This is a genomic window from Acinetobacter sp. SAAs474, from assembly GCF_032823475.1.
GTDB lineage: Bacteria > Pseudomonadota > Gammaproteobacteria > Pseudomonadales > Moraxellaceae > Acinetobacter.
Genome location: NZ_CP127915.1, coordinates 1614800 through 1730142 on the forward strand (window position 1 = coordinate 1614800; position 115343 = coordinate 1730142).

Below are 115343 nucleotides of genomic sequence, written 5' to 3' on the forward strand. Positions count from 1 at the left end.
GTATGGTTTTTAAGTTCTATTCCTACTGAAAAAGCAACACAACACGATAATAATAAATGTAGAATTGCGGGAATCAGAAAAGGTTCGAGATAAAACTCATAATTCATATTGGGATTAAACAGCACAGACATTTTAACATTCGGGGTTGGAATATCGATATATGGAATATTATTGTCAAAATAATCTGTCTTAAGATAATTTGCTGTGGCTTGTAAGGTACTACTGAGCATTGCGGATGAAATGGCGGTACCTACACTATAGTAGCTTTGATTAAACGCCATATTGATTTCTGCATCTTGTGCTTTGACCAAACGTTGTTCAGCACCATCTGGAATATGAATATAACCCCAAATTTTATTTTGATTAAGTAATTGTTCAACTTCTGTTGGACTACTGGAAATAGTGTAAATTTTTAATTTTTCATTGAGTGAGACATAATATTCAATATTACGACTTAAATCACTATTATCTTGATCAATGATTGCCATTGGTAAATGTTTCGGCACACCTTGTAAAAACATACTGCCGAATATCAAGATCAAAAATAATGGAAAAAGTGTGACTAAACACAAATCCCATTTATGGGTCAGTAAGTATTTTAATTCACGTTGTATGCCATGCAACATTAGGGTGCCTCATTAACTTTAAAGAGCACACTCATACCAATTTTTAAATTGGGTAAGTTTTCTGCAGGATCTAAATGAAATTTAAAGCTACGGATATCATAGCCACCTGTTTGGCGTGTGGTTTTAATTGTAGCGAAATCACCTTGAGGGTTAATACTTTGCAATTTAAATTTTGCTGTTTTATTTAAAGCCGGAATAAAGCCTTCAAAGATTTTATTCTTATAAAGATAAGCATAATGGTCTTCCCGGACATTTAAACTGACCCACATTTTTTGTTTGTCAATAATGCTGACAATAGGCACACCCAGTCCAATTAATTCAGAGACATTGCCATAGGTTTTGGAGACAACGCCATCAATAGGTGCATGTAAATAAGTTTCGGCCTCTAAAGCATTCACTTCTTCAACTGCTGCACGTGCAATATCAACTTGGGCTGCGGCCGTTGATTTTTCTTGCGAAGTACTACCACGTTTGGCACGTAAATATTGTTGACGTGCTGCTTCACTTAAATCGGCTGCAGATTGTGCAGCAGCATACATTTCATCTTGACGCTGTTTGGAAATCACACCTTCTTGGAACAGTCTATGGCCACGTTGATAGGTTTTTCTGGTGAGTTCTTCCTGAGCTTTGAGTGCTTGCCAGTTCGAATATAAGCTTTCAATATTTTCTTCTTGAGGGCCTCGTTCTACTGTGGACTGTAATGCCAATGCCGTTTGTAATGCAGCGAGTGCCTGTTGTTTTTTCGTATCGACTTCTGGACTATGTAAGCGAACCAGCGGTTGTCCTTTTTTAACGACATCACCACTCTCGACATATAATTCAGTAATACGACTAGGTACTTTGGTACTGACATAAATAGTTTCTGCTTCTACACGACCTTGTAATTCAAGCTCTGCAGGTTTATAACTCATCCAAAGTCCATAGGCAATAAATGCCAAAATGATAATCACCACAATGGCGATCGCAATTTTAATTAAAACTGCCTTAGATTTAGTGGGCTGTGGAGATGGCTGATCTGTTGATGCAGTTTTATCCTGATGAGTTTGTGATGAGTGATTTTCTGAAGTCTGATCAGGCGTATTTTGATCTTGAGTCATAAGTGATCCTCATCCATTATTGAATATAACGTGTATTGGGTTGATGAATATAGCTTTGAAATTGATCGATTGAACCATAGCTTTGTAATAGTGTTGCAAGAGACATGACGTATTTATAGGCGTTTAATGCCATTTCACTACGGATAGCCGACATTGCATTTTGGGCATCGATGACTTGTGTAGCAGATCCCATATCTTCTTTAAACGATAATTCTTGAATTCTTAAATTTTCTTGTGCTGCTTGCATATTACTTTGTAATAATTGTTGCGTTATTAATGCATTATTCATTTCATTGTAGGCTGTATAAATAATCGTTTCAATTTCCTGTTTAGTTCGGGAGGTTAATAATTCTGAAGCCTGTTTTTGTAATTCAGCAGCCTGAATATTTTTATTTTTATTAATCCCTGAAAATAAATTATAACTGGCAGCAATACCGACAATCCAATTTTCTTTTTTCTCTAAAGCATATTCACCAAAAGCAAAAACGGTTGGTTTTTTTGCAGCTTGTTGTGCTTTAATATTCACATCTGCTAATTGTGTATCCACTTGCATTTTACGAATTAAATTTGAATGCTCAGCAAAAGTTTTAAGTAAGCGATTTAAATCTTGACTTTGACTTGAGTTAATAAAAAGGGGCGTCGTTAATTCAGTAATCTGGCTAGTTTGTAATAAATTATTCAGTTGAAATAAGTTGCTTTGATACATGGTTTGGGTATTGGTGAGCAATCGTTCGGCATTATTGCGTGCCACTTCAAATTGCATTCGTTGTCCTTTACTAATCAGACCTTCTCGTTCAAATTTTAATGCATTGTTATAATGTTTTTGCATGGCCTGAACATTGAATTGGCCTGCATGTAACAAATTTTTTTGTAACTGTACGCTAAAATAAGATTTAATAATTTCAAATTTTTGTAGGTCTTGTTGCTGTTTAGCACTAATTTGACTACTTTGCGCTTTAATTCGTGCAATTTCTTTAGCACTACTGATTAAGCCTCCTGTATAGATTGGCATCATCACGGAAACCGTTGGGCGTGTGACATGGTCTTTTATGGTAAGTTCTGTTGAGTTTGGAATCAGGCCAACTCCATCTTTAATACCTTGTCCAACAGTTCCTTTAAGCTGATCGACATCTGATGCCGAAAGACCTGGAATATCACCTTGCCATTCATCAATTTTACTATTGGCACCATTAATTAAACTGTTTTCTAAACCGCTTTTTAACGCATCCAGTGGGACGTCGAATTCACTATGTAAGGCATAGCTACGTAGATTTAAGTCAATTTTAGGCAAACCAAGGCCTTTTATGGCTTGAGATTGAAGCTCTGAAGCCTGTTCTAATACTTGACTGGCTTGGCTGACATATGATTCAGACAACATCCGTTGTTCCGCTTGAGCATAACTCAATCCTTCAGCATATAGCATGCTGCTAGTTAAACTTATAAATGAAATTAGACTAGTTTTTAAGCCAAGTTTAATAGATTTATCTATAATTTTTAAAGTGAGTTGATATGTTGTGTGATCTGGTTCGCAAATCATTGATTCCACTCATTTCTATGCTAGTTTTTGTCATCAGTATAATACATATATAAGGTCAAGTGTCTGTGAATAAGTTGTTATATTTGATTTATTTTTAAACTATCATTTCAATAAAATAATAAATTTTAAGTTTAAGAGATCGGGTAAATGCAGTGTTATAACACCCTCATTTGCTATTTATCAGGCTATTCAGATTTCTGATGTTACTCTGATTGACCATTGAAATAATTTCCGGATTAAATACTGCAGAAAATACGAATCTATGGTTAAATGCCATTATTTTATTGTGGTTCACTTCGAAAGGAAAAATCATGCGCGCGTATAACTTTTGTGCTGGTCCTGCTGCATTACCTACTGCTGTTTTAGAAAAAGCGCAAGCAGAATTACTTGACTGGCAGGGTAAAGGCCTTTCCATCATGGAAATGAGTCACCGCAGCAAAGATTATGTCGCTGTAGCTGAGAAAGCGGAAGCAGATTTACGTCAGCTCATGAATATTCCTAGTGATTATAAAGTATTGTTTTTGCAAGGTGGTGCTTCACTACAATTTTCAGCAATTCCGCTCAATTTATTGGGGAAAAATAATAAAGCAGATTATATTCATACAGGAATATGGTCTGAAAAAGCCATGAAAGAAGCACAGCGTTATGGTGATGTGCATATGATTGAGGCAGGCACGAAAATTGATGGTAAATTAGCGATTTCTGAACAAAGTACATGGTCATTGTCTGATGATGCAGCATATGTGCATTATGCTGATAATGAAACGATAGGCGGTATTCAGTTTGCAAATATTCCAGAAACAGATAAGCCTTTGGTATGTGATTTTTCTTCAAGTATTTTATCTGCACCATTAGATGTGACTAAATTTGGCTTAATCTATGCGGGTGCACAAAAAAATATTGGCCCAGCAGGTTTAACCTTAGTCATTATTCGTGATGATCTACTGGATCAAGCAAAACCTGAAATACCAAGTATTTTAAAATACTCAGCACAGGCAAAAAATGGTTCAATGGTGAATACACCATCAACTTATGCATGGTATCTATCTGGTTTGGTCTTTGAGTGGTTATTGCAACAGGGTGGGGTTGATGCAATTCATCAAGTAAATCTGCAAAAAGCAGCGTTACTATATGATTATATTGATGCAAGTGATTTTTATGCTAATCCAATTGCAAAAGTAAACCGTTCAATGATGAATGTACCTTTTACCTTGGCAAATAGTGATTTAGAAAAATTATTTTTAAAAGAAGCGGAAGAGCATCATTTACTTAATCTGGCGGGTCATCGTTCAGTAGGTGGAATGCGTGCAAGTATTTATAATGCGGTCCCATTAGAAGGTGTGCAATCTTTGGTACACTTTATGGATCAATTTGCACAGCGTCACGGTTAAGTGAGATACACCATGCTTTAAATCGCATAATTAAAATGACACTCTAGCACTCAGATAGATCATGATCTGATTTGTAGGGTGTCGTTTTATCACCTATGAGCGAGCAAACTTATAAGATAAAATGGTGTAAAAGATAAGCACAAATAAACATGCCGAGCATAAAAAATAAACATGAAATTATATCGACTCGAATGGTTCGTTCAATACGATGTTCAAGGGGCTGTATATTTTCTTCTTGCATCATTTTCATTGCTATTTATTATCCAAAAATACCTAAATTGATAGTTATAGCTTTATTGTATTTGTAACATAAAAAAAATCTGAAAGAAAGCACACCCATAAATAGATACAAAGTGAAACATTATTATTGATCAGTGATGATTATTTTAGGCCTAAAAATCTTCTCTTGGGTTGGCAACAAAATGCGATAATATCATCAATGGATATTTATTTTTTGAGTATGCTTGATGCTGTACTGGAAAATAATATAACCGTATTGATGAATACGGCTATTTGATTCAAAGCAACTTAATAAATACTGGTTTGTAGCCAAATATTACCCCGAATATATTGCCCAATTGAAAAGTCTTGATGTTCACTGTTTTTGGTGGTGATACGTGCCAATACAGCGGGTTGATTTTCCTCTAAAAACAAAGTGACATCATAGTGTGTATAGCGTTGATTCATAAAATCAAATGTAAGTTTACCCACCACTTTACCTTGAAACCAAGCTTCATCTTCTTGCCCTATTTTTTCACCATATAAATAGGCCACCATTTTAGAAAAGTCGACTGTGACAGGTGCTTCATCATCTTCTGTTTGAGGTTGCCAAGCATCAATTTGATCTTGTAAGTTACTTGGTGCCACGCCATTATTGGCGGCTAAAATAGCATTTAAAGCACGATGATGTTTAATAGAGGCAGGATCATCGACAATTAACTGTTCATGATCAGAGACCGCTCGAAGCTCATATGCAAATGCATTTAGACGCACAAAATAAGTTTGATCTTTTTGATAACGTGCTTGGTTGACGCTATAAAATGAATCAAATGCATAGACAATGGTATTGTGACCAAGATTTAAACGTAATACAGCTTGAGCATTCGATTTACAGGTAATAATACGCTCAATTTTTGCTTCATATTTATATGGACTATTAAAACAAGGAAAGGCAATTTTAACGGCTTTTGGTTTATTATTTTCGACATCAATAATTTGTGAAAACTGAATTTCAGAATCTTGAGGTCCTTGAATGAGCCAAGTATTTTGATCCATTTCAGCTTCATTTTTACAGATCCCCATGGGCATGACTGGAGCATCAAGTGCCAACCCTAACCATTTTGGAACCGCGCTTGCTGGTTCATCGGTAAGTAGATTCCAATGTTCTACATGACTTCCAAAATTTTCATCATTAATCGTAATGATTTCTGGGTTATTTTGATTGTTCATATGCTCAATTGATCTTGGGTTGTATTTAATAAGTTAATCGTGGGTATTCTCGATTTTTCAAGTCAAACGATAAAAAATCCTGCAAAATGCCATAAAAGTGACGATTAAAATGAAAAATAAAGTCTTATTTAATCGATTTAATCAGTACTTGATGTTGTTTTTCCATCCTTCATTTACATTTTATCTAGGTCATAAAAATATAGCCCTCAATTGAGTCATGTATTAGGGCATTGTGCTGTGATTTGCTACAATAAGCTTTTCATCTCGACTTTAGGGCGCTATCGTGTTGCCATTTAAACTTTGGGTAGATGCCGATGCATTACCAAGAATTTTACGTGATGTGATTATTCGTGCCTCAGATCGCTATCAACTTGAAGTCACTTTTGTGGCCAATCAACCTGTTGGGATTAGCCCGTCCATTCGTATTCATGCGATTCAGGTATTGAAAGGTGCAGATGCTGCCGATCAAGAAATTGTGCAACGTATGAACCCATCAGATATTGTCATTACTCAAGATATTCCTTTAGCAGCACAAGTGATTGAGAAAGGAGGAATCGCAATTCATCCACGTGGTGAAATTTATACCACTGCCAATGTTAAGGCACGCTTACATTTACGTGATTTTATGGATACTTTACGTGGTGCAGGTGTACAAACGGGTGGTCCACCACCGATTTCTGAGCGTGATAAACGCGAGTTCTCTAGTGCTTTAGATCAAACCATTCAGAAATTAAAACGTCAAAATATCTCGATTAAGTAACGCCAATGTCCGTATCAAAAACCAGTACGATTGCTAATTATGTCCTATTAATTTTTATTTGGGCTACCACACCACTTGCAATTGTATGGAGTGTTTCAGACCTTTATTATCTATGGGCACTCATTCTTCGGTTCTGGATAGCATTGCCGATTGCGTTACTCTTATTACTTGTTTTAAGAATCCGATTACCGCTGCATAAAATTGCCTTACATAGTTATTTGGCTGGCGCAATGAGTTTTATTGGTTCACAAATTTTTACCTATATGGCAACGCAGTACTTGAGTTCAGGAATGATTGCCTTGATGTTTGGTTTGGCACCATTGATTGCAGGACTCATCGGATTTTTTATTTTTAAGCAAAAGCTAAAACCGTCTCAGTGGGTTGGGATGTTGATTGCATTATTGGGGTTGGCAGTCATTAGCTTGTCGGATTCAGCACATCATGTACAGGTTGTGGGTTTATTATTGATGCTGTGTAGTGTCAGTATTTATGCTTTATCTATTTTTTGGGTCAAGCAGGTCAATGCTCAGGTTGAGCCGATGGCTCAAGCAACGGGTTCGATTTTATTTTCTGTTATATTGACCTTTCTCATTGTCCCTTTTATTTTGCCATATGCACCGACGATGCTTCCTGAAGGCCGCGCATTATTGAGTATTGGTTATGTCGTCATTATGTCTTCTTTGGTGGCAATGTTTTGTTATTTTAATCTGGTTCGTTCTCTCTCGGCAACGACATTGTCTTTAACCACGGTAATTACACCGATGTTGGCTATTTTGATCGGGGCATGGCTAAATCATGAAACGTTAACCATGATGATTCTGTTTGGCGCATTGATTTTAATTACGGGACTATTTATTTATTTTTATTCTGATTTAAAACCGAGAAAAATAAGAAGACTTTAAGGATTTTGAGTTGTTGCTCTGTGGTAAATTAATGAATATTGTCTGTTGATGGTTGGTCTAAAACAGTGAAAAGAATAAAATTACCGATGTCGGTATCATGCTGTTTAAGCTGTATTTTGAGCACAGCTACAGCATATCATCGACATTAAAATATGTGAGCGGAATGTTTTGATATCAGTATGATTCATTCTATGCGCCAGCATGTTTTATCTTACTAGATGATTGTTGGTCTATAGTATGCTTAGATTGATCTTCAGTGTCTCAATAGGAGAAAATAACGAGCGAAGATAAAATGTAGATCATATGTACATTGGGCGTGATGTCATTAAATATGACCTGACCATTATTTTTTAAGGCGGCATTGATTGATGAAATTACTCAATATTCTAGTTGAATATTTGATGCTGAAATTTTCCATATTATTACCTCGGACTAGATGGTATGTTTAAACCAATCTCGCTGTATATCGGGTTAAGATACACTCGCGCACGGCGCAGTAACCATTTTATTTCTTTTATTGCTCTGGTCTCAATGATCGGCCTTACCCTAGGGGTCGCAGTACTCATCACTGTTCTTTCCGTGATGAATGGTTTTGATCGGGAGTTAAAAAATCGTGTACTGGGCATGGTTCCTCAAGCCACCATTTCTTCAACACAAATTTTAACAGACTGGCCACAACTTGCAAAAAAAGTTGAGCAGCATGAACATGTTGTTGGTGCGGCTCCTTTTACACAATTACAGGGAATGTTGACTGCACAGGGGCAGGTTTCTGGTATATTGGTGAATGGTATTGATCCTAAATATGAAAAGAAAGTATCTATTATTCAAGACCATATGGTTGAAGGAAGTATTGATCAATTAAAACCGGGTGAATTTGGAATTGTTTTAGGTAAACAAATGACCGATGCATTTGGTCTGGGTTTAAATGATTACATTACTTTAGTATTGCCTGAAGCAACACCATCTCCCGCAGGTGTGGTCCCTCGTTTTAAACGCTTTAAAATCGTCGGTATTTTTAGTATTGGCGCTGAAGTTGACTCGATGATGGGATATATCGATTTGGCAGATGCCGCAACGTTATTACGCTTACCTAATGGTGCACAAGGTATTCGTATGAAGTTGGATGATATTTTCCAAGCACCTCAAGTATCTAATCAGATTGTGCGTGAATTACCTCATAATTTCTATGCGTCAGACTGGACATTTACCCATGGTAATTTATTCAGTGCCATTCAAATGGAAAAAGCCATGGTGAGTTTATTGCTATTTCTGATTGTATTGGTGGCTGCATTTAATATTGTTTCTTCTTTGGTTATGGTGGTAACGGATAAAAAAGCAGATATTGCCATTTTAAGAACGTTAGGTGCTTCACCGGCAACCATTACCCGTATTTTTATTGTGCAAGGTACGATTATTGGTGTGATTGGTACTGTTGCAGGCGCAATTCTGGGGATTATTTTTGCTTCGAGTATCAGTGGTATTATTGCATGGATTAATAATGCATTAGGCTTGCATCTGTTTGATGCTTATTTTATTAATTATTTACCTTCATATTTAAAATGGCAAGATGTGGTATTGATTGTGGTTCTATCTTTACTATTAAGTTTTTTAGCGACGATTTATCCTGCACGTAGAGCAGCTAAGATTCAACCAGCAGAGGCTTTACGTTATGAGTAATATTGTACTTGAAGCAAAACAAGTGACTAAAAACTTTACTGATGGTAAATCTACAGTCGAAGTGATCCGTGGTCTTGATTTACAAGTTAAGCAAGGTGAGTTTATTGCGATTGTGGGTAGCAGTGGTTCTGGTAAAAGTACCTTATTACATGTGCTTGGGGGCTTAGATCGTCCAACAGAAGGTATGGTATTTTTAAATGGAAGCCGCTTTGATAACCTCGGTGAAGCTGAACGTGGCTATTTGCGCAATCAAAACCTTGGTTTTGTCTATCAGTTTCATCATTTATTGGCTGAATTTACTGCATTAGAAAATGTAGCAATGCCACTGATGCTTAGAGCAGGTAGTCGTTATAAACAAGTCAAAGAACATGCTGAGTTTTTATTAAGCAAAGTTAATTTGACCCATCGTATGCAGCATAAACCAGGTGAGCTTTCTGGTGGTGAACGTCAACGTGTTGCTTTAGCTCGAGCCCTAGTGACGCAGCCCAAAGTCATGCTAGCCGATGAGCCTACCGGTAATCTAGATCGTAAAACGGCAGTAAAGGTATTTGAATTACTTCAAGAATTACGTGCCGAATTTAATATGTCGATGTTGATTGTGACCCATGATGAAGAGTTGGCTAAATCTGCAGATATTATTATGCATATGCAAGATGGCATTTGGGGAAAATGACGAGCTGCATGAAATAAGACCAATACAATTGAAGCCCACTTCGGTGGGCTTTATGCTATAAAAAAAAGAATGATCTACTGTCATGATCTTGTATATTGCCATGATTGGATGGGTTTTAGGGACTGCCACGATGGGGCAGACTGATTTAGCATGGATCAAGCTATCTGGAATACATCAGTTTATTATTTTTCTGTTGTTGTTTATTCAATGGCGTAGCTATGATCGTTTACACGACTATCGACTGAAAAGTATTTGCTTGCTGCTCGCTCTGAGTTGTAGTGCAATTTTAGCTGCTCATTATGCTGATCATCAACTTCAGCAGCGTCTCGCTTTGCGCGAGCAAAAAACAGTATATGCCGAAGTATTGGTCTATGTTCATCATCTCTCACACTTAACCGCAAAGGGTACTCAGCAAAAAGTCTCGGTGTTAAATCACCGTCAAATACCAGTCCAGTGGCTGATCCAACCACAGCCTTTTTCATCAACCTTTGAGTTGGGACAATATTATCGCTTAACGGGATGGATACAACCGCCACATGGTTATGCCAATTTAGCCAGTTTTGATATTGAAAAATGGTATCTACAGCAAAATGTTATGGCCATGTTTAAAATCGAGCGTATGACAAAGCTTACCCAGTCTGAACTGCGACAGGATGCTGCGATTTTACAGCACATTGATTACTATCAAAGCTTTTGGCAGCAAAGTTTATTGTGGATTGAACAACAACGTTTGGCAATGAGAGTATTTATACAGCAGCAGCCAATTCAGTATCAGGGTCTTAGTTTAGCCTTATTGACTGGCGATAGTAGTTTATTATCCAGTTCGCTAACACAACAGTTTCAACGTTTGGGAATTCAGCACTTATTGGTCATTTCAGGACCACATGTACTGTTATTTGCTTGGTTGGTATGTTGTTTATGTCATCGTTTGCTGGTCTATCGCCAATCTTGCATTTATTTAGGTATTGCCAAACCGTATCTATTGATATGGCCATTTTTAATTTGTGTATTGGCTTATAGTGCTTATGTTGGTTTTGATATCCCCGTGATGAGAACTTTATTGATGAGTGTGCTCATTAGCCTTGCTGCACTTTGTCAGCAAGGCTTAACGCCATTCAAGAGCTTATTATGGAGTGCTTTTATTTTACTGCTCTATGATCCATTCAGTGTGTTATCTGCTGGATTTTGGTTATCTTATGGAGCGTGTTTGATATTGCTTAGAATTTATCAAACTATGCAACATCGATCTTTAAGTACCCTAAGCTGGCAAAAAAAATTACTGCATAATGTATGGATGTTGATGGCATCACAGCTGAGAATTTTTTTGGCATTACTGCCCATCATGATTATTTTTTTTCAACATATTGCTTGGTTAAGCCCAGTGAGTAATCTGGTCGCAATACCATTTATTGGTTTTCTTGTGGTGCCTTTGGAAATCATTGCAGGGATCAGTTATTTTATTTTTTCACCTTTGAGTGAATTTTTATTTCAAGTGAATGATGTATTGTTATCTGGCTTGATGTTAATCATAACCTTATTAGATCAATCCTTTACAGCACAGTTATATCGAATTTCTTATCATGGATGGCCTTTGGTGAGTTTAATTTTAGGCAGTATTTTATGTGTTATGCCTTATGGGGTTATTCCTTTTACTTGGCCACTGCTGTGTTTTATGGCGTTATTTTTTAGCCAAAATACATCCCCAAAGTTTCAATTTATATTGCTGGATGTTGGACAAGGACAGGCTATTTTTTTACAACACCAGCAATATCATATGATGATTGATACAGGAGGACATTATCGTGAAGATGAGTTTAGTATTGGTGAACAGATTATTTTGCCATTTTTATCGGCCCAGCAGGCAACGACACTGGATATACTGCTACTGAGCCATTTAGATCACGATCATAGTGGAGCATATTTTAAAATCAAAGATCAATTACAGGTAAAACAATTATATGCCAATGAAATAATGACAGATATTCCTTCTATGCAATTATGTCATGCAGGACAAAAATTTAGCCTAGGTGAGCATGTTGCTATTGAAATATTATCGCCTCAGGCCAAAGATTTAGCTCAAGCTCACCGACAGAAAAATGAATATTCTTGCGTGGTCTATGTATCAATAAAAGATGCCTATCCTTATCAACATTATTTAATTATGGGTGATGCCGGTTGGCAAACGGAATTTGAGCTTATACGACGTTATGCTGATTTACCCGTCGATGTTTTAGTCTTGGGTCATCATGGCAGTCGTCATAGTTCAGCCTATGATTTTTTACAACATTTTCAGCCCAAGTTAGCACTCATTTCTGCTGGATTGAATAATCCTTACCACCATCCTCATCTTGCCACACTTCGTCGCCTAGAGCAGCTTAAAATTCCTTATTTATTAACGGCTGAAACAGGCAGTATTGATATTGAGCTTCAGCAGAATATGGTCACAGAGCTGAGTACACATCGACAAAAACTAAAATGGTTAAACTAAACTTCGATTTGATTGATGGTTGTTTGATGTGTTAGATAATCATTTCTAACCTGTGTAATTTGTGCCAAAGCTTCTGTTGGCGCAATATCATAAATTCGTTTTAAACTGGGATTGGCACTAAAGCGTTTATAACTCCAGTGGTAATGCTCAGGACGTTGACGAATTAAATTTTCTTGTGCCTTAAAAATAAGATGAGTACCTTCATCTGCACTGACTTCATAAATCATGGGATCAATTTCTTCAATATACATATCAAAACCTTCATTTTCATTGCGTAATGCATATAAAAACAAACCTTTTGCTTGAGTTTTTTGAATCAGCTTGGCACTTAAGTTACTGGAAAACAGGGGAAGATCAAAATAAGGAATCATGTCAGCGCCATGATGGGGAGTATGATCAGGTAAAATGACCGTAGTTCCGCCTTTTTTGAGGGCTTTAAAGATTTGTCGTACACCAGATTCATCTGTAGGGACCAAATGTGCACGTTCACGACTACGTGCAGCACGAACAAATTCATCTGCAATCGGATTTTTAATCGGTTTGTACATAATGGTCATTTGGGTGTATTGTGCCACCCATGTATTCATAATTTCCCAAGTGCCAAAGTGTGGAACCACTAACACGACGCCTTTTTGTTGGGCAAGTGCCTCATGTAGTAAATACTCTTGATGGATCTTATGAACTCGTTGAATATTTTGTTTGGTTTGTGAGCCCCAAATATGGAAAAACTCCATATAAGACATCATTTCATTTTGAATGGCACGACGAGTAATTAATTCTCTATTGGCATCATCTAGCTCAGGTAAGGCGATTTTTAAATTAAGATCAATAATTTTTGATGTTTTAGTTAAGTGTAAAGTATTAATTAAAAAAGATAAGCAGCGTGAAAAGATACGAGACGCAGTTAATGAACGTCTACTGAAGAAGTTAAGTAGATATAGAATGGTAGATTTAGATTTTTGGTTAGACATTCTGAGTCATGAATCGTTAAAATATATAAAAGAAAAATATTATAGGATAAAAGACGTAATTAAGACAGTTAACATATACTTCAACCTATATAATCTATTAAGTTTAATTTTTTATCTGGATATTTAAAATTATGTCTGATTGGCCACCCAAACCTCAGAATGATCAACAAAACACACCACTTAATTCCCAACAACCAACTGGACAAGAGTGGAAGCTACTAGAAAAAGTCGTGCTGGTTTCTGTTGAAGAACAGCGTAGATCACGCCGTTGGAGTATTTTCTTTAAATGCTTAACGTTTGGTTATTTAATTATTTTATTGGGATTTATGTGGAAAGGTTGTAGCACGACATCATCCGATGTACCAACGTCTACAGAACATTTGGCTGTGGTGGATATTATTGGCACAATTGCAGCAGACCAACAAAGCGTTAATAGTGTTAATACCATTAAGTCGCTGAATAAAGCTTTTGATAATGTCAATAGTAAAGCTGTGGTGCTGAATATTAATTCGCCTGGAGGTTCGCCGGTACAATCCGATGAAATTTGGCAAGAAATTCAATATCTAAAAAAAATACATAAAGATAAAAAAGTATATGCTGTAATTGGTGATACTGGCGCTTCTGGTGCATATTATATTGCTTCGGCAGCAGATGAAATTATTGTAAACCCTTCAAGTTTGGTGGGATCAATTGGTGTGATCATGCCAAATTATGGCGTTACCGGTTTAATGCAAAAACTAGGTGTGGAAGATCGCACGTTAACAGCTGGAAAAAATAAAGATATTTTATCGATGACTCAGCCTGTGAATCCTGAACAAAGAGCACATGTACAAGCTGTTTTAGATGATGTGCATTCACATTTTATTGATGCAGTTAAGCAAGGACGTGGTACACGTTTAAAATCAAATGATCCTGCAATTTTTTCTGGATTATTTTGGACAGGTGACCAAGCAGTCAAATTAGGTGTTGCAGATAAAATTGGTAGTTTACAAAGTTTAAAGCGTGAGTTAAAAATAGATCAGGCGGTAAACTATACCATTGAATATAATCCATTAGAATCGATTCTCGGACGGATGGGTGCAAGCATTGGTGATGGTTTTGCAACATCAATTTCTAAACAAGTTCAAACAGAACAGAATCCACATTTACAATGAAACCACTGATTCACTTTGCGCATGCCAATGGCGTGCCTTCTTTAGTTTATCAAAAGCTTTTTGATTTACTACAAGATGATTATGACATTATTTATGTCCCTTTAATTGGGCCAGATAAACGCTATCCCATTGATAATCATTGGCGTAGTTTAACGCAACAAATTATCGATAGTATTGTTCAGCAAGCGAATGGCCGCAAAGTGATTGGTTTAGGACATTCATTAGGGTCAGTGTTGACGTTTCAAGCAGCCTTAAGATGCCCTGAACTGTTTGAGCGCGTGATCATGTTGGATCCACCACTGATAATGGGTAAAGAAGGTTTTGCATTACATTTTGCTAAAATGCTGAACTTGAAAATATTGGATAAAATGTCTCCGGCAGGATTGTCTAAGCGCCGTCGTGATCATTGGGAATCTCGTGAGCAAGCTGCAACTTTGTTACGGCCTAAAGCATTCTATAAAGATTTTGATGATGCCTGTTTTCAGGCATATCTTGATCATGCTTTAAAAGAAGATCGTATACGGGGGGGAGTTGAGTTGACCATTTCACGTGAAGATGAAGTAAAAATTTTTCGAACCAACCCTTCATTATGGTGGTTACCTCAGCAAAAACCCCAAATTCCTGTTGATATGCTGGTGGCAGAACATGGGCCATTTTTAGTGCGAAAATTTCCACAAAAAGCTGAAAAAAAATTTGGCATTCATTTTGATGTGATCGCGGGTGGTCATATGTTCCCTTTGGAGTGTCCGGCATTGGTTGCGCAATTCATTAAACAAAAAACCAGTTAAACCATTAATAGATTGGTTATTGGTCGACAGTGGCTATGCTGTTGCTTATTCATCAAATGCAACATAGCGCATAAACAATGGTATATTTTGTATAAAAAAATGCGAGGTTATCCAGAAAACGGATCATCTCAGCATTACGAATGAATAAAAAAACGCATCCAAAGATGCGTTTTTTTATTTGACTCAAGCTTATAGCTTACAAAACTGAATGGGTGCCTGTAATTTTTGATTGCGATACAATACACCTTGTGCGGTATATTGCATGGTACCATTACAAATCCATTCAATCACTTGAGGATAGATGATATGTTCAAGTTGATGTACACGTGCTGCTAATGATTGTACCGTATCATGGTGGTGAACGCTCAGCACACCTTGTGCAAGTGCTTGACCTGCATCTAGCTCAGCTGTGACGTAATGTACCGTACATCCATGAAGTAAATCACCCGTATTTAAAACACGTTGATGTGTATGCATTCCTTTGTAGTAGGGCAGTAGGGATGGATGAATATTCACCATTTTCCCTTGCCAAGTCTGTACAAATGAAGCACTCAAAATTCGCATAAAACCAGCTAAAATCACTAAGTCAACTTGCCAATCTACTAATTGTTGATGCATTGCAGCATCAAAACTTTCGCGATTTGGATATTGCTTATGTTCAATCACTGCAGTTTTAATACCTGCATTTTGTGCACGTGTAAGAGCAAAGGCTGCTGGATGATTAGAAATAACCCCCACAATATTACCTGATAGATTGGCATCAATCAGGGCTTGTAAGTTACTTCCATTTCCAGAAACCAGTACAGCAATATTAGTCATGAGCGATCTATTAAGCAAAAATCACACGGATTTTTTCGTCAGCACCTTCAATTGATTCAGGATGATCCTGAATATGACCAATTTTCCATGCTTTTTCACCTTGAGCCGTTAAAATCTCAATGGTCTGATCTGCATCTGCTGCATCAATTGCAATCACCATACCAACACCACAGTTAAAGGTACGATACATTTCAAATTGTGCTACACCACCTTCTTTTTGTAGTAGTGTAAATAATTCAGGCCATTGCCAAGATGCTTCATTGATTACAGCTTGAGCACCATTTGGGAGTACACGAGGTAAGTTACCAGGTAAACCACCTCCCGTAATGTGTGCCATTGCATGTACATCAATGTGTTTACATAGCTCTAAAATAGGTTTTACATAAATACGTGTAGGTTCCATTGCGGTGTCTGCAAGTGGGCGACCATCTACGATTTGTGTAAGATCGACATTTTTAACATCTAAAATTTTACGCAAAAGTGAATAGCCGTTGGAATGTGCGCCTGAAGAAGCTAAACCAATTAAGACATCACCCGCTTTAACTTTGGTACCGTCAATAATTTTACTTGCTTCAACTACGCCGACAGAGAAACCTGCCAAGTCATAATCTTCGCCTTCATACATTCCTGGCATTTCAGCGGTTTCACCACCAACCAATGCACAGCCAGCAAGTTCACAACCTTTACCAATACCTGTAACAACATTTGCAGCAACATCGACATTTAAATGGCCTGTTGCATAGTAATCAAGGAAAAATAGTGGTTCTGCACCGCACACAAGAAGATCATTTACACACATTGCAACTAAATCTTGACCAATCGTGTCATGACGGTTTAAGTTGAGTGCTAAACGTAATTTTGTACCAACACCATCCGTGCCTGATACGAGAACAGGTTCTTCATAACCTTTAGGAATTTTACAAAGTGCACCGAAGCCGCCTAATCCGCCCATTACTTCAGGACGAGTAGTACGCTTAGCGACAGATTTGATACGATCGACTAATAAGTCGCCCGCTTCAATGTCGACACCTGCATCTTTATAGCTTAAACCAGTATTTGGGGTAGAAGTTGAGTTGCTCATAATGAAGTCTCCGCATTCGCGTGGCGATTATACCTGAATATATGAAACTCTTATGTTATTTCTGCGCTAAAATGCTATCTTAATTCAAATATTTTTTTATATATAATCAATAAACCTTAAAAAGGTGAACTTCTATGGTAGATCGCACCTTACGTCGCATATTAATCTTATGTGGAATTGCTTTGATTCTATGGGTTTTATACTTATTAAAACCGGTAGTCATTCCTTTTGTCGCTGCATTTTTTATTGCTTATTTATTCAGTCCGTTGGTAAATCGGCTACATAAAATTGGTTTGCCACGTTGGTTGGCGATAAGTATTGTATTTATTGGTATCGGTTGCGTTATTACTTGGGCGATGTGGTATTTAGTGCCATTAATCTGGCAACAGCTGATGTATGCAAAATCAAGTATTCCTGCTGGAATTCATTGGGTAAATTATGAGTTTCTACCATGGTTTTCTAAAACATTTAACTTAATCCCTTTAGAAATCGATACTGATCATTTATCTAAAACAGTCATGGAATATATTCAAACCAATTATAGTGTTGATAGTATTCAAGCATTAGTTTTAAGAGTGGCACAATCGGGCTTAAATTTTATTCAAATTGGCGGAACAGTCGTTTTAATTCCAATTATTACCTTCTATTTTTTACTCGACTGGAATCGTATGTTGGAAAGTTTTCAACGTTTGATTCCTCGTCCTTATGAAAAAAACACCTTAATTATTGTGCATGAATGCCATAGTGTTTTAGGTGCATTTGTCAAAGGGCAATTTTTGGTGATGATCTTGTTGGGGATTATTTATGCTGTAGGTTTGCAATTAATTGGATTGGAAGTTGGATTAATCATTGGTATGGTGGCCGGTTTAGCCAGTATCATTCCTTATCTTGGCTTTGCGGTGGGCATTATTGCCGCTTGTGTTGCAACATTTTTCCAATTTGGACTGGATTGGATGCAGTTTATTTTGGTTGGTGTGGTCTTTATGATTGGTCAAGCTGCTGAAGGTTATGTATTACAGCCATTTTTACTCGGTGACAAAATTGGTTTATCGCCTGTTGCTGTCGTATTCGCGGTATTAGCAGGCGCGCAACTGGGTGGCTTTTTAGGGATGCTAATTGCTTTACCTGTTGCAGCAGTGATTGTAGTATTACTCAGACATTTACGTGATTTTTATGAAAAATCGCGTATGTATGGTGCTCATACCACGATAATGATACAAGATTCAGCCAAAGATGCATTTAATATCGATGCAGATAAGGTTGATGTGTCGATTAATCTTTATGATCATGCTGTTGATTCTGAACAAACAGTTGAGAAATCGAGTAAAATCACTAAATCAGAGCATCAAGATTCTTAACGGGATAACATTACAATATGCGTCAATTGCAACTCGACATAGAACCTCAATTGGATGCCCGAATTGGAGACTTTTCGGGTCCTGGTTGGGGCCATGTTATAGATGCTGTACGCCAGTTACATGCAGGACTTGTCAATCGATTTTATATCTATGGCGGTGCAGGTAGTGGTAAAAGTCATCTACTTTCAGCAATTTGTGATTCATATTTGGAAATAGGTAAAACGGCCATTAAAGTTTCCTTGCTTGAGGTTTTAGATGCACCTACAGAAGCCATTACTTCGTTAGAGCAGTATGATTTAGTGGCATTAGATGACATTGAAGCTATTAGTGGTGTACCTCATTGGCAACGTGCTGTATTTCATTTAATTAATTATAGTCATGAAGTTGGTGGACAACTGATTTTTTCCTCACGTTTTGCGCCAATTGAACTTAAATTAGAATTACCTGATTTACAATCACGTTTAACGCAGGCCGTAAGTGTCAAAGTGCCTAATGGTAGCTTATTTGCAGATCGTGTCGCCTTGGTGAATTCTGTTTTAGAACGTAGAGGCATTCATATGGATCAACAAATTATTGATTATTTATTGATCCATGGTCCACATCAAACATCTGTTTTATTACAGTTGCTAGAAAGAATAATACAATTGTTAAAAGGTGATCGTATTAAGCTGAGTGGCTCTAATTTAAGACAGATTTATGCATTGATTGATGAATATCAGTGCTGACAGCAATATGGGTGATGGTAAACATCATTAACATGTAATGTAAAAAATAGACCTTGATAAGGTCTATTTGATAACATGCCAAGCATTGAGCTTTTAAAATGTATGGGCCTAATCCTTGATGACATGATGTGATGATGCATTATTATTAAATTTTTCAATATACTCTTCGCGGATCGCGCTACGTTCTTCAGGTGTGGCTTTCTGTAAGCGATATGCTAACTCTTTACGCTCTTGTACACTCATTTTTTGCCAAGTTTCACGCATTTTTTGTTTTTCTGCATCAGGTAGTTGTGCAAACCAGTCCATGCGTTGTTGGAGTGCCGTACTGCTTTGATGTGGAACTTCTTTGAGTGACTGATAACGTTTAATCAACGCTTGCTGTTCTTCGTCAGACATATTTTCCCATGCTTCTGTCACTTGGGCATCAGCATTCTTAGAAAAAATCCAAAAACGTTCAAAACCAGCAAAACTTGTTTGCAAAAATCCCAATGTACATAAGGCAATTACAAAATTTTTAGCTGCCATGAGCAGGTGTATCCTCACCAAGAACCATCAACATTTCAAGATCTTCAACCATTTGTGGTGAAAGTTTGGGTGAAACAATCACTTGGTTATCTGGTTGTGATGTCACATCGATTGAGTTGGGTAATATAATTAAGCCAGCAAGCGTTGCTGCTATAGCAAAACCAGACATCTTAAATAGCCCAAAGCGTGATGTTTTTTTGTTTTCGATATGATCTAAAACATGATTCATCACTTGCGGTTTATTTTGATGGTGATAGGCCAATCCATCAAGTTTTTTGGTTACTTGTTTTAAGAAATCATCTTGTTTCATTGTGATGATTCTCCTGAGTAAGGATCCATATGTGCTAGATTGGCTCGTAAAGCCTGAATAGCGCGGTGATAATGGGTTTTAACACTGCCCTCACTACAGTTCATAATTTGAGCCGTAGTATGGGTATCAAAACCTTCCCATACACGCAACATAAAAGCTTGTTGCTGTCGTACAGGAAGTTGAGCAATCGCTGCTTGAATTTCTTCAGCCGTAACGGCCTGATCAAGAAAAGTATATGGATTAGGGCTATTGTCATCAACAATATCTAATTGTTCCATATCATGATCATCAAGGCTCACCTTTTTAAAAAAAGAAAAAGGTTGATTACGGCGCGTTTCTTTACGACGCCAGTCTTGTAATTTGTTGTTTAAAATTGTGTAGAACAGGGGATACCATTCTTCTGTAGATTTATCTGCATAAGATTTATGTAAAGCAATAAAAGATTCTTGTACCAGATCCATGGCAATACCATCTTGACCATGCGTCGCACTTTCCATCATGACTAAAGCACGTCCAGTGACCTCTTGCATAAAATTCTTCAGGCGTAATTCAGCAGTACTCTTAAGAGTACTTGAATTTTCCGACGGCAGTCGTTTTGGTACTTCATCCATAGAGATGGAAAATCCTGTCATTGGATACCCACCATTATTTTTAAGTTCATACACATATAACGTTAAAAATAATGGTTAGGTTGACATCACATATGATTATTTTTCTAGTGTAATCTATTTTTATCAAAGTGTCGTATAACTTAAGCTATTTTATAGCCGTTGACGAACCATCTCAAATAAACAAATTGATCCTGCTATAGCAACATTCAATGATTCTTGTCCACCTGGCTGGGGAATCGTTACAGCTTCAGCATGTTGTAAGGCATAACTGGATGCCCCTTGTCCTTCATTACCTAAAATCCAAGCACAAGGTTGGGTTAAGTCTTGCTGATAAATACTTTGCGGTTGATGTGAGCTAGTCACATAAACCGGAATAGAAAACCGCTCTAGGATATCTTCTAGTTGTACATTTTCATAAGTACGTAAACTAAAGTGTGCTCCCATGCCTGCACGTAATACCCGTGGTGACCAAATCGATGCAGAACCTTTACTACACACTACTTGTTCAATACCCGCAGCAGCAGCAGAGCGCAATAATGTACCCACATTTCCTGGATCTTGAATATTGTCTAAAATAAGTGTATCTGAGTCAAAGTCAAGTGCTTTGCTAGTGCTCGGTAAATCAACAATAGCGAGGCAAGCTAAGGATGTGCCTAATGTACTTAAATCTTGATACAAAGATTCGCTGAGGATAAAAATATTGCCTGGATATAATGATGCAATTTTTTCAAGATCCGCATGTGCATAAGCAATTTCTGTTGTAAAAAGCGAATGAATTTTACGATTTTTTTCTAACCATGATAGGGTTAAATGTGTGCCTTCGAGTACCGTTTGGCGATTTTTTTTACGGCATGAATTTTGTTCAATTAAGCCACGTAGATATTTAATTTTAGGATTGTCTTTTGATTCAAGAAAAAAAGCAGGCATGGCAGTTGTATCCATGGAAGTAAGCAAATATTGAGATTGGCTTACTTCCTATAATAAATTAATGGTGATATTGACTAACTAAATTAACTTCATTTTTAGAGCCAATAATCACAGGCACACGTTGATGAAGTTCTGTAGGTTCAATTTCTAAAATACGTACACGACCTGTACTTGATGCTCCACCGGCTTGTTCAATTAACATGCTCATTGGGTTTGCCTCATACATTAGGCGTAAACGTCCTGCTTTTTTAGGATCTTTTGTATCGTATGGATACATAAAAATACCAGAACGACATAAAATACGATGAATATCACCGACCATACACGCTACCCAGCGCATATTGAAATCTTTAGCACGTGGTCCTGTTTTTCCAGCAAGTAATTCATCAATATAACGTTGAACAGCTGCTTCCCAATGACGTTGATTCGATGCATTGATGGCATATTCTTGGGTATCTGCTGCTACAGTAATCTGTTCTGAGGTTAATAAAAATTCTTGTGTTTCAGGATGTAATGTAAAGAAAACTACACCAGCACCTACCGTAAGGACAAGCATGGTTGATGGGCCATAAAGCACATAACCTGCAGCCACTTGATGAATTCCTGCCTGTAAAAAATCTTCTGCTTGAGTCACTGCATTTTTAGCAGGTAAAACTGAAAAAATCGTACCGACACACATGTTAATATCAATATTGCTTGAACCATCGAGTGGATCAAATAAGACTAAATATTCTCCATTTTCTTGTGCTGCTGTGAACTCATCTAATTCTTCTGAAGCTAAACCTGCTACATGAGGATGAACACGAAGTGCATCTATAAGATAGTCATTGGAAATAATATCTAATTTTTTTTGAGTTTCCCCCTGAACGTTTTCATGTTCAGCACTTCCCAATATACCTGCCAAGGCACCTTTTTGTAGGGCTTGATCGATTGTCTTACAAGTATTTGCAATAGTTTCAATCACTTGAGAAAGTTCAGGCGTAAGGAAACCACTTTGTTTTTGTAAGAATTGGGAAAGGGTCAGGTATGACATGAGTAGACAACTCCAAAATAAAAACCATATGCTCATAATGAGCATATTTTAATAACTCGGTATTTTAGATGAGAACGTCTAAAAAGAAAAATCAAACTGAAGGATTTGTTGTGATTTTACCCTTGAAACTCTGTAGAAAACTGTTATGTTGATTAAAATGGCTGAAATATAGGTATGAGTATGACAACATTAAAATTTGAAAAGACACCAACGCCCAATGAAAGCATTAGTTTGGATAACATTTCTGATGAAAAAGTCAAACAAGCATGGTTGGGTTATGAATCTAAACCGGAATATAAAAATGTTAATAAACATGATTTAATTGAAGCTTTACAACAGTCTAACTCTAAAGATCAGGATTAAATATATTGTTTTCTGTTAAATATTATGGTGTTACGTCTTAATTTTCTAATATGGATGATGGCGTAATACCATGAAACATATCGCTTTATATCTGGGTGATATCGCAGCCAAAATTTGGCTCTTCAGCGTAGAGAGGTTTAAGCATTGCCTGAATGGTGTATCTTAATCATATATCAATGCTGCTATTGTTATTCTGAGTCAGTGAATAGGCGATAAAATTCCACTATTTATTGTAAGCCTTACATGATTCAGTTATTGATAATATTAAATAATTAAATCATGCCAGCAAATAGTTTCTGCTCGCATGATCGTGGATTGATGTTTGATCGTTTTATTGGGTGTGCGATAGCCGCTAAAGCGGCCTACTGATCATATCAGGCTTAAGGTGTTTCTTTGGTAAGTTTATATAAATCTGCCATTGGCCCAGTAATGGCTTCACCTGTTTCTGCTGCACGTAATGCAACATAGTTTTCACCCACAAAATATTTTTGGTGATCTGCAGCCGCACTTAAAATAATGATGGATGGATTTTTTGCATCAAATGTAAAGCTACCTTTGATGGTTGATTTTTGCTGATCTTTACGGCCTAAATATTCTTGGGTGAGCTCATAAGTTTTATCTTGATTTAATTCAAGTTCTGTTTTAATTCCTTCACAATCTGCACAAGGTAAAACGCCTTTATAATCACCCGCCCAATCTAACGCAGTTTGTGCATTATCGTCCGATGGTGCCTGAGCTTGTGTACTTTCGCTGGCTACAGTCGCTTGACTGCTTGCGGTCACCGTACTTTGCTCTGTCGTTTTTTGTTCTTCCGATTTGGGTTTACTACATGCTGTAAGTGCAACGGCTAACATACATAAGACTAAAGCTGTTTTTTTCATAATGTCACCAAGTTTATTCATGTTTATGATAAAGAGATTACTTTATGCCATATACCATATAAATTTTTCTGTCATTTAAATAGAAGTTTTACGTAACATTTAAACCAATATTCAACAAAATAAGTATCGATATAGAACATAGAGTTAGATGTTAGATTGCATTATTGTGATGGATATATTCATGATTAAACATTTCTATGATATTGATAGATTAGTATAAATATGGTTTTTATTTATTCTGAGGATAACGTATCTTGTGCTGTTTCATGGGAAATGGGAACACCACCTAAATTTTGGCAAGCCTCAATATAGATCAAATATTGTTGTTCAATAACTTCTGAGAGAGGGATGTTAAATAATGTTTCACCTTCTTTATAGCGTTCAATATATTGCTGTGCTTTTTGCTTAGAATTATATAATGTGCGCTCGTGATATGAGGTAATTGAGCTATGTAGCATTTGATTGCTTTCAATATTATTACAATGAAATTTATCAAAAAGTTGCTCTGCTGTATCAATATCTCCTGAATTTGAGAATATGCAGCCTCCAAGTAGTAAAGCGGCGATGAGAACAACATAGAATTTCATGGGAGCTCAGAAATGAGTAACAATAAATCCTATTGTATAAATATTTTGAGACGAATTTTATAGAAATAAAGCTAAGTGTTTAAAAACTCGACATATTTTATCCAAAATCATACAAAGTAAAACGTTTAGACTTCATTTATCGCAATTTTAATTTTTACGCGAGATTATTCTGGTGATGAAGTCTAAATCTTGGCTGAATTTAACCCTTAACTAAACCACCATCAACGATTAAGTTTTGTCCCGTAACTGCACGAGCATAAGGTGATAAGAACATCATCATTGCTGCAGCAAACTCATCTGGTGTCGTGACGCGACGTAATGGTGTGGCTGCTGCAATAAAATCAAAAACAGTTTCAGGGGTCATTTTACTGGCATCAGTACTTTGCAATAAGCCGCCTGATAGCATATTGACATTAATACCATATTGACCTAAATCATGTGCTGCTGTGCGTGTAAATGCCAACAATGCCGCTTTTGCAGCGGTATAATCATGATAAGGAACAACTGGATTCTGTACCAGATTGGTTCCAATATTGACAATACGACCAAATCCAGCCTGTTTCATATCTGCTAAACAGGCTTGTGTGGTATAGAGTGCTGCCAACACTGCACCATTAAATTGTTGTTGCATTTGATCTGCACAAAGGTCTTCGATGTGAGTACGAGCTTCACCATTAAATTGAAATTGAACCAGCGCATTATTGATGACACAATGAATCGCTTGACCGAAGTGCTGTTTAGCTGCGGACGTTAGGGCAATAACTTGATCTTTTTTAGTAACATCTGCTTGATAAATAAAGACTTGCTCAGGATACTGTTGAGCCAATTGCTGAGCTTGATCATGACTGGATAAATAGTTGACCACAACACGTGCACCTTCAGCAATCAGTGCTTGGGTAATGGCTAATCCTAAACCTCGTGCAGCACCAGTGACTAAAACAATTTGATCACGAATTTGCATAATAAAATTCTTTAAAATAATGTGGATGTACCATAACAAGATTTTGCAGAAGACAACAGTTGGATTGTGATCTTGTTGGATATACTTGATTTTTTTGTAATAACGTTGCTCTGACCGTACCGGCACGTGTTTGCTTAATATGTTGCCATGTTTTGGGTAAATTAAACTGTGTAGTATCTTGATCTGCTTCGAGATACACGAATCCACCTGGCTTAAGCAATGGATCGACCAATTGAGCCAACTCTTCCCATAAATTTAAAGCATAAGGTGGATCTAGAAACACCACGTCAAATTGATCTGCCATTAAGGTCGGTAAGATCTGTTGTGCAGTATTGATTTTAAGTTTGGCATGTTGTGCTGTAACTTGTAAGCGTTCTAAATTTTCTCTTAAATATTTTGCTTGAGTTTTATCTGGTTCAATCATCACTACCTGACTTGCACCTCGTGATAAGGCTTCGAATGCCAAGGCACCGGAACCTGCACATACATCGAGTACATGGCTATTTTGAATATCCCACATCAACCAATTAAATAAGGTTTCACGAATACGGTCTGGTGTTGGTCGTAGCCCTTCAATACTTGCAAAAGGAAGTTGACGTCTTTTCCATTCACCACCAATGATACGTAGTTGATTTTTCATGAATTAATCTTCCTCAATCGTAGCTTGGCGTGTTGCAGGTCTTGCAGCTGAAGTTTCGTGCTGATTGTTGGTAACAGCATTTGGGTCGGCACTTAAAATTTGATTGCCACTTGGTAATTCACTCGGTTTAATCCCTGCAGTCATTAAGCCACCACTAATATGATGACCAGTAGGTACAATTGGATTTTTCTTACGTGTCAGTAGCCAGTAATCAAATAATGGTTTGGCCAGTTGCGCAGCAGATCCACCATGACGCCCGTTCTCCCAAATGACGGCAACAGCAATTTCTGGATTTTCAGCAGGTGCAAAACCCACAAATAAACCATGGTCAAGTTGACGTTCTGTCAGTAAGGATTCGTTATATTTTTTACCTTGAGCAATACTTTTAACCTGAGCTGTTCCTGTTTTACCTGCAATGCTATACATTGGGGTACGAATACCGCGACCTGTACCAACATTAATCACATCGACCATGGCGTCACGCATTTTGATCCAATCTTCTGCTTTACCATTGAATTGAATCATACCATCTGGGGCATTGGTCACCTTGTAAGGTTTAGCGCCTCTACTTTCACGTAAAACGTGTGGTGTAATATGTGCACCTTGGTTGGCGGTAATCGCAGTTGCCATGGCTAATTGTAATGGTGTTGCTGTAAAAGCACCTTGTCCGATACTAACCGATATGGTTTCACCTTTGAGCCATTTTGTTTTACGTGTACGTAATTTCCATTCTGGACTTGGATAGAGACCAGAACTTTCGTTTGGAAGATCAATACCAGTTTTTTCACCAAAACCAAATCGACGCATCCAGTTATTCATTTTTTCGATGCCCATACGATATGACAAGACATAGAAGTAGGTATCACAAGACACGACTTGTGCTTTATGTAAATCGACCACACCGTGACCGCTTTTTTTCCAGTCACGGAATTTATGTGAGTCACCCGGTAAGGTGAAATAGCCATGATCATAAATTGCTGTCTGCCAATCTACAAGGCCATAGTGTAATCCCCCTAAACCAAACATCGGTTTAATGGTTGAGCCTGGTGGATAGGCCCCTTGGACTGCACGGTTGTATAGAGGTTGATCCAAATTGTCCCGTAATCCTGAATAGTCTTTGGTGCTAATGCCAGTCACGAATAAATTAGGATTAAAGCTTGGGCTAGAAACCAGTGCCAGTACTTCACCTGTTTTAGGATCTAAAGCCACGATTGCCCCACGACGTCCTGCCAATTGTTCACTGGCAATGACCTGTAAGCCATAATCAATCGAAAGATAGAGGTCATTACCACGAATAGGATCTTTGCGACCAAGGTGTCGTAATGCATTACCATGAGCATCTGCTTCAATAGACTCATTACCTGGCACACCGTGCAATAAGTGTTCGTAGGATTTTTCTACACCAATTTTGCCAATTAAATTGCTTCCTGCGTAGGCATCTTTATCAATTTGTTTAAGCTCTTTATCATTAATTCGCCCAACATAACCAATCACATGGGCAAATAATTCACCATATGGATAATAGCGCGTCATTTGTAATTCAATGTTGACGCCAGGAAATAAAAATTTAACTTCACTAAAACGAGCAATATCGGTTTCATTTAAATTGAGTTTAATCGAAACACGTTCTGTTTTACGTGCTGTTTTAATACGACTTTTAAAGCGTTCAATATCCTCTTCTGTCAGTGAAAGAATAGGCGTAAGACGACGAATGGTATCATCAATATCATCGACATCCGCTCGGCTAATCGTGGCATTAAAAACAGGCAGATTATCTGCGAGTAAAATCCCATTACGATCATAAATATAACCTCGAGCAGGGGCTAGAGGTTGTAGTCGGATACGGTTTTTATCGGAAGCAGTGCTAAACTCATCATAGCTACTAATTTGCAAGTAGGCATAACGAGCAACCAATAGCAGTAAAAATAGTGTGACAATACCAATCGCAATGAAGACACGATTACGAAATATGCGTTTTTCTTGTTGCACATTTTTAAGTGGGAAATTCGATTTCATATACGATTTGGCTATCAAACTAGAGCGGTTAAAATTTGTGGCGGCTATTTTAACGTAAGTTAAAAAAAATCGCTGTATTGTATATCGTGTAACACAAATGTTTGACTTTTTATAAGAGCATTAAAAGTCATGGATCAATATGTGCGTATGGACGAGTCAGAGGCGGTCACAATACAGAAGCGACATAGTTTAGCATGATGCCGATTTGATGTACCTGATTTTATCGTTGAATTGCATACGGCTGCGATTTATTGTTGAAATAATAAGCAAATATTGGCATGTAGTTGCTTATTTTTCATGGCTAATGTTATGGTAAACATAGCGTGATTGCTTGACAAAGGATCAGCCGGTTTTCATGTTTTTCCAGCATGATCATGAGGATGATTTTCTTGCAGATCCGACGGGCTGTTATAGGCTGAAGATCAGTCCGTTATCACTTTTATGGATGCGATCAGGTGAGCTAAGGTCTGAATCAATCTATATCTGCCATAGTGAATATCGATGGTGTGTAAATGCCAAGATTGATGTGTATATAAACGCTCAGTCATTAAAATATACACTGTTGCAAGCCGAGATCAATTGTTAATATTGCTGAAGCAAGATATGCTAAAAAAGTGATGATAGATAAACATATAGCATTGTGTGGTGGTTTAAAGCCATATGGTTTTATTTTAATTAACTCAAGATTTGGATTGTGATGGCATACGCTATTTTACAAAAAAATATCAAAATATAGCCTTTAAAGACTTACATTTATTGTCGCAGTGAATCGCTAAGCTTCAAATGAGTACTTAATGAGAAAGAAATACGGAAAAATGATTCATGCTTGAAGACATCCCACAGTTATGGCATACGTTTGTAAATCGTCCAGACTTTTGGGCTGTCATCAGTATTGTGCCTGTCACTGCTTTTGTGACATGGGCACATGTCTGGATGGCATTGAAAATGGTTTTTTTCCCCATTCATTTTTGGGGCTTCCATGTAGGCTCTATTCCGATTGGATGGCAAGGTATTGTGCCACGTAAAGCCGGGCGTATTTCAGGTATTATTACTGATAATACGCTATCGAAACTTGGATCAATTCGTGAGTTTTTAGAAGCGATGGATCCGGAAGATATGGCTGCAATTATTGGTGCTCAAGTGACTTCAGAGTTAGATAATCTGATTGACGAAGTCATGCAGGAACGTCACTCTGTGCTGTGGGAAAATTTACCTTATTCCATTAAGCGAAGGATCTATCAACAGGCACAAAAACAATTGCCTCACATATTAACGGAATTGGTGACTGATTTAATTTTAAATGTTGAGTCATTGGTGGATATGCGTGAAATGGTGGTCAGTCGTATGGAGAGTGACCGGCGTTTAATGGTAAGGATGTTTTTAAAAGTTGGTCAAAAGGAAATTAACTTTATTTGGCATATGAGTGCACTGATTGGAACATGTTTCGGTTTTTTCCAGATGCTGGTATGGCTTTTGGTGCCGTGGCATTGGACGATTCCATTTTGGGCATCTATTTGGGGATTTTTAACCAACTGGATTGCGATTTGGATGGTATTTAATCCATTAAATCCACATCCTGTTCGTTATCCTAAATTCTTTAGCAGGACTCAAGATCGTCGATTTCCATGGATAAAACCTGTTGTCCCACATATGGATACCTATAATATTCAAGGTGCTTTTATTAAACGTCAAGAAGAGGTATCTGATGTATTTGCACATGTCGTGACAGAAGATTTAATTACCTTAAAAACGATCATGATGGAAATGATGTATGGCCCAAGAAAGGACAAAACACGTCGTATTGTCAAAAGTCATATTAATGAAATTATGGAAACACCGTTGGTTCGTACGACATTGCAGCTATCTTTAGGGCCAAAAGAGTACGCAAGACTTAAATCAGACTTGATCGATCGTTCAATTGAAATTACGATGGTGCCTGTATGCGACCCAGCGTTTAATGCGAGCCGTGCACAAAAAATCTATCAAATGTTTCGTGACCGCATTCGCGATTTGACTCCTAAAGAGTTTCAAAATTTGTTACGTCCTGCATTTCAGGAAGACGAATGGATTTTGGTGGTATTAGGAGGCGTAACTGGCTTTTTTGCTGGCTTACTACATATGTTTGTGGTTTTTTTATAATTCGATGCTAAATTTATTGACGAATGTTAAATTCGCCATTGAACGATGCGTCATATACATTGTTAAAAAATGAGGATATTAAAATTATGCGCATTATCTTACTCGGACCACCTGGAGCAGGGAAAGGAACACAAGCTCAGTTGATCTGTAAGCGCTACAATGTCCCACAAATTTCAACCGGTGATATGCTCCGTGCTGCAATTCGTGAAGGTACTGAATTAGGTCTGAAAGCTAAAAGCGTCATGGATAATGGCGGTTTGGTATCAGATGAATTGATTATTGGCTTAGTCAAAGAGCGTATTGCACAACCTGATTGTGTAAATGGATGTATTTTTGATGGTTTTCCTCGTACCATTCCTCAAGCAGAGGCTTTGGAAAACGAAGGGATTAGCATTGATCACGTGATTGAAATTGATGTGCCAGATGAAGAAATTGTGAAACGTCTTTCTGGTCGTCGTCAACATCCAGCGTCTGGCCGTGTTTATCATACAATTTATAATCCACCTAAAGTGGCAGATAAAGATGATGAAACTGGCGAAGATCTAGTCCAACGTCCAGATGACCAAGAAGCGACCATTCGTAAGCGTTTAACTGCCTACCATGCAGAAACTGAGCAGTTGGTTGGCTTTTATCAAGGGCGTGCTGCATCCGGTGAGAATGCACCTACCTATAGTAAATTAAATGGTCTTCGCCCAATCGAAGATGTGCAAATAGATTTATTTGCTATTTTGGATCAGTCTAAATAGATTGAGTCATTGCTGTTAATTTTTTGACAAAAAAAGAGCTCTCATTCATATTAGGGCTCTTTTTTGTGGCTGTATTGAGGAAATTACATTGCAGAATATTGTGGTGATTGCTGTAATTATATTATGTATTGCAGTGCTGTTGGTATTATTTAGCATGAGTTATAAAATGTTACGTAAGGTTCGTCAGGAAGAACGTTTGCTGAATGCTAAAAAAGCCCCTGAACGTCAATTACATCCTAAGTTGGTAAAACAGCAACATAAAAATAAAACAGATCAGTCAAATTAATCGATCGTAGGTATTATTTTGACGTTGACTGGTGCGACTGCACCAAATTCAAAACGATCTGGCCAATTGCAGACATCTGCAACAACACATTCGTTACATTTGGGTTTTCGTGCTGTACAGCAATAACGGCCGTGTAAAATGAGCCAATGATGCGCATCAACCATGAATTCTTTAGGAATAACACGCATTAAGCGCTGTTCAACTTCGAGTACGTTTTTACCTACTGCGAGGCCTGTGCGATTACCAAGACGGAAAATATGTGTATCTACTGCCATCGTTGGGTGACCAAAGGCGGTATTGAGTACGACATTGGCTGTTTTACGACCGACTCCGGGTAATGCTTCCAAATCTGCACGATTATCTGGTACACGACTATGGTGTTTTTCGATCAGTATCTTACAGGTTTTGATGACATTTTCTGCTTTGGCATTATAAAGTCCAATGGTTTTGATATAGGTTTTTAAGCCTTCTACACCGAGTGCATAGATTGCCTCAGGCGTATTGGCTATAGGGAATAGTCGATCAGTTGCTTTATTGACGCTAACATCAGTGGCTTGTGCAGAGAGTGTGACAGCAACCAGTAATTCAAAGGGACTGCTATAGTTGAGTTCAGTTTTTGGATGAGGTCGCTGTTCTCGTAAACGGCTAAAAAAAATTTGGATCTGCTTTTTAGTCATATTCTTAACGATCATCATGCAGCTCCTAATGCCGTTAATTGTTGTTGTAATTGCTGAAGTAAATCACGTTTTTTATGATCCTCTCTTAAGCTAAGCTGTTTTTCTAGTTTTTTAATTTGTGTACGTATCTTTGCCAGTTCAATGGTAGTTTTGGCATTTTCAGTCACCATACTCACGGTTGTTTTTGCTGTTAATTCAATGGTTGAAATATGCTCCGCCTGAGTGGAGAACTGTGCGAATAAGTGACTATCTATTTCTGCCCGAACGACAGGACCTTGACGTTTGCGTCCTTTCTTTTCTTCACGTTGAATATGGGCATAATAGCGTTGTCGTAGATCATTTTGTTGTAAAATCCGAGTCATCTCATCAGCAAGTGGTTGCTGGTCTTCAACGAGATCAATGCAATCAACTGGGCAGGGTGGAATACACAGTTCACAACCTGTACATAAATCGGTAAAAACGGTATGCATGAGCTTTGCTGCCCCGATAATGGCATCGACAGGGCATGCATTGATACATTTGGTGCAACCAATACATTCATCTTCACGAATAATTGCTTTCATACGTTGTGGTCGACCATCACTTTGAATGGGCCAAACACTAGGTTCAACACTGAGTTGAGGACGTTCTAGCAATGTTGCTAGTGCATCTGCTACAGGTTGCCCACCTGGAATACATTTATTGGCCTCTTCACCATCCGCAATTGCTTTTGCATAGGGTAAGCAGCCATCACGATGGCCACATAAACCACATTGGGTTTGTGGAAGTAAAGCATCAATATTCTGGATGAGTGCAATTTGTGAATTCATTCGAAGTACCACAACTGCAACAAAATGCAGCTTAAACAGGGAAACTAAAATCAAAAACAATTTTAGCACGAATTATTTGATTTATCCTCTGATCTAATTTGGCACAATATATGCCTTATATTTGTGCAATAATAAGTGTTTTATTGGCAAAACATCTTGAAAATTAATATTTTTTATTTTTAGATATTTAGTATAAATATTTGTTATTTAACACTTAAGTAAAATTTATTTAAAAAAATGTTGTAGATTTTTGACAAAAGATATTAAATGATTTGCGCCAAAATAAATCATTGATTGAAATTTTGACCAATTTTGATCCATTTCTGCTGAGGATTAAGCGTTGAAATACAATAGCCTTAACGACTTCCTAGATTACGTTAAAACACGTGATGCACATCAACCAGAGTTTCTACAAGCTGTAGAAGAAGTGATGACCAGTCTTTGGCCATTCATTGAAAAGAATCCACGTTATGCTGAACATGGTTTACTTGAACGTCTTGTAGAACCAGAGCGTGCAATTCAATTTCGTGTTTCTTGGGTAGATGACCAAGGTCAAACACATGTTAACCGTGCATTTCGTGTACAGTACAACTCAGCAATTGGTCCATTTAAAGGGGGAATGCGTTTCCATCCTTCAGTGAACCTTTCAATCCTAAAGTTCTTGGGTTTTGAACAAACATTTAAAAATGCTTTAACAACATTACCAATGGGTGGTGGTAAAGGTGGTTCAGATTTTGACCCTAAAGGTAAATCTGAAGGTGAAATCATGCGTTTCTGTCAAGCGTTGATGATTGAACTTTATCGTCATCTTGGTTCAGATACAGATATCCCTGCAGGCGATATTGGTGTCGGTGGCCGTGAAGTAGGTTATATGGCTGGGATGATGAAAAAACTCAGCAATGATACTTCATGCGTATTTACTGGTAAAGGTTTAACCTTTGGTGGTTCATTGGCTCGTCCTGAAGCAACGGGTTATGGTACCGTATATTTTGCCGAAGAAATGTTGAAAACACGTGGTGATAGCTTTGTTGATAAAGTTGTGACCATTTCTGGCTCTGGTAATGTGGCACAATATGCTGCTGATAAAGCAATGTATCTAGGTGCTAAGGTGGTTTCATTATCTGACTCTGGTGGTACTGTCTATGTCAAAGATGGCTTTACGACAGAATTACTGGCTGAAGTAATGGAGTTGAAAAACGTTAAACGTGGTCGTATTTCTGAGTTTGCTGCAAAGCATGGCTTTGAATATCTTGAAGGTCAACGTCCTTGGTCAATTAAATGTGATATTGCATTACCATGTGCAACACAGAATGAGTTAGATGCTAGTGATGCAGCAACATTGCTTGCAAATGGTGTTATTTGTGTTGCAGAAGGCGCGAACATGCCATCAACATTAGAAGCTGTAGAACAGTTTGTTGCGGCAAAAGTACTGTATGCACCAGGTAAAGCATCAAATGCAGGCGGTGTAGCAACTTCTGGTTTAGAAATGTCACAAAATGCGATTCGTTTGGGTTGGACATTTGAAGAAGTTGATGAGCGCCTACATGCGATTATGAAAGAAATTCATCGTAACTGCGTAAAATATGGTACTGAAGAAGATGGTACTGTCAATTATGTCAACGGTGCAAATATTGCAGGCTTTGTCAAAGTTGCTGAAGCAATGTTGGCGCAAGGTGTTTATTAAGCTTAGCGCTTCAACACCTAAGAGTAGATGAATGATAATCATAGCATTCATCTATTCATCGCTATAAAAAAATACCCATTGATATTTATCAATGGGTATTTTTTATGGTGAATTATTAAGCAAATCCGCGTTTAAATTTACTTAATGATCTGATTATTGTTTCACCGTTTCGCTTTGTACAGTCATATCATAAACATACGCATATTTAGATTGATCTGCAGCAGGATTTTTTAAGGTATAGCGTTTTACACGAATAATTTGACGTAAATTCGGATTGAGCTGAAAGCCTTCGATTTGATTGTAAAATAATGTCCAGTTTGGATCTGTATAAGTTTTCAGTCCTTGTTCATTATATTTGATTTCACGTACTTGCATACAAGTTTGAGCACCGACACCTGTACATGGTTTAGTATCTGGAGCAACTTCTAAAAAGATCGTTTCCCCTTGTGATTGATACTTGGTTTCTGGCGTCATTTTGCCCGTAAAGACAACTTTTTCACCCGTTGTAGCAACCAAGCTAAGTGTTGGTGCTTCACGATCAGTTAAATTTAATACAAAAGGAAGCTGTGCTTGATTCAGTAATTTACTGGCAAAATTTTCTTGCTGCATTGCTTTTTCTTCACAGCTTTTTTGTGTGGCTGCAAGTGAGCTTATGGTGAGGACATTATTTTGTACTTTCCATGAACCCATCATATTGTTACAGCTAGTACTAATTGCAACACGGCCGTCCTGATTAAAATTGAGTATGAGCGGCTGTTCAGCACCTGCTGTTGTTAGCTGCCATTGATACGCACTCAGGCTTTGATCAGCATTTTGTTGTTGCAAAATTGACACTGCCAAATCTCCAGCTTTTTGTATATCACTTGATTGGCATGCCATTAAGCCAAAAGGTAAAAGGAGTAGTGCAAGATACTTAACTTTCATCAGATTATATTCTTTCAATCAATCATTGATCGGCATTCTAACTTATTCATTTTAAAAAGATATGGATAGATTTTACAGTTTTGGAGACAAAGTGTATCTGTTTTGTAGTTTTGTGTGGGGTTTGTGATCAATATATATATTTTGTGTATCTCAATGACTAAAACAGATGTGATATGAGGAGAATTCAATATAAAGATAAACAAATTGATCTAATAGGTAAAATAATCTTATGCGCTACTTGGATTTAGCTGACAATAAACATTAGTGCTTATATTTGCTCGTGACATCACTGCCGCTACGTTATTGACTGCCCAATCAGAAGGTTTCAGAGTAAGTTATTCATTATTGTTGGTGAGAATAATCTCTGAGATTGACGATCATTAAATCCATAGCTCTGTGCTTAAAGGTTGCTTTGTGATCCAGATAGATGAGTGTAAAAGCGTTGTATAAATCTAAATATCTATAATAACGCTGTGGCTCATCTACCTGAAATTGATTTTTTGTAATATGGCCTAACTTTGTGTAGCGCTAAAAAAAGTACTCAAAGCGGCTGACAGATTGTGGTAAATCAGTTTATTTTCTCATCATTATTTTTGCCGAGCGGTCAGATTCTATTAGTCAAATCGATAAATATCCATACCTAGAGCGCCCATACTAAAACTGCTATGCACAAGACTAAAACGTGGTCCTGTGCCCATGGCGAAAAATAATGGATTAAGGTGTTCTAGTGTTGGATGATTACGGCTTAAGTAAGGAATCGTTTGATAGTCTAAAATGGCATCATGATGATTGTGGGTCAATTGTTGTACCACATAGTTACGAAAGCCTGATGCCCACTCAGGAACATGATTATTCTGACCATCCCATGATAATTCTCTAAGATTATGGGTAATGCTACCAGAACCAATCAATAAAATTTGCTGTTGCCGCAAAACTGCTAAAGTTTGCCCAATCTGATAAATCTCCGTTGAGGTCATATGCATTGGCAAAGAAATTTCAATGACTGGAATTTCTGCGCTTGGGTACATATGTAATAACGGCATCCAGACACCATGATCACGTGGTCGAGTACTATTGGCATGTGCACTAAAACCTGCGTCGAGCAGTAAACGTAAAATTTGTTCTGCAAGTTCGGGTTGACCTGGTGCAGGGTAATGGATTTGATAAAGCGCTTCGGGGAATCCTCTAAAGTCATGCCATGTTTCGGGACGACGTGCTGTACTGACTTCTAAGGCCTGACTTTCCCAGTGCGCAGACATGATGATAATGGCTTGAGGAGAGGGAAGGTTAAGACTTAGACGCAATAATGCTGGACCAACTTGCTCTGGATTAAGTGCAAGCATGGGAGAACCATGAGAGATAAATAAACCTGGAAGTGTTTGTAAATTCATGATTTATGCCTAATATTAAATATACAACTATTGTGCCTAAGCCAATCATTGAGAAAAATGTCATGTCATGAACAGATCGTTCTATAAACATAACGCATAGTAGATCTGAATCGTAAAAGGTATTGGGTTTTAACCTGCACGATGATAAGGATGATTGTGATTGATCGTCATCGCTCGATACAATTGTTCAATCAACATTACACGAACCAGTGGATGAGGTAATGTGAGTTTGGATAATGACCAGTGCCATGCTGCTGCTTGACGTACAGTTTGTGAATGACCATCAGGGCCACCAATTGCTAATACGATATCTTGACCTTCAAGCATCCAGCTTTTCATGGTTTCAGCAAGTTTTTCAGTGCTAAATTCACGTCCACCGACTTCTAATGCAATCAGTATTTCATTGGATTTTAATGCATTTAAAATACTATCACCTTCAATTTGACGATATTTTAAAATATCTGCTTCAGAATCATTTTTCCCGCGTTTTGCCATAGGCAGTTCAATCAATTGTGTTTGTACAAAAGGTTGTATACGTTTGAAATAATCTTCAAAGCCAGTCAGTACCCAAGCTGGCATTTTTTGACCAATAGTGAGTATACGAATTTTCATGAAGCACATACCGTGTTGCAGCAAAATACCATTATAACCAAAAGGGACGGATTGATGTTCTTTCGCTGCTACTTCAAGCAGAGATGATAGCTGTAAAAATGACTTATTTTTTCTGTTGTTGGGTCTTTTTTTTCATATGGATTGGACGATAATGCTGATTAAAAATCACACCGCCCAAACGCCAACCATCTAAACAGCGAATACTGCCCCAAAAACGTTTGAGGGATTCGATTTGAATACCGATGATCCCTTTTTGATTGTCAATATCGACCATTTTATTACCACGTACGCCTGTTGGATGTACTGGTTCATCATATAAAGCCGTTCTGAAAATCACATCCCAAATGGCAAACACTTGCCCAAAATTACAGTGATGCAGTGTAGGTTTGTTTGGTACGAAATCCATATGGTGCAAGCGATGAAATTCTGGACTGACTAAGATCTTACCCAGTACTTTGCCAAAACCAATACGGACATTGGCATGTGAAAAGTTTTGTACCAACTCTCCTAATAACAGTAGCCATACGAATTCTTCAGCAGATACTCCCCATAAAATTCCGACAGCCGCCAACACAAATGATTGCAAGATACCATCTAAATAGTTGGTTCTATCATTACTCCAGCAATTGAGTTGCCGTTGGCTGTGATGCAAACTATGCATTGCCCACCACCAAGGTAGTGCATGCTGAAGCCGATGCATCCAGTAATATACGCAATCATAACTCAAATAGTACAGTATAAAAAATAGCCATGGGTATTCTGTTAGCCAAGGAAAATGCGTGCGAATACTCCATAATGTTTCAGTTGTTGTGCTTGGTGAAAAGTTACTTAAATAATTGATGGCTGGCGTTAAAATTAAAAAAGCAAACAATGGCAATAAACCGATGAGCATTAACCATGTTAAATGAAAATCAATTGCTGCATCACGCCGATGTGACCATTTTTCAGCAGGAATGAATTGTTCTAAAGGCCTGAAAATAATTGCAATAATTAGAAGTTGTAATGCTCCTATCATTAAGGTGGCAGCAATTTCTGAAGGGGCATTGGTGTACTGGGTAATATGGAATTGATCAAGCAGGGGGAGGATCGCATGTTGTCCAAGCCAGTGTGTACATTGTTGCCATAATGTCGCGATTTCAGATAACATGATTTTGCTCCCGCGATAAGACCGCTCTTGATACGCTTCGTATGCGATGAGCAAGATGATATCAAGCGTAAATAGACGGCTTTTTAAATTTTATTATTCAATATCATTAATTTTAGTGGGTTATATTGACATAGATTATTAGTGTTGAGATGAGTTACTGCATATTTTGTACAGAATTTATTATATTCACTGAGATTTGCATCAATGATGTATCCCATCATAGAACAGCATTAAAAAAACCTGAGGTTTAAGACCTCAGGTTTTTATCAAGCTGAAGATACAATCTAAATCAATGACGAGCAGCTTTAGCTTCATCAAGCGGTTTTACAATCGGTGGTACCAATGGTTTTGGCATTGATGTTAAGGCCAAAGGTAAAATGTCATCAATTGATTTAACTGCTTTAATTTCCAGACCGGCTTTAACATTTTCAGGTATTTCACTTAAGTCACGGACATTATCTTGTGGAATAAAGACCAGCTTAATGCCACCACGATGTGCTGCCAGCAGTTTTTCTTTTAAACCGCCAATACGCATTGCACGACCACCTAAACTGGTTTCACCTGTCATGGCAATATCAGGACGGATCGCAATGCCTGTAAAGGCAGAAATTAATGCAGTTGTTAAAGCTAAACCAGCAGATGGGCCATCTTTAGGTGTTGCTCCTTCTGGTAAATGAACATGGACATCTGTTTCTTCAAAGCGTGATGCTTCAATGCCCAATTCATCAGCCCGTGTACGTACTACAGTCATTGCTGCGGTAATAGACTCTTTCATGACATCGCCAAGTGAGCCTGTGGTAATAAACTTACCTTTACCCTTAACTGCGGCAACTTCAATCGTGAGTAATTCACCACCCACAGATGTCCATGCCAAACCATTAACACGGCCAACCTGCGCCTCTTCCTCAGCCATACCAAAGTCAAATTTATGCGGACCAAGATAGTTTGGAAGATTTTCAGAATTGACATCGATTTGTAAATTCTTGGCTTTTTTGCTCACAGCTTCTTTAACGACTTTACGTGCAATTTTAGCCACTTCACGTTCTAAGCTACGGACACCTGCTTCACGGGTATAACGTTGGACAATATCACGAATTGCCTGTTCATGAATGGTTAATTCTTTAGCACGTAACCCATTATTCTTAATTGCTTTTGGCACTAAATAGCGTTCAGCAATATTGACCTTTTCATCTTCTGTATAACCTGGTAGACGAATGACTTCCATACGATCCAGTAAGGCTTCAGGAATATTCATACTATTGGCTGTACAAATAAACATGACTTCAGAGAGATCCAAATCAAGATCTAAATAATGGTCATTAAATTTATCATTTTGTGATGGATCTAGAACTTCAAGCAATGCTGAAGCTGGATCACCACGATAATCTTGTGCCATTTTATCAATTTCATCCAATAAGAATAATGGATTTTTTACGCCCACTTTCGTTAAGGATTGCACAATTTTACCTGGCATCGCACCAATATAAGTGCGACGATGGCCACGAATTTCAGCTTCATCGCGTACACCACCAAGTGCCATACGAACAAATTCACGTCCTGTTGCTTTTGCAATAGATTCGCCCAGCGAAGTTTTTCCGACACCTGGAGGACCCACTAGACATAAAATAGGGCCGCGTAATTTTTTAACACGAGACTGTACAGCAAGATATTCAACAATACGATCTTTTACATCATCTAGACCATAATGATCGGTATCTAAAATTTCTTGTGCTTTATTTAAGTTGATGCTGACTTTACTAGCCGTATTCCAAGGCGTATCTAAAATCACCTCTAAATAATTACGGACGACAGCAGCTTCACTGGATGCAGGTTGCATCGCTTTGAGTTTACGAAATTCAGCCTCTGCTTTTTTACGCACATGCTCAGGCAAATCAGCCTCTGCTAGGCGACGTTCAATTTCAGAAACATCATCTTCTGCACCGCCATTCATATCGGAAAGTTCGCGCTGAATAACTTTCATTTTTTCATTGAGGAAGTATTCGCGCTGGTTTTTTTCCATTTGACGTTTAACAGAATCATGCAATGTTTGCTCAATCTGTTGTTCTTCAGATTGCTGCAACAAGTAGGTCATGAGTTCAGTTAAATGTGCTTGAAACTCGTTGTGTTCTAGATATTTTTGTTTGATATCAATATTAAGCGGGACTCGAGTAGCAACAAAGAATAATAATTGTAATAGATCATCAATTTTATTCGCAGCTGCAATAAGTTCACGCGCATTACGTAATTTTGCTTCAGCATATTGCGCAAACAAGGTACGTAATTCTTGAATCTGTGTTGCTTGAGTATTACTGTCAATATCGACAGTCATTGGACTTAATGCATGTTCCGCCGATAAATAATCGTCGTTGTCAATAATTTTGACCAATTTTGAACGGTGTAAGCCTTCAATCAAAACTTTAATGCAGTTTTCATCATTCTCGTGATTTACAACTTGTACGATCTTAGCCACAGTACCATATTGATATAAGTTGTCATGATCAATTTCTTCTGTAAGCGAATCTTTTTGCGCAACTACAAATACTAAATTGTCACTGTTACGAGCCACATCAACTGCGTTGATCGATTTTTCACGACCGACAAATAGCGCAATTTGCATGTGTGGATATACCACCACATCACGTAATGCTAAAAGTGGTAACACGCTTGGAACCTGAAGCTCTAAGGTTTCTTCATTCATAATAATTTCAGACATGGGCACTCCTAATGAGTGACAACAATGTTGCCATGCCTTTTATAGTGATTACTCTTTTTTAAATTACAAGGGTCATTTTGAATAAATTGTATAAAAAATAGGATAAAATTGATTATTTTCATTCTTTTAGGTCGCTAAAAATAATCTTGACCTAAAAAGAAGGATTTTTTATGATGCACAAAAATTCAACTTCATGTTTATGATAGCAAATATAGATATTGTGAATAGACATACCAGTATATCGATTTAAGTTAAAACCAATCACGCGATTAAACATAAAGTTTTAAAGATGATATTTAAATCGAATAAATTGATTGGGCGTGAGTAGTGCATGTAGGGGCTGATCCCATTTTTGTCGAATTAATGTCTTGGGAATGAATTGAAAATGATGTGCTAAACCTAAACGGAAGGGTTTATGCTGTTTGGCAAAGGCGAGTGTGCGATCGTAAAATCCTCCTCCCATTCCCATGCGTGTTCCAGCAGCATCACAGGCCAATAATGGCAGTAATAATAAGTCCAGTTTTACCACACTTTGACCACGTGTTGCTTGTGGTTGTTGCATACCTAAACGATGCATTGTAAAACGCTTGTTTCTGAATTGTTGTGGGCTAATAGCAATCCACACCAAACGTTGATTCATGTTACAAATACAAGGTAAATAAACTTTTTTTTTGCAAGCCAAGGCATATGCAATAATTTTTTGTGTACGGATTTCACCAAATGCATCTAAATAAACCCCAACATGCTGTGCAGTTTTAAATGATGCAAGGCGTTTTAATTGGTTGAATACTTGTGTTTCAGCCTTAAGTTGTTGAGATCGATTAATTCGTTTGCGTTGTTGTTTAAGCTCGCGGCGTAAGTTTTGCATAATAAATAGGGGTACTTACTATTTTAAGATGATGTCGCTGTATATTGTACGTCATCTACGATTAAAATAAATCATCGATGACGATATGATGCATCATGGCTATTTTAGCGGTGATGATTGACGATATCACCCCAATTATCGATCCTTGTTTTCTGGTGGGGTAAGGCCGAATTGTAGGTAAGCCATATGTGTTGCAATACGGCCACGTGCGGTACGCATCACATAACCTTGTTGAATTAAATAAGGTTCGATGACATCCTCCAAGGTTCCTGCATCTTCAGCCATTGCTGCCGCTAATGCTTCAACACCGCCAGGTCCGCCATCAAAACGCTCTAATAGCATTGATAAATAACGACGATCTAAGGTATCTAGTCCTGATTTATCGACATTGAGCATATCAAGTGCACGTTGAGCCATATCTTGGGTGACTTCACCATGGCCTTTAACTTGTGCATAATCACGTACACGACGCAATAATCGATTGACAATACGTGGCGTACCACGCGCACGACGTGCAATTTCTTTTGCACCATCAAATGTAATAGGTACATCCATTAACTGTGCAGAACGGCTCACAATATGGGTTAAATCTTCGACAGAGTAAAACTCAAGGCGTTGTACAATACCAAAGCGATCACGCAAAGGTGATGTCAATAATCCTGCACGGGTTGTTGCCGCAACCAAGGTAAAAGGTGGTAAATCAAGCTTAATTGAACGTGCCGCTGGACCTTCGCCAATCATGATATCCAGTTGATAGTCTTCCATGGCAGGATAAAGAATTTCTTCAATCACAGGAGAAAGGCGATGAATTTCATCAATAAATAAGACATCACCTTCTTCTAGATTGGTCAGCATTGCAGCTAAATCACCAGCACGTTCCAATACTGGACCAGAAGTGGATTTAAGACTTCCTCCCATTTCACGTGCAATAATATTGGCAAGTGTTGTTTTTCCCAATCCTGGTGGGCCAAAAATCAAGGTATGATCTAAAGCCTCGCCACGACCTCGTGCAGCACCAATAAATATTTCCATTTGTTCGCGTACGATAGGTTGACCAATATAGTCATCTAGAGAAGTCGGGCGAATGGCGCGATCATAATGATCTTCAGGTTTTTCTAAACCACTAATTAAACGTTCTTGCATGTTGATATCATTTAGCTCATTGCTTTTAAAAAGGTCATGGGGAGGAGAGATAATATATTTTTCATTGGTAATGGTATGACATGCTGGTTCAGTATCATTTTAGCAATATGCAATCGCAAGGCTATCGATTCATTGATTTTAAGGCTGCACGAATGATATCACTGGCTTCGGTAAAATCACCTTTGGCTGCTTGAACCATTTTTTGTGCTTCTAATGGTTTATAGCCTAAAGACTGTAAAGCCGCTTCTGCTTCTGCAATTGCACTACTACCAGTAAAGATGATCGGCTCAATCGCTAAGTTTGTGGATGCCTGATTGCTGGAGAGTGCTTTAAAACGATCACGTAATTCGATAATCAAGCGTTCAGCGGTCTTCTTACCCACACCGGGAACTTTGACCAAGCTGTTAATATCTTCTATCTCAACTGTATGAACCAGCATTTCAACACTGAGTGTTGATAAAATTGCCAGTGCCATTTTAGGGCCGACACCATTGACTTTAAGTAGCGTGCGAAAGAGCAGCTTTTCTCTTTGATCAAGGAAGCCATACAATAAATGGGCATCTTCGCGAACGGTTAAATGCGTCCAAAGGGTGATTTTCTGCCCTTTATGTAACTGGCAAAATGTAGATAAGGGGGTATCTATTTCATAGCCAATACCATTTACATTCAGCACGATCGTTGGTGCTTCCAACGCGAGGATTTCCCCGATTAAACATCCAATCATTTCTGTTATTCACTTATTTATTCATTACTCGATATTAGTGATCATTGAGATGAAATGCAAAATAACCCTTATTTTAGGCTTACTTCCTGAACACGTACATATTGAGTATATTTTAGTTAGAGGGATTATTGGGTTGATGATTCAGCGTGGTTTTAAAGCATGCCCATTTTATTGCCTCTTAATTCTTGGGATAATTGATATGCCTGATGATCAGAAAATTTTGAAATAATATCAAGAACCTGCATGATATTTTCATAGTGATTCAGTTGGAAGTGAGCACCAGAACGATATAGAATCGCCATTAAACGTTGTTCTTTAAAATTGAGTGTTTTATCGGGTATTGTTAAGGGGATAAAGGCATCGAGAATGGTTTGTAGGCTTTGGTGTCCGATAATTTCTAACCCAGCTTTTTGTGGATGTTCAAAAATTTTTTCACGGGCCAGTGCTTTGGCACGATCGATTCCAACTGCAATATCAGCTGAACAATAATCCAAAAGGCAGCCTTTTAATTGTCCGGACAAAATTTGATCATGTTGTTTAGCAAATGCTGTCGTTACCTCATCCACCAATCGCTTCATCACTCGGCCACGTAAAGCGGCAATTTTCTGTTGCCAGGTCATGTTGGGCATACTGAGTTCACTTGGCGTGCCATAATCATCAATTAAGTCTAAAAAGATAGGTTCGACTTCATGATACGATAACATGTTAAGTGTAATACCATCTTCTAAATCAATTAGTGCATAGCAAATATCATCTGCTGCTTCCAGCAGGTAAGTAAGCGGATGGCGACAAAATTGGTTTTCTGCCAATTGAATCAGGCCGAGCTGTGTTGCAATTTGTTGTAGGATGTTCTTTTCGGCTTGATAGCAGCCAAATTTTGCGCGGTGACTGGCAGGGATATTACCTTGTGAAGCAATGGTTTTTGATAACCAAGGGTATTTTAAATATGCTCCTAAAGTGGCGTAGGTCAAGCGCATTCCACCATCGTGAGGATGGTAGTCAATTTTAGTCAATAATCTTAATCCTTGTGCATTACCCTCAAATTGACGGACATCTGCTTCTTGTTCAGGACTTAGATCATTTAAAAAATTGGTGTGTGAAACGTCGTCAAACCATTCACGGATAGCATACTCACCAGAATGACCAAAAGGTGGATTGCCAATATCATGTGCTAGACATGCGGCTTGGATAATGGCACCAATATCCGCTGGTGAAATCCATACTGGAAGTTGATCTTTGATCTTTTCAGCAGCAAGCATGCCTAAAGAACGACCAATACAGGATACTTCTAAAGAGTGTGTTAGGCGGGTATGAATACCATCATGTTGTGTTAAAGGATGAACTTGAGTTTTTCGATTAAGTTGACGGAAACTATTTGAAAAAATAATACGGTCATAATCCTTATGGAACGGACTTCGTGCCTGTTCCGTGGTTTGTTTTTTACTGCCTATACGAACTGTAGATAAAAGTTCCAGCCATCTCATGTACATGTTTCATCATTATTCAAATTATTTATTCTGTATCATGCCAAAAATTAAGTGACAGTGCTATGACGGTACGACATAGATTGACCTAAACGATGTGAATACGGAAATGATTAAGTATGTCTGGCTCATTGTCAGATCAAGTCTGAATGCATACATGTTAGGATTTAGATAATGTTAAGCAATTGCTGATTTAAGTTGTTTTCTCGTGCAATTAACTACCTCATGACCGCTTAACTCACATTCTACAGCGCTATTCCATTTAATTGTTTGCATAAAAAATATCGGCCAAATTGTAAAATAGTAGATATTAATATAAACCTGTTGTACGCGATTTTTAGTCGATTACTATGTCAGATTTAGTCCACCGTCTGCCAATAAAATTTCTCCTGTAAGATAATCTGAAGCGACCAACATGGAAACGATTTGGGCAATATCTTCTGGTTGGGCTGCTCTATGCATGGGTGAGCGTTCTTGCCAAAGCTGTTGGGCAGAAGTCCATTCCTGAGTTAAAGGTGTATCGACCAAACCTGGTGCAACTGCATTGACCCTAATATCTGGAGCAAGTGTTACGGCAAGCAGGCGAGTTGTATGATTCAAGGCTGCCTTAGATACCGCATAAGGAATTGATGCCCCCTTGGGTCGAATGCCAGCATGTGAACTTATATTGATGACACAAGCTGCTCGACCGTACTGTGCTGTGCGTCTTAAAGCATTTTCTGCCTCTGCGACCAGTCGAAATGGTGCGATGACGTTAACTTCATATAGTTCGTTCCATATGGCTGATGAAGCGCTCATAAGATCATCATGGGCAATAATATGACTAATACCCGCATTGTTAATAAGAACATCCAGTCGACCGGCCCAAGATACTGCTTCCTGAATAAGCTTAATCCTTTCAATGTCTTTTGATAAATCTGCTTGGATATAAATCGCTTTGCCTAATTCAGTGGCTAGAGCAACTCCAGTTTCTACGGAATTACGTGAGTGCAGAACTACTGCATATCCTTCGCTAGATAGCCTGCGTGCTATCGCAGCGCCAATTCCAGATGTGGAACCAGTCACCAGGGCAACAGGCAGAATGTGATTTAGTGAGCTAGGCAAACAATATTTCTCCATTTTACTGATATTTTAAGAGTTTAATAATCACAGCATATCAAAATCAATGTTAGTCGTAGATGGTTTTTTGCTCGTTTAGAGAATGAATTACATATTGACCTTAACGCTAGAGTTGGATGCTTATGTATAAATGATGGTGTAATTTACAACAGGAAATTTATTTTTCTATTGAGCACTGCTCAATAGAAAAAATTAAAATTTCTTTAATTATTATAATGATAGTATTTTTTTTAAACTTCATATAACGTATATGAGACTAATTTTAAAGAAAGTTAAAATGATGAGAACAGAGTTAAAAGAAAGGTTTATTCATGGATGTAATCAGAAAATTAAGCAAAAAGGAGATCACGTTGGTTTATCTTTCTATGCCTTTTTCCACAATAAAAACGATAACCCTGAACTTTTAATGGAAGCAGCAAATTGGTGGATCATGCAACATAAATTAGATCATTTCGAAAAAGCCATAAAAATTAAAGCACTTGTTTTAAGTGAGTCTTAAGCCTGTGGTGAATATTTTCGGATTAAAACAGTGCAACCTATTGAAAAATATAAAAAACATAAGCTGAAGATAAGGTGGATAGTATGCATTTTTTACTTCTTCAACGTATCGTATATGGCTTTTAATAGTTTTAAGTTTATTCTTTTTATAAGAGACAAGCATGATTTTACCAGAAAGTTTTTTAGCATATACATTAGCGTGTTTAATTTTAGTATTAGCCCCTGGAGCTGATAACTTATTGTCTATAGGACGAGGGATGAGTCAAGGAAAATTCGCAGCAATGATCTCGGGCTGCGCTTCAGGAATGGGAATTTTATTTCATGTGTTGACTGCAACGCTAGGTTTAACACTTCTGATTCAAACGTCTGAATTTGCATTTTATTTGGTAAAAATAATCGGTGCTTTATATCTGGTGTGGTTAGGCATTAAGGTTTTAAAATCTAAAGGTTTATTTAATCTGCAAACAACTGAAAAACAAAGTTTAAAAACGATCTTTCTTACAGGATTTTTATCTGCTGCTTTAAATCCCAAACCTGGTTTATTTGTTTTGGCATTTATTCCTCAATTTATTCAACCAGAATTGGGTTCAGTCACGACCCAAATGTTTATGTTAGGTTCTTGGTTTGCCATTTTAACTACTTTAGGATTTAGTAGTATGGGATTCTTTTCCTCTTATTTATCCAAATGGTTATTCGCTAAGCCGAAGTTTATGTCTGGCTTAAATATTGGAGCTGGTTTAACGTTTATTTTTTCTGGTTTAGCTATCGCTTTTATGCGACAAAAATAGTGATGATTTGATAAGCGATGTGGATTCAATATGACATTCTTCAGGTTAATTTATTAAGATGGGCATATCATGGATAGGGTGAAATTGGGTGGATTTTAACTATGGAAGAGCTTTAAACTCTTCCACCATATTCATTTTCGATCAATTAAACATTGACCTTATAATTTAATTGTAGCTCATCGGCATTTTTTCCTCGAATACCCCAGTTTTCTTTAGGGGTTTCAAATATGGTTATTTCAATATCATTTGAATCAATGCCACATAGATTATTGATGTTATCAAAAAGCGTTTGAATCAATGCTTTTTTAGTTTTTGATGTTCTTCCAGCAAACATGGAAATTTCGATAATTATATAAGATGTACTACGATCTGATGGATATAAAAAATTTTTAGACTCTAGTGGAATAAAGCGTTGAAACTTTTTTTCTTCTGGATATTTTAATTCTTTGACTAGCGCTTGATGAATCGCTTTACTTAAATGATCACGGTGTAATTCTATGGTTTCATTTAAAGCGTAAATTTTTATTTGAGACATTATTTTTTCTACATTAAAAATCTCATTTTAGCTTAATTTTTGTTTTATTTAGAATAATAATGATATGAAACATTTTTTTAGAACCGAATCGAGATCATGTTGGTAGCAGTCAAGATTTAAAAAATTAAAATGTTGATTTAATTCCCCAGCATCTAAAAAAAGAGGTCACTATTCAAGTTTACGGTGATGATTTTGCAGATGATATACATCATTGAAAAAAATCACATAAAATGCAAATTTACTTAATTCACTGCTACATCCTTTTCTTTCTAGCGATCAGCATATTTTACCACTGTCTTGATAATCAAATAACCAATAAAAAATTTCATCATCACCATAAGGATCGATAGCTTGTCTTTTAAATGATGAGCATCACTGCCAATTTTCATCATAAAACTAAATTTGAGTTAAAGAATACAAAAAGATACGCTTTAATTGTGTTAATTTTTTTTATTTAGTGTAATTAATTTAGGGGCTTACATTTAATAAATCTTAATTTTTATAATGATCAAATAGGATTATAATTCATGAATAATATTGTAAAAGGTGAAGATCATTTCTTAGGCAACTTTTTGGTCGCACCTTCTGTTAGAGCAGATCTATGGGTTGAATTACTTTCTAAAGCAAGATCACTTGTATCCACAACCACGACAGTAACGCTAGAAAATGTAGTGCAAGAATATGCTGGAGAACTAGCAAATATTAGAAAAATTGAGAAATATTTCGCTTTTCCAAGCTTAGAAAAAATTAATGAATTAGAGAGTTTGTTAAAAAATCAAGAATATAAATTACTGCTTAAACATACACAGTTTATTGCGACAGCGATTATTTCTGAAAAATATATGCATGATATTGATATTTTTGATGAAAAACATTTGGATCAGACCGTCGCCGCAGATCGTTTACCCACCGCGATTAGCCATTCTAATTATGCGCCTTATTTTGAAGTACTGAGTGTTGTGCCTCATCAGGTTTCACGTTGGCAACATATTGTGCATGAGGCGAGACAATTGCGTCGTCCGGAAGATAAGTTTTTTTATGAACCGGTTGTGGTCGGGAATGCGATTGATGCATTAACCGCAATTATTTTAAATGCACAAATTAATGCTGTGGTATTGTATCAAGGTTTTACCATTGAAAATAATGAAAAAAATTCTATTATTGACGGTTTAAAAGTCGCATTTGATCTAGATTTTGGTGATGATGAATCAGACCATGCGATTCAATTGGCGAAATTAATTCATCGTTTACGTCCAGAATTGGATATTTATTTACTCAGTGACTTTGGGGTTGAAGACATTGTCAGTTCAATTGAGAGCCAGTGTATTCGCCGTGTGTTTTATCAAGTTGAAGAACCTTTAGAGCTACATTTATCGATTATTGAAGGGATTCGTGAGCGTTATGAAACCCCGTTCTTTGATAATCTTAAAAATTATGCATTAAAACCGATTTCAACCTTCCATGCCTTACCGATTGCACGTGGTAAATCGGTATTTAAGTCCAATTGGATCCGTGACATGGGGGATTTTTATGGCTTGAACTTATTTTTGGCTGAAAGCTCTGCGACAACAGGTGGTTTGGATAGTTTATTAGAGCCAACAGGAAATATTAAAAAATCACAGGAGCGTGCGGCTAAAGCATTTGGTGCCAAAGAAGCCTATTTTATCACCAATGGAACATCAACCAGTAATAAAATTGTTTTACAGGCTTTATTGGCACCAGGCGATATTGCTGTCATTGATCGTAATTGTCATAAATCCCATCATTATGGCTGTGTTTTAGCAGGCGCTCAGCCATATTATGTCGAGGCATATCCGCTCACTGAGTATTCAATGTATGGTGCAGTGCCTTTATATGAAATTAAGTTGGCATTATTAACGTTACGTGATGAAGGTTTATTGGATCGGGTTAAGTTGGTTGATCTCACCAACTGTACTTTTGATGGTCAAGTTTATAATGTCCGTTTAGTTATGGAAGAGTGTTTAGCGATTAAACCTGATTTAGTCTTCTTGTGGGATGAGGCATGGTTTGGTTTTGCACATTGGTCTCCTTTATTACGTAAGCGTACTGCTATGGGAGCTGCTCATGAACTTACTGATTGGTTTGGCAGTGAGGAAGCACGTCTATTATATCAAGAGCAGCAACTGCTGTTAGGTACGGATCCATCTAAACAAACTTTGCTGGAAACACGTCTTTATCCTGATCCAGATCGTGCTTTGGTTCGTGTTTATCAAACCAACTCTATTCATAAATCCATGTCTGCTTTACGTCAAGGATCAATTATTTTGGCGCATGATGTTTTACATCATAAATTATTAGGGCGTTTTAAAGAGGCCATCTTTACTCACTCGACCACAAGCCCAAATCAACAGTTGATTGCCTCCATGGATATTGCACGTCGTCAAATGGAGCTGGAAGGTTATGGCTTAGTCAATAATGCCATTCAAGTCGCCTTAACGATCCGTCGTGAGGTCAATCATCATCCTTTAATCTCAAAATATTTTAGAATCTTGACCAATCAGGAAATGGTTCCTGAACAGTTTCGTGTTAGTGGCGTGAAAGACTATACCTCATCTAATGTTTCATGGGCGGACGCTGCACGAAGTATTCAGATGGATGAGTTTTTACTGGACCCAACACGCTTAACTTTATTCTGTGGTTCTGCTGGGTTTGATGGCACAACATTTAAACAGTTGTTAGCAAATAAATATAATATTCAGCTTAATAAAACTTCACGAAATAGCGTGTTATTACAATCAAATATTAATAATACACGTAGTGATGTCGCCGCGCTAATGCGAGTATTAATGGAAATTTCAACCACACTGGATGAAAAGCTGAAGGAAGACGAAGAGCAGATTATTTTTGATCATAAAGTTCAATCATTGGTTTTTGACGTACCACATTTACCAAATTTCAGTCGATTTGATGATCGTTATAAAGATAGTCAAGCGAAAGAATCAAAACAAGGCAATATCCGTCAAGCATTTTATGATGCATATAACGATGAAAACTGTAGTTTTATTTTACTTAATGATCATAAGTTGGATGAGCTTTTGGCCAGTGATGAGGTATTGATTTCGGCAAATTTTGTGATTCCGTATCCACCAGGTTTTCCAATTTTGGTTCCAGGACAAGTAATTACAGCTGATGTTGTCACCTTTATGCGTAAGCTAGATGTCAAGGAAGTTCATGGCTACGATGCTGCGAAAGGTTTAAAGGTCATTGGTATTTTCTAAGCTAAAAGGTTCTTGATCTAAGACTACGGACGCTAAAACCTATTGAATGACAATACCGGTTTTAGCATCCCCAAGTTTTTTACTGCAGAGAATGCTTTAAGCAAATACAGATGACTTTTATCGCAGTTTCCTAACCTGATTAAGACGAGGGAAAGAAGTATGGAAATATTTCATTGGTTTGCAGAAACATTACGTAATTATCCTGAATTGGCTATTTTTTTAACACTGGCTTTTGGTTTTTGGATAGGGCAATGGCAATTTAAGGGGTTTAGTTTAGGTGCTGTTACAGGTACCTTACTGATCGGGATTATTGTTGGTCAGATTGGTATTGATATTTCCTCTCAAATTAAGTCAATATTTTTTATCATGTTTCTATTTGCTGTTGGCTTTGGTGTTGGCCCACAGTTTGTTCGAGGAATTGCCAGTGATGGTTTACCTCAAGCATTATTTGCAGTCGTAATTTGTTTACTCTGTTTAGGCTGTATTTATCTTGCCTCAATGATTGCAGGTTATGGGCCAGGATTAACTGCAGGTCTATTGGCGGGTTCCCAAACCATTTCAGCTTCTATTGGTCTGGCAACCAATGCCATTAATCAATTGGATTTTTATCCTATTCAGGATGAGCTGGCAAAAATTCCAGTTGCTTATGCGATTACCTATATTTTTGGAACGATTGGTACGGGTTGGATTTTAGCTTTTTTAGGTCCTAAATTACTGCGTGTTAATCTGGCTCAAGAATGTGCACGTTATGAAAAAGAAATGTCGATGGGTACCCCTGATGGTGGGATGCAAACAGCATGGCATGAGTATATTATTCGTGCCTATCAACTGGCTGATCAAAAACTGTCTGATCAAAGTATTGTCGGGAAAACGGTTAAAGCAGCAGAAGCATTGGCGCCAGAGCGTGTTTTTGTTGAGCGTATTCGACGTAATGGCAAAATAATTCAGTTTGATGAAAATACTGTACTTGAATTTAATGATATTTTAGCTGTTTCTGGTAAACATGAAATGTTGGTTCATTGGTCGAACAAGGCCATCGAAGTTGCAGATAAGGAACTGATTGATATTCCAATTGAAGAACTTGATGTAATTATCACCAATAAAAATGCCAATAAGAAAACGCTACTGGAATTATCGAAAATACCAGAAGCAAAAGGTATTTTTATTAAGCGGATTCGTCGAGGCTCTATGGGGGTGGATATCCCTGTGTTTGCACAAACCAAAGTTTATCGTGGCGATATTCTCTCAATTAGCGGTACGCAAAAAAATGTTGAAAAAGCTGTGAAAGCTTATGGATTTGCAGACCGTCCAACCAGTGTAACCGATATGGTGTTTGTTGGTTTTGGTATTGTGATCGGTGGTTTGGTGGGAGCAATTGTATTGCCTGTACATGGCGTACCAATTACCTTATCAACTTCTGGTGGTGCATTAATTTCCGGTATATTTTTCGGATGGTTACGCAGTTTTCAGCCCAAGCTCGGTAGTGTGCCAAGTGCCACACTCTGGTTTATGAATTCTGTAGGACTTAACATTTTTATTGCTGTTGTTGGGATTACCGCAGGGCCTACATTTATTGCTGGCGTACAACAAGTGGGCTTTGAAATGTTCTTCTGGGGTGTTTTTGTTACCAGTGTTCCTATGTTATTGGCACCATTGATTGGCAAATATATTTTTAAATTTGATCCAGCGATTAATTTGGGATGTTGTGGTGGTTCAAGAACCAGTACAGCTTCCGTTGCGATGGTTGCTGAAGTGGCCAAAAGTAATGTTCCGATGTTGGGCTATACCGTTCCATATGCCGTGAGTAATACCTTATTAACATTATGGGGAATGGTGGTGGTGCTTTTAATTAGTTAGATTTCAGGGGTTGAGTAGATGGCAATATCCTATTTCCTAATGAGGGTATTTGGAGATAGGATGGCCAGTTGCTTTTGTGGTTAAAATGAGCTGAAATCATCATAAAGAGCAGCAGAGAACCAGCTTGAGGTCATTTTCAACACATTGTAGATACAATATTTAACATATTGTAAAGTTTATCAAAATAACTATAAGATTGTTTTTATATGTATTTTTAATCAATATCAATCATCACTCAAGCTTAAGTTGTTATAATTTAACCAATGTTAATTATTGCCATTGATTGATAATTTTTACTTAATAATAACGTTCAGCTATTAAAACCTATAAAGAGTCCTGTGGCGCTTTGCGTAATACTTACATACAGCGCTATAGCATAATAAATTAGGCGAGTAATGGTTATGAAATATAAATTTTTGGTCTCCATATTGACCTTAAGCTGTAGTTTGGGACTTGCAGCATGTCATCAAAATAATCAGCAGCAAAATTCAAGCAAACATCAAGCACGTTCAGATCAGCATGTTCAAAAGAGTGCAGAGATTAATCTGGAGAAATCGATCACATTAGATCCAAATAAAATGATCAAGCACTTACAGGCATTGCAAAATATTGCAACGCAAAATAAGGGTAATCGTGCTGTGGGTACTTCTGGTGATCAGGCCAGTGCACAATATATTATTAGCCAAGCAAAGCTGTTTGATTATCCGGTGCAAATACAGCCTTTTAAAAGTAATAGCCATATCGTTGGACAGAATATTTTGGTTAAAATTCCAGGACAAAATGAGGATTCCTCTATCATTATTGGGGCACATTATGATTCAGTTAAAACAGGGCCTGGAATCAATGATAATGCTTCAGGTGTTGCTTTGTTACTTGAATTGATGAATCAATTGCATCTAGCAAAAATTAAACCTAAACAAACCATTTATTTGGCATTTTGGGATGCTGGTGAGGCAGGAAAAGCAGGCTCAAAAGCCTATGTTGATCAGTTAAGTCCACAACAACTAAAAACGATTCGGGCTTATATTAATGTCAATATGGTGGGAACAAAAAATCCGATTATGTTACTGGCTAATTCGGATGTTAACCAAGCAGCACTTAAAAAAGAGGAAAAAGTTCTAGACAGTAAACAGGATCAAAAAGAGATTAAGGATATGGATCGATTATTGACAGATGAGGTTTCTGATCTTCCCCCTAATCCAAAAGATTTAGCATTAAAAAATAGTCTAAGAGAATTTATGAAATCACAAAATTCAGATCTTGTAGACGATATGTCAAGTTTGACAGATAGTGATGCTGCATCATTTTTGGGTAAAGTCCCAGTAACTTCTATGAGTTTATTTCATCAGCAAAGTAATGGTGCGGTAGAGCGTGCAGTGTGTGATCATAAAGCATGTGATCGATTAGATCAGGTTGATCCAAAAAGTTTAACTGTGGCGGGTGGGGCTTTGTTACATTTAATTCAGAATACGGATCAATAGTATGACGTTATGATCAAGAAGCCTGATGCGATCTGACTTGGCTGCTAGATTGAAAAGAATGCACATGAAATATCAAGTTAGTCATACGGACATTATTATTGGTTAATGTCATATCACTGAATATGAAGTTGGTACTTCTTCCAATGATCAGTTGGGTCAGTATAAATCGAATGCTATGAAAGCAGTTATAAAGATCATACTTTTGATGCTAAATCATGATTTTGTGATCAAAATTCTATGATGAATACATCAAGGTATGATCTGATTGAGTTGATTATTTTTGTATAAATAGTGCAATGAGTAGAGGGATATAATCCACAGCTAATTAACCTCAAAATGTTTTAGAATTATTTATTTATGCTTTTATTTCATAAAACTATTTAGAAAAATTCAAATTTTTTATCTGAAAATAAAAGAATTCTTGTGAAGAAATAGGTGATTTGATGTAATAAAAAGTGTTTTTATCTCTAGCTGATTCCGCTAATACACAGTAGAATATGTGCTCTCTTCAAAGTCACATTGTGGCATGGTCGTCTGGCCATCCCGTGGAGCCAAAATCAGCATGTTTATCGTGGCCGGTGCACCCGCACACTCTTCTTTTAAGATAACTCAACTATTAACACGCTTATCGTCCATTAGTTCGGTTCAATCAATAGAAAGCCAATGGGTCTATCTGTTTAACCAAGCGCTCAACGAGCAACAGCAGCAATCCGCTTTACAGCTTTTAAATGATGGTCAAGCTTATACTTTACGTCAGGCTGCAAGTGATGAAATTCAAATCCTTGTGACACCACGCATAGGCACAATATCGCCATGGTCATCTAAAGCGACAGATATTTTTGCCAACTGTAATACACCTGTTCAACGATTAGAACGCGGTGTTTTATTTACTTTGAAGGGTGTAAAAGACATTTCGGATGATGTCAAACTTGTTCTTCATGACCGGATGACTGAAAGTGTTTTTAATCAGCTTGAAGCAGCGGCAGCATTATTTTTAGAAACTGAACCAAAACCTTTAAATAGTATTGATATTTTGGGGCAAGGTAAGGCCGCTTTAGTGCAAGCCAATAGTGAATTTGGTTTTGCATTGTCAGATGAAGAAATTGACTATCTCACTGAAGCTTTCAGTAAAATGGGGCGTAATCCGCACGATATTGAATTAATGATGTTTGCTCAGGCAAACTCTGAACACTGTCGTCATAAAATTTTTGGTTCTGAATGGACAATTGATGGTGAAACTCAACCATTATCATTGTTTCAGATGATTAAAAATACCTATAAAGAATCACCAACAGATGTTTTATCTGCATATAAAGATAATGCTTCAGTGATTGTTGGTTTTGATACGCAACGTTTTTATCCAACGAAACAACATGACACAGGTCATCACGTTTATAAATATAAAAGCCAAGCGGCACATATTTTGATGAAAGTGGAAACACATAACCATCCAACTGCGATTGCGCCATTTGCTGGTGCTGCAACAGGTTCAGGTGGTGAAATTCGTGATGAAGGTGCTACAGGACGTGGTGGTAAACCAAAAGCAGGTTTAACCGGTTTTACGGTATCGAATCTGAATATTCCTGGTTTTGAACAACCTTGGGAAGAAAATTACGGCAAGCCATCACGTATGGCATCACCGTTACAAATTATGATTGATGGCCCACTGGGTGGTGCTGCATTCAATAATGAGTTTGGTCGTCCTGCTTTAAATGGTTATTTCCGTACTTTTGAACAACGTGTTCACGGTGATGTGAAAGGTTTTCATAAGCCAATTATGATTGCCGGTGGCTATGGTAATATCCGTCCAGATCACGTTGAAAAAGATCCGATACAGCCTGGTGACTTACTGATCGTATTGGGTGGTCCAGCCATGTTGATTGGTTTGGGTGGTGGTGCTGCATCTTCTGTTGATAGTGGTCAATTGGGCGAAAATCTTGATTTTGCTTCAGTACAACGTGAAAATCCAGAAATGGAACGACGTTGTCAAGAGGTCATCGATGCATGCTGGCGTATGGAAGATAATAACCCGATTGTCTCTGTACATGATGTCGGTGCTGGCGGTATTTCGAATGCAATGCCTGAGTTGGTCAATGATCACGAATTAGGTGCAATACTTAACCTGCGTAAGATTCCATCTTTAGAGCCAGGTATGTCACCAATGGAAATTTGGTCTAATGAAGCACAAGAGCGTTATGTCTTGGCGATTCGTCCAAACTCATTGGCACTATTTGAGTCGCTTTGTGCACGTGAACGTTGTCCATTTGCGGTACTCGGTGAGGCAACTGAAGCACGTCATTTAACGGTTGAAGATCCTCTATTCGATAATAAAGCTGTGGATATGCCGATGCAAGTCATGTTGGGTGGTACACCACGCATGAGCCGTGCGTATGAAACCATACAACGTCAAGGCGATGACTTTAATGCGGATACTGTGGTTGATCTACAAGATGCCATTTATCGTGTACTGAAAAATCCTACTGTCGCATCTAAGTCATTCTTGATTACGATTGGTGACCGTTCTATTACTGGTATGGTTTCACGTGATCAAATGGTCGGTCCATGGCAGATACCGGTTGCGGATGCTGCGGTTACCACTACCAGTTTAGTCGGTTATACTGGTGAGGCGATGGCCATGGGTGAGCGTCCACCGGTCGCATTGCTGAATCCTGCAGCATCTGCACGTTTAGCGGTTGCTGAAGCGATTAGTAATATCATGTCAGCAAAAATTGACCAAATCAGTGATATTAAGCTATCAGCAAACTGGATGGCTGCTGCTGGTCAGCAAGGTGAAGATCAAGCCTTGTTTGAGGGCGTAAAAGCGATTGGTATGGAAATGTGCCCAGCATTGGGTATTGCTATTCCAGTGGGCAAAGATTCATTATCTATGCGGACTACTTGGCATGATGCAGGTGAAGAAAAATCAGTGACTTCACCAATGTCTGGTGTCATTACTGCATTTGCACCTGTCACAGATGTTCGCCAAACCCTAACACCTCAATTAAAAGACATTGAATCTGTTTTAGTACGCATTGACTTGTCTAAAGGTCAATTCCGTCTAGGTGGATCAATTCTAGCGCAAGTATATAAAGCCATCGGTTCGGTTACACCTGATGTAGACAGTTTTGAAGATTTCAAAGCATTTTTTGCATTGGTACAAGATTGGAATCAGCGTGGCTTAATTCAAGCCTACCATGACATTGGTGATGGTGGTTTGTTGGCAACAGTTGCAGAGATGATGTTTGCATCACGTTTAGGTGTTGCACTTGAAGATCAGTCGGTTGCGGCACTATTTGCTGAAGAAATTGGTGCAGTATTGCAAATTAGTCAGGCAGATTGGGCAAATCTACAAGCTGAAGTGGCTGAGTCTGTGCTTCATGATGCCATTTCGGTAGTTGGATATGTTAATCACACTGATCAATTAGCAGTCAACGGTTTGCTTTTTGAACGTGCAGATTTACAACTGGCTTGGAGTGAGGTTTCTCATCAAATCCAACGTTTACGTGATAATGTTAGCACAGCAGATCAAGAATTTGCCTTAATTACCGATCGCTCGCATGCAGGGTTAATTGCACAAGCAACTTTTGATTTAAATGAAGAAATCGAAGCACCTTATCTTAACTTACGTCGTCCAAATATGGTGATTTTACGTGAGCAAGGTGTCAATGGTCATGTGGAGATGGCAGCCGCTTTTGATAAGGTTGGATTTAATGCGGTTGATGTCCATATGAGCGATTTACTTGCTGGACGTGTGAGTTTAGATGACTTTGAGGGTCTGGTTGCTTGTGGTGGTTTCTCTTATGGTGATGTGCTAGGTGCAGGCGGTGGCTGGGCAAAATCTGTATTGTTTAACACCAAGTTACGTGATCAGTTTGAAAAGTTTTTCCGTCGCCAAGAAACATTTTCTCTTGGCATCTGTAATGGCTGTCAAATGTTATCACAATTGGCGCCATTAATTCCGGGTGCAGATCATTGGCCGCGTTTCCATCGTAATACTTCTGAAATGTTTGAAGCACGTGTGGTTAACGTTCGTGTTGAAAAATCTCATTCCGTATTACTTGAGGGTATGGAAGGTTCGATTTTACCAATTGCAATTGCGCATGGTGAAGGTCGAGTGGTCGCAAGTGCGGAACAATTAGCAGCCTTGAATGCTGGCCAACAAGTTATTTTGCGTTATGTTGACAGTCATGGTCAGCCGACACAGCATTATCCACTCAATCCAAATGGTTCACCTGAAGCAATTTCTGGTGTTACGTCTCAAGATGGCCGTGCAACGATTATGATGCCGCATCCTGAACGAAATTTCCGTGCAGTACAACACTCTTGGAAGCCTGAGGAATGGGATCAAGATGGTGCATGGTTACGTATGTTCCGTAATGCGCGTCAGTTTATTGGTTAATTGTTAAATCCATGAAAAGGGCTATGTGATAATGACATAGCCCTTTTTTATGCGGTTCTTGTTATTTTTAAATGATTAAACTTAAAAAAGTAGTCAAAATATTTTGACATTTCATATAAAATAAACAGGTTCATATTGAATTTAGATCCTTGCAAGATCGCTCAATCCTTGGTTTAAAATAAAAATATCATAGATTAATATCAAAAATTACTGTTACAGTATTGTGAGTCTGCATAGCATATTTTAAATGCTTTAATTTCATTATTTTTCAAGTAAATTAAGTTTCATACGATCGATTTGGTTTAGATTTTGCATTATTAGAAGTCCAGTACAGGCGTAGCTTAAAGCACAATAACAGAATCGTATATCAATCATGATGATTGTTATACGGATATGAGGTGGTCATATGCATAAAATAATAATGGGAGAGCGGCAACGAAAAGGATGGAAACTTTTTGTGATGGTGATTGTCATTCAAGTGCTATTTTTAATAGTAAGTTATTTATTAGAACGATTTTAACCATAGTTGAGCTGTATGATCTATCGCGGTTGTTGTATGGATGGCTTGAGCATGTTAGCGTGTGATATAGCGTCATACGATCAAAGGTAATGAGATGCTCAAATTGATTTATTATGTTCCTGACTCACATCTTGAAGTGACCAAACAAGCTATTTTTGATGCGGGCGCAGGGGGAATTGGCCATTATCAACACTGTGCTTGGCAAGTTCTAGGTCTTGGGCAGTTTCAAGCGACAACTGGTGCGACACCTTTTGTAGGTAGCGTCGGGGAGTTAGAAAAAGTCGCTGAATGGCGTGTGGAGACTTTAGTGGCTGAAATAAATATGATGGCTGTCGTGACAGCTTTAAAGATGGCCCATCCTTATGAAGTGCCTGCATTTGAGTTTATTCAACTTTTTCATGTTGATGCTGAATAAGACGCAGAGTCAGTGATCACTTATGCTCATCGTGTTTATGTTGAATGTTAAAGCGTTGCTAATATTGTAAAATGATCCAGTTTAGCTGTTTCATCCTATCATCTTTGCGTTCAAACATCCTTGTTTGGTGGTGTTGATATCAAAATGATCTCATCACTTAAATAGTCAACTGATCAGCAGTTGATGTCATTAAAGCTTTTGAATAAATAGATCACGATCAAAGCGATATTGCGGAAAGAAGACACCATCTTTGGCGCGTTCACCGGCTGCAATGACCATAACGGGATACTGCTGATCATTGAGATTTAATAATTGACGAATCAAGGGTTCATCAAAACCTTCCATCATACAGCTATCAAAACCATAAGCACGCAGGGCCAATACCAGATTTTCACATGCCAGTGCAGTTGTTTTACTGGCCCAAAGTTTGGCATCTGCTGGATTAAATGCAGTTACAGGAAGCTGTTTATCTAGAGTTCTTGCCACACCAAATGCCAATTTTTTAAAATGACCAAAGGCATTGAAGTAGCCTGTTTTATAATTATAAGGAATAATTTTGTAGTATTTTTTAACTGCTGCGGGAACTTCTGGGAAAGGGAATGCACTGAGATTTTTTGCTGCCATCTCATCAATGCGATCTGTTCTGGCAACACAAACAATCAATTCTGCAGCAGTTTTAGCAGCAAGTTGACCAAGACAGGCCTTGACCAGTTTCTTTTTGTTATCAGCTTGTTGAACGACATAAAATGTCCATGGTTGTAAGTTTGATGAGTTGGGTGCGAGTAAAGCTAAATCTAAGCATGCATCTAAGACGTCATTTGGGATCGCTTTATCCGTAAATTTACGGACAGAGCGTCGACTTTCAATGACTTTACGAAAATTATCAATATCAATATCGATAGGTGCAGGTTCATAATAACGTTGTTTTTCAGTCGTAGAATTTGACATAACTGCTTATTATCCTCATTCATGGATGGATAGTGTAGATTTATGATCGGATATACTGCTTCGCAGATTGCAGGATATCCTGTTATATGATGAGATTACAGTGTTATAAGATCGCGATCTAGCTGAGCTGATCAGTGATTTATTTTTAGCCATTGCATCCAGTATTCAAGTTGATATTTTGATGATCATCAAGGATGTCGCATCGATACATGATGATGCTAGACTCGATTATGCAAAATTAAACTGCGAAAAATCAGGTTGTCGCTTTTGCATAAAAGCACTTAGCGCTTCTTTCATTTCTGGTGAGGCAACGCGCTGCATAAAAATTTCTGCTTCGTGATCAATACAGGCAATAATATCGTTAAGATTATGTTTCATTAGAGCCTTGGTCTGACGTAGTGAGGCCAGTGGCAGTGCTGCTAAATGAGTTGCTTGTTTTTGTGCTGTAGCATAAGGGTCTATTTCAATTGCATTAATAATCCCCGCATTTAATGCTTTTTCACTATTAAACTTTTGGGCAGTAAATAGCAGTTCAGCCGCTTTATGGTAACCTGCCTGCTGCACTAACAATTGACTAGATGCACCTTCGGGAGACAATCCTAGACTAACAAAAGGAATTTGGAATAATGCACTCTGGTCACTATAGACGAGGTCAGCATGTAATAACAGTGTAACACCGATACCAATTGCAACACCGCGCACAGCCATAATTAAAGGTTTAGAAAATTGTGCTGCAGATTTTAACACCACAAAAGGAGGAGCATCGCCAGCTTTACCATGCAAAGGCATTTGAATAAATTTCATAAAATCTTGCATGTCATTTCCGGCAGTAAAATCATGATCTACGCCACGTAAAATTACGACACGAATTTGAGGGTCCTGATCTGCTTCATCGAGTGCTTGAGCAATTTTTAAATAAAGTTCGCCATAGAGTGCATTTTTGGCTTGTGGGCGATTAATTGCCAGTGTCAAGATACCGTCATTTAGATTTACTTTTAAATGTTCATGTGGTTGTTGAATACAACTCAGTGTCATCGTACTATCCTTGCTTTAAAGTCTAATTTAATATTATGACGCATTATGTCCTAAAAAATCGTATGCGACATAACTGATGAGTTCATAAAAAAGTTTGAATGATTTATGAAATATATTTTTGATTATTTAGTGTTTATTGGTCGTTTTCAACCTTTTCATTTGGCACATATGCAAACGATTGAAATTGCTTTACAGCAAAGTCATCATGTCATTTTAGCCTTAGGCTCTGCACAAAATGAACGGACCATTAAAAATCCATTTTTAGTATCTGAACGTAAGTTGATGATTTTGTTAAATTTTTCTGAACAAGATCGCAAGCGTATTCATTTTATAGATGTGATTGATGTCTATAATGATGAAAAATGGCAACAGTTGGTTAAGTCCTTAGTGATGAAAATTGCTAATCATCAGGATAAAATTGGTTTAATTGGCCATTTTAAAGATGATTCTTCTTACTATTTAAAATTTTTTCCAGAATGGCAGCTGGTTGAGCTAAATAGTTTAAAAGATGCGATGTCTGCAACGCCTGTACGCGAAGCCTATTACCGAGGAGAAATACAATTGGATGCCTTTCCACAAGGCACTATTCAGTTTTTGCAACAGTTTCAAAAGACCGCAATATATCAGCAACTGCAGCATAAATATCAAATGCAGGATGGTAGCCCACTTTAACTGTTTTAAGCGAGTGAGTTTTAAGCGCTCACTCGTTGTATATCAGCAATTGCTGTGTTTGAGTAATTATTTGCTGACTGATCGCATGTAGTGCAGTGGACTGCTGTTCCCAGTGGTGCCAATATAAATATTGATCCTTACGTGCTTCTGGTAGAAGTTCAATTAATTGCCCTGTGTGTAATTGTTGCTGGATTTGTATTTCCGGCACCATACCAAAGCCAAGTGATAATTCAATTGCTTCAACAAAAGCAGTTGAGGAGGGAATAAAATGATGAGGATAATCGTGTTGATTTAAACCAAATAGCGATAAAGTCATTTTTTCATGTAGTTGATCTTTATGATTAAAAATCACAGCGGGTGCTTGGCGTATCGATTGGCGATGTATTCCTTGATCAAACCAGTCTTGTCTAAACTGCGGTGTAGCAACCATTTTATAGCGCATATTTCCTAGTAAATGCGCATGACAGCCTTTCATGGTTTGCGGGACTTCTGAAATACAGGCATTGACTAAACCATTTGCCAGTAATTCATGTGTTTGTGACTGATCTTCAATCATTAAGTTTAAGGTAATTTTTTTTTGAATGAGTATTGGTTGTAGGATGGGAAGTAGCCATGTTGCCAATGTATCTGCATTGGTCGCAATATTTAATTGATAAAATGCATGACGATGATGACCTTGTAATTGTTGTAACAACTGATTTTCTTTTAAACGTTGATGTTGCAGATGTTTGAGTAAAATTTCTCCTGCATGAGTCACACGACATGGACGTTCTCGTACAATGAATATTTGTCCTAATTGTTTTTCAAGTGTTTGTACACGCAGGCTTACTGCTGATGCTGTAATGCATAATTGTGTTGCTGCGGCTTCGAAGCTACCATACTCAGCTACAGCTAAAAAAGCTTCACACGATTTATGCGCTAACATAATTTACCTTAAAAAAATTAATGGAGATTGATATTTTCTGAATATTGTCTTTTCAACACTAAAATAACAGAAAATGACCATGGTAGATATTTTATTGTGGGATGTAATAAAGTCATGCTCAATAGTTTTGTGCAAGGATTTTTGGTTAGTTTAAGTTTAATCGTTGCGATTGGGGCACAGAATGCTTTGGTATTAAAACAAGGTTTAACCCGACAATATGTATTCTGGATCTGTTTGTTGTGTGCACTGTCAGATACCATATTGATTTTGGCAGGTATTTTTGGTTTTGCACAAATACTGAGTATGTATCCCGATTGGCTCATTTGGGTTAAATATGCTGGTGCATTATTTTTATGGATCTATGCGTTACAGCATTTTTATCTGGCCTATCAAATTAAATCTGGTTTAGAACAGCACCCATCTCAATCATCCAGTTTAGGGCGAACATTATGTATTTGTCTGATGTTGACGTGGTTAAATCCTCATGTTTATTTAGATACCGTCATATTAATCGGCAGTATTTCGGTACAATTTGCAGCGACAAAAATTTATTTTGCCAGTGGTGCAATTTTGGCTTCTTGGTTGTTTTTCTTTAGTTTAGGTTATGCGGCACAGTGGCTACAGCCAATATTTAAAGATTATCGTATGTGGAAATTTTTTCATGTCTTGATGGCGCTGGTGATGTGCTGGATTGGTCTTCATCTATTGCAATAGATTTTTGACCATGGTCATGGGTTATTTTAACATGCTCAATCGATCTTTTATTTATTTGTCGCTATGAAGGTCGGACTGAGTCATACATCATATCTTGATCATATTATTTTAAGTACAGCAGATAGCGCCGCATTGAGACGATATCTGCTTTATCCTCATCGGGCGATGATATTATGAATTTTGTAGCTTTGTTAGGTCAGCTAAAACTTGTTCAGCATGTCCAGCTGCTTTGACTTTACGATAGCTTTTGACCAATTGGCCTTGATGAAAAATAAAGGTAGATCGTTCAATGCCCATGACTTTTTTGCCATACATGTTTTTCTCTTTAATCACATCAAAATGCTGACACAGTATTTCTTCTGGATCACTGATTAAATTAATACTGAGATTTTGTTTTGCTGTAAAATTTTGATGTGTCTTCACTGAATCACGCGAAACACCAATAATCGTGGTATTGAGTGCATCAAACTGATCTTTTAGACATGAAAAGCTGACCGCTTGTGTGGTACATCCTGGTGTTGAATCTTTAGGATAGAAGTAAATGATTAACCAGTCTGTGGTCATCTCATTGAGATTGACTTGTCCCGTGGTAGTGGCAAAATTTTGCTGAGGTAAATTGATTTTCAATGACATATCCTTTAATGCTTGATCACGAATAGGGCAATACTAAGCCTTAGGGTTAAATTTATTATGACTGATGTCATCCTCAAGAGTAAAAAAGCCACAGTGTTGTGGCTTTTTTACTCTTTAAGATTGCCTATTTGGCTTGAAGACTTAATAATTTTTTCTGTAGATCAGCACCTAAGCAATTTTTGATTTTAGGCTCTTCAGCTTTTTGTAAACGCGCTAAAATTTCTTTTACTTTTGCCTGATTTTTTGCATTTGTTGCACTTTGTAGATCCCATTTGGTACTTTCAGTCATACGGCCACGAGATTCTACATTACATGAACAGAGTTTGTTGACATCTGCTTTGGTTAATTTATTTAAAGCACCTGCCTTGGTATAATCATCGACACACACATTAATCAAACTTTGCTTGATATTGGTACTTTGATAAGCAGCTTCTAACTTTTTCGCCTGCTCAGCATTGTTGGCATAACTGGTTGCAGAAACCAATGAGGTGAATGCAATCAGTGTAGAAAATAAAATTTTAGATTTCATATCGCTTAAAGTGTCCTATTTAATTAGGCATATAACGAGTTGGATCTGTAACACCTGCTTCAGCAAAGCCTTGCTTGCGTAAGCGACAGCTATCACACTTTCCACATGCTCGTCCTTCTTGGTCTGCTTGGTAGCATGACACAGTTTGACTATAGTCTACGCCATGTTCAATGCCTAAGCGAATAATATTTGCTTTGGATAAATGTAATAAAGGTGTTTCAAATTTAAGCGGTTTACCTTCTACCCCGACTTTGGTGGCCAAGCGAGCCATATTAGCAAAGGCATCAATAAACTCTGGACGACAGTCTGGATAACCCGAGTAATCGACTGCATTAATTCCAATTACAATCGCTTCTGCTGCAAAAACTTCGGCTGCAGCTAAAGCATAGGAAAGAAAAATAGTATTACGTGCGGGTACATAAGTAATTGGAATACCGGTTTGTTCTTGTTCAGGAATTTCAATACTATGGTCGGTCAGCGCAGAGCCGCCTAAATTACCTAAATCAATATTAATGATACGATGTTCAATACCTGCACGTTCTGCAAGTGCTTTGGCAGCATCCAGCTCAGTAGAGGAACGTTGACCATAACTAAAGCTTAAGGCAATACAGTCATATTGAGCTTGTGCCCAAGCTAAACATGTAGTGGAATCTAAACCGCCAGATAATAAGACTACGGCACGAGAGCGCATATTTTATTCTCCAAAATCATGTACCATTAACGACCAGTTTCATCGTTCCATAACAATTTATGTAATTGTAGTTGGAAACGAACGGGGAGATGGTCTTCTAAAATCCATTGTGCTAAATCACGTGCAAGTTGTGGTAAGCGGACAGCACCTTTTTCAACAGCAAAAGCGGGGGAGAACCAGATGGTATTCACTTTTTCATTGAGTGTGTACTGTGCCACTTGGGCTTTAGACCATTCATAATCTTCACGATTACAAATCACAAATTTAATTTGATCATGTAAGGTTAAATAATCAATATTACTTATTAAATTTCGTGACATTTCACCAGAGGTTGGTGTTTTAAGATCTAAAACTTTAGATACACGTGGATCAATATGGGACACATCCAGTGCGCCACTTGTTTCTAGAGAGACGTGACAACCTAAATCGACTAAGCGTTGCATCAAGGGTAAGGCATTCGGTTGTGCTAAAGGTTCACCGCCAGTTACACAGATATAAGGTGTATTAAAACTCAGTGTACGTTGAATAATTTCGTCAAGTGATATTCGTGTGCCACCTTCAAATGAATAGGTTGTATCACAATAAGTGCAACGTAAAGGACAGCCCGTTAAACGAATAAAAACAGTGGGTAATCCCGCAGTATTTGCTTCCCCTTGCAGTGAGTAAAAGATCTCCGTAATACGTAGTCCTGCAGAAGGATCAGAAACAGGAATAGCCGAAGAACGTAGAGAAGTTGTCATACCATTAACCACAGATTAGAAAAATAAAATCTCTACGATTATTTATAATCGTAGAGATTTCAAAGGATTGTGTATTTTAGTCTTCGCGTAATAAATCATTCAAGCTGGTTTTAGCACGCGTTTTTGCATCTACTTTTTTCACAATAATGGCTGCATATAAGTTACATGTACCACATTTTGATGGCAGCGTTCCAGCAACGACAACAGAGCCAGCAGGTACACGACCATAATGAATTTCACCAGTTTCACGGTCATAAATCTTAGTCGATTGACCAATAAATACACCCATTGAAATGACAGAGCCTTCTTCTACAATCACACCTTCTACAATTTCAGAACGTGCGCCAATGAAGCAGTTATCTTCAATAATGGTTGGGTTTGCTTGTAATGGCTCAAGTACACCACCAATACCAACACCGCCAGAAAGGTGAACATTTTTACCAATTTGTGCGCAAGAACCAACAGTTGCCCAAGTATCTACCATGGTGCCTTCGTCGACATACGCGCCAATATTGACGTATGACGGCATGAGTACAACATTTTTTGCTTGGAATGAACCTTTACGTGCAACAGCGGGTGGAACAACACGTACACCAGCTGCTTTAAACTGAGCCTCAGTCCAGCCATTAAATTTGGTATCTACTTTGTCATAGAATTGAAGGTCACATGATTCAATGACTTTATTATCATTGAGTTTAAATGATAATAACACTGCTTTTTTCAACCATTGGTGAACGATCCATTCACCGTCAATTTTTTCAGCAACGCGTAATGTACCGTTATCTAAGCCTGCAATTGCTTCCTCAACTGCCTGACGAATTTCTGCAGGACAATCTGCAGCTGTAAAATTAGCACGGTCTTCAAAAGCTTGTTCAATGATTGTTGAAAGCTGTGACATGATTTTCCTTCCAGAAAAAAAATTTAAAAGATTTTACACTATATTCAGTAAAAAATTGATGAAAAACTGTTTTATATCGAAATTAATTATTAATTTTTACAATGGTCTATATTGACATTTAACTGTGCTTCTAGATTGTCTCGTTAAAGTACAGCGACAACCTTCTAAAGATTGATCAATATTCTGCTACAATAAATAACCGCATGGCCATCGGCCATAATCATGCTTGCTCAAATGGGTGTTAGTTTTGTGCACTATATATAAATAAGCGATATTGCATCAGTTAAGATAAAGAAAAATCATACAACAAAGATGAATAATGTATCAAAAAGTTACAAAAATAGACGAAGAATTCCACAATTATCACTTATATTCAGATTGTAAATTTTTTTCTTAATTATTATTTCAGTTAAAAATCTGAGGAAAATTGGATGAAAGCGATTAAAACAATCCTAGCAGCTTCGATGTTCACGGCAATTGCAGGTTCAACGATGGCTGGTGTTATCGATGATGGATATGTCGGAGCTTCTTCTTTATTACCAACGGGTGCACGCGTAGAAGTGGGGACTACTGGGTATGGTGCTGCATTACAATGGGCCGTTAATCCATATGTGGGCTTAGCATTAGGTTATAATGGTGGCGACATTTCATGGAATAGCAATTTAAAAATTGATGGGTCAAAATATGATTGGGACCAGAACAATAAAAACACCTATTTAAATGCAGAAATTCGTCCTTGGGGAGCAAGTGATAATAAGTGGGCTGAGGCATTTTATGTTGCAGCAGGTGTTGCTTACTTAAAAAATGACTATGATCTTGAACGTCGTGTTGGTGCAGGTGAAAGCTTTAAGGTCAATCATACCGAGTTTAAAGCGGGTGATCAAGGTATTCGTATTAAAGGAAGTACTGATTATAAAAACACCATTGCGCCGTATTTAGGTGTGGGTTATTCGCCTAAATTAGGACAAAACTGGGGGCTTTTTGCTGAAGCAGGTGCTTACTACAGTGGTAATCCAAAAGCAGATTTAGTATATGCTGGTGGTAATTTAGAAGGTATGACAGATGAAGCAACTAAAAAAGATCTTAATCTAGAGGATGCATTAAAAGCTGAAGGAAGCAAAATTTCGAATAAAAATAAATATGCATGGATGCCAGTGGCTAAAGTTGGTGTTAATTTCTTCTGGTAAGTCTTAAAGCGTATTTAAGCTGCTGGATGTTAGCGCAGCTAGATCACCCTACCAGTCAAATCGAGATTTGACTGGTATTTTTATTGCTATCAGTACTATTTTAACGTGACTAATCTTCTGGATAAGCCATTTTTTTCAATGCTTTAATATTGGTGTCTGGTGAGCAAAGCGAAATAAATTCATAACCATAACCGCGTAATAAATGACCTTTACGTACTGCAATCCAAGTGGTATTGATACCAAAAAGATCCGTTTCAATTTGTTTTAGACGATAATCACGTTCTGGGTCATAAGCAACATTATTGACAATACCGACCCCCATACCGAGTTCAACATAAGTTTTGATAACATCGGTATCAAGTGCAGACATCACAATATCGACTTCAAGACCTGCATCTTCAAATGCTTTATTGATCTTAGAGCGTCCAGTAAAGCCATCATGATAGGTAATAATCGGATAACTGGCCAAATCGGCAATACTGATCTGTGCTTTGGTGGTTAATGGATGATGTTGTGGTGTAATAATACTATGTTGCCAATTATAGTAAGGGATACTGGCTAAATTATCTTCTGTCGTTAATGACTCGGTCGCAATACCAATATCGGCTTCACCTTGTAATAACATTTCAGCAATCTCAATTGGACTGCCTTGTTGCAGGATTAAATGGACTTTGGGAAATTCCTGCTTAAACTGATTTATAATTGGCGGTAAAATATAACGTGCCTGAGTATGTGTTGTGGCAATAGTGAGCGTCCCTTCATCAACACGATTAAAATCATCGGCTAAGCGTTTAATGTTATCCGCATCTACCAACATTCGTTCTACGATTCCGAGTAAAGACTGTCCTGGTTCAGTTAAACCCAATAAACGTTTGCCTTTACGAATAAACAGTTGTACGCCTAACTCATCTTCTAGATCTTTAATATGCTTACTGACACCAGATTGTGATGTATAAAGTGCAGCTGATGCCTCAGTAAGATTAAAGTTCTGCCTCACTGTTTCTCGAATAATTCGTAGTTGTTGGAAATTCATATTCTATTTTCCTCAGAGGATGGGGCGTGTCGCCCCATCGATCAGTCTTAAGCGACTTGGTTTTCAAATAAATGTAATTTGGTCGGACTGAGCCAAACAGTTTGATTAATACGAAATTGATGTTGTTTTGATTCTTCAGCAGTTAATGCGATTTCAATGGTATTACCTTGGTAATCACTTAGTTCTGCTAAAATTTTGCCTGCTATCCAAACTTCACGTAAAAAAGTGGCTTGAATGGCATTTGCTTCTGGTTGGCTATGAATACGCAGTTCATGTGGTCGAGCAAAAGCAACCACATCACCTTGTGGTGCATTTTCATGGTGTGGTAGTTGAATACGATCTTCACCAATTTGAATAATGCCTTGATGACTGTATCCTTCAAAACGGTTGGCCTGACCTAAAAAGTCAAAAACAAAAGGCGTGGCAGGTTGTTCATACACTTCACGAGGTGAACCAATCTGTTCTACTTGACCTTTGTTCATGACAATGATTTGATCAGCAACTTCTAAAGCTTCCTCTTGATCATGTGTGACAAAAATAGAGGTAATATGTAATTCATCATGTAGTGTACGTAGCCAGCGACGTAGCTCTTTACGTACTTTGGCATCTAAAGCACCAAAAGGTTCATCTAGTAATAGGACACGCGGTTCAACTGCTAAGGCACGTGCGAGTGCAATACGTTGTCGTTGACCGCCCGATAATTGAGCTGGATAGCGATCTGCTAAAAAACTCAGTTGGACTAAATCCAGTAAGCGCATGACGCGCTGTTTAATTTCTGCTTCAGACGGACGAGTACCACGTGGTCGAACACGTAAGCCAAATGCAACGTTATCAAATACGGTCATGTGACGAAATAAAGCATAATGCTGGAATACGAAACCAACTTGACGCTCGCGCACATGCACATCGGTCGCATCCTGACCTTCCAGAATCACTTGCCCACCATCTGCAGATTCTAAACCAGCAATAATGCGTAGTAATGTTGTTTTACCGCAACCTGATGGACCAAGTAAGGCAACCAATTGGCCATCTGGAAAATCTAAGGTAATATTTTTAAGCGCATGGAATGCACCGAAGTTTTTTTCAATATTTTTAACTTGAATACTCATGATGTCATTCCTCATTAGATGGTTGAATCTTCATATGGTTTAATTTGCTTGCCTTGGCGTGCTTCAATCCATGCTTTGAAAATTAAAGTAATAATGGCGAGAAAGGCCAAAAGCGAAGACACCGCAAATGCTGCACTAAATGTATATTCGTTATAAAGAATTTCAACATAGAGTGGTAGGGTGTTGGTTTCACCACGGATATGGCCAGATACAACCGATACCGCACCAAACTCGCCCATAGCACGCGCATTACATAAAATGACACCATAAATCAGGCCCCACTTGATGTTGGGTAAAGTCACTTTCCAAAAGGTTTGCCAACCTGAAGCACCCAATACAATTGCAGCTTCTTCTTCTTCCGTACCTTGAGCTTCCATGAGTGGAATGAGCTCACGTGCAACAAAAGGTACTGTGATAAAAATAGTGGCAATCACAATTGCAGGGATAGCATATAAGATTTTAATATCATGATCTAATAACCAATCACCAAACCAGCCTTGCGTACCAAAAATCAGTACCAACATTAAACCTGCAATCACAGGAGAAACGGCAAATGGAAGATCAATTAAGGTGGTTAAAATAGATTTACCACGGAAATTAAATTTAGCAACAGCCCATGCTGCAGCAACACCAAAAATGACATTCATTGGAACGGCAATTGCAGCAGTCAGTAAGGTGAGTTTAACTGCTGATAATGTATCGGGTTGTATTAAGGCTTGAAAATAAACATTCATACCTTGTTTAAACGCTTCAACAAAGACCAGAATAAGTGGTAAGACGAGGCAGCTTAAAAAGAAAATCAAGGCAATGGTCAGTAACAGATAACGTACCCAAGTCGGTTCGCGGGTTGCATCACGTGACTGTAATTTTTCAGCTAAAGCATTGGGATTGATATTCATCGTGCAGTTCTCCCGGTACGACGGCTGGCCCAAGCTTGTAATAAGTTAATCACAAACAAGATTAAAAATGAGATCATCAACATGACGACAGCAATCGTAGTTGCAGCAGCATAATCATATTCCTCTAAACGAGAAATAATCATTAATGGTGCAATTTCAGTCTTAAAGGGTTGATTACCCGCAATAAAAATAACAGAACCATACTCTCCGACGCCACGAGCAAAAGATAAGGCGAAGCCAGTAATTAAAGCAGGCAATAAAATAGGTAGAATAATTTTACTGACAATTTGTAGACGATTTGCGCCTAGGGCTGCTGCTGCTTCTTCCAGTTCTGTTTCTAAATCACTTAAAACAGGTTGTACTGTACGGACCACAAAAGGTAAGCCAACAAAAATTAAGGCCAATGTAATGCCTAAAGGTGTATAAGCGACTTGAATACCCAATGGTTCCAGATATTGACCGAGCCAACCTGTAGATACATATAGTGACGTTAAGGCAATCCCTGCAACGGCTGTAGGTAATGCAAAAGGTAAATCGACTAATGCATCTACAATGCGTTTACCAGGAAAGCTATAGCGTACGAGGCACCATGCCAATAACAGTCCAAATACAACATTGGTTAATGCGGCAATAATGGCTGTAGTAAAACTGAGTTGTAGCGATTTAATAATACGCTCTGAGGTGACAATTTCCCATAAACCATCCCAACCAATACCCAAAGATTTAATAAATACAGCAGATAAAGGAATAAGAACAATTAATGATAAATACGCTAGGGTAAAGCCTAGAGATAGACCAAATCCTGGCAGCACTCGGGATCGCTGCGACATGATTACTCCTCAAACAGAGAGAATACTAACCCATATAGTTAGTGAAGATAAAAATTTGTACCAAGCATAAATTGCACTAATTAAAAAGCAAATTTAAATAAATGCTTGTGATCATCAGAAATATTGATATATCGCATATTCTTTTCTGAAATCAAGAAATCAAAAATTTCAGGGAAAGGACCAAATCCAGAAGCAACATTAATATGACCAACACAGCCTAAATTGACCGGTGTTAATTGCCAAGATGAAGCTAAATCAAGTGCATCATTAAAATTTAGCCAAGGATCATTTTCACTCATGATGAAGGTTGCTGGAACTTTAATTTTAAGTTGATGAAAATAATCTTGGTAATGACCGAACGCATCATCAGCAAAACCATGTATACCAAAACGTATCGGATTTGCGGGTGCAACCAAAACCAGATTTTTAACTTTGCTGTTAAACTCTGGATACTGTGCCAGCGTTGCAACAATACTCAGGCAGCCAAAACTATGGGCCACAATTTCAATACGCTGTTCAGGTAATGCCGATAAGGTTTTGGCACATTCAGCAACCCATTCATTTAAAATCGGTTGCTGCCAATTTTTCTGTTCGATTCGTGAGCAAGACATGAGCTGTCGTTGTAACCAAGATTGCCAATGATGATATTCACTACCACCTACACCTGGAACAATTACGGTATGTGTCATATCTTTACTCCTCAATCAATCGCACACTTATTTGGCATTGTTGGCACTAACAATCTGGTCAAAAATGCCGCCGTTTTCAAAATGTACTTTTTGAACTTTATTCCATCCACCAAACGCTTGATCAATGGTCACCAGTTTGAGTGGTTGAAAGGTATGTTGATATTTTGCTAAAACAGCTTGATTACGTGGTCGGTAAAAATTACGTGCAGCAATTTCCTGACCTAAAGGCGAATATAAAAAGTTTAAGTAACCTTTGGCTAAATGAATATTGCCTTTTTTCTGAGCATTCTTTTCAACGATTGCAACAGGAGGTTCTGCTAAAATGGATAATGATGGTGTAATGATTTCAAATTGACCAGGTTGTTCACGTAATGCAAGATGTGCTTCATTTTCCCATGCCAATAACACGTCACCAATACCGCGTTCAGCAAATGTTGTGGTAGACCCACGAGCACCAGAATCAAGTACTTTGGTGTTTTTATAAATTTTAGCCACAAAATTTTGTGCTGTTTGATCATTACCACCCGGCTGATTTTTGGCATAGGCCCAAGCAGCTAAATAATTCCAGCGTGCTCCTCCGGATGTTTTGGGATTGGGTGTAATAATTGCAACACCGGGTTTAACCAAATCATTCCAGTCCTGAATATGTTTAGGATTTCCTTTACGCACTAAGAAAACAATGGTTGACGTATAGGGAGTTGAATTATTTGGGAGTTTTTTCTGCCAATCGGTCGGCAGTAATTTGGCTTTTTGTGCAATCACATCAATATCGGCAGCAAGTGCGAGTGTCACGACATCAGCATTTAACCCATCAATAACAGCACGCGCCTGTTTGCCAGAGCCGCCATGGGATTGTTTGAAATTAATTTTTTGTCCAGTACGACTTTCCCAATATCGAGAAAAATTCTTATTAACATCATCGTATAATTCACGTGTAGGATCATATGACACATTAAGAAAATCTTTCGCAATCGCAGAGAAAGAGGTTGCAGCGAGAATCGCGGCGATAAGTCCAGTTTTTAGCTTTGATCCGCTCATGGTTACCCCAAATAAGAATGCTTTATAAGATGATGGCAAGAATAGCTTGTGTCTTTTTGCAAAAAAAATAAGAAAAAATGAATTTTATATACGAAAAAAAGCAATAGAAAATTAATATAACTTACCTAAAATAAGACATGATTTATGGCTGGATGTTGAATTGATGCAATGCTTTAAAAATGGCGAGCAAGTTAAAGAGATTTCATTATTTGATCGTGCCTTTCATTATGGAGATGGCTGCTTTACCACAGCATGTATTCGTGATGGAAACATGCAGTTGGCAGCATTACATATGGCACGGCTAGAATGGTCTTGCGAAAAACTTTTCCTTTGTGCTGATTTTGCGGTTATTCAACAGACAATACATCGTTTAAATATTTCACAACCAGCCAATGGCACATTAAAAATTGTGGTGAGTCGTGGTGATGGTCCACGTGGTTACACGTTACCCCAACATCCAGCCGATGTCTGGCTGTTTTATTATCCAGCTGATGTACAAGATTTTCGTTATCAAATCATAGAGAGTGGTGTTTTGCTGCAACGTATTGGACTGATGATGCCTAATTTAGTGGGTATAAAAAGTTTAAACCGCTTAGAGCAAGTCTTATTAAAACATGAGGCTGATCAACAGGGCTGGATTGAAGCATTGGTCTGTGATGTGCAAGATACCGTTGTTGAGGGTGTTAGCAGTAATTGTTTTATTCGTATCAATCATACATGGATTACACCGCAACTTGGTTATAATGGTGTGCATGGTGTGATGCGTGCTGAAATTTTACGACGTATGCAACAACAAGGTATAGATTGTCAACAACGTAGTGTGACGATGGATGAAATTCATCATATTGAGAGTTTATTTTTTTGTAATGTGCTTCATCCTATGAAAATGGTTGCCCAGTTTGAACAGCGAAATTTGGATGTGCAACCTTGTATTGACCTTTTTAATCATCTCCATTTGAATCAGATTTACTAATATGTCTACATCTCAAACCAAACCGTCCAATAAAGACCCTCAGCGTGTTAAAAAACTGCCGCTTCGTGCATTATTGATGAGTTTTATCATCATTTTATTACTCGTGATATGGGTATTATGGAGCAGTTTATTGAAAGACTATCCCGTTCAGGGCGCGAAAAAAATGCTCGCGATTAGTCAAGGTGATAGCTATTCGGCTTTTATTGATCGTTTAGCCAAAGAGGATGATGTTAATTTTCCAATTGTATTAAAGCTTTATCAGCATCTTTTTATTCATGATAGCCTTAAAGCTGGTGTATATGAAATTCCTCAAGGCACCAGTATCCGACAAGTTTTGGTGATGATTTCCAATGCAGATAATGCACATCTCAATCGTATTTTAGTCATTGAAGGAACCACATTTAAAGATTTGGTGCGTCAGTTACAACAAGATGATTTGGTTAAAAAAGAAGTTACACAGTTGCCTTATGCACAGATGTTGCAAGCTTTAGATATTCCTTTTGATCATCCAGAAGGATTGTTTTCACCGAATACTTATTTTTTTGCTAAAGGTGAATCAGATAAAAAAATTCTCAAGGATTTATATCAACATCAAATGAAAGCACTGGATCAAGCTTGGCAAGGTCGAGCAGCAGGTTTACCTTATAAAAATAAATATGAAGCTTTAATTATGGCCTCAATTATTGAAAAAGAAACCAGCTTAGATGCTGAGTTAGCGCAAGTTTCAGGTGTTTTTGTACGTCGTTTGCAAAATGGTATGCGATTGCAGACTGATCCAACGGTTATTTATGGTATGGGCGACAAATATCAAGGTAAAATTAGCCGTCAAGACCTAAGAACAGCAACACCTTATAATACTTATACCATGTCAGGTTTGCCGCCAACACCAATTGCATTACCCGGTAAGAAAGCGATTGAGGCTGCAATGCATCCTGATCAGGCAGATACGCTTTATTTTGTCGCTACTGGCAATGGCGGACATAAATTTAGTCGTAATTTACAAGAGCATAATCAAGCTGTTCAAGCTTATTTAAAAGTATTAAGATCCAAGTCATGAGGAGAGGGGATGTTTATCAGTTTTGAGGGAACCGAAGGTGTGGGTAAGACAACACTCATCCGTCGTATTCATGATTATTTACAACAACAAGGACAGCAAGTGGTGTTGACACGTGAGCCAGGTGGCACACCTATGGCTGAACAAATTCGTGCCTTGTTGTTAAGTGTTGATCATCAAGAGCAGATGTGTCATGAAACCGAGCTATTGTTGATTTACGCAGCACGTGCACAACATTTGGCAGAGGTCATTGCACCAGCATTGGCCAGTGGTAAAACAGTATTATGTGATCGTTTTGTCGATGCAAGTTTTGCTTATCAATGTATGGGACGTGGCTTAAGTCAAGCGCACTTTGCATTACTCAATCAACATTTTGTTTCCCATTTGCCCAATATTACGTTTTGGCTTGACGCACCACTGGAAGTCGGAATGAATCGTGCCCGAGCGCGTGGTGCTTTAGATCGTTTTGAACAAGAGAAATTAAATTTTTTCCAACAGGTACGTCATGGTTACCAGTTACTTTGGCAACAAAATCCTGAACGCATTAAGCGATTGGATGCGACACAAACTGCAGATGAGGTTTTTCAGCAAGCATGTCAATATCTTTAAGTCATCAAGATAGATGGATTTGACTGTTGTGTGAGCTATGCATATTCAGGGCGTATACACTGTTTATCGCGTTCGGTAGGAATTCTCTTAAAGAGTAAGTTCAATTCAACTTACTCTTTATCAATGGCTGATCAACAATTGATTAGATGTTTTTCAACTGTAAAATTTGGTGGTGTTAATACGGTTCGTTTTAATTGCTGTGCTTGTTCGGGATAGTCTAAGCTAAAGTGCAAGCCACGTGACTCCTGACGTTGTAAGGCACATTGTACAATCATTTCCGCAACCATCACCAGATTTCTAAGTTCAATTAAGTTTTTACTGACTTTATAGTCTTGATAATACGCTGTAATTTCATGCTTAAGCATTTCGATACGATGTAGTGCGCGTTCTAAACGTTTGGTGGTACGTACAATGCCGACATAATTCCACATGGTTTGGCGCAATTCATCCCAATTTTGTAAGATGACGACATCTTCATCTGGATCAGTCACTTGACTATCATCCCATGAACTCACTTGAGGTAAATGGATATCAGGACTATATTGACTTTGTATATGCTGAGCTGCTGCCATACCATAGACAAAACATTCTAACAGTGAATTACTGGCCATACGGTTAGCACCATGTAAACCCGTATATGAGGTCTCGCCAATCGCATATAAGCCTTGTAGATCGGTTTGACTATGTTCATCGACCATGACGCCACCACAAGTATAATGTGCTGCCGGTACCACAGGAATCATTTCTTTGGTGATATCAATACCTAATTCAAGTAAGCGTTGGTATAAGGTAGGGAAATGTTCTTGAATAAAATCTTGAGATTTATGTGTAATATCTAACCAGACATGACGAATACCGAGACGTTTAATTTCAAAATCTATGGCACGTGCCACAATATCTCGTGGCGCAAGTTCAGCGCGCTCATCAAAACGCAGCATAAAACGTTCACCATCAGGCAAGCGTAAATAAGCACCTTCACCACGCATAGCTTCAGTAATTAAAAAAGACCGTGCTTGGGGATGATATAAACAGGTTGGATGAAATTGATTAAACTCCATATTTGCCACTCTGCATCCTGCTCGGTATGCCATGGCAATGCCATCGCCTGTGGCAATATCTGGATTGGATGTATAGAGATAAGCGTTCATTGCACCACCACATGCCAGTGCAGTAAATGGGGCAAGAAAAGTATGTACTTTTTCAGTCCGTGTATCTAAGGCATACAGACCTATTGCACGTGTTGTCGTATCACGAGCTGTAGGTTCAGTTTGGATAATATCGATCGCAATATAGTTTTCAAAAATTTGAATATTATCTTTTTCAAGTGCGCGTGCAACCAGGGTTGTTGAAATGGCTTTACCTGTCGCATCTGCGGCATGAATAATCCGACGATGAGAATGTCCGCCTTCACGTGTTAAGTGCAGTTGTGCCTGCTCATCTAAGGTAAATTGAACACCTTGTGTTAATAGAAAATCAACAGCAGCTTCGCCGCCCATCACTGTTTTTTTTACCGCATCCAATTCACATAAATAAGCGCCAGCAACCATCGTGTCATCAATATGATGTTCAATTGAGTCAGTTTTATCTAAAACTGCTGCAACACCTCCTTGGGCATAATAAGTACTTGCATCTGTTAAGTCAGATTTGGCTAAAATAGCGATTTTAAAATGACTCGGCAGTGACAGTGCGAGTGTTAAACCTGCACCACCGCTTCCAACAATAATGACATCAAACTCATGAGACGTGTTTAAATTAGACATATTCATCGGCTAATTTGAGAAAAAGTTCATTAATAACAACGTTTTTTTTTGAAAAAGGCAAGGAAATAGCGCTTAAATTTGATATTGGAAATTTAGATCAAACATGGAAATGTCACTAAACGCTTGTTTAAAAAATATAATTGACCAATATGACTACTGCGATTGTGATATTGGTAGCGGGATGACGGTGTGGGCTGTGAGTGTGACAGCCTTTGATATTTAGGGCGACAGCATTTCATCAAATAAAATGCAAATATAATTCAGCATGCTGAGATTTTATGACATATTTTAAGGTGATTTTAATGCGGAATGTGTTGAATAAATATTGCGCCTGATTATGCTGTAATGGTCACATGATGTATCCGTTATGATGATATTGACTGACTGTATTGATGATGAATATGATTCGCATATAGAGGTTAAACGTTAAGTTTGATGTGTGATCATGCTATATCCAGATTGAAAATTATTGAGTGAATCGTGTATATGAAAAAAAATTATCTACAAAAAAGTTTATACGCTGGCATATTTGCTATGACAGCAATGCATAGTCAGGCAAGCTCTCCTGTTGACTTTTCTAACTTGGTTGAACAAGTCAGCCCAGCTGTGGTACGGGTAAATGTTGTAAAAAAAATGACACAGGAAGAGTTATTACAAGAACAAATACCTGAAATTTTAAGACGATTTTTTGGTAATCAAGTGGTGATTCCACAGCAGCAGACGCCACAGGAAAAAGTAGGTTCGGGGAGTGCTTTTTTTATCAGTAAAGATGGTTATTTACTCACCAATCATCATGTGGTTGAAAATGCCTCAAAGGTGACGATTGTTTTAAATGATCGCCGTGAGTTAGATGCCAAAGTTGTTGGAAGTGATGCACGTACAGATGTGGCATTACTTAAAGTTACCGGTACAAATTTTCCAGAATTAAAAGCAGGCAATGTCGACCGACTCAAAGTCGGTGAGCCTGTACTTGCGATTGGTTCACCATTTGGTTTTGATTATTCTGCCTCAGCAGGTATTGTGAGTGCCAAAATGCGTAATATGCAAGGCGAAGCGACGGTCCCTTTTATTCAAACTGATGTGGCATTAAATCCAGGAAATTCTGGCGGACCATTATTTAACCAGCGTGGTGAAGTGGTTGGTGTTAACTCTAGAATTTTTAGCGGTACTGGCGGTTATATGGGGCTGTCTTTTTCTATTCCAATAGATGTTGCCATTGATGTGGCTGACCAGTTGAAAAAAACAGGAAAAGTGACACGACCTTATTTAGGTGTCGGTTTGCAAGAAATTGATCGTACTTTAGCTGAAGCTTATAAACTTCCAAAACCGGAAGGCTCTTTAATTACCCAAGTTAATCCAAATTCTCCTGCCGCAAAAGCTGGATTAAAAGCGGGTGACGTTATTTTAAAATTAAATGGAATTGATATTCCAAGTACCGTACAACTTTTTAGTTATTTAAATCGTGCTGTACCGGGGCAAACCCTAAATTTTGAAATCTTACGTGATGATAAGCGCCAAAATATTTCAGTCACGTTAACCACTGCACCAGATGATACACCTGCTTCAGAGCGGGCACAAAATACAGCAAATAGTGGCCCTACATTAGGTGTGGCGATACGAGAATTGGCGCCAGCAGAACTTGCTCAATTAAATATTAAAGGTGGTGTATTGATACAAGATGTCCGCCGTGGTGGAATTGCAGCAACGGCTGGTTTAGCACAAGGTGATGTTATTGTGCAAATCAATAATACTGAGGTGATTAATCCAGCACAATTTGCACAGTTGGTTAAATCACTAAAACTAGGTTCTGTTGCACGTGTAACGCTTATTCGTCAAGGTACACGAGCGATTGTGGGTATGCGTATTACAGACAATAAAAATCCGCAATGATGATTAAATATCAATTGAATCATGTGTGCCATTTTTAAATTTTGGTACGGAAATGTTTTATGGATGACAACGTCGCTGGACAGAGCTTCGGATGTTAAGGGGATGATGGGTGATTTTATGAAGTCTCAAAAGATCACCGCTTAAGTACAATTGAACAACGTGAAATGTTCTGCCCTGTACGTTGCTATAGATAACGTATTGATATTGATCTTAAGATATGATGTTTTTAGACTTTTCATCTCTTTGCTGTGAGGGAATACAGCACATCATTTCCTATATCGCGTTATTTTAGTGGTCATATATGCTAAAGTCCGTGCTTAAGCATGCATATTTTTGAATAGGTTTATAGATGACCGATGTTTTTGATTTAAGCATAGTTGTAGAACCACAGCATATTGATATTTTGGGGCATGTAAATAATGTGGTTTATGTCAGTTGGATGCAAGATGTAGCTTCAGCTCATATTGAGGCATTAGGTTTGGGGTTACAACAATATATTGCATTAAAGCATGCCATGGTCGCAGTTGAACATCATGTACAATATCGAAAAGCAGCCTTGGTGAATGATGAAATTGTATTAAGAACATGGCTAGATGATCTCAATGCATTGTATTTATCACGACAATATGTGTTTTATCGTGCTAAAGATCAAACGATATTGTTTGTTGCTAATACCAAATGGGCATGCGTGGAAATTGCGACAGGCCGCGCTAAGAGAATGTCACCCAGCTTTACTCAAGCCTACCAGCCAATTTCAGCTCGGATAAATCCGCTTGATTTTAGTATTTATCATGAATGAATCTCAGCCAATCTATTCGTACTTAAGAGCAGATCAAGCGTACAAATAGATTGGGAAGGGTATCTAATCAAAAATTTTATGAATGGCTTGAATGGGTAAAGTAATCACATCAAAGGCAACTGCAAATGGAAAAAGTAATAGCTTTTCCCCCGAATTTTGTTGTTTAGAACTTGAAGATTGTTGCTGTTGCTGGGTATAAATACGAATGTTATATGCTTTACTTAAGGGTTTGAGTGCTGCTCTATTATTGGCGCCAGGATAAACTAATCCTGTTAAAGGAATATCTAGACAAAACCGTTGTGAGTTTAAGCGTTGATCACTTGATGATGTGCATTCTCGCGCATTATTTTCAATAAAAAATTCACGATCTTTTTTCTGAATATCTTCAGAAAGCATAATATATTCTAACGGCAGTACACCATTAAATTTGCCATCATTATGCTCAGAATGAAATGCCAAGGCTTTGCTTACTTTAATACGTTTTGGATCAAGTGTATTTAATACCTGACTAAATTGAGTTCCTCCACTGGTTAAAACATAACTATTTTTCTGTCCCGCAATCACGATGCTGTCAGCTGGAAGTTCAGCGATATATTGTGAGGGTTTACCAAATGCTAATACTTGATCTTCGAGCAGCAATTTTTGCACAGTATGTGAAGTACTTTTATGTTGATCTTTATTGAGTAGTGTTGTGGTGGCACAGCCACTGCTGAATAGACTTGCTGTAAGTGTTATAAAAAATAGATAATTTTTTTTCATAGATAGGAAAATCGCTGTTTAAGTTAAAAAATATCGGGTGTGACATCGACTTTAAGTTCAATCATCTATCAGGGATGATGCGTTTTGTCTCGCGTTAAAAGACGAGTTGGTTTTAACAAATATAGAACGCCATAATTTTTCGTCAATATCGTTGAATCTAGGAACACCTATTCAAAATAATATTGTTATTCAAGCCGATTGACTATTTGATTCATCTGATTTTACGTGCTGATGATCATTTAAGCATTGCATATCTGCAGCATAATTTAACATTAATTGATGCTATGCTTAAGTGAGATATACATTTAACTTTAATTCGGTCCTATATTTTATTGATCCGTAATCTATATTTTTAACTGTTATCTGCTTATACTGTGCGAAACTCATAGAAACATTCTTTTTACACGTCATACGTACTTTTAAGATACAAGTACATGATGGTGTACATATTTTTAAGGTAACACATGGCAACAGCTAAAAAGTCTGTAGATATCAATAACATACGAAATTTCTCAATTATTGCACATATTGATCATGGTAAGTCAACACTTGCCGATCGATTCATTCAAATGTGTGGTGGCCTGCAGGATCGTGAAATGCAAGCTCAAGTTCTTGACTCAATGGAGTTGGAGCGTGAGCGTGGAATTACGATTAAAGCAACATCGGTGACGTTATATTACACACATCCTAATGGTCAAGAATATCAATTAAATTTCATTGATACACCAGGGCACGTGGACTTTTCTTATGAAGTATCTCGTTCACTTGCTGCATGTGAAGGTGCGTTATTGGTTGTTGATGCTGCACAAGGTGTAGAAGCCCAGTCAGTTGCAAACTGCTATACGGCAATTGAGCAAGGTCTAGAAGTTTTACCTATTCTCAATAAAATTGATCTACCTCAAGCTGAACCGGAACGTGTTGTTCATGAAATAGAAGAAATTATTGGTATCGAAGCAACACATGCTCCGACATGTTCGGCAAAAACAGGTTTAGGTGTAGAGCAAGTTCTGGAAACTTTGGTGGATATTATTCCAGCACCACAAGGCGATCGGGACGCACCATTACAAGCATTAATTGTTGATTCATGGTTTGATAATTATCTAGGTGTTGTATCACTGGTCCGTATTAAACAAGGCCGAGTGCGTAAAGGCGATAAAATGTTGATGAAATCAACAGGTCAAACCCATATTATCACTTCAGTCGGCATTTTTAATCCTAAACATACCGAAACAGGTATATTGGAAGCAGGTGAAGTCGGTTTTGTGATCGCAGGAATTAAAGATATCTTTGGTGCACCTGTTGGCGATACGATTACCTTGGCAACAACGCCTGAAGTGACAACATTACCAGGTTTTAAAAAAGTTAAACCTCAAGTGTATGCTGGATTATTTCCAATTGATGCGAGTGATTTTGAACCATTTCGTGAAGCATTGCATAAATTACAGATTAATGATTCAGCACTATTTTTTGAACCAGAAAGTTCTGATGCTTTAGGTTTTGGTTTCCGTTGCGGCTTTCTGGGTATGCTGCATATGGAAATTGTACAAGAGCGTTTAGAGCGTGAATATGATTTAGACTTGATCTCATCTGCGCCAACGGTAATTTATGAAGCTGTGATGAAAAATGGTCAAACCATTTATATTGATAGTCCATCAAAAATGCCAGATGGTTCAACAGTTGAAGATTTACGTGAACCGATTGCGGAATGTCATATCTTAGTACCACAAGAATATTTGGGTAATGTCATGACCTTATGTATTGAGCGTCGTGGGGTACAAAAAGATATGAAATTTTTAGGCAATCAGGTTTCAATCACCTTTGAGATTCCAATGGCTGAAGTGGTTATGGATTTCTTTGATAAATTGAAATCTTGTTCACGTGGATTCGCATCTCTTGATTATAACTTTGTACGTTTTGAAAGCTCATCTTTAGTCAAAGTCGATGTGTTAATTAATGGTGATCGTGTTGATGCTTTGGCCATGATTTGTCATCGTAATGATGCACGTCATCGTGGTATTGCACTGGTCGAAAAAATGAAAGATCTAATTCCGCGTCAAATGTTTGATGTGGCAATTCAAGCTGCGATTGGTGCACAAATTATTGCACGTTCAACTGTTAAAGCGATGCGTAAAAACGTATTGGCTAAGTGTTATGGGGGCGACGTTTCTCGTAAGAAGAAACTATTGTCGAAGCAAAAAGAAGGTAAGAAGCGTATGAAGCAAGTGGGAAGCGTTGAAATTCCACAAGAAGCATTCCTTGCCGTATTGAAAGTAGAACGATAATAAGATAGAGGTCATTTAGCTCATGGATTTTGATTTTAATTTAATTCTGGTACCCGTTACACTGATTTTATTTGTAGTGTGGCTGTTAGATAAATTGGTTTTTAAGGAGCGAAAATCAAAAGGGCGTGGTAATGAAAAAGCAATTATTCGATGGGCTTATGATTTCTGGCCAGTATTGGCTGTAGTGTTATGTCTACGTTCATTTTTATATGAACCATTCAATATTCCATCTGATTCTATGGTACCGACTTTAGAAACAGGTGATTTTATTTTAGTCAATAAGTTTGACTATGGTGTCCGTTTACCGATTATTAATAAAAAAATTATTGATGTGGGTGAGCCAGAGCGCGGAGATGTGATTGTTTTCCGTTATCCGCCACAGCCAAGCATTAGCTATATTAAACGTGTGGTGGGATTGCCTGGCGATCATATTGTGTATGATCATGGACAATTGATTATTAATGGACAAAAAGTCTCTAAAACACCAATCAAGTTTAGTCGTGAAAAAGATATTTTAGATACGCCTAATTCTTTGTATTATAAAGAAAAATTAGGAGATCATACCTTTACCATGCGTGAGTTGGAAGGGGTGAATGTAGCCAGTCAAGCGCCGTTTCTTAAATATGTTAATGGTGAGAAGTTTGTTGCTCAAAATGGTCAATACTGGGAAGTGAATGTACCTAAAGGTCAATATTTTGCCATGGGTGATAACCGTGATCAGAGTGCTGATAGCCGCTTTTGGGGATTTGTACCTGAAGAAAATTTAACAGGTCGAGCATTCTATATCTGGATGCACAAAGAGCCAGGATTCCATTTACCATCGTTTAGTCGTAATGGTTCTATTGATTAAGTAGAAGATTGTTCTTGAGCAAGTATGAACATGACAAATCAGCAGCATCGATTGTAACTTTTAATGTTACAATAGTATGAGATGTTACTGCTACTCACCACACATGCGGTGGGGCTTGTTTTAATGGATAATATGACGCCAGTCATATTTCTATCTAACATTAAAGTTTAAAGATGTGACCATAGTGAAATATAAATCAGTATGGTTGATAAATAAATGATAGCAAGATGGGCGCATGTCCTGTCTTGCTGTTGATTTGCTATTAAAGTTCGAGAAAAGTTTTGATCAAAGCTCAATCCAAGCTAAATGAAATGCGTTTAGCGAGTCGTATCGGTTATCAATTTAAGCAATCTGAATTGTTACAGTTAGCACTAACCCATCGATCGGTGAGCCATAAATACAATTATGAGCGTTTAGAGTTTTTGGGTGACTCGTTATTGGGTATGATTATTGCGCATTATCTATACCATGCTTATCCCAATGAAAATGAAGGGCGTTTAACCCGTATGCGTGCAACACTGGTTCGTCAGGAAGCATTAGGTAAAATTGCCAATGATTTAAAATTAAGCCAGCACTTGATTTTAAGTACTGGAGAGTTGAAATCTGGTGGACATCATCGTGAATCCATATTGGCCGATACTGTAGAATCCATTATTGGGGCAATTTATCTGGATTGTGGTGATCTTAATCAACTGCGTACAATTGTGCTAAAGTGGTATGAGCCTTACTTAGAGTATATTGAACCAACAGATCAACTCAAAGATCCAAAGTCACGCTTACAAGAATATTTGCAAGCACGTAAAAAGCCTTTACCTATTTATGATGTTGTTGATATTCAAGGGGATGCACCGCATCAACATTTTACAGTAGAATGTCAAGTTGAAGGCCTTCCGATTATGAAGGGTGAAGGATCAAGTCGCCGCTTTGCTGAACAGGCAGTTGCGGCAGATATTTTAAAATTAATGGAGCAAAAGTCTAAATGACTACTCATTCCGATCACATCGATGCTGATCACGAGTCGCAAAGCGACAATAATGACTTAATTGGTCAGTTTTTTAGTGCACAAGGTACAGAAATTCCATCAGATTACCGTAGTGGATTTGTGGCCATTGTTGGTCGTCCAAATGTGGGTAAATCGACACTAATGAATCATTTGCTGGGACAAAAACTGTCGATTACCTCACGTAAACCGCAAACAACACGGCATAAAATTGTAGGAATTGATTCTCGTGAAAAATCTCAAGCTGTATTTGTAGATACTCCGGGAATGCATAAGAAGGAAGTTCGTGCCATCAATAAAATGATGAATCGTGCTGCATCTTCTGCCTTGCGTGATGTAAATTTGGTTCTATTTGTGGTCGATGCACAAAAATGGACTCAAAATGACGAATTGGTTTTAGAGAAGTTAAAAAATGCTGAAATGCCTGTCATTTTGGTGATTAATAAACTAGATACGTTAGAAAATAAAAATTTTGCATTACCTTTGATTCAAGAGCGTGCAAAACTGATGAATTTTGCAGAAATTGTACCAGTATCTGCATTGCGTGGTGCTAACTTAGAGCATTTGCGCGATACCATTGCGCAATATCTGCCTTTTCAGCCACCATTGTATTCATTAGATCAGGTCACAGATCGTTCAGAGCGATTCTTGGCTTCCGAAATTATTCGTGAAAAGATTATGCGTCAATTAGGTGAAGAGTTACCTTATGACTTAACGGTTCAAATCGAATCTTTTAAAACCGAAGAACCGAGTTTGAATACAAAAACAGGACGTATGAAAGCGGCATGTACTTATATTGATGCGACCATTTTTGTTGACCGTCCTGGACAAAAAGCCATTGTTATTGGTGAAAAAGGTACCAAGCTGAAAAAAATTGGTATGGATGCACGTGTTGACATGGAAAAAATGTTTGAACAGAAGATTATGCTGACACTTTGGGTTAAGGTAAAAGGTGGTTGGTCTGATGATGAACGTGCCTTGAAAAGTTTAGGTTATAGTGATATTTAATCGCAACAGATGTGTGTTTTGATGTGATTAAATGGTTGAAAATAGGTAGGAAATATATTTGATCCTTATTCACCAATATTATGTCAAAACGACATCGTTTTATATTGAACAATAATTAATGATGTGTTGATCATTAAATGAAGATATGGAGCTGTAATGAATAAAGTGATAATTGTTCTTGCAAGTATGCTGTTGTTGCAGGGGTGTATTACCAAGCTTGTTACAGTTCCTGTGGGCCTTGCTTATGATGTGACCAAAGGCGCAGTAAAAGGGACTGTTGCTGTAGTCGATGCCGTAATACCTGATGGTGATGATGATGAAGATGATCAAAAACATAAAAAAAATAATGATTAATTTGATTGAATATGCGTAATCAAATCCTGCAAGGTTATTTGATTCATCACCGAAAATATCGAGAACGTAGCCATATTGTGCATTTATTTACCCAAGAATATGGTCGTATTGACGGGATATTAAGACAGACGCCACCTCCGCAATACCAGTTGATTCGTGTGCAGGTGACGGGAAAATCAGAACTTAAAAATTTTAGTCATTTAGAAATGCTTCAGCAGCCAGTATTCTTTTTTGGCAATGCTTTTTTTTCGGGATTTTATTTAAATGAGCTTTTATTGCGCTTATGCCCACTTGAAGTCGAAATGCCTGCGACCTTTCAGCAATATATGCAAACCATTCAGCAATTGAGTCAATTGCAGTTATCCGCATCGCACTTACGACAAATTTTGCGACAATTTGAATATGAATTATTGGCGGAATTGGGTTATGCCTTGGACTTTTCATGTGATTCAAATCAACAGCCGATTGCTGTAGATCAATCTTATGTATTTCAATTAAATGATGGTTTTATACTGACCAGTGCACCTACGCAAGCGAGCTTACAGGGTTGTCAAATTTTACAGATGAATGATTATGAAAAAGGTAGGGAATTTAGCCTAGAACAGTTACAATTACTATCTAAGCTATACCGACAAATGATTACAGCACTTTTAGGTGATCGTCCTTTAAAAAGTCGTCAATTGTGGATTCAGAATACTCAAATTCAACCTGATTAGGAAATTATTATGGCTGCTTTACTCGGTGTGAATATTGACCATGTCGCAACATTAAGACAAGCACGCGGTACAACATATCCAGATCCTGTCAAGGCTGCATTAATATGTGAACAAGCCGGGGCAGAAGGAATCACGCTACATTTACGTGAGGATCGTCGTCATATTCAAGATGACGATGTGCGTCGTATGCGTCCATTATTAACCACACATATGAATTTGGAATTAGCGGTTACTCCAGAAATGATCAAATTTGCTCAGGAAATCAAACCTCAGCATGTGTGTTTTGTTCCTGAGAAACGTCAAGAAGTGACAACAGAAGGTGGTTTGGATGTAGTTGGTCATTTTGAAGATGTTAAAAATGCGACTCAAATATTGACGGCAATTGGCTGTGATGTATCTTTGTTTATTGATGCTGATTGTGCACAAATAGATGCAGCGGTTGCCTGTGGTGCACCAACGATTGAATTACATACTGGTGCTTATGCAGATGCTCATACAGCAGAACAACAACAATATGAGCTTGAACGTATCATACATGGTGCTGAATATGCAGCATCAAAAGGTTTGGTCGTCAATGCGGGTCATGGTTTAAATCTAGATAATATTCAGCCGATTGCAGCGATTCCACAAATCCATGAATTGAATATTGGGCACTCGATTATTGCCGATGCAGTGGTGGTTGGTCTAGCGCAAGCAGTTCAACAAATGAAAGCAGCAATTCAGGCTGCACGTTAATTTTTAAATTTGTAATGTATTATGTCTACAATAAATTATGATCACCTTATGCAACCAGTCATTGGTTTTTTAGGGTGTAGAACACCAGATGCATGGTTAGATGAAGCTGTGCATCAGCTTGATATTCTGATGCAAGATCATGCCAATTGTGAGAAAAAAGCAGCCAGTACCGCGATGAACTTAATGTTCAGATATAGTTTTTTCTCAGATCTTCAAGTGAAATTGGCACAATTGGTTCGTGAGGAAATGTTGCATTATGAACAAGTACTGGAATTAATGGCAAAGCGAGGCCAAGCATGGCAAGGTTTAAGTGCGGGACGTTATGCTGGAGAATTACGTAAAGAAATCCGAACGTATGAACCAGAAGCATTGATTGATGTTTTGGTCATTGGTGCTTTTGTGGAAGCTCGTTCCTGTGAGCGATTTTATGCACTTGCACCACGAGTTGATGATGAGCTAGGGCGTTATTATCGTTATCTATTAAAATCTGAATCTCGGCATTATGAGGACTATCTGGCTTTGGCTTTGGACGTTGCAACGACGGCAAAACTCAAGGATCCACAAGAAGATATTCAAGGTCGTATTGCACATATTCGTCAAGTCGAAAAAACTTTAATCGAAACACCTGATGCGTTATTCCGTTTTCATAGTGGTGTACCGATAAAGAGCAATTAAGTAAAACATCAACAATACATAGCGCAAGATGTTGTCATATTTCTTGCGCGTGTTTTGGTATGGATGTATTAGGGAAATTCAATTTAGATGTGGTGATGACCAGCATTTACTGTTTATTTTACTAATAAAAAAACCTACTTCATCATGAGTAGGTTTTTAAAATTTGGCTCTCCCACCTGGGCTCGAACCAGGGACCTGCGGATTAACAGTCCGTCGCTCTACCGACTGAGCTATGGGAGAATCTGAACACGATTATAAGCGGATTTATCTTTGGGTCAATAGCTGAGGGGGATTTATCTGTGTTTTTAATATCAGATGTTGGTTATTTATACGAAAATTCTAATGGATAAAAAATCTGTAAATACCTTGCAATCAATTGATGTAATTGCTAGTCTAAATTGAGTATTAAATGTTTAAGTGATTCACTTAAGCCGTGTGGATTTAACCAACTTGCCAGCACTAAAAATGGCTAAATCGGAGAAATAAAATGCTGAAAATCGCCACCGTTTTAAAAAATTTAAGTCTTTATCAGGTGCAATATCTCGATATTTTACAAGATTCAAAATTATATTTTAGTCAAGTTGAAGGTGCCTATCTTCATATTTGGCCTTTTCAGCCTATTCCATTATATCTTGGGGATTTATTACAATTATGGTTGAGTGATAAATGGATTGAGCATTTGGGACATAAACCATTAATTAATACCATTTTGAGATCGCACACTCAGATTGACTCAAGTCAGGATCATTATGTCTATGCAATTGAGGCAAATCTGTTGACTGGAAAGAATCATGTGGTCAGTTGGTCCAAGTTACTTGGGCAAAATCAATATTTAGATTTGACCAATGCCTTGCAATATTATTGTGTGTTTAAAGCTTTAAAGCGACCTAAACTCAAAACATCATAATTCAACCATTGTTATTTTTAAAGCTCATCATAGTCGTCTTACTATAAGATGTTATCGCACACGATACTCTGCTTCAAATCCTGTTATAAACAGGATTTGAAGCTATTTATTTAACTTAATATTTATGATTTGGTTGGGTGAAAGTGTGCTTTAAACTCTTCCCATTTTTGTTTGCGTTTTTCTTTATGCTCAGCTTTCTTTTGTTCTTTTAGAGCAAGATTGGCAAGACGACTGGTTTCTTCCCAAGTTTCAACAGAGGCCTCAATTTCTGCTTCAACCTCATCAAAATCCCAGCGATATAGTGTTGCCTCATGCTTTTTAAAAAACTCATCGGCAATTTGCTCTGATTCTTCAAAAATATCGACAATAACACCTGTAGCACCAATCGGTAATGCTTTACTAATTTGTCCTAAGACGGCTAAATCTGTTTTTTCATGGTCAATATCATGACTTGAGCCAATGAGTGCACCTGCCGTTAGGCCAAGTACCATACCTAAAGGGCCACCTAAAATTCCAATTAAAAAGCCCACAAGACTACCACTCCAGATACCATTGTCTTGATCGGGGTTATCTTGATTAACAATTTTAAAGCTGCCATCTTGTTGGCGAGTGACAATCGTAATTTCGTGGATATTTTGAATATATTTTGCTTTTAATTGTGTAAAACTATCCAATGCTTTGGCTTTAGATAATTCATCCCAAGTTGCGAGTAAAATGTGGTGAGCCATGAGTATTTTCCTTATTGTTTGATGTTAATTTTGAGTTATAAACCAAAATAAATATTCAAATCATCTATGAATCGATGAATTAAAAATTTTAGTCTATTGGATTGTTTAAATGGGTATAGTGTCTATTGGTTAATATTTTAAATTAAATCTTAAAATGCGCTAAGCGATCCTGATCAGTAAAAATGTGTATGAGCGGATGCTCATCTGATTGTTTGATCATTCGCTCGTGTGATGATATGGGGGTGATGTTAACTCTGTGACATATAGGTTTTGTCATAACTATCAAATCCATTGAGTACCTTTAGTGCGATTTCTTCGCCTGTGGCCCATGTTGCATTGGATAACTGGTGGTCGACATCAATGATATCTAAGTTTAAACATAGGGTATGAGTACTTTCAATAATAATAAATTGAGGAGAGTGTTGTTTTAAGCATTTCGCAATATATGAATTAATTTCTGTGCTTTTATAAACATCAATAATTTTGTAGCGCATAACCTATTCTCTTAATTTAAAAATAGTTTTAATATTTTATGAATATATACCGTGATATTACATGATTTTTATATATAAAAAGGTATTGGAATGGTAATTTTTTTATGATTTATTTCGCTATAGACATCATTATTCTTTAGTTATTAGCTATCAGATACATCGATGGATATTTAGATCTGCTGTACAGCTGGTATGAGGATGATCTGTGATGATGAGATCTTATGGATATTGCTATTCTCGCATAGATAAAATGAAAGGACTGAATCGGTTAAACGATTCAGTCCTTTAAGAAGTGTATTGATGTTCTCATGCATAGCATGAGAACAATTCAATTATTTTTCAGCAGCGATCGATGCAATAGCAGCATCTACACCTTCAATAGAATCAGCCGCTTTTTTAATACGTGCCAATGCATCTACCAGAACTTCATCAGCAGTTGCATAAGAAATACGCATATAGCCACCTAATCCAAAGGCATCACCAGGAACGACTGCAACACCTGTTTCTTCTAATAGCCAAGCTGCAAATTCTGTGCAAGATTTTAAACCTTTAGCACGAATAAGTGGGCGGATGTTGGCATAAGCATAGAATGCACCATCAGCAGGTAAGCAGGTAATACCATTGATATCATTTAAACCGCTTACCACTAAGTCATGGCGACGTTTAAATGCTTCAATCATAGGTTGAAGTACATCTTGAGGGCCATTTAATGCAGCTTCAGCAGCAACTTGAGAAATTGAAGTTGGGTTTGAAGTAGATTGCGACTGGATTTTTTTCATTGCACCAATCAATTTTGCAGGGCCTGCTGCATAGCCAATACGCCAGCCTGTCATTGCATAAGCTTTAGAAACACCATTGAGTACAATCACGCGATCATAAAGATCTGGTGCAACGGTTGCAATATTATAGAATTCATCGTCCCAACGAATAGGTTCATACATATCATCAGATGCCACCATGACTTCTGGATATTTGCGTAGCACTTCAGCTAAAGCTTCTAATTCTGCTTTGGTATAAATCATGCCTGTTGGGTTAGATGGGCTGTTTAACACCACTAAACGAGTTTTATCAGTGATTGCAGCTTCTAATTGCGCTGGAGTAATTTTAAAACGTTGCTCTTCACCACATTTTACAATGACAGGTGTACCTTCAGCGATAATGACCATATCTGGATAACTTACCCAATACGGTGCAGGAATAATCACTTCATCACCTTTATTTAACAGAGCAAGTGCCAAGTTAAAGAAAGATTGTTTGCCGCCACATGAAACCAAAATTTGGTTTGCTGCGTAATCAAGATTGTTATCGCGTTTTAATTTAGCAATAATTGCTTTTTTAAGACCCGGTGTGCCGTCAACAGCGGTATATTTTGTGAATCCGTTATTAATCGCTGCAATTGCTGCATCTTTGATGTGTTGCGGAGTGTCGAAATCAGGTTCGCCAGCGCCTAAGCCAATGACATTTTTACCAGCAGCTTTTAATTCTGCTGCTTTATTTGTCACAGCAAGAGTTGGGGACGGTTTGATGGCATTTACACGATCAGAGAGACGTACGTCCACGGCAATATTCCTTCTTACTAGGGATTAAAAATAAAAATCACATCATCTTATCCTAAAATGGCGTAATTAGTCGCCAAAAAAATGCATTAAATCGTAAAAAAAATAAAAAAACATATTGAGTGCGCTAAAAAAAATCAATTTGTAATTTACTCAGCAAGGGTCGCCTCGCATTTAAAAATTACGTACAATAGCGTCAGTTATCATTGAGTGAATCTAATGAGCACCCAAAATACGCGTCAAAAAAAGCCATTGGTGAATTTACCTTTTCCAATATCGTCATCTGAACAGCAGAGTGATGCCGTTCATAATCAACTTCGTCCTAAACCAGAGCAGTATGCGGATAAAACCTGGCCACCACCACGTGGTACACGTCGTTCATTTGGTAAACGTTAATATTGAATGGTATTGCTTTGATTAATCCATAGGGCAATCTCGATGTGTAGGATGAATGCTTACAGATCGAGATCACCTATTTATGTTGGCTGTGTGGCATAGGATGAGGTGGTGAAATCTGTTTTATTCCTTGCCAAGCATCTATAAAATCTTGTTCGTTGATGTTATATAATTCTAATAACGCTAAAACCATCCCGCCAAAATTGAGTGCTTCTGCACCAGAATGCTGCTGTGTTGCTGTGCTATCCCCCTGTAGTGAAATATGTTTACGATGAAGTTGATATAAAATATCTTCAATTTCAAAAACTCGATCGCGGCCATTACTATCTGTTGGATACATTTCAGTTTGATTTAGAATTTTCGCGAGATTTTTTTCACTGTCTGTTAATGCTAAATGATCAATTAGGCGATAACTATCTTGTGCCAAGAGTATATCCTGAGCAAAAAAAGTATGTAAAAAATGTTGAGTCAGTTTAGGCAGTGCCTTTTCGACAAATGGGCGAAACGATACTGGTAAAATGACATTATGACTAATCCCCTTAAACATGGGGGCAATTTCTTCTACTTTATAGCCTGCTGTACCACAGCCAATCGCAGTAATAAAGTATTGCTTGTCAGGATGATTTTGGGTGTAAATTTTAAAGTCATCAATATAGTGTTGAATTTGTGATAATGGCATTTGCTGTAAATGTTCATTCATGGTCGGAATTGCAAACGATTGTCCTGCCCAACCACGACCAACATGATCGACAGCACCAAAATAGCGTTGAGCAATTTTTGCAGCCCCTTCATTGTGTTGACCAGCTAAATTACTACCAAAGACAAAAATCGTATCTTCAGCAAGTGTTTTGATAATGCTTTCATTGTGATAGTGATAAGTCATAAGTCGTCTGATCAGTGAGCCATGATGAATGACATGTTGCCGTTGAATGAAATCAGGGTCAAGTTAAAAATCTGATTATGATAAAGCATGAATCTGTTAAACTGATACGTTAAATGGCGATTGAAGAGAGTATGGGCGTGAGTGAAAATCAACCTTTTGAACTGGTCACACAATATCAACCTGCTGGAGATCAACCACAGGCAATTGCGAAATTAGTTGATGGGTTTAATCAAGGCTACCACGATCAACTTTTACTGGGTGTAACCGGTTCAGGTAAAACCTACACCATGGCAAATGTTATTGCACAATTGCAACGACCTACCATTATTATGGCGCATAATAAAACCTTGGCTGCACAGTTATATGGCGAATTTAAATCTTTCTTTCCACATAATGCTGTTGAATATTTTGTAAGTTATTACGATTATTATCAGCCAGAAGCTTATGTGCCATCTTCAGATACATTTATCGAAAAAGATGCATCAATTAATGATCATATTGATCAGATGCGTTTGTCTGCAACCCGCGCATTATTAGAACGACGAGATGCCATTATTGTTGCCTCCGTTTCAGCGATTTATGGTTTAGGTGATCCTAATGCCTATATGAGTATGTTATTACATGTTGTTGAAGGTGATCGGATCAATCGCAATGACATTATTCGTCGTTTAGTTGAAATGCAATATAGTCGTAATGAATTAGAATTTTTGCGTGCAACGTATCGTATTCGTGGCGAAATTATTGATATTTTTCCTGCCGAATCTGATCAGCATGCCATCCGTATTGAACTTTTTGATGATGAAGTGGATTCGATTCGCTGGTTTGACCCACTAACAGGTAAAATGCTGCGCAAAGTACCACGTGTGACGATTTATCCAAAAAGTCATTATGTAACACCAAAAGATCATTTGCAGCGCGCGATTGGGACGATTGCAGAAGAACTTAAGGAACGTTTAGCATTTTTCCGTGAACATGATAAATTGCTGGAAGCACAGCGTATTGAACAGCGTACACGTTATGATCTTGAAATGATGCAACAACTGGGCTATACCAATGGCATTGAAAATTATTCACGACATTTATCTGGCCGTCTAGCCGGTGAAGCACCGCCAACTTTATTTGATTATATCCCAGATGATGCATTGTTAATTATTGATGAATCACATGTGACGGTTCCTCAAATTGGTGCGATGTATAAAGGGGATCGTTCACGTAAAGAAAATCTGGTTAATTATGGCTTTCGCTTACCGAGTGCATTAGATAATAGGCCAATGAAATTTGAAGAGTGGCAGCGTATTGTTCCTGCGACTTTATATGTCAGTGCAACGCCTGCAAATTATGAATTAGATAAAGCACAGCAAGTGGTTGAACAGGTCGTTCGTCCAACGGGTCTGATTGATCCTGAAATTGAAATTCGTCCTGTACTGACACAGGTTGATGATGTGTTGTCTGAAATCAATCAGCGTAAAGAATGCGATGAACGTGTCTTGATTACCACATTGACTAAACGTATGGCTGAAGATTTAACCTCTTATTTAAAAGAATACGGTATCAAAGTGGCTTATTTACATTCAGATATTGATACGGTTGAACGAACCAAGATTATTCACGAATTGCGTACTGGAATTTATGATGCCTTGGTCGGGATTAATCTATTACGTGAAGGTTTAGATATGCCTGAGGTATCTCTGGTGGCTATTTTAGATGCAGATAAAGAAGGATTTTTACGATCAGAGCGTTCCTTGATCCAAACAATTGGCCGAGCTGCACGTCATTTACATGGTAAGGCAATTCTTTATGCAGATCGTATTACGGATTCAATGCAAAAAGCGATGGATGAAACAGAACGTCGTCGTCATAAGCAAATTGAGTTTAATTTACAACATAATATTACGCCACGCAGTACAGTTAGACAGAATCATCAGGATCTCAATACGGGTGAGGTATTAGATGATCAGCAAATTGAATCCAATGCGATGACTCAAAATCAAAGTCTGACCGCAGATCAACAGCATTTATTGGCTGATCCAAAATTATTGGCTAAACATTTGGCCAAGTTGGAAAAGCAAATGTTAAAAGCATCAAAAGAATTACAATTTGAGCAGGCAGCACGTTTGCGTGACGAGATTTTAGCGCTTAAAGAAAAAATGTTGTATTAGAACGTAATATTTGATTTTACATTACATAATCCAGACGTTTTTATGTAAAAAAATCATGATTGTTATGACTATAATTGAATCAAATTTGATATTGAGGATAGTTTTATGAACACAGAAAACCTTCCTAAAGCAGGAATAAAACTTGCAAAAATTTTGTTGGGAAGTGCTGTTTTAGTGGGTTTGGGGGCTGTGACCTTGGCTTATGCGCAAACCAAGCCACTCAATACCGTCATTCAAGTCGATTTAAATCGCTATTTAGGCACATGGTATGAGATTGCACGTAAGCCATTATCTTTTCAAAATAAATGTGATCGTAATGTTTCCGCACAATATAGCCTTAATGAGCAGGGAAATATTCGTGTAGATAATCGCTGTTATGGTAAAGACAATCAGCTTTATCAGTCGATTGGCGAGGCATATGTGCAAAATCCACCTGATAATAGTCAGCTAAAAGTCAGTTTTTTACCTCAAGCTATTCGATGGTTACCTGTTGGACGAGGTGATTATTGGATTCTTAAACTGGATGATGATTATCAAACTGTACTGGTAGGAGAGCCACGTCGTAAATATATGTGGATATTGTCACGTACACCACAGCTTGAGCAAAGTCGCTTGCAACAATATTTAGATTATGCCAAATCTGTAGGCTATAATTTAGATGATGTCATTTATACTCAGCATACGCAAAAATAATCATAAGATGATCGGGTGAACATATCAAAAGGGAGTTTGGTATGTTACTCTTTTATTCGGCAGGTATTCTTTTGCGTCGTTGAAATTATCGACCAAAATGCGCCGTATACATACCTAAGTAACTGCTGTATTCAGCCCGGCTAAAGTCAGCTTTTGTTGTGCTTATTTGCTGTGCTTAGCGGGTGGTCTTTTCTCCCTGATCTTAGCTTCAATCTATTCAGTTAGCTGTGTTTATTAATGTTACTCGACTTGATATCGTTGCTGTGACTTTATCCATAGATCGAGATGAATGTAAATGACCGATGTCTTATATCGGGTTTAAATACAGATGAAAAGATTGATGGGTGAGCGATATTTTAAGTTACCCCTATGAGCCTAAACAGATCAGTCATTTATTACTTTAGCATAAAGATATTCAGAATTTGAGGTGAGCGATGTATCAAGGCGTCGTGATGTCGATATTGGCGTCGGTTACTTTTGGGGCATTGTATTTTTTTACACAATTTTTAAAACCACTGAATAGCGAAGAAATATTTGCTTGGCGTATGTTGGCCACATTGCCATTTCTTAGCTTATTTATGTGGTGGTCTGGCGATTTTAAATATATCCAACATATTTTTAAACGCGTATTGAAAAAGCCAAGTTTATTGATTTGGTTATTGATTAGTTCATTTTTATGTACCACACAATTATGGTTGTTTTTGTGGGGGCCGGTGAATGGTCGCGGGTTATCCGTTTCTTTAGGATATTTCTTATTGCCTTTAGTGATGGTCTTAATTGGCTGTGTTTTATATCGAGAAAAGTTGTCACGCTTGCAACTTTGTGCTGTATTACTTGCTGTAATTGGAGTGGCACATGAAATTTGGCGTATCGGAGGGATTGCATGGGAAACAGTCTATGTGGCATTGGCTTATCCGCTCTATTTCTTTTTACGCCGTGCATTTAAAACAGATCATCTGGGAGGATTTTGGTGGGATTTACTGTTAGTAATTCCTGTTTCGATCTATCTGGCGTTTTATTATAGTGACAGCATCATGCTGATTAATGCATTTCCTTATTTGCTACTTTCGATTATGGGGCTAGGGTTCTTAAGTGCATTAGGTTTGGGCAGTTATATTATTGCCAGCCGTTTACTTCCTTTTGTATTGTTTGGTTTATTAAGCTATTTAGAACCTGTATTGCTGGTTTTGGCTTCTTTAATGATGGGTGAACGAGTAAATCCAGATGAGTGGTTAACCTATATTCCAATTTGGTGTGCAGTATTGCTATTAATTGTTGAAGGTGCCTTGCATTTATTGCAACAGCGTCGTCGTCGTGAAGACTTAAAATTAAATATCGATCATACACCTGTAGAGCCATCATAATTTGATCCATCGCGTACTATACGGACGTAGGGTATATTAGGCTTTAATCGCTGATGTATTGTGCATATTAGATGGCATGATTTCTTGCCGTCCGGCCTAGTTTGCAATGGCATTGCTTTTTGATGCCAACAAATGACTGTTAATGTTTGTTTTTGATGTGGATGGTTACTGCAATATCTATCATTGTGGCATAAGTATAGATGGAGTAGTGAGATAGTTTACTGAAAATAAGACTTTAACAAGGAAATAAGTAGTAAAAAAGGCGAATAGATATCAGCTTTTGATTCATTCTTTGGCTTAATTCCATTACAATTGTTAGGTATTTAAATTTATGCCTAGATATACATTAATTAGAGGACGTATCTGTGAGCAAAGAAACTATTATCGCCCTACATGCCGAGCACCAAGGTCGTTGGAAAAACCGTGAAGATATTGCGGAAAAAATGATTGTACTGATTGGTCAGCTTTATCGTGAAAAAAATATTGTAGTGTCAGTGTTCGGTCGTTCTTTGGTTAGCCGTTCTGTAATCCAAATTTTAAAAGCACATCGCCGTACTCGTGTGATGGATGTCGAACTTTCAGTGGTCAATACTTTCCCAATACTTGAAGCATTAGCGAAAGTCGATAATATTGGCACGGCTGAAATTGATTTAGGTAAACTGGCTGTTGAGTTTGCAGCACAAGGCGGTGATGTCGATACTTTCGTTACGCACGCTGTACAGTCTTTACAAGGCAATGCAACGACCGTTGAACCTAAAGATGTCGTACTGTATGGTTTTGGACGTATTGGACGTATTTTAGCACGTTTGATTATTGGTCAATCAGGGCTAGGTCGTGGTTTAAATCTAAAAGCAATTGTGGTACGTAAATCTTCTGATGGTGATCTAGAAAAACGTGCATCTTTATTGCGTCGTGATTCTATTCATGGACCGTTTGCAGGGACGATTTCTGTTGATGAAGAAAATGAAGCGATTATTGCGAATGGTCAATTCATTAAAGTGATTTATGCATCAAATCCATCTGAAATTAACTATACTGATTATGGTATTGATAATGCTTTGATTATTGATAACACGGGTAAGTGGCGTGATGCAGAAGGTTTATCACAACATCTACAATGTCCAGGTGCTGCACGTGTTATTTTGACGGCACCAGGTAAAGGTGAAATGAAAAACGTGGTCTTTGGTGTCAACCAAGCAGATATTCTTGATGAAGATCGTATTATTTCTGCTGCAAGTTGTACCACCAATGCAATTACACCTACACTAAAAGTATTGGATGATAAATATAAAGTCGTGAATGGTCATGTGGAAACAGTTCACTCATTTACCAATGACCAAAACTTAATTGATAACTATCATAAAGCAGATCGCCGTGGTCGTGCAGCAACATTAAACATGGTAATTACGGAAACAGGTGCGGCTAAAGCAGTGGCTAAAGCATTACCGGCACTGAAAGGAAAATTAACAGGTAACTCTGTACGTGTTCCTACACCAAACGTATCGCTTGCAATTTTGAATCTAACTTTAGATAAAGAAGTTGATCGTGATGAAGTGAATGAATATATTCGTCAAATCTCAATCAATTCAAAATTACAAGGTCAAATTGGTTATACCAATTCGACTGAAGTCGTATCAAGTGACTTTATTGGTTCACGTACAGCAGGCGTTTTTGATGCTCAGGCAACAATTACATCAGGTAATCGTTTAACTGCTTATGTTTGGTACGATAATGAAGTGGGTTATAGCTGCCAAGTATTACGTATTGCAGAGCAGATGGGTGGTGTAAGCTATCCTAAAATCCCTGCTGAAAAAAATGCATAATACAATTTTGTCATGAAATGATGTGATGAGATTTAATTAAAAAAATATCATACATCGATAAAATAGTCCCAACTTTGTTTGGGACTATTTTATTTGTGTCGTAGCGTAATATGCAAAACAATAGATGAGGTATAATTTAAATCATAAAAGATATTGGCTCGATCCTTGGTCAGAGATATTTGATCCTTTATTTTCATGCTGGTATACACAATAAAAGCTAGATATGACATTGAGTGATAAACATAATAATACTTGGAAATACTTGACGAAATATTGATCTACAGCTTTTAATTTAGCATAAATAAAAAAATGAGCGTACATGATAATGACATCACAAAAACAAGTATCTAATCAAGTTGATAAAAATCAGTCTATCTCATTAGCTGCTGTCGATCCTGTCTGTGGAATGATTGTTAAAGATCCAGTTATGTATGAAATTGACTATGCTCATCAGCATTATGCTTTCTGCAGTGAAGGATGTAGAACAAAATTCTTAGCTCATCCCGAGCAATATCAAATTACTGATTTAGATGAAGTCTCTGAAATAAGTGGTCATCAATCATGTTGTAATCAAGTACATGATCAACAGCAGAATGAACCAAAAGTTATTGAATCAGTTCAAGCCACTGATCCTGTGTGTGGGATGGTGATTGATCAAAGCACTCGTTTTACAACCAGCGATCAGTATCAGCACTATTATTTTTGTAGCGCATCGTGTTTAGAAAAATTCAAAGCAGATCCAGCACGTTATGCTATACCTATTCAGCAAAGACTTGTTCCAGAAGGCGCTGCTGAGCTAGATTATACTTGCCCAATGGATCCTGAAATTATCCAAAAGGGACCGGGAGTTTGTCCAATTTGTGGAATGGCATTAGAGCCAATGCAGCCGACATTAAATGATCATCCTAACCCTGAGTTGGTTGATTTTAGTCATCGTTTTTGGAGAACCTTGCCTTTTACGGTCATCGTTTTTATTTTGGCCATGACGTCACATATGTATGCAGTTATTCCACAGCATATTCAACCTTGGATTGAGTTGATTCTCTCACTTCCTGTGGTGATATGGGCCGGAAAACCAATTTTACAACGCTGCTTTATTTCTTATAAAACATTTAAATTGAATATGTGGAGTTTGATTGGTGTTGGAGTTCTGGCTGCATTTTTATACAGTATTGTTGCGACTTTGTTTCCAACCTTCATTCCGATACAGGCCAAAACTGCGCATGGCGTTGCGGTGTATTTTGAAGCAGCGTGTATGATTGTTTCCTTAAGTTTACTGGGACAGATGATGGAGCTTAAAGCCAGATCTAAAACAGCCGACTCATTAAAATCATTATTAAAGTTACAACCGACAACCGCTACGTTATTACGAGCAGGTCAACCTGTTGAAGTGGATATTGCCGTGATTCAAAAAGGTGATATTTTGCAGATTGCATCTGGTGAACAAATTCCGCTTGATGGGATTGTGCGTGAAGGCACAACCTATGTCGATGAAGCCATGATGACAGGAGAACCTGTACCTGTTAAAAAGCAGCAAGGAGATACTGTTATTGGCGGTACAATTAATCAGCAGGGTAGTATTCGAATTGAAACCACTGCAGTCGGAACACATACCACGTTGGCGAAAATGATTCAGACTGTAGCAGAGGCACAGCGTTCTAAAGCTCCCTTACAACGTCTAGCAGATCGTGTTGCTCAATATTTTGTGGTGATTGTCTTGTTGGTGAGTATATTAACCTTTGCATTATGGATACTTTTAGCACAGGCACCATTTAATTTGGCCTTGATGTGTGCAGTATCTGTATTGATTGTTGCTTGTCCATGCGCATTGGGTTTGGCGACACCAATGTCGGTGATGGCGACAACTGGACGTGCTGCACAAAGAGGGGTGCTGTTTAAAGATGCACAATCTATTGAAACACTGAGTAAGGCAACGACCTTAATTATTGATAAAACAGGAACCTTAACGGAAGGTAAGCCCAGTTTAAATGAAATTAAAGTGCTTGTTCCTCAAATTGATCAAAAGCAAATCGAACTTTGGATTGCATCTTTAGAGCAATTTTCTACCCATCCAATTGCGCAAACGCTAGCAAAAATTATTCCGGCACAACACTATGTTAAAGTTGATCATTTTGAAGACATGACTGGATTTGGTGTCAAGGGTGAAATTGAGGGGATTACGGTATATGTGGGTAGTCAAAAACTACTTGAACAGCTCGGTATTGTGTTAGCAGAAGATCAACAGTTACATATCAATATTCTGCGCCAACGTGGTGAGGTCATCAGCTTTTTGGCCACAAGTAATGAGGTTTTGGCGTATATTTCTATACATGATGCAATTAAATACAATACCTGTCAGGTTATTGATTTATTAATGGCTGATGGTATTGAGGTGATTATGGCCTCTGGTGATCATGAACAAAATGCCAAATTGGTTGCGCAAGAAGTTGGTATTGAGCATGTTTATGCCAATTGTAATCCACAAGATAAATTAGAACTTGTTAAAAAATATCAAGCACAAGGCAAAGTGGTTGTAATGGCAGGTGATGGTATTAATGATGCACCTGCATTGGCTCAGGCAGATATCGGTATTGCAATGGGGAATGGAACAGATATTGCCAAGCAAACAGCCCAAGTTACCTTAGTGAAAGGCGATGTTCGAGGAATTGCCGATGCAATTCATATGGCAAAATTAGGTGTGCGTAATATGAAGCAAAATTTGGCTTTTTCTTTTGTATATAACGGACTGGGCGTACCTGTTGCGGCAGGAATTTTTTACCCATTTATAGGATTGCTTTTAACGCCTATGTTTGCAGCAGTTGCTATGTCACTTAGTTCACTGTCTGTAGTGCTTAATGCCTTAAGATTACAAAAAATGAAGTAACGGGTGGATATTTGATCTGTGATTACGATCATCTTGATTGAATTGGTGGTATTGCATCCCAGATGAGCGTCTCATTTTGCTCTTTATCTGGATGAAAATGAGAGCTTGATGCCTGAGTTAATATGAAGTAAAGCTGCCAAGATCCAGTCTGTAGAGCTTGGCAACATGATGGGACATATCATGTAGATATATTTGGATATGTGGTATTTTTAAATATGGTTAAGGCATCAATTCTCTTTTGAATCAGCATTTCACCAATTTCATGACCTTTGATCTCTGGTGCCAGATCTTGTACTTTAATCTGACGTACAATGTGCATGGCATCTAAAAGATATTGTGCTTGAGGATAAGGGCGGTCTTCTAAACCGAGTCGACCTTTAGCATCACACTCACATGCTTGAACAAATGCAATCACCCTTTCTGGTCGCCTTAATACATCTAGACGTTGTAGTAATCGCCATAGAGTACCTGGTTTTAAGCTTAATGCCTGATGACATTTTAAATGTTCTTTACATACAGTAAGTGCCAATTGTTTAGTGCTGCTGGGTACTTTTAAGCGATCACAGATTTGTGTTACAGGTACAATGCCGCGCTCTTCATGCATAATATGCCGAGGGAGTTCGTGGCTTGGCGTAAGTGCTTTACCTAAATCATGCACCAGCACTGCAAAGCGTACATCAAGAGAATAATTTGCCCGACAAGCCTGTTGTAAGGACATCATGCTATGGATGCCACAGTCGATTTCGGGATGGTATTCTGGCCGCTGTGGAATACCATATAATGCATCAATTTCTGGAAATAAGACTTTAAGCGCGCCACATGAACGTAGCACAGCAAAATATTCATCGGCATGATTTTCCATTAATGCGCGTGAAGTTTCTTTCCAGACTCGTTCAGGTGTTAATGCATGAAGTTCACCTGATTGTGTTAAATCTTGCATTAAGGTGAGTGTTTCATCTGCAATACGAAAGCCCAGTGTTTTATAACGTGCAGCAAAACGTGCGATACGCAAAACACGTAAAGGATCTTCAATGAATGCTGTTGAAACATGACGTAAAATTTTATGTTCTAAGTCGTGTTGACCACCATAAGGATCATAAATATGACCGTGTTCGTCCATTGCTATAGCATTAATGGTTAAATCACGACGGATAAGATCTTCTTCAAGCGTGACTTTGCTGTCGGTATAAAATTCAAAACCGTGATAGCCTTGTCCTGACTTGCGTTCCGTACGTGCAAGCGCATACTCATCTTTAGTTTCCGGATGTAAAAAAACAGGAAAATCCTTCCCTACGGGTTGAAACCCTAAGGCTAAAAGTTGATCTGGCATCGCGCCAACAACAACGTAATCTTTTTCGTGATAGGGGTAACCAAGTAAATGATCCCGAACAGCACCGCCTACTAAATAAACTTGCATGAAAAAACCTCTATTCTTATTGTCATCATGCAACAGAATAGAGGTTTTCTCAAGTCTCAAAATATAGAGATATCACTTCATTACAAAGATTCTTTCTCGTATTCTTGAATTTCAGCAACCGTCAATGCAGTCATATTGACTAAACGACGTGTTGTTGCTGTTGGGGTTAAAATGTGTACAGGTTTTGCTGCGCCTAAAAGGATAGGGCCAATCGTCACATTGTTACCTGAAGTTGCTTTAAGTAAGTTAAATGAAATATTTGCTGCATCTAGATTTGGCATGATGAGCAGATTTGCTGAACCTTTAAAGCGTGAATTCGGGAATGCAAAGTGGCGAATATTTTCATCCAGTGCAGCATCACCATGCATTTCACCTTCAACCTCTAGCTCAGGTGCAATCTCAGTTAAGATCTCGAATACTTTACGCATTTTTTGAGCACTTGCATCAGTTTGATCTGAACCAAAACTAGAGTGTGATAACAATGCAACACGTGGTGTAATACCAAAGCGACGAACTTCTTCTGCTGCCAGAATGGTCATTTCAGCCAATTGCTCAGCACTTGGATTAGTGTTGACATAGGTGTCGGCAATAAATAAGTTGCGATCTTCTAGCATCAAGGCATTTAAGGTAAAGAAGGTATTGTGACCTGCTTTTCGACCAATAATATTGCTCACAAAATCTAGATGAATATCGTAACTTGAATATGTACCACACAGCATACCATCAGCTAGACCATGTTTAACTAGCATTGCTGCAATCAAGGTAGAGCGGCGACGTGCTTCACGATGTGCATATTCAGGTGTTACCCCTTTGCGTTGCATGATCGTATAGTAGTCATCAGCAAATTGCTCATAATTTGGATTATTTTCTTGATCAATAATGGTGATATTTTCACCATGTACAAGACGTAAACCCAGTTTTTTAATGTTGGCTTCAATCACTGCAGTACGACCGACCAAGATCGGTTTTGCCAAGCCTTCATCAACCGCAATTTGTACTGCACGCAATACACGTAAATCTTCACCTTCAGCATATGCAATACGCTTAGGATCTGTTTTTGCTTGTGCAAAGATGGGCTTCATCATAAATGCTGAGTTATAGACAAACTCAGATAAGCGTTGGCGGTATGCCGAAAAATCTTGAATTGGACGTGTTGCAACACCTGAATCCATCGCGGCTTGTGCAATTGCAGGTGCAATTTCTAAGATTAAGCGTTGATCAAGTGGGCGTGGAATAAGATACTCACGACCGAATGATGCTGATTTTTCACCATAGGATGCTGCATCAGCTTCAATATGTGCCATACGTGCAATCGCATGTACACAGGCGATTTTCATGTCTTCATTAATCGTTGTTGCACCAACATCTAGTGCACCACGGAAAATATAAGGGAAACATAAGGCATTATTGACTTGGTTTGGATAATCTGAGCGACCTGTTGCCATAATCACATCATCACGAACTTGATGTGCATGCTCTGGTAAAATTTCAGGATCTGGGTTGGCTAAGGCAAAAATGATTGGATCTTTTGCCATGACTTTAACCATTTCTGGCGTTAAGATACCTGGTGCCGATAAACCTAAGAACATATCTGCATCAGCAATCACATCTGCCAATTGTGTTGCATTGATATCTTGAACATAACGTTTTTTAGATTCATCCAAGCCTTCACGTTGAGTCGTTAATAATCCACGTGAATCGGCAACAATAATATTTTCTTTTTTTGCACCAAGTGCACACAGTAAATCTAAACAAGATAGTGCAGCAGCGCCTGCACCTGATGCAATAATTTTGATGTCTTCAATTTTTTTGCCGTTTAATTGTAAAGCATTCAGTAATGCTGAACCGACAATAATCGAAGTACCATGTTGATCGTCATGGAACACAGGAATGTTCATGCGTTCACGAAGTTTTTTCTCAATATAAAAACACTCTGGTGCTTTAATATCTTCTAAGTTAATACCACCGAAGGTTGGCTCTAATGCTGCAACAATATCAACGATTTTATCTGGATCATTTTCTGCGATCTCGATATCGAATACGTCAACACCTGCAAATTTTTTAAAGAGTACGCCTTTCCCTTCCATAACAGGTTTAGATGCCAATGGTCCGATATTACCTAAACCCAATACAGCTGTACCATTACTGACGACAGCAACCAAATTACCACGTGCTGTATAGAGTGCTGCAGTCGATGGGTCGCGTTCAATTTCTAGACAAGGTGCTGCGACACCAGGTGAATAAGCAAGTGCAAGATCACGTTGGTTCACCAGTTGCTTACTTGGTGTGACGCTAATTTTTCCTGGTGTTGGGAACTCGTGATAATAAAGTGCCTGTTGCTTTAATGATTGCTCGTCCATCTGAATCTCTTTTGTGTCAAAAAGGAGTAAATACCATACTTCATATTGAATATATCATTAGTTATGGCTTTATCACAGAGTGAGCAATCGTTTTTTCAGACTTATTAGATTAATTTTCTATTTTTTTATATAGATTAAATATAAAAACAATTCGTTGTGGCGTATCTATATTTTAGTGATCGTATAGGTTGAGATTTTATGGACAGTGATAGATGTCAAAATTCTGATATAAAATAAAGCTTTCACCATAATCATATATGCTAAAAATTGATGTCACAGTTCTGATCTACAGCATATATGGGTGGTTCATTTTTAATGAAAAATGACGCTATATTGAATGACGATAAAAAAATTAAGCCATCTAGGTTAAGGTTCGAATGGCGCATGATGAGAGAGCGTCGTTTTAATCCACTGTATAAATTTGTCAATTAACGGGGAGGATGCTTGGCTTTGATGCACAAAATAGTAAGCACGACGATCAAAATGCTGGTGTTGCGCCGTCATCACCAGTTGATGGTGGCGTAATTCAGTTTCGATCAGAATTTGTGGAATTAAGGCCATTCCCATTGATTGTTTGGCAGCAACAGAAAGCATGGAAAAGAGCTCATGTCGATGACCATCAAACACTTTGTGATGCTCGATATGATAATGATTAAACCATTCCTGCCAGATCGCTGGACGAGTTGTTTGCTGTAATAACGGCAGTTGGATCAGTTGTTCAGGCGATAAATCATAACCATAAGGATGTGTTTTGATGGCATTCGGAAAATAGCGTAATAATAATTCTGGAGAGCATACTGCAATCAGATCCTCTTGCATCAGATAATGTGCATCAATATCCGGCCATAGATGGATTTGTTGTTCTGTGCCCGCATAAATCGCACCATCAAAAATAGTTTCATTAAATAGAAAAGGCTTGGTATTGGTTTCAATATGAATAGTAATTTCGGGATGTATTTTGTGAAATTCATCCAATTTGGGGAGTAACCAACAGGTGGCAAAAGTAGGTACCACGCCCAGTTTTAATGTTCCACCTAATCCTTTATGAGATTTAAGATCTAAGGTTTTTTGTTCAAGCTCCAATAACAATGGTTTAATTTGAGCAAAATAATGTTGTCCTGCGATGGTGAGTTCGACACCATGTCGGGTACGTGTAAATAGTTTGACATCAAGAAAATCTTCTAGTTGCTGAATCTGCCGTGATATTGCACTTTGCGTCATATACATTTCTTGAGCAGCATGGGTATAGCTCATATGCTTTGCTGCACTTTCGAAACAGAGTAAATTTTGTAAAGATGGAATATATCGACGCATAAAAAATACCATGAACAAGTGTGCAGATCATTAAAGATACTGCGATAGGGGTGATCTGAGTTCGGTAATATGTTTATCTGGGTAAAATCTGGATCCTACTACGCTCACTATCTATGATGAAACATGATTTCATGCTTAAAAACAATAAAATACATGATTTTTTTATAATGCTTTGATTCGCTTAATCTAGCATGCGTGAATTTAATCTTAAAGTGACTTCTAATCAATAGTGGATCTAAATGATTCTATTCTATTGAAATATAATGATTATATTGTAATGGAGATCAATCTTTATCAATTAAAGCCTTTCAATTGATCTATTTGTATCATATATAAGATATGAAATTAAATCATATCTACATGTAAAACAATCGTTTGAGTTTTTTGCCTTTCTTTCATAGCATCAACAGACAGATGAATATTTTAAAATTAGCAGAGGATGCCATGAATCAAATCGTAGAGATGAATAAGACACAAAAAGGTTATTTTAATTGGCAAGATCCTTTTTTGTTAGAGCAACAATTATCTGAAGAAGAACGAATGATTCGTGATACAGCACATGCTTACTGCCAAAAACAGTTACTTCCTCGTGTTCTCGAACAATTTCGTCATGAACAAACAGATGCTACGATTTTCCGAGAAATGGGTGAGCTAGGATTACTTGGACCGACTATTTCCGAACAATATGGGGGTGCAGGACTAAATTATGTGAGCTATGGTCTGATTGCACGAGAAATTGAATATGTTGATTCTGGTTATCGATCGATGGCAAGTGTACAAAGCTCGCTGGTGATGGTGCCGATTCAAGAGTTTGGTAGTGAAGCACAAAAACAAAAATATTTGCCTAAACTGGCAACAGGTGAATATATTGGTTGTTTTGGTTTAACCGAACCTGATCATGGCTCAGATCCTGGAAGTATGCTGACACGGGCGAGAAAAGTGCCTGGTGGTTATCGTCTAACAGGCAGCAAAATGTGGATTACCAATAGTCCGATTGCTGATGTGTTTGTGGTATGGGCTAAAGAGGTTTCGGAACAAGGTCATGTGGGCGATATCCGAGGTTTTATTTTAGAAAAAGGCTGGCAGGGACTTTCTGCACCAGCAATTCACGGTAAAGTAGGATTACGTGCTTCCATTACAGGTGAAATTGTAATGGATGAGGTGTTTGTCCCTGAAGAAAATGCATTTCCAGATATTCGCGGCTTACGTGGACCTTTTACCTGTTTAAATAGTGCACGTTATGGTATTGCTTGGGGAGCAATGGGGGCAGCAGAGTTTTGCTGGCATACCGCACATCGATATACCTTAGATCGTAAACAGTTTGGTCGTCCATTAGCAGCAAACCAATTGGTACAAAAAAAGCTAGCTGATATGCAAACGGAGATTGCACTTGGTTTACAGGCTGCTTTACGTTTTGGCCGAATGAAAGATGAAGGCATTGCATCTGTAGAAGGCACTTCGCTGATTAAACGTAATAATTGTGGTAAGGCTTTAGATATTGCCCGTACAGCCAGAGACATGTTGGGTGGTAATGGTATTAGTGATGAGTTTGGTGTTGCGCGTCATCTGGTGAATTTAGAGGTGGTTAATACCTATGAAGGTACACATGATGTTCATGCGCTGATTTTGGGGCGTGCACAAACTGGAATTGCTGCTTTCTGTAATTAAATGCTCAGCGACTAGAATAGGTGATAGCGCCTATTCTAAACGGTAGTTTAGTATTTATCCAAATATACCATCAAGCAGATACAGCATGATCTTGCGCTGTTGCTGAGCAGAGCACAGCGTAGTCATTATCTACGTTAAGATTTAATGAGCATCTTACATCAAGATCATGATGGTCATGTCCGTTGGCGGTATTGACTCAATCTGAATCTGTGTAGATTGACGATGTGCCGTAGCAATAAATGAAAGAAAACATGGTGATTTTGATCGGTATTAATCCAATTGTTATCGCCATCCAATCACATATAAGAAATCCAATGAGATGACTGATAGCAAGTTAACTGACAATGTGAATTAACGAAAAGAATCGCTGTCCTCGAAGCATCAGATATCGATTGTATGATGGGTTTTTATTATCAGGTCTAAAATCATTACAAAATTGAATAGTCATATACTGATGGAGTTGTACTATTCAAGGATCAAGGAGTAACGCTGAATGGGTGCATTAAAGGATATTCGTGTTTTAGATTTAAGTCGTGTCTTAGCCGGGCCTTGGTGTGGGCAAATTTTGGCAGATTTAGGAGCAGACGTCATTAAAGTGGAACGTCCTCAAGTCGGTGATGATACACGAATGTGGGGCCCACCATGGATGAAAAACATGCAAGGACATGCCACGAAAGAGTCGGGATATTATCAATGTACCAATCGTAATAAATATTCAATCGCCATTGATATTGCCTCAAAAGCTGGACAAGATCTGATTCATCAAATGATTAAAGATACAGATGTCTTGATTGAAAACTATAAAGTGGGGTCATTAAAAAAATATGGTTTAGATTATGAAACCTTGGCTGCCATTAATCCACAGTTAGTGTATTGCTCAATTACGGGGTTTGGTCAAACAGGTCCACGAGCACAAGAACCAGGTTATGATTTTATTATTCAAGGTATGTCTGGATTAATGAGTTTTACTGGCGAAAAAGATGGTGTTGAATCTGCTGGTCCGCAAAAAGTAGGGGTCGCTGTTGTGGATATTCAGACGGGTTTGTATGCTACGATCGCGATTCAGGCTGCTTTATTGGCTCGTCAGCATACAGGACGAGGACAACAGATTGATATTTCGTTATTTGATGTACAGCTTGCGGGTCTTGCCAATCAAGGGATGAATTATTTAACAACAGGTATTTCACCGACACGTATGGGTAATACCCATCCCAGTATTGTGCCATATCAGGTTTTTGAGGCCAAAGATAAGGCATTTATTATTGCCTGTGGCAATGATAAACAATTTAAAGATTTATGTGATGCAATTGGTCGATCTGAATGGTCTGTTGATCCACGATTTGTACGTAATCAAGATCGAGTCAAACATCGTGAGCAATTGACAGCATTACTGGCAGCACACTTTTTAACACACAATGCACAGCACTGGGTTGACCAAATTTATGCTGCCAAAGTACCTGTTGGTTTAATTCACTCGGTAGAAGAGGCGCTATTGGAGCCTCAAGTACAAGCAAGAGAAATGCTGGTCAATATTCCACATCGTTTAAACCAGAATTTCACCATGATTGCCTCGCCGATCAAACTGTCTGCCACTCCCGTACAGTATCGCCATGCTCCTCCTGAACTTGGTGAGCATACTGATTTAATCTTATCGCAGTATCTCAGTGCTGAGCGATTAGCTGATTTACAACAACGTGGTATTGTAGGACAGCGCATTGATGATGCATTGGTCATGACCGGATAAATTCATGATGCTAATGATCGTTGATAAAGGCTAAGCTATTTTTATAGGTTAGCCAGATATCTTATGTTGTTTTATGATCGTTTAATAAGAAATGAATGAATCCTATGATTGAATGAGATGATTTAAAATCGCCAGTGCAACTACCGGTGCTGTTTCGGTACGTAATACGCGTTCACCAATACACCAATTGGTAAAGCCATATTCATTTGCAGTGTTGATTTCAGTCTCGGTTAAACCACCTTCAGGACCAATTAATAAAGCAATTTCATTGCTAATACTGGTACAGATATCATGGGATTGTGTATTGGGTGCTAAAACCAATTTCGTCGAAGCGATAACACGACTCAGCCACTGTTCTAGTGTGAGTGGTGGCAAAACTTTGGGTACAATATTCATACCGCACTGTTCACAGGCTGCAATTGCTACACTTTGCCAGTGATCTAATTTTTTTTGATCACGATCGTATTTTAAACGCATTTCACAGCGGTCAGAAGTTAATAACTGAATTTCGCTTACACCCAATTCAACTGCTTTTTGAATTGCATAATCCATTCGATCTCCTTTACTCATCACTTGACCGAGTAAAGTACGAAATTTGGGCGTACGATTAGTCGCATTAAAATTATGAATATATACAGATGCCGATTTTTTTGTGATCTCGACAAGTTCAACCTCATATTCGCCACCTTGGCCATTAAATAAGGTCGCACGCTCCCCCATTTGAGCACGCAATACCTTGATCCAATGATGAAAAACGGTCTCTGTAAGTACTACAGTCGTATTGATATCTAGTGGTGCTTCAATAAAAAAACGCGGCATTGTATCTTTTCTCAAATGGGGGACAGATTAGGCTAAGCCCAGATCAACGACAAGTTGGCGCGTCGGCTCAGTCGTATTCATGGTATAAAAATGTAAACTTGGTGCACCACCTGCGATAAGGCGTTCACAAAATTTAACCACCACGTCATGACCAAAGGCTTTAATACTGGCTGTATCATCGCCATAAGCCGCCAGTTGTTTACGAATCCAGCGTGGAATTTCAGCGCCAGTACCATCTGCGAAACGGATTAAATTATTGGCGTTCGTAATGGGCATAATACCAGGTGCAACGGGAATATTAACGCCAGCTTTCTGAATACGTTCAATAAAATAGAAGTAAGCATCTGGGTTAAAGAAAAACTGGGTGAGGGCAGAGTGAGCACCTGCTTGAACTTTTTCAACAAAGTGTTGAATGTCCTCATCAAAACTATTGGCTTGTGGATGCATTTCGGGATATGCCGCAACCTCAATTTTAAATTGATCGCCTGAATATTCTCGAATAAAACGGACTAAATCTTGTGCATAAGGTAGTTCACCTAAGCCGACTTGTCCTGAAGGTAAATCACCACGTAATGCGACAATACGATCAATCCCTTGTGACTGGTATAGATCTAGAAGCTCAGCAATACGTGCTTTATCGTCACCAATACAAGACAGATGAGGCGCGATAGGCGTTCCTTTTCCGTTAAATTCATTAATGGCCGCTAAAGTACGTTCACGGGTGGAACCACCTGCACCATAGGTAATCGAAAAAAATTCGGGATGAAGTAATTGTAGTTCTTGATGAACAGTTTTAAGTTTTTCTGCACCAGCATCAGTTTTGGTTGGGAAGAACTCAAAAGAAATGGGGATATGTTTTGCCATGCTCAAATCCAGTTTGATCCATACGTTTTAATCAATGATGAGATCCTTCTCAGCTAGTCATTTGTATCGGTCATGTCAGCGTGATATTGACACATGACGTTTTTAAGAGATTCGCTGAGAAAGACGATATTAAAACTTAGTATTTATATGCATCTGATTTGAAAGGACCTTCTACAGCAACACCTAAGTAGTCTGCTTGTTCTGGCGTTAATTGTGTAAGCACACCACCAAAACCTGCAACCATCGCAGCAGCAACTTCTTCATCAAGTTTTTTAGGCAGTAATTCGACACGAATTGCACCTGCTTTTTCCGCCTCAGGCAAATCTGCGAATTTTTCAGCAAATAAATGCATTTGACCTAAAACCTGATTAGCAAACGAACCATCCATGACACGAGATGGATGACCAGTTGCATTGCCTAGATTTACTAAACGACCTTCAGAAAGTAAAATTAAATAATCATTTTCATTTTCTGAACGATAAACCTGATGTACTTGAGGTTTAACTTCAACCCATTGATAACCACGTAAATAATTAGTATCAATTTCAGTGTCAAAATGACCAATATTACATACCACAGCGCCTGCTTTTAAGGTATCTAACATGGCTGCATCACAAACATGATAGTTGCCTGTTGTGGTAACAATTAAGTCGGTATTTTGTAGTAGATCTAGATTTACATCTTCTTT

Annotated in this window: 104 protein-coding genes, 1 tRNA gene and 1 pseudogene (2 of these 106 running past the window's edge); 48 read left to right on the forward strand and 58 right to left on the reverse strand. The window is 38.0% G+C overall.

From position 1 onward, the window contains the following. The 3 genes in view from QSG86_RS08490 to QSG86_RS08500 are tightly spaced (at most 16 nt apart) and all read right to left on the reverse strand, a layout consistent with a single transcriptional unit that may run on beyond the window. A protein-coding gene (locus QSG86_RS08490) for an ABC transporter permease (protein WP_317031089.1) crosses the window boundary here: on the reverse strand, positions 1-626 show its 5' portion. Its footprint begins 505 nt before the window's first position; only the first 626 of its 1131 coding nucleotides appear in the window; its start codon is at positions 624-626; its stop codon lies beyond the left edge, outside the window. After that, positions 626-1723 carry an HlyD family secretion protein gene (locus QSG86_RS08495; protein ID WP_317031090.1) on the reverse strand — a complete coding sequence of 366 codons (1098 nt, stop codon included), beginning with the start codon at positions 1721-1723 and terminating at the stop codon, positions 626-628. Before QSG86_RS08495 ends, QSG86_RS08490 begins: the two co-directional genes overlap by 1 nt. Before the next feature lie 16 nt (positions 1724-1739). Beyond that, positions 1740-3146 (reverse strand): TolC family protein, encoded by a 1407-nt coding sequence (locus tag QSG86_RS08500; protein WP_317031091.1) that lies wholly within the window; start codon positions 3144-3146, stop codon positions 1740-1742. A gap of 425 nt (positions 3147-3571) precedes the next feature. Here QSG86_RS08500 and serC point away from each other — a divergent pair, with 425 nt between their 5' ends. Continuing rightward, positions 3572-4651 carry a 3-phosphoserine/phosphohydroxythreonine transaminase gene (gene serC, locus QSG86_RS08505; protein WP_317031092.1) on the forward strand — a complete coding sequence of 360 codons (1080 nt, stop codon included), beginning with the start codon at positions 3572-3574 and terminating at the stop codon, positions 4649-4651. A 109-nt stretch (positions 4652-4760) separates the two neighbouring features. On the opposite strand, the gene QSG86_RS08510 is transcribed toward serC, so the two are convergent. Continuing rightward, complete coding sequence (locus QSG86_RS08510; protein WP_317031093.1) at positions 4761-4901, reverse strand: hypothetical protein; 141 nt, start codon at positions 4899-4901, stop codon at positions 4761-4763. 278 nt (positions 4902-5179) lie between these two features. Then, complete coding sequence (locus QSG86_RS08515) at positions 5180-6100, reverse strand: hypothetical protein (RefSeq protein ID WP_317031094.1); 921 nt, start codon at positions 6098-6100, stop codon at positions 5180-5182. Between the two features lie 283 nt (positions 6101-6383). On the opposite strand from QSG86_RS08515, the gene QSG86_RS08520 reads away from it, so the two are divergent. The 5 genes from QSG86_RS08520 (at position 6384) to QSG86_RS08540 (ending at position 12600) form a co-directional block, all read left to right on the forward strand. Continuing rightward, positions 6384-6860, forward strand: a complete 477-nt coding sequence (locus QSG86_RS08520) for a YaiI/YqxD family protein (protein ID WP_317031095.1) — start codon at positions 6384-6386, stop codon at positions 6858-6860. A 5-nt stretch (positions 6861-6865) separates the two neighbouring features. Beyond that, positions 6866-7762: a DMT family transporter gene (locus QSG86_RS08525; RefSeq protein ID WP_317031096.1), complete on the forward strand. Its 897-nt coding sequence runs from the start codon at positions 6866-6868 to the stop codon at positions 7760-7762. A gap of 441 nt (positions 7763-8203) precedes the next feature. Further along, positions 8204-9439, forward strand: a complete 1236-nt coding sequence (locus QSG86_RS08530; RefSeq protein WP_317031097.1) for a lipoprotein-releasing ABC transporter permease subunit — start codon at positions 8204-8206, stop codon at positions 9437-9439. Then, positions 9432-10112: a lipoprotein-releasing ABC transporter ATP-binding protein LolD gene (lolD, locus tag QSG86_RS08535; protein WP_317031098.1), complete on the forward strand. Its 681-nt coding sequence runs from the start codon at positions 9432-9434 to the stop codon at positions 10110-10112. The genes QSG86_RS08530 and lolD overlap by 8 nt, the downstream gene beginning before the upstream one ends. An 82-nt stretch (positions 10113-10194) precedes the next feature. Continuing rightward, the gene (locus QSG86_RS08540; protein ID WP_317031099.1) at positions 10195-12600 is read left to right on the forward strand and encodes a DNA internalization-related competence protein ComEC/Rec2; all 2406 of its coding nucleotides are present in this window, start codon (positions 10195-10197) and stop codon (positions 12598-12600) included. Here the strand turns inward: QSG86_RS08540 and QSG86_RS08545 are convergent. After that, on the reverse strand, positions 12597-13571 hold the full coding sequence (locus QSG86_RS08545; RefSeq protein ID WP_317031100.1) for a lipid A biosynthesis acyltransferase: 975 nt from the start codon (positions 13569-13571) through the stop codon (positions 12597-12599). The two genes, QSG86_RS08540 and QSG86_RS08545, sit on opposite strands and share 4 nt — an antisense overlap. 131 nt (positions 13572-13702) lie before the next feature. On the opposite strand from QSG86_RS08545, the gene sppA reads away from it, so the two are divergent. Both sppA and QSG86_RS08555 read left to right on the forward strand, forming a co-directional pair. Then, positions 13703-14725, forward strand: coding sequence for a signal peptide peptidase SppA (gene sppA / locus QSG86_RS08550; RefSeq protein WP_317031101.1), 1023 nt, complete (start codon positions 13703-13705; stop codon positions 14723-14725). Continuing rightward, positions 14722-15513 carry an alpha/beta hydrolase gene (locus QSG86_RS08555; protein ID WP_317031102.1) on the forward strand — a complete coding sequence of 264 codons (792 nt, stop codon included), beginning with the start codon at positions 14722-14724 and terminating at the stop codon, positions 15511-15513. The genes sppA and QSG86_RS08555 overlap by 4 nt, the downstream gene beginning before the upstream one ends. A gap of 189 nt (positions 15514-15702) precedes the next feature. Here QSG86_RS08555 and purN read toward each other — a convergent pair whose 3' ends face one another. Continuing rightward, a complete protein-coding gene (purN, locus tag QSG86_RS08560; protein WP_317031103.1) occupies positions 15703-16332 on the reverse strand; it encodes a phosphoribosylglycinamide formyltransferase in 630 nt (209 codons plus the stop codon). Between the two features lie 10 nt (positions 16333-16342). Further along, positions 16343-17413 carry a phosphoribosylformylglycinamidine cyclo-ligase gene (gene purM, locus QSG86_RS08565; protein ID WP_317031104.1) on the reverse strand — a complete coding sequence of 357 codons (1071 nt, stop codon included), beginning with the start codon at positions 17411-17413 and terminating at the stop codon, positions 16343-16345. A gap of 134 nt (positions 17414-17547) precedes the next feature. On the opposite strand from purM, the gene cxpE reads away from it, so the two are divergent. Both cxpE and hda read left to right on the forward strand, forming a co-directional pair. Next, a complete protein-coding gene (gene cxpE / locus QSG86_RS08570) occupies positions 17548-18771 on the forward strand; it encodes a chloramphenicol efflux transporter CxpE (RefSeq protein WP_317031105.1) in 1224 nt (407 codons plus the stop codon). A 17-nt stretch (positions 18772-18788) separates the two neighbouring features. Further along, on the forward strand, positions 18789-19496 hold the full coding sequence (gene hda, locus QSG86_RS08575; RefSeq protein WP_317031106.1) for a DnaA regulatory inactivator Hda: 708 nt from the start codon (positions 18789-18791) through the stop codon (positions 19494-19496). Positions 19497-19604: 108 nt separating this feature from the next. On the opposite strand, the gene QSG86_RS08580 is transcribed toward hda, so the two are convergent. From QSG86_RS08580 to QSG86_RS08600, 5 genes are all read right to left on the reverse strand, one after another. After that, positions 19605-20021 carry a DUF3106 domain-containing protein gene (locus tag QSG86_RS08580; protein ID WP_317031107.1) on the reverse strand — a complete coding sequence of 139 codons (417 nt, stop codon included), beginning with the start codon at positions 20019-20021 and terminating at the stop codon, positions 19605-19607. Continuing rightward, on the reverse strand, positions 20011-20331 hold the full coding sequence (locus tag QSG86_RS08585; RefSeq protein ID WP_317031108.1) for a hypothetical protein: 321 nt from the start codon (positions 20329-20331) through the stop codon (positions 20011-20013). The genes QSG86_RS08580 and QSG86_RS08585 overlap by 11 nt, the downstream gene beginning before the upstream one ends. Then, positions 20328-20942 (reverse strand): RNA polymerase sigma factor, encoded by a 615-nt coding sequence (locus tag QSG86_RS08590; protein WP_317032712.1) that lies wholly within the window; start codon positions 20940-20942, stop codon positions 20328-20330. Before QSG86_RS08590 ends, QSG86_RS08585 begins: the two co-directional genes overlap by 4 nt. Before the next feature lie 150 nt (positions 20943-21092). Continuing rightward, on the reverse strand, positions 21093-21869 hold the full coding sequence (locus QSG86_RS08595; RefSeq protein WP_317031109.1) for an RNA methyltransferase: 777 nt from the start codon (positions 21867-21869) through the stop codon (positions 21093-21095). A gap of 58 nt (positions 21870-21927) precedes the next feature. Further along, entirely contained in the window at positions 21928-22902 is a 975-nt protein-coding gene (locus QSG86_RS08600; protein WP_317031110.1) for a class 1 fructose-bisphosphatase, read from the reverse strand. A 180-nt stretch (positions 22903-23082) separates the two neighbouring features. Between QSG86_RS08600 and QSG86_RS08605 the strand changes: the two genes are divergently transcribed. Beyond that, positions 23083-23265, forward strand: a complete 183-nt coding sequence (locus QSG86_RS08605; RefSeq protein ID WP_317031111.1) for an NF038105 family protein — start codon at positions 23083-23085, stop codon at positions 23263-23265. A 380-nt stretch (positions 23266-23645) separates the two neighbouring features. On the opposite strand, the gene QSG86_RS08610 is transcribed toward QSG86_RS08605, so the two are convergent. From QSG86_RS08610 to mrdA, 5 genes and pseudogenes are all read right to left on the reverse strand, one after another. Then, on the reverse strand, positions 23646-24146 hold the full coding sequence (locus tag QSG86_RS08610) for a copper resistance protein NlpE (RefSeq protein ID WP_317031112.1): 501 nt from the start codon (positions 24144-24146) through the stop codon (positions 23646-23648). Positions 24147-24379: 233 nt separating this feature from the next. Beyond that, positions 24380-24733: a hypothetical protein gene (locus QSG86_RS08615; RefSeq protein ID WP_317031113.1), complete on the reverse strand. Its 354-nt coding sequence runs from the start codon at positions 24731-24733 to the stop codon at positions 24380-24382. 199 nt (positions 24734-24932) lie between these two features. Beyond that, a complete protein-coding gene (locus tag QSG86_RS08620) occupies positions 24933-25694 on the reverse strand; it encodes a 3-oxoacyl-ACP reductase (protein ID WP_317031114.1) in 762 nt (253 codons plus the stop codon). Positions 25695-25782: 88 nt separating this feature from the next. After that, positions 25783-26334 (reverse strand): annotated as a pseudogene (gene rsmD, locus QSG86_RS08625) (16S rRNA (guanine(966)-N(2))-methyltransferase RsmD); the annotation flags it as partial. A gap of 3 nt (positions 26335-26337) precedes the next feature. Next, positions 26338-28350 carry a penicillin-binding protein 2 gene (gene mrdA, locus QSG86_RS08630; protein WP_317031115.1) on the reverse strand — a complete coding sequence of 671 codons (2013 nt, stop codon included), beginning with the start codon at positions 28348-28350 and terminating at the stop codon, positions 26338-26340. Positions 28351-29172: 822 nt separating this feature from the next. On the opposite strand from mrdA, the gene QSG86_RS08635 reads away from it, so the two are divergent. The 3 genes from QSG86_RS08635 to QSG86_RS08645 all read left to right on the forward strand — a co-directional run bounded on the left by QSG86_RS08635 (position 29173) and on the right by QSG86_RS08645 (position 31521). Then, entirely contained in the window at positions 29173-30489 is a 1317-nt protein-coding gene (locus QSG86_RS08635) for a hypothetical protein (protein WP_317031116.1), read from the forward strand. Between the two features lie 86 nt (positions 30490-30575). Further along, positions 30576-31235, forward strand: coding sequence for an adenylate kinase (adk, locus tag QSG86_RS08640; protein ID WP_317031117.1), 660 nt, complete (start codon positions 30576-30578; stop codon positions 31233-31235). An 88-nt stretch (positions 31236-31323) separates the two neighbouring features. After that, complete coding sequence (locus QSG86_RS08645; protein WP_317031118.1) at positions 31324-31521, forward strand: hypothetical protein; 198 nt, start codon at positions 31324-31326, stop codon at positions 31519-31521. On the opposite strand, the gene nth is transcribed toward QSG86_RS08645, so the two are convergent. Together nth and QSG86_RS08655 are read right to left on the reverse strand one after the other, a co-directional pair. After that, positions 31518-32213, reverse strand: a complete 696-nt coding sequence (gene nth, locus QSG86_RS08650) for an endonuclease III (protein ID WP_317032713.1) — start codon at positions 32211-32213, stop codon at positions 31518-31520. The two genes, QSG86_RS08645 and nth, sit on opposite strands and share 4 nt — an antisense overlap. Continuing rightward, positions 32213-33007 carry an RnfABCDGE type electron transport complex subunit B gene (locus QSG86_RS08655; protein ID WP_317031119.1) on the reverse strand — a complete coding sequence of 265 codons (795 nt, stop codon included), beginning with the start codon at positions 33005-33007 and terminating at the stop codon, positions 32213-32215. The genes nth and QSG86_RS08655 overlap by 1 nt, the downstream gene beginning before the upstream one ends. 340 nt (positions 33008-33347) lie before the next feature. On the opposite strand from QSG86_RS08655, the gene gdhA reads away from it, so the two are divergent. Beyond that, positions 33348-34691 carry an NADP-specific glutamate dehydrogenase gene (gene gdhA, locus QSG86_RS08660; protein ID WP_410487455.1) on the forward strand — a complete coding sequence of 448 codons (1344 nt, stop codon included), beginning with the start codon at positions 33348-33350 and terminating at the stop codon, positions 34689-34691. Between the two features lie 153 nt (positions 34692-34844). Here the strand turns inward: gdhA and QSG86_RS08665 are convergent, their stop codons facing one another. The 10 genes from QSG86_RS08665 to QSG86_RS08710 all read right to left on the reverse strand — a co-directional run bounded on the left by QSG86_RS08665 (position 34845) and on the right by QSG86_RS08710 (position 46801). Next, the gene (locus QSG86_RS08665) at positions 34845-35615 is read right to left on the reverse strand and encodes an META and DUF4377 domain-containing protein (protein ID WP_317031120.1); all 771 of its coding nucleotides are present in this window, start codon (positions 35613-35615) and stop codon (positions 34845-34847) included. Positions 35616-36229: 614 nt separating this feature from the next. Then, on the reverse strand, positions 36230-37006 hold the full coding sequence (locus QSG86_RS08670) for a class III extradiol ring-cleavage dioxygenase (RefSeq protein ID WP_317031121.1): 777 nt from the start codon (positions 37004-37006) through the stop codon (positions 36230-36232). 129 nt (positions 37007-37135) lie between these two features. Beyond that, a complete protein-coding gene (gene rlmH / locus QSG86_RS08675) occupies positions 37136-37618 on the reverse strand; it encodes a 23S rRNA (pseudouridine(1915)-N(3))-methyltransferase RlmH (protein WP_317031122.1) in 483 nt (160 codons plus the stop codon). 103 nt (positions 37619-37721) lie between these two features. After that, positions 37722-38765 (reverse strand): sterol desaturase family protein, encoded by a 1044-nt coding sequence (locus QSG86_RS08680; protein ID WP_317031123.1) that lies wholly within the window; start codon positions 38763-38765, stop codon positions 37722-37724. Positions 38766-39054: 289 nt separating this feature from the next. Then, positions 39055-41478 (reverse strand): endopeptidase La, encoded by a 2424-nt coding sequence (gene lon / locus QSG86_RS08685; protein ID WP_317031124.1) that lies wholly within the window; start codon positions 41476-41478, stop codon positions 39055-39057. A 283-nt stretch (positions 41479-41761) separates the two neighbouring features. After that, a complete protein-coding gene (locus QSG86_RS08690) occupies positions 41762-42346 on the reverse strand; it encodes a 5-formyltetrahydrofolate cyclo-ligase (protein WP_317031125.1) in 585 nt (194 codons plus the stop codon). A gap of 135 nt (positions 42347-42481) precedes the next feature. After that, positions 42482-43489 (reverse strand): Holliday junction branch migration DNA helicase RuvB, encoded by a 1008-nt coding sequence (gene ruvB / locus QSG86_RS08695; RefSeq protein WP_317031126.1) that lies wholly within the window; start codon positions 43487-43489, stop codon positions 42482-42484. Positions 43490-43610: 121 nt separating this feature from the next. Continuing rightward, positions 43611-44213, reverse strand: coding sequence for a Holliday junction branch migration protein RuvA (gene ruvA, locus QSG86_RS08700; RefSeq protein ID WP_317031127.1), 603 nt, complete (start codon positions 44211-44213; stop codon positions 43611-43613). Positions 44214-44365: 152 nt separating this feature from the next. After that, positions 44366-45703 carry a deoxyguanosinetriphosphate triphosphohydrolase gene (locus QSG86_RS08705; RefSeq protein ID WP_317031128.1) on the reverse strand — a complete coding sequence of 446 codons (1338 nt, stop codon included), beginning with the start codon at positions 45701-45703 and terminating at the stop codon, positions 44366-44368. Positions 45704-46045: 342 nt separating this feature from the next. Then, positions 46046-46801, reverse strand: coding sequence for an SDR family oxidoreductase (locus tag QSG86_RS08710; RefSeq protein WP_317031129.1), 756 nt, complete (start codon positions 46799-46801; stop codon positions 46046-46048). Positions 46802-47096: 295 nt separating this feature from the next. Between QSG86_RS08710 and QSG86_RS08715 the strand changes: the two genes are divergently transcribed. Beyond that, a complete protein-coding gene (locus QSG86_RS08715) occupies positions 47097-47315 on the forward strand; it encodes a DUF6500 family protein (protein ID WP_317032714.1) in 219 nt (72 codons plus the stop codon). A 160-nt stretch (positions 47316-47475) separates the two neighbouring features. Then, entirely contained in the window at positions 47476-48102 is a 627-nt protein-coding gene (locus QSG86_RS08720; RefSeq protein WP_317031130.1) for a LysE family translocator, read from the forward strand. A 145-nt stretch (positions 48103-48247) separates the two neighbouring features. On the opposite strand, the gene QSG86_RS08725 is transcribed toward QSG86_RS08720, so the two are convergent. Next, positions 48248-48637, reverse strand: a complete 390-nt coding sequence (locus tag QSG86_RS08725; protein ID WP_317031131.1) for a tautomerase family protein — start codon at positions 48635-48637, stop codon at positions 48248-48250. Between the two features lie 527 nt (positions 48638-49164). Between QSG86_RS08725 and QSG86_RS08730 the strand changes: the two genes are divergently transcribed. The 6 genes from QSG86_RS08730 to QSG86_RS08755 all read left to right on the forward strand — a co-directional run bounded on the left by QSG86_RS08730 (position 49165) and on the right by QSG86_RS08755 (position 60548). Beyond that, the gene (locus QSG86_RS08730) at positions 49165-51876 is read left to right on the forward strand and encodes an ornithine decarboxylase (protein WP_317031132.1); all 2712 of its coding nucleotides are present in this window, start codon (positions 49165-49167) and stop codon (positions 51874-51876) included. Between the two features lie 159 nt (positions 51877-52035). Continuing rightward, positions 52036-53733 carry an aspartate-alanine antiporter gene (aspT, locus tag QSG86_RS08735; protein WP_317031133.1) on the forward strand — a complete coding sequence of 566 codons (1698 nt, stop codon included), beginning with the start codon at positions 52036-52038 and terminating at the stop codon, positions 53731-53733. Between the two features lie 401 nt (positions 53734-54134). Further along, complete coding sequence (locus tag QSG86_RS08740; RefSeq protein WP_317031134.1) at positions 54135-55214, forward strand: M28 family metallopeptidase; 1080 nt, start codon at positions 54135-54137, stop codon at positions 55212-55214. Between the two features lie 562 nt (positions 55215-55776). Further along, the gene (gene purL / locus QSG86_RS08745; RefSeq protein WP_317031135.1) at positions 55777-59613 is read left to right on the forward strand and encodes a phosphoribosylformylglycinamidine synthase; all 3837 of its coding nucleotides are present in this window, start codon (positions 55777-55779) and stop codon (positions 59611-59613) included. A gap of 460 nt (positions 59614-60073) precedes the next feature. Next, on the forward strand, positions 60074-60133 hold the full coding sequence (locus tag QSG86_RS08750) for a hypothetical protein (RefSeq protein WP_317032715.1): 60 nt from the start codon (positions 60074-60076) through the stop codon (positions 60131-60133). 94 nt (positions 60134-60227) lie between these two features. Continuing rightward, on the forward strand, positions 60228-60548 hold the full coding sequence (locus QSG86_RS08755) for an NGG1p interacting factor NIF3 (RefSeq protein ID WP_317031136.1): 321 nt from the start codon (positions 60228-60230) through the stop codon (positions 60546-60548). Between the two features lie 189 nt (positions 60549-60737). Here QSG86_RS08755 and QSG86_RS08760 read toward each other — a convergent pair whose 3' ends face one another. Both QSG86_RS08760 and QSG86_RS08765 read right to left on the reverse strand, forming a co-directional pair. After that, complete coding sequence (locus QSG86_RS08760; protein WP_317031137.1) at positions 60738-61496, reverse strand: nitroreductase family protein; 759 nt, start codon at positions 61494-61496, stop codon at positions 60738-60740. Between the two features lie 228 nt (positions 61497-61724). Next, entirely contained in the window at positions 61725-62531 is an 807-nt protein-coding gene (locus tag QSG86_RS08765; RefSeq protein WP_317031138.1) for an enoyl-CoA hydratase, read from the reverse strand. A 105-nt stretch (positions 62532-62636) separates the two neighbouring features. Here QSG86_RS08765 and QSG86_RS08770 point away from each other — a divergent pair, with 105 nt between their 5' ends. Continuing rightward, positions 62637-63203, forward strand: coding sequence for a nicotinate-nicotinamide nucleotide adenylyltransferase (locus QSG86_RS08770; protein WP_317031139.1), 567 nt, complete (start codon positions 62637-62639; stop codon positions 63201-63203). Between the two features lie 28 nt (positions 63204-63231). Here QSG86_RS08770 and QSG86_RS08775 read toward each other — a convergent pair whose 3' ends face one another. Then, entirely contained in the window at positions 63232-64128 is an 897-nt protein-coding gene (locus QSG86_RS08775) for a LysR family transcriptional regulator ArgP (RefSeq protein ID WP_317031140.1), read from the reverse strand. A gap of 114 nt (positions 64129-64242) precedes the next feature. On the opposite strand from QSG86_RS08775, the gene QSG86_RS08780 reads away from it, so the two are divergent. After that, positions 64243-64842: a LysE/ArgO family amino acid transporter gene (locus tag QSG86_RS08780; RefSeq protein ID WP_317031141.1), complete on the forward strand. Its 600-nt coding sequence runs from the start codon at positions 64243-64245 to the stop codon at positions 64840-64842. Between the two features lie 171 nt (positions 64843-65013). Here the strand turns inward: QSG86_RS08780 and QSG86_RS08785 are convergent, their stop codons facing one another. The 5 genes from QSG86_RS08785 to dapD all read right to left on the reverse strand — a co-directional run bounded on the left by QSG86_RS08785 (position 65014) and on the right by dapD (position 68333). After that, the gene (locus tag QSG86_RS08785) at positions 65014-65475 is read right to left on the reverse strand and encodes a peroxiredoxin (RefSeq protein ID WP_317031142.1); all 462 of its coding nucleotides are present in this window, start codon (positions 65473-65475) and stop codon (positions 65014-65016) included. 124 nt (positions 65476-65599) lie between these two features. Continuing rightward, positions 65600-66004, reverse strand: a complete 405-nt coding sequence (locus QSG86_RS08790; RefSeq protein WP_317031143.1) for a hypothetical protein — start codon at positions 66002-66004, stop codon at positions 65600-65602. Positions 66005-66023: 19 nt separating this feature from the next. Beyond that, positions 66024-66695, reverse strand: a complete 672-nt coding sequence (queC, locus tag QSG86_RS08795; protein ID WP_317031144.1) for a 7-cyano-7-deazaguanine synthase QueC — start codon at positions 66693-66695, stop codon at positions 66024-66026. Positions 66696-66721: 26 nt separating this feature from the next. Next, positions 66722-67435, reverse strand: a complete 714-nt coding sequence (queE, locus tag QSG86_RS08800) for a 7-carboxy-7-deazaguanine synthase QueE (RefSeq protein WP_317031145.1) — start codon at positions 67433-67435, stop codon at positions 66722-66724. A 76-nt stretch (positions 67436-67511) separates the two neighbouring features. Continuing rightward, on the reverse strand, positions 67512-68333 hold the full coding sequence (dapD, locus tag QSG86_RS08805; RefSeq protein WP_317031146.1) for a 2,3,4,5-tetrahydropyridine-2,6-dicarboxylate N-succinyltransferase: 822 nt from the start codon (positions 68331-68333) through the stop codon (positions 67512-67514). A gap of 431 nt (positions 68334-68764) precedes the next feature. Here dapD and carO point away from each other — a divergent pair, with 431 nt between their 5' ends. Further along, positions 68765-69520 carry an ornithine uptake porin CarO gene (carO, locus tag QSG86_RS08810; protein WP_317031147.1) on the forward strand — a complete coding sequence of 252 codons (756 nt, stop codon included), beginning with the start codon at positions 68765-68767 and terminating at the stop codon, positions 69518-69520. Between the two features lie 109 nt (positions 69521-69629). Here the strand turns inward: carO and QSG86_RS08815 are convergent, their stop codons facing one another. The 6 genes from QSG86_RS08815 to QSG86_RS08840 form a co-directional block, all read right to left on the reverse strand. Continuing rightward, positions 69630-70553 carry a CysB family HTH-type transcriptional regulator gene (locus QSG86_RS08815; RefSeq protein WP_317031148.1) on the reverse strand — a complete coding sequence of 308 codons (924 nt, stop codon included), beginning with the start codon at positions 70551-70553 and terminating at the stop codon, positions 69630-69632. Between the two features lie 47 nt (positions 70554-70600). Beyond that, positions 70601-71662: a sulfate/molybdate ABC transporter ATP-binding protein gene (locus QSG86_RS08820; RefSeq protein ID WP_317031149.1), complete on the reverse strand. Its 1062-nt coding sequence runs from the start codon at positions 71660-71662 to the stop codon at positions 70601-70603. Positions 71663-71676: 14 nt separating this feature from the next. After that, complete coding sequence (cysW, locus tag QSG86_RS08825; protein ID WP_317031150.1) at positions 71677-72561, reverse strand: sulfate ABC transporter permease subunit CysW; 885 nt, start codon at positions 72559-72561, stop codon at positions 71677-71679. Further along, positions 72558-73391, reverse strand: coding sequence for a sulfate ABC transporter permease subunit CysT (cysT, locus tag QSG86_RS08830; protein WP_317031151.1), 834 nt, complete (start codon positions 73389-73391; stop codon positions 72558-72560). The genes cysW and cysT overlap by 4 nt, the downstream gene beginning before the upstream one ends. 80 nt (positions 73392-73471) lie before the next feature. Beyond that, the gene (locus QSG86_RS08835; RefSeq protein WP_317031152.1) at positions 73472-74080 is read right to left on the reverse strand and encodes an alpha/beta hydrolase; all 609 of its coding nucleotides are present in this window, start codon (positions 74078-74080) and stop codon (positions 73472-73474) included. A 27-nt stretch (positions 74081-74107) separates the two neighbouring features. Beyond that, positions 74108-75118, reverse strand: a complete 1011-nt coding sequence (locus tag QSG86_RS08840) for a sulfate ABC transporter substrate-binding protein (protein WP_317031153.1) — start codon at positions 75116-75118, stop codon at positions 74108-74110. 163 nt (positions 75119-75281) lie between these two features. Here QSG86_RS08840 and pabC point away from each other — a divergent pair, with 163 nt between their 5' ends. From pabC to tmk, 3 genes are all read left to right on the forward strand, one after another. Then, positions 75282-76091: an aminodeoxychorismate lyase gene (gene pabC / locus QSG86_RS08845; RefSeq protein ID WP_317031154.1), complete on the forward strand. Its 810-nt coding sequence runs from the start codon at positions 75282-75284 to the stop codon at positions 76089-76091. Positions 76092-76167: 76 nt separating this feature from the next. After that, complete coding sequence (gene mltG / locus QSG86_RS08850; protein ID WP_410487520.1) at positions 76168-77148, forward strand: endolytic transglycosylase MltG; 981 nt, start codon at positions 76168-76170, stop codon at positions 77146-77148. A 9-nt stretch (positions 77149-77157) separates the two neighbouring features. Then, positions 77158-77754 (forward strand): dTMP kinase, encoded by a 597-nt coding sequence (tmk, locus tag QSG86_RS08855; RefSeq protein ID WP_317031156.1) that lies wholly within the window; start codon positions 77158-77160, stop codon positions 77752-77754. Between the two features lie 131 nt (positions 77755-77885). Here the strand turns inward: tmk and nadB are convergent, their stop codons facing one another. Continuing rightward, positions 77886-79520, reverse strand: coding sequence for an L-aspartate oxidase (gene nadB, locus QSG86_RS08860; protein ID WP_317031157.1), 1635 nt, complete (start codon positions 79518-79520; stop codon positions 77886-77888). 480 nt (positions 79521-80000) lie between these two features. Here nadB and QSG86_RS08865 point away from each other — a divergent pair, with 480 nt between their 5' ends. Together QSG86_RS08865 and QSG86_RS08870 are read left to right on the forward strand one after the other, a co-directional pair. Further along, complete coding sequence (locus tag QSG86_RS08865; protein ID WP_317031158.1) at positions 80001-81404, forward strand: Do family serine endopeptidase; 1404 nt, start codon at positions 80001-80003, stop codon at positions 81402-81404. 349 nt (positions 81405-81753) lie between these two features. Then, positions 81754-82203, forward strand: coding sequence for a thioesterase family protein (locus tag QSG86_RS08870; protein ID WP_317031159.1), 450 nt, complete (start codon positions 81754-81756; stop codon positions 82201-82203). Between the two features lie 63 nt (positions 82204-82266). Here the strand turns inward: QSG86_RS08870 and QSG86_RS08875 are convergent, their stop codons facing one another. Continuing rightward, the gene (locus tag QSG86_RS08875) at positions 82267-82962 is read right to left on the reverse strand and encodes a hypothetical protein (RefSeq protein WP_317031160.1); all 696 of its coding nucleotides are present in this window, start codon (positions 82960-82962) and stop codon (positions 82267-82269) included. Positions 82963-83426: 464 nt separating this feature from the next. Between QSG86_RS08875 and lepA the strand changes: the two genes are divergently transcribed. From lepA to QSG86_RS08915, 8 genes are all read left to right on the forward strand, one after another. Continuing rightward, entirely contained in the window at positions 83427-85244 is a 1818-nt protein-coding gene (lepA, locus tag QSG86_RS08880) for a translation elongation factor 4 (protein ID WP_317031161.1), read from the forward strand. A 22-nt stretch (positions 85245-85266) separates the two neighbouring features. Continuing rightward, positions 85267-86094 (forward strand): signal peptidase I, encoded by an 828-nt coding sequence (gene lepB / locus QSG86_RS08885; protein ID WP_317031162.1) that lies wholly within the window; start codon positions 85267-85269, stop codon positions 86092-86094. Positions 86095-86375: 281 nt separating this feature from the next. Next, entirely contained in the window at positions 86376-87077 is a 702-nt protein-coding gene (gene rnc, locus QSG86_RS08890) for a ribonuclease III (protein WP_317031163.1), read from the forward strand. Continuing rightward, the gene (era, locus tag QSG86_RS08895) at positions 87074-88102 is read left to right on the forward strand and encodes a GTPase Era (protein ID WP_317031164.1); all 1029 of its coding nucleotides are present in this window, start codon (positions 87074-87076) and stop codon (positions 88100-88102) included. The genes rnc and era overlap by 4 nt, the downstream gene beginning before the upstream one ends. Positions 88103-88258: 156 nt before the next feature. Next, positions 88259-88456, forward strand: coding sequence for an NF038104 family lipoprotein (locus QSG86_RS08900; protein ID WP_317031165.1), 198 nt, complete (start codon positions 88259-88261; stop codon positions 88454-88456). 11 nt (positions 88457-88467) lie between these two features. Then, positions 88468-89172 (forward strand): DNA repair protein RecO, encoded by a 705-nt coding sequence (recO, locus tag QSG86_RS08905; protein ID WP_317031166.1) that lies wholly within the window; start codon positions 88468-88470, stop codon positions 89170-89172. A gap of 9 nt (positions 89173-89181) precedes the next feature. Beyond that, positions 89182-89907: a pyridoxine 5'-phosphate synthase gene (gene pdxJ, locus QSG86_RS08910; RefSeq protein ID WP_317031167.1), complete on the forward strand. Its 726-nt coding sequence runs from the start codon at positions 89182-89184 to the stop codon at positions 89905-89907. Positions 89908-89928: 21 nt separating this feature from the next. Then, a complete protein-coding gene (locus QSG86_RS08915; RefSeq protein ID WP_317031168.1) occupies positions 89929-90582 on the forward strand; it encodes a tRNA-(ms[2]io[6]A)-hydroxylase in 654 nt (217 codons plus the stop codon). A 164-nt stretch (positions 90583-90746) separates the two neighbouring features. Here the strand turns inward: QSG86_RS08915 and QSG86_RS08920 are convergent. After that, positions 90747-90822, reverse strand: a tRNA-Asn gene (locus tag QSG86_RS08920). A gap of 247 nt (positions 90823-91069) precedes the next feature. Here QSG86_RS08920 and QSG86_RS08925 point away from each other — a divergent pair. After that, entirely contained in the window at positions 91070-91489 is a 420-nt protein-coding gene (locus tag QSG86_RS08925; protein ID WP_317031169.1) for a hypothetical protein, read from the forward strand. Positions 91490-91611: 122 nt separating this feature from the next. On the opposite strand, the gene QSG86_RS08930 is transcribed toward QSG86_RS08925, so the two are convergent. The 3 genes from QSG86_RS08930 to QSG86_RS08940 all read right to left on the reverse strand — a co-directional run bounded on the left by QSG86_RS08930 (position 91612) and on the right by QSG86_RS08940 (position 94270). After that, positions 91612-92217: a DUF1269 domain-containing protein gene (locus QSG86_RS08930; RefSeq protein WP_317031170.1), complete on the reverse strand. Its 606-nt coding sequence runs from the start codon at positions 92215-92217 to the stop codon at positions 91612-91614. Between the two features lie 248 nt (positions 92218-92465). Next, on the reverse strand, positions 92466-92711 hold the full coding sequence (locus QSG86_RS08935) for a hypothetical protein (RefSeq protein WP_317031171.1): 246 nt from the start codon (positions 92709-92711) through the stop codon (positions 92466-92468). A gap of 332 nt (positions 92712-93043) precedes the next feature. Beyond that, the gene (locus QSG86_RS08940) at positions 93044-94270 is read right to left on the reverse strand and encodes a pyridoxal phosphate-dependent aminotransferase (protein WP_317031172.1); all 1227 of its coding nucleotides are present in this window, start codon (positions 94268-94270) and stop codon (positions 93044-93046) included. Positions 94271-94486: 216 nt separating this feature from the next. On the opposite strand from QSG86_RS08940, the gene QSG86_RS08945 reads away from it, so the two are divergent. After that, entirely contained in the window at positions 94487-94663 is a 177-nt protein-coding gene (locus QSG86_RS08945; RefSeq protein ID WP_317031173.1) for a hypothetical protein, read from the forward strand. A 76-nt stretch (positions 94664-94739) separates the two neighbouring features. Here the strand turns inward: QSG86_RS08945 and QSG86_RS08950 are convergent, their stop codons facing one another. Further along, a complete protein-coding gene (locus QSG86_RS08950; protein WP_317031174.1) occupies positions 94740-95546 on the reverse strand; it encodes a hypothetical protein in 807 nt (268 codons plus the stop codon). Between the two features lie 137 nt (positions 95547-95683). Here QSG86_RS08950 and uvrB point away from each other — a divergent pair, with 137 nt between their 5' ends. The 5 genes from uvrB (at position 95684) to QSG86_RS08975 (ending at position 104469) form a co-directional block, all read left to right on the forward strand. Further along, complete coding sequence (gene uvrB / locus QSG86_RS08955; protein ID WP_317032716.1) at positions 95684-97705, forward strand: excinuclease ABC subunit UvrB; 2022 nt, start codon at positions 95684-95686, stop codon at positions 97703-97705. Positions 97706-97810: 105 nt separating this feature from the next. Next, a complete protein-coding gene (locus QSG86_RS08960; RefSeq protein ID WP_317031175.1) occupies positions 97811-98398 on the forward strand; it encodes a lipocalin family protein in 588 nt (195 codons plus the stop codon). 434 nt (positions 98399-98832) lie between these two features. Further along, the gene (gene rarD, locus QSG86_RS08965) at positions 98833-99762 is read left to right on the forward strand and encodes an EamA family transporter RarD (protein WP_317031176.1); all 930 of its coding nucleotides are present in this window, start codon (positions 98833-98835) and stop codon (positions 99760-99762) included. A gap of 365 nt (positions 99763-100127) precedes the next feature. Then, positions 100128-101585, forward strand: coding sequence for a glyceraldehyde-3-phosphate dehydrogenase (locus tag QSG86_RS08970; protein ID WP_317031177.1), 1458 nt, complete (start codon positions 100128-100130; stop codon positions 101583-101585). 325 nt (positions 101586-101910) lie between these two features. After that, on the forward strand, positions 101911-104469 hold the full coding sequence (locus QSG86_RS08975) for a heavy metal translocating P-type ATPase (protein WP_410487456.1): 2559 nt from the start codon (positions 101911-101913) through the stop codon (positions 104467-104469). A gap of 178 nt (positions 104470-104647) precedes the next feature. On the opposite strand, the gene QSG86_RS08980 is transcribed toward QSG86_RS08975, so the two are convergent. The 3 genes from QSG86_RS08980 to QSG86_RS08990 form a co-directional block, all read right to left on the reverse strand. Continuing rightward, complete coding sequence (locus QSG86_RS08980) at positions 104648-105886, reverse strand: multifunctional CCA addition/repair protein (RefSeq protein ID WP_317031178.1); 1239 nt, start codon at positions 105884-105886, stop codon at positions 104648-104650. An 80-nt stretch (positions 105887-105966) separates the two neighbouring features. Then, complete coding sequence (locus QSG86_RS08985) at positions 105967-108246, reverse strand: NADP-dependent malic enzyme (protein ID WP_317031179.1); 2280 nt, start codon at positions 108244-108246, stop codon at positions 105967-105969. A 366-nt stretch (positions 108247-108612) separates the two neighbouring features. Continuing rightward, positions 108613-109560, reverse strand: coding sequence for a LysR substrate-binding domain-containing protein (locus QSG86_RS08990; RefSeq protein WP_317031180.1), 948 nt, complete (start codon positions 109558-109560; stop codon positions 108613-108615). A gap of 462 nt (positions 109561-110022) precedes the next feature. Between QSG86_RS08990 and QSG86_RS08995 the strand changes: the two genes are divergently transcribed. Together QSG86_RS08995 and QSG86_RS09000 are read left to right on the forward strand one after the other, a co-directional pair. Continuing rightward, entirely contained in the window at positions 110023-111228 is a 1206-nt protein-coding gene (locus QSG86_RS08995; RefSeq protein ID WP_410487521.1) for an acyl-CoA dehydrogenase, read from the forward strand. 493 nt (positions 111229-111721) lie between these two features. Beyond that, positions 111722-112972 carry a CaiB/BaiF CoA-transferase family protein gene (locus QSG86_RS09000; protein ID WP_317031181.1) on the forward strand — a complete coding sequence of 417 codons (1251 nt, stop codon included), beginning with the start codon at positions 111722-111724 and terminating at the stop codon, positions 112970-112972. Between the two features lie 102 nt (positions 112973-113074). Here QSG86_RS09000 and QSG86_RS09005 read toward each other — a convergent pair whose 3' ends face one another. From QSG86_RS09005 to ahcY, 3 genes are all read right to left on the reverse strand, one after another. Then, positions 113075-113791 carry a 16S rRNA (uracil(1498)-N(3))-methyltransferase gene (locus QSG86_RS09005; RefSeq protein WP_317031182.1) on the reverse strand — a complete coding sequence of 239 codons (717 nt, stop codon included), beginning with the start codon at positions 113789-113791 and terminating at the stop codon, positions 113075-113077. 27 nt (positions 113792-113818) lie between these two features. Continuing rightward, positions 113819-114655 (reverse strand): methylenetetrahydrofolate reductase [NAD(P)H], encoded by an 837-nt coding sequence (gene metF, locus QSG86_RS09010; RefSeq protein ID WP_317031183.1) that lies wholly within the window; start codon positions 114653-114655, stop codon positions 113819-113821. Positions 114656-114791: 136 nt separating this feature from the next. Beyond that, on the reverse strand, positions 114792-115343 hold the final stretch of the coding sequence (ahcY, locus tag QSG86_RS09015) for an adenosylhomocysteinase (protein ID WP_317031184.1). The gene runs 831 nt beyond the window's last position; only the last 552 of its 1383 coding nucleotides appear in the window; its start codon lies off the right edge, out of view — the gene reads right to left on this strand; its stop codon occupies positions 114792-114794.

What these genes read in the sequence shown, in the direction of transcription:
- QSG86_RS08865 (WP_317031158.1), top strand. Translation starts at nt 80,001, where the DNA reads ATGAAAAAAAATTATCTACAAAAAAGTTTATACGCTGGCATATTTGCT.
- QSG86_RS08935 (WP_317031171.1), bottom strand. Translation starts at nt 92,711, where the DNA reads ATGCGCTACAAAATTATTGATGTTTATAAAAGCACAGAAATTAATTCA.
- QSG86_RS08690 (WP_317031125.1), bottom strand. Translation starts at nt 42,346, where the DNA reads ATGCAAAACTTACGCCGCGAGCTTAAACAACAACGCAAACGAATTAAT.
- QSG86_RS08900 (WP_317031165.1), top strand. Translation starts at nt 88,259, where the DNA reads ATGAATAAAGTGATAATTGTTCTTGCAAGTATGCTGTTGTTGCAGGGG.
- QSG86_RS08945 (WP_317031173.1), top strand. Translation starts at nt 94,487, where the DNA reads ATGAGCACCCAAAATACGCGTCAAAAAAAGCCATTGGTGAATTTACCT.
- cysT (WP_317031151.1), bottom strand. Translation starts at nt 73,391, where the DNA reads ATGTCGCAGCGATCCCGAGTGCTGCCAGGATTTGGTCTATCTCTAGGC.
- QSG86_RS08990 (WP_317031180.1), bottom strand. Translation starts at nt 109,560, where the DNA reads ATGCGTCGATATATTCCATCTTTACAAAATTTACTCTGTTTCGAAAGT.
- QSG86_RS08665 (WP_317031120.1), bottom strand. Translation starts at nt 35,615, where the DNA reads ATGAAAGTTAAGTATCTTGCACTACTCCTTTTACCTTTTGGCTTAATG.
- QSG86_RS08555 (WP_317031102.1), top strand. Translation starts at nt 14,722, where the DNA reads ATGAAACCACTGATTCACTTTGCGCATGCCAATGGCGTGCCTTCTTTA.
- purN (WP_317031103.1), bottom strand. Translation starts at nt 16,332, where the DNA reads ATGACTAATATTGCTGTACTGGTTTCTGGAAATGGAAGTAACTTACAA.
- era (WP_317031164.1), top strand. Translation starts at nt 87,074, where the DNA reads ATGACTACTCATTCCGATCACATCGATGCTGATCACGAGTCGCAAAGC.
- QSG86_RS08995 (WP_410487521.1), top strand. Translation starts at nt 110,023, where the DNA reads ATGAATAAGACACAAAAAGGTTATTTTAATTGGCAAGATCCTTTTTTG.
- QSG86_RS08980 (WP_317031178.1), bottom strand. Translation starts at nt 105,886, where the DNA reads ATGCAAGTTTATTTAGTAGGCGGTGCTGTTCGGGATCATTTACTTGGT.
- QSG86_RS08790 (WP_317031143.1), bottom strand. Translation starts at nt 66,004, where the DNA reads ATGAAATCTAAAATTTTATTTTCTACACTGATTGCATTCACCTCATTG.
- pabC (WP_317031154.1), top strand. Translation starts at nt 75,282, where the DNA reads ATGCAATGCTTTAAAAATGGCGAGCAAGTTAAAGAGATTTCATTATTT.
- ruvB (WP_317031126.1), bottom strand. Translation starts at nt 43,489, where the DNA reads ATGCAAGAACGTTTAATTAGTGGTTTAGAAAAACCTGAAGATCATTAT.
- QSG86_RS08655 (WP_317031119.1), bottom strand. Translation starts at nt 33,007, where the DNA reads ATGAATTCACAAATTGCACTCATCCAGAATATTGATGCTTTACTTCCA.
- QSG86_RS08785 (WP_317031142.1), bottom strand. Translation starts at nt 65,475, where the DNA reads ATGTCATTGAAAATCAATTTACCTCAGCAAAATTTTGCCACTACCACG.
- QSG86_RS08755 (WP_317031136.1), top strand. Translation starts at nt 60,228, where the DNA reads ATGCTCAAATTGATTTATTATGTTCCTGACTCACATCTTGAAGTGACC.
- QSG86_RS08740 (WP_317031134.1), top strand. Translation starts at nt 54,135, where the DNA reads ATGAAATATAAATTTTTGGTCTCCATATTGACCTTAAGCTGTAGTTTG.
- queC (WP_317031144.1), bottom strand. Translation starts at nt 66,695, where the DNA reads ATGCGCTCTCGTGCCGTAGTCTTATTATCTGGCGGTTTAGATTCCACT.
- cysW (WP_317031150.1), bottom strand. Translation starts at nt 72,561, where the DNA reads ATGAATATCAATCCCAATGCTTTAGCTGAAAAATTACAGTCACGTGAT.
- QSG86_RS08820 (WP_317031149.1), bottom strand. Translation starts at nt 71,662, where the DNA reads ATGAGTATTCAAGTTAAAAATATTGAAAAAAACTTCGGTGCATTCCAT.
- aspT (WP_317031133.1), top strand. Translation starts at nt 52,036, where the DNA reads ATGGAAATATTTCATTGGTTTGCAGAAACATTACGTAATTATCCTGAA.
- QSG86_RS08870 (WP_317031159.1), top strand. Translation starts at nt 81,754, where the DNA reads ATGACCGATGTTTTTGATTTAAGCATAGTTGTAGAACCACAGCATATT.
- dapD (WP_317031146.1), bottom strand. Translation starts at nt 68,333, where the DNA reads ATGTCACAGCTTTCAACAATCATTGAACAAGCTTTTGAAGACCGTGCT.
- QSG86_RS08500 (WP_317031091.1), bottom strand. Translation starts at nt 3,146, where the DNA reads ATGCTATATGCTGAAGGATTGAGTTATGCTCAAGCGGAACAACGGATG.
- QSG86_RS08705 (WP_317031128.1), bottom strand. Translation starts at nt 45,703, where the DNA reads ATGTACATGAGATGGCTGGAACTTTTATCTACAGTTCGTATAGGCAGT.
- QSG86_RS08975 (WP_410487456.1), top strand. Translation starts at nt 101,911, where the DNA reads ATGACATCACAAAAACAAGTATCTAATCAAGTTGATAAAAATCAGTCT.
- QSG86_RS08720 (WP_317031130.1), top strand. Translation starts at nt 47,476, where the DNA reads ATGATTTTACCAGAAAGTTTTTTAGCATATACATTAGCGTGTTTAATT.
- QSG86_RS08915 (WP_317031168.1), top strand. Translation starts at nt 89,929, where the DNA reads ATGTCTACAATAAATTATGATCACCTTATGCAACCAGTCATTGGTTTT.
- hda (WP_317031106.1), top strand. Translation starts at nt 18,789, where the DNA reads ATGCGTCAATTGCAACTCGACATAGAACCTCAATTGGATGCCCGAATT.
- queE (WP_317031145.1), bottom strand. Translation starts at nt 67,435, where the DNA reads ATGACAACTTCTCTACGTTCTTCGGCTATTCCTGTTTCTGATCCTTCT.
- rarD (WP_317031176.1), top strand. Translation starts at nt 98,833, where the DNA reads ATGTATCAAGGCGTCGTGATGTCGATATTGGCGTCGGTTACTTTTGGG.
- rlmH (WP_317031122.1), bottom strand. Translation starts at nt 37,618, where the DNA reads ATGAAAATTCGTATACTCACTATTGGTCAAAAAATGCCAGCTTGGGTA.
- QSG86_RS08930 (WP_317031170.1), bottom strand. Translation starts at nt 92,217, where the DNA reads ATGGCTCACCACATTTTACTCGCAACTTGGGATGAATTATCTAAAGCC.
- QSG86_RS08515 (WP_317031094.1), bottom strand. Translation starts at nt 6,100, where the DNA reads ATGAACAATCAAAATAACCCAGAAATCATTACGATTAATGATGAAAAT.
- lon (WP_317031124.1), bottom strand. Translation starts at nt 41,478, where the DNA reads ATGTCTGAAATTATTATGAATGAAGAAACCTTAGAGCTTCAGGTTCCA.
- QSG86_RS08815 (WP_317031148.1), bottom strand. Translation starts at nt 70,553, where the DNA reads ATGAATTTCCAACAACTACGAATTATTCGAGAAACAGTGAGGCAGAAC.
- sppA (WP_317031101.1), top strand. Translation starts at nt 13,703, where the DNA reads ATGTCTGATTGGCCACCCAAACCTCAGAATGATCAACAAAACACACCA.
- QSG86_RS08615 (WP_317031113.1), bottom strand. Translation starts at nt 24,733, where the DNA reads ATGAAATTCTATGTTGTTCTCATCGCCGCTTTACTACTTGGAGGCTGC.
- QSG86_RS08780 (WP_317031141.1), top strand. Translation starts at nt 64,243, where the DNA reads ATGCTCAATAGTTTTGTGCAAGGATTTTTGGTTAGTTTAAGTTTAATC.
- QSG86_RS08875 (WP_317031160.1), bottom strand. Translation starts at nt 82,962, where the DNA reads ATGAAAAAAAATTATCTATTTTTTATAACACTTACAGCAAGTCTATTC.
- adk (WP_317031117.1), top strand. Translation starts at nt 30,576, where the DNA reads ATGCGCATTATCTTACTCGGACCACCTGGAGCAGGGAAAGGAACACAA.
- QSG86_RS08495 (WP_317031090.1), bottom strand. Translation starts at nt 1,723, where the DNA reads ATGACTCAAGATCAAAATACGCCTGATCAGACTTCAGAAAATCACTCA.
- lolD (WP_317031098.1), top strand. Translation starts at nt 9,432, where the DNA reads ATGAGTAATATTGTACTTGAAGCAAAACAAGTGACTAAAAACTTTACT.
- nth (WP_317032713.1), bottom strand. Translation starts at nt 32,213, where the DNA reads ATGATCGTTAAGAATATGACTAAAAAGCAGATCCAAATTTTTTTTAGC.
- QSG86_RS08725 (WP_317031131.1), bottom strand. Translation starts at nt 48,637, where the DNA reads ATGTCTCAAATAAAAATTTACGCTTTAAATGAAACCATAGAATTACAC.
- QSG86_RS08835 (WP_317031152.1), bottom strand. Translation starts at nt 74,080, where the DNA reads ATGACACATACCGTAATTGTTCCAGGTGTAGGTGGTAGTGAATATCAT.
- mltG (WP_410487520.1), top strand. Translation starts at nt 76,168, where the DNA reads ATGAGTTTTATCATCATTTTATTACTCGTGATATGGGTATTATGGAGC.
- QSG86_RS08985 (WP_317031179.1), bottom strand. Translation starts at nt 108,246, where the DNA reads ATGGACGAGCAATCATTAAAGCAACAGGCACTTTATTATCACGAGTTC.
- pdxJ (WP_317031167.1), top strand. Translation starts at nt 89,182, where the DNA reads ATGGCTGCTTTACTCGGTGTGAATATTGACCATGTCGCAACATTAAGA.
- QSG86_RS08715 (WP_317032714.1), top strand. Translation starts at nt 47,097, where the DNA reads ATGAGAACAGAGTTAAAAGAAAGGTTTATTCATGGATGTAATCAGAAA.
- lepB (WP_317031162.1), top strand. Translation starts at nt 85,267, where the DNA reads ATGGATTTTGATTTTAATTTAATTCTGGTACCCGTTACACTGATTTTA.
- QSG86_RS08610 (WP_317031112.1), bottom strand. Translation starts at nt 24,146, where the DNA reads ATGAAAAAAACAGCTTTAGTCTTATGTATGTTAGCCGTTGCACTTACA.
- QSG86_RS08760 (WP_317031137.1), bottom strand. Translation starts at nt 61,496, where the DNA reads ATGTCAAATTCTACGACTGAAAAACAACGTTATTATGAACCTGCACCT.
- QSG86_RS08590 (WP_317032712.1), bottom strand. Translation starts at nt 20,942, where the DNA reads ATGGATGAAGTACCAAAACGACTGCCGTCGGAAAATTCAAGTACTCTT.
- metF (WP_317031183.1), bottom strand. Translation starts at nt 114,655, where the DNA reads ATGGCAAAACATATCCCCATTTCTTTTGAGTTCTTCCCAACCAAAACT.
- QSG86_RS09000 (WP_317031181.1), top strand. Translation starts at nt 111,722, where the DNA reads ATGGGTGCATTAAAGGATATTCGTGTTTTAGATTTAAGTCGTGTCTTA.
- QSG86_RS09005 (WP_317031182.1), bottom strand. Translation starts at nt 113,791, where the DNA reads ATGCCGCGTTTTTTTATTGAAGCACCACTAGATATCAATACGACTGTA.
- QSG86_RS08620 (WP_317031114.1), bottom strand. Translation starts at nt 25,694, where the DNA reads ATGCAAATTCGTGATCAAATTGTTTTAGTCACTGGTGCTGCACGAGGT.
- QSG86_RS08585 (WP_317031108.1), bottom strand. Translation starts at nt 20,331, where the DNA reads ATGAAACAAGATGATTTCTTAAAACAAGTAACCAAAAAACTTGATGGA.
- QSG86_RS08595 (WP_317031109.1), bottom strand. Translation starts at nt 21,869, where the DNA reads ATGCCTGCTTTTTTTCTTGAATCAAAAGACAATCCTAAAATTAAATAT.
- QSG86_RS08765 (WP_317031138.1), bottom strand. Translation starts at nt 62,531, where the DNA reads ATGACACTGAGTTGTATTCAACAACCACATGAACATTTAAAAGTAAAT.
- cxpE (WP_317031105.1), top strand. Translation starts at nt 17,548, where the DNA reads ATGGTAGATCGCACCTTACGTCGCATATTAATCTTATGTGGAATTGCT.
- QSG86_RS08580 (WP_317031107.1), bottom strand. Translation starts at nt 20,021, where the DNA reads ATGGCAGCTAAAAATTTTGTAATTGCCTTATGTACATTGGGATTTTTG.
- QSG86_RS08960 (WP_317031175.1), top strand. Translation starts at nt 97,811, where the DNA reads ATGAACACAGAAAACCTTCCTAAAGCAGGAATAAAACTTGCAAAAATT.
- QSG86_RS08770 (WP_317031139.1), top strand. Translation starts at nt 62,637, where the DNA reads ATGAAATATATTTTTGATTATTTAGTGTTTATTGGTCGTTTTCAACCT.
- QSG86_RS08525 (WP_317031096.1), top strand. Translation starts at nt 6,866, where the DNA reads ATGTCCGTATCAAAAACCAGTACGATTGCTAATTATGTCCTATTAATT.
- nadB (WP_317031157.1), bottom strand. Translation starts at nt 79,520, where the DNA reads ATGAATATGTCTAATTTAAACACGTCTCATGAGTTTGATGTCATTATT.
- purM (WP_317031104.1), bottom strand. Translation starts at nt 17,413, where the DNA reads ATGAGCAACTCAACTTCTACCCCAAATACTGGTTTAAGCTATAAAGAT.
- QSG86_RS08950 (WP_317031174.1), bottom strand. Translation starts at nt 95,546, where the DNA reads ATGACTTATCACTATCACAATGAAAGCATTATCAAAACACTTGCTGAA.
- ruvA (WP_317031127.1), bottom strand. Translation starts at nt 44,213, where the DNA reads ATGATTGGATGTTTAATCGGGGAAATCCTCGCGTTGGAAGCACCAACG.
- QSG86_RS08635 (WP_317031116.1), top strand. Translation starts at nt 29,173, where the DNA reads ATGCTTGAAGACATCCCACAGTTATGGCATACGTTTGTAAATCGTCCA.
- QSG86_RS08670 (WP_317031121.1), bottom strand. Translation starts at nt 37,006, where the DNA reads ATGAATTTACAAACACTTCCAGGTTTATTTATCTCTCATGGTTCTCCC.
- QSG86_RS08840 (WP_317031153.1), bottom strand. Translation starts at nt 75,118, where the DNA reads ATGAGCGGATCAAAGCTAAAAACTGGACTTATCGCCGCGATTCTCGCT.
- purL (WP_317031135.1), top strand. Translation starts at nt 55,777, where the DNA reads ATGTTTATCGTGGCCGGTGCACCCGCACACTCTTCTTTTAAGATAACT.
- lepA (WP_317031161.1), top strand. Translation starts at nt 83,427, where the DNA reads ATGGCAACAGCTAAAAAGTCTGTAGATATCAATAACATACGAAATTTC.
- tmk (WP_317031156.1), top strand. Translation starts at nt 77,158, where the DNA reads ATGTTTATCAGTTTTGAGGGAACCGAAGGTGTGGGTAAGACAACACTC.
- recO (WP_317031166.1), top strand. Translation starts at nt 88,468, where the DNA reads ATGCGTAATCAAATCCTGCAAGGTTATTTGATTCATCACCGAAAATAT.
- QSG86_RS08730 (WP_317031132.1), top strand. Translation starts at nt 49,165, where the DNA reads ATGAATAATATTGTAAAAGGTGAAGATCATTTCTTAGGCAACTTTTTG.
- QSG86_RS08540 (WP_317031099.1), top strand. Translation starts at nt 10,195, where the DNA reads ATGATCTTGTATATTGCCATGATTGGATGGGTTTTAGGGACTGCCACG.
- QSG86_RS08545 (WP_317031100.1), bottom strand. Translation starts at nt 13,571, where the DNA reads ATGTCTAACCAAAAATCTAAATCTACCATTCTATATCTACTTAACTTC.
- serC (WP_317031092.1), top strand. Translation starts at nt 3,572, where the DNA reads ATGCGCGCGTATAACTTTTGTGCTGGTCCTGCTGCATTACCTACTGCT.
- mrdA (WP_317031115.1), bottom strand. Translation starts at nt 28,350, where the DNA reads ATGAAATCGAATTTCCCACTTAAAAATGTGCAACAAGAAAAACGCATA.
- QSG86_RS08530 (WP_317031097.1), top strand. Translation starts at nt 8,204, where the DNA reads ATGTTTAAACCAATCTCGCTGTATATCGGGTTAAGATACACTCGCGCA.
- QSG86_RS08925 (WP_317031169.1), top strand. Translation starts at nt 91,070, where the DNA reads ATGCTGAAAATCGCCACCGTTTTAAAAAATTTAAGTCTTTATCAGGTG.
- QSG86_RS08510 (WP_317031093.1), bottom strand. Translation starts at nt 4,901, where the DNA reads ATGAAAATGATGCAAGAAGAAAATATACAGCCCCTTGAACATCGTATT.
- QSG86_RS08775 (WP_317031140.1), bottom strand. Translation starts at nt 64,128, where the DNA reads ATGTTAGCGCATAAATCGTGTGAAGCTTTTTTAGCTGTAGCTGAGTAT.
- carO (WP_317031147.1), top strand. Translation starts at nt 68,765, where the DNA reads ATGAAAGCGATTAAAACAATCCTAGCAGCTTCGATGTTCACGGCAATT.
- QSG86_RS08600 (WP_317031110.1), bottom strand. Translation starts at nt 22,902, where the DNA reads ATGTCATACCTGACCCTTTCCCAATTCTTACAAAAACAAAGTGGTTTC.
- QSG86_RS08680 (WP_317031123.1), bottom strand. Translation starts at nt 38,765, where the DNA reads ATGTTATCTGAAATCGCGACATTATGGCAACAATGTACACACTGGCTT.
- QSG86_RS08605 (WP_317031111.1), top strand. Translation starts at nt 23,083, where the DNA reads ATGACAACATTAAAATTTGAAAAGACACCAACGCCCAATGAAAGCATT.